The sequence below is a fragment of the Pseudomonas sp. LBUM1669 genome (assembly GCF_059695705.1).
The window spans coordinates 57,672-173,014 of record NZ_CP166785.1 but is presented as its reverse complement, the minus strand read 5'-3'; the positions used below and the strand labels follow the sequence as shown (position 1 = coordinate 173,014).

Below are 115,343 nucleotides of genomic sequence, written 5' to 3'. Positions count from 1 at the left end.
CTTGCCAACGCAAAATACACACCCGAGTCCTATGCGATCTTTCAGGGCGCCGCGGGTACTGTGACCGTCGACAACTCTCAAGAACAAGTCAAGACCACAGGCATGCAGGTCTTGACCGATGGCTATGTGTTTGACGGCGGCCCTCTGACCTTGCTTGAGACGACAGCGGGTTCAGGCTCCACCGCGTTCCAGATCAACCCCAATGTCACGACGACCATTAACGCCGTGTTGCAGGGTGATACTCAACTGCGCAAGACCAACCTGGGTACTCTGGTACTGGGTGCCGACAACACCTACATCGGCGGCACCGCCCTCAATGGCGGCGTGGTCCAGGTGTCCCGCGACAGCAACCTCGGTGATGCCGCAAGCGACCTGTCCTTCGACAGCGGTACGCTGCACACCACTCGCAGCTTTGCCACTGATCGCAGCACCACCCTCAAGGCGGGCGGCGGTACTTTCGCTGTGGATGCCGACACTCAGTTCACCTTGAACAATACCGTGTCGGGTGTCGGTTCGCTGACCAAAACCGATGACGGCACCCTGGTGCTGGGCGCGGACAACACTTACAGCGGCGCAACCACCATCACTGGCGGAACCTTGCAAGTGGGTACCAACGGCACGACGGGCTCGCTGGGCCAGGGTAACGTCGTTGACAATGGTCTGCTTGCGTTCAATCGCAGCGATGTCTACACCTATGGCGGTGCCATCTCCGGCACAGGTGCCGTGCAGCAAGTTGGCAGCGGGACCACTGTCCTGACAGGCGCCAATACCTACAGCGGCACCACAACGGTATCGGCGGGGATGCTGCGTGCAGGTGCCGCCAACACGTTCAGCGCGGCCTCGGATTACACCATCGCCAGCAATGCAACGCTGGATGCGGCAGGTTTCAATCAGACCCTGGCGTCGCTGGACAACAGCGGTACCGTCTCGTTGAAAGGCGCGACAGCGGGCACCACCCTTACAGTCAAGGGTGACTTCATCGGCCGTGACGGCGTTCTGGAGTTGAAGACTGCACTGGGAGAAACCAGTAGCGCGACGGACCGCCTCGTATTGGAGGGCGCCAACGACAATTTCATCGGACACACAACTTTGCGAGTAATCAACAGCGGCGGGCTGGGAGCCTTGACCACCGGCGACGGCATCAATTTGGTAACTGCTCTTAACGGTGCTACAACCACCGCCCAGACCAACAAGAGCGCTTTCAGTCTCGAAAATGGCCATGTCGACGCAGGTGCTTACGAGTATCGCCTGTACGCGGCTGACGCTAATGGCCAGGGTGAAGATTGGTTCCTGCGTTCCACGACGGATGTTACCTCACCAGCAAATCCAGGTACGCCAGACACGCCTTCTGGTAGCCCGACTCAGGCAGCCACCTACCGTGCCGAAGTACCACTGTACTCAGCACTTCCCGACGTGGTGCGCCAAAGCGATTTGGCGATGCTTTCTACCCTGCAGCGACGTGTCGGGGGGGATGTTACAAGCAAAACCAATGAGGGTGCGAACGGCAACCGCGTCTGGACTCGCGCCATCAACAACCAAACAAATATCCAACAAAACGGCACGACCGCCCCCCATAGCGATGTCAGCTCGCAGGGCCTGCAAGTTGGCATCGATTTGTGGGGCGACAGTAACTGGACCACCGGCGTCTACGCTGGGCAATTGAACAGTGACGCCTCTGTTCAAGGGCGTTATGGCCTTGACTTATCCAACCATACTTACGCCGGTAGCCAGAAGTCCGACAGCCAGTACCTGGGCGTTTACGCGACTTACGCGAATCCACAGAACCAGTACGCTGACTTCGTGTTGCAGTACGGTCATCACGATATTTCCAGCAACTCCGTCAGTAGCGCTCACGACAACAGCAGTGGCACCAGTGCAACCGCTTCGGTTGAGGTGGGCCAACGCTTCGCGCTTAAGGGCCGCATGAAGGATTGGAGCATCGAACCACAGGCACAGCTGATTGTTAATAAACAGAACCTGGGTTCTACCGGGATCAGCGGCGCCACTACCGTCAAACAAGACTCGGCCAATGCGGTGATCGGACGAGTTGGTGTACGTTTGTCGGGTGACTTCAGCACAGACATAGGCCGCCTGCAGCCTTATGCTGGAGTGAACGTGTGGCACGGTGTCGATGACAAGGACACCACCCGATTTAATACGTCGGCCGGTGGTTCCACCGCCATTAAGAACGGCATCGGCTATACGTCCACCGAAGTGTCTGCAGGTTTCACGCTGGGTGTCAGCAAGAACACTAGCGTGTACGCCGAAGTAGGCAATCTGATGGGCAGCGGGACCGGTCAGTCGAAAGTAGAGTCGTCGGTTCAGAGTAGCGTGGGCATCAAAGTCAGCTGGTAAGAAGAAAAGCGGAGGGACTGCTTCCCTCCCGTTCATCAGCCCTCGTCACGTCCTTTACGTGCCGAGGGTTTTTACTGTAAGCACTTGAATTTTCTTTTTTAGCAATAAGCCATTTTGATTCTTCTGCCGACAAAAAATGTAAATATTTCTTTCAACCATCTGATTAAATTCAATTCTTCAAACAGAAACAAACATAAAGTCAACAATCGCCACGTTTATACCTTTATTTACACTCCAAACGCCTCTACCAAGTCAGCAAGGGTGTCTAGGGCCTGTTGACGTTTCACATGGGTAACCAGAGGAACCCGCAGGCCATGGCCACCGTGCTCTCATAGTTCCTCTTCAGTTTGTCGTATCGAAACGCCACTGCGCGGTAATGTTTCAGTCGCGCAAAGGCATTTTCGACCAAGTGCCGGTAGCGATAAAGGCCTTTATCCAGATCGCCATTGCCTTTGATTGAGTTACGCTTTCTCGGGATCACTGGTCGAGCACCTTGGGCTTCGATCTGTTCGCGAATACGCTCACTGTCGTAGCCCTTGTCGGCAACGATGACCTCGGCTGATGGTAGCTGCGCAATTAATTCACGGGCGGCAGTACAGTCATTGACGTCACCTCCAGTGATCTCGAAAGCCACAGGCAAGCCATGTGCATCGACAGCCAGGTGGATCTTGCTCGTATGGCCAGCGCGGCTTTTGCCGATCGCTTCTGGTTGGTCACTGGCGGCCCCCGTGCTGTGCTGATGGGCCTTCACATAGGTTCCGTCGATGAAAGCCCAATCAAAATCTGGGTCTTCGATCAACGTATTGAAAACCTTGAGCCACTTGCCAGCCACCGACCACGCATTGAAGCGCTTGGAGACTGAGTTCCAGCATCCAAAAGCGCTGGGCAGATCTCGCCACGGACAACCAACGCGCATCCGGTAGAGCATCCCCTCAACGGTCAATCGCAAATCAGGCTTGTGGTAAATAGTTTGCTGAAGCAGAATTTTTTCCAGCTTCGACCAAAGCTCGTCACTGAGCATCACTCGGGGCATTGCAAGCTCGCAGGATTGTCGGTGTTGGAACCTCTATTCTGCGGGTTTGCTCTTCTTCCTCTGCTGTTCCGGTGAAACGTCAACAGCCCCTAGAGGGATTATTCTTACGATTTTAGCTCAATCCGATATTTGGAAAATAGCGCCTTCCTTTACTGCAAACCTGTCTGCGTGAGAATGGTTCGAGCCGGCTAGCGCCTGCATTGGATACGCCGGGCGAGGCTCGGAAACTTCCTACAGATGCACAGGAAATTATTGGCATTGCTGGCAGAAATTTACCTTTAAGCTGCCACTCTCTATGAATTTCCCCGAGTGGTAAGAAGGTGTATCTCCCGGTACTTGTATTGTTTATTGTCGTATTCGGTTCCGTTGCGCTCGATGCTCGGGCGGATGAATTGACGCCGCGCGAGCGGTTGCACCTCCAAGTCAGTGCACTCGATAACAACAGTGTGTTTCCACCCGCCTCAATTAAGCCCGATTCGTCGGCCATCGTGCATCACCAAGCGCCAATTGTTATAGCTTTAACAAATGCCGAATATTCGATGAGTCTCGATGGCGCTAGCAAATTGTTCGAGCTTCAATCAGCGCCAACAGTAAACCGGAAGTAAGCGTTCCGGGAACACGCCTTTCGCACTTGATTGAGCTGTACATCAGCTGGTGATGACGTTCACGCGTTGGCACCGCCATCAATGGTCAAACCGCTTCCGTTAATCGAGCGTGCCTCGTCCCGAGCAATAAATGCTACCAGAGCTGCAACATCCTCCGCCCGGCCGAAACTCTTTATCGCCATGCGATTACGCTGGGCTGCAGCATGCGGCCCATTGGCGGGATTCATGTCAGTGTCAGTAGAGCCAGGGTGCACGATATTTACTGTGATTCCCCGCGCTCCAAGGTCGCGTGCCAACCCCTTGGTCCAACCGATCAAAGCCGCCTTGCTCATCGAATACAAACTAAAACCTGCGTCAGGCACTCGTTCGGCTAGATTACTGCCGGTGGAAATGATTCTGCCCCCTTTTGGCAGGTGAGCCAGTGCTGCTTGCGAGGCCAGCAGGACTGCGCGTACGTTGATCGACAGGGTGTCATCAAGGTCTTTAAGGCTCATGGTTTCAGCCGGACCAGCCCGGATGATGCCAGCATTGTTAACCAGGATATCGAGCCCACCCAGTTCAGCCGCCGCACGGTCGACTGCTTCGCGGATCGAATCTGGCGAAGTAGCGTCCATATGGATCGCAACCGCGCGGCGGCCAGCTTTGTTTAACTCTTCGATGATGACTTGGGCGGAATCCGCCGATTGCTCATAAGCAATGGCAACGTCAGCCCCCTCTGCTGCGAGTCTCCGAGCGATGGCCGCGCCGATACCGCGGCTTCCGCCGGTGATAAATGCGCGCTTACCGATAAGTGGCAACATGGTAAATCCCTTATTTATGTAATGATTGACACAGAATATAATCCGCTGAAAACTCGCGTCAATATTTTTTGTATCGATCAGCACTTAAATGGTGGTGGCACATGGCGGATCGTGGAAGGCCCCGAAATTTTGATCGGGAGAAAAGTCTTGCTCAGGCAATGGAGCTTTTCTGGGAAAAGGGTTACGAAGGCGCTTCGATGGCGGAATTAACCGCAAGAATGGGAATCAGCTCGCCCAGCTTGTACGCTGCGTTTGGTTCGAAGGAGGGTCTCTTCAGGGATGCAGTGGATCTTTACTGCGCTACGGATGGAGCCGCCATTTGGCAGGAGACACTTGTAGCGCCCACTGCGTATGGTGCTGTTGAGGCATTTTTGATGTCTTCAGCACGCGAATTCAGCCGGATCGACAAGCCAAGTGGCTGCTTCATTACCCTGTCAGCCTTGCACTTAACTGAGTCCAGCGCGGCTGTCGGGGCCGAGGTATTAGCCATAAGGGCGCATAACGTCGAAATACTTGCCGAAAAGCTGGCGCAAGGGATGCCCAGTGGTGAGATTGACGAAGGAGTTAACCTGGAGGTGATAGCGCGTTTTTACATAACGGTTCAACAAGGTATGTCGATACAGGCGCGCGATAGCGCGAACCGTCATAAACTCGAGGAAATAGCCGTCAGCGCGCTCGCCGCGTGGCAGGTACTGACTGACGCTAAAACAGTCGCACCTCACCGTGAAACCACTGCTGTTCGAACGGACCCATGACAGAGTGTTCGCATTATGGGCCGCAGAGTAGGGATGCGCTTCTTAAAAACTCCGCGTTTTACGACTGGAGTAGGGGAGCACAGGGTGGCGCCCAGCCGCAGTGGGCGCTATTGCCCGCGGGTTCGATCGGTCGATCGAGAAACTTTCTCCTGGCAATCGTTAGGCTTGCTGCAGCCTAGCTTGATTTCACTCCAGATCCTTTGGGCGCCCGCTCTAGATGGGCGTTTCAACCCAATGGACGAGCCCCCTGAAAGACAGGACACCGTTTCCCCCTTAACATAAGGGATAGGCAAACGACTGTGTATATGACTAATAGAAACGATAAGGGTGGGGAGCTTTTGGGTCAGGAGCGGCGTCGCCGCTGGAGCCCGGAGCAAAAACTGGCCATGGTTCGCGAGAGCCTGCAACCGGGGCAAAGCGTCTCGGTGGTGGCTCGGCAGAATGGCGTTAATGCCAACCAGCTGTTTCAGTGGCGCAAGCTCTATCAGAGCGGCAGTCTCTCGGCCGTCAGTGCTGGCGAGAGCGTGGTGCCTGCTTCCGAGCTGACCGATGCGCTCAAGCAGATCAGGGAGCTACAGCGCATGCTCGGCAAGAAAACCATGCAGGTCGAGATCCTCCAGGAAGCTGTGGAGATTGCTCGGTCGCGAAAATGGATTGCGCACTCACCCTTGTTGCCGGGGGACGACCAGTGAAGCTGATCAGTGAAAGTCTCGGTGTAGCGCGCTCGCAGTTAACGGTTCGACTCAACCCTGCGGCACGGCCCGAGCGGCGTCGCCCTGCGCTGGACGATGCCGCACGGGTCGAAGAAATTCAGGCTGAAGTGAGTGAGCTGCCCAGCTATGGCTACCGCCGTGTGTGGGGGTTGCTGCGTCGTCGGCGTGAAAAGTAGAGTCAGGCGCCGATCAACGTCAAGCGGGTTTATCGCGTCATGCGCGATCATCAGTTGCTGCTGGAGCGACGGGTTAAACAACCGGGTGTGGCACGCCGTCACGAAGGCCGAATTGCCGTGGCCACCAGCGATACGCGGTGGTGCTCGGACGGGTTTGAGTTTCGCTGTGATGATAACGCCAAGCTGAGCGTGACCTTTGCCCTGGACTGTTGCGATCGTGAAGCCATCGGTTGGGTGGCCAGCCCGACCGGGTACAGCGGCGACGATATCCGCGATCTGATGCTGGAAGCGGTGGAAACACGCTTCGGTGAAGAACCACCTGCCACCCCGGTGCAATGGCTGAGCGATAACGGCTCGGCCTACATCGCTGAGCAGACACGCCAGTTTGCCCGACAGATTGGCTTGCAGCCGGTGACGACACCGGTGCGCAGCCCGCAAAGCAATGGAGTGGCCGAGAGCTTCGTCAAAACGATGAAGCGCGACTACGTCGCCCACATGCCCAAACCTGACCGGGAAACAGCCTTGCGAAACCTGACAATTGCCTTTGAGCATTACAACGAGGAGCATCCGCACAGCGCGCTGAAATACCGTTCACCACGGGAGTTTAGGCGTTTGGCAGCGGCATCAATTTAACGGGGTGCAGGTGTCCGGTTTGATAGGGGCCAGTCCAATCCTGAAGCTACTCTGGGTTGTGGCCGCTGCGATGGTGGTGATGGCATCGCAGTTTGACGTGATCACTGGCTTGATCTTATTTCCTTACCTTGTGTGGCGTTATATCGCAGCGGCGTTGAATCTTTCTATCTTAAGCAATAAGCGCTGATGCTCAATCCCGATAGGCTACTTAAAACCCACGTATGTGGAGAAGCTTAATGACAAGAAACGTGCTGATCGACATCTACCAAGGCTTCAGCTGCAGCGGTCTGAACCACTAAGATTAGGGAGTCTCGGGCACTTCGTCCGCGATGACGTTACCCACAATGCAAGTACAGTCAGCATAGGCGGTTGGTGGTGAGTGTTTAAATTTTCAAGCGAGCGATTAGCGTATTCGAGCCCGCCAACTGATGGCATTACTGGGCTGAAAGACCATTTTTCGTCTGTCTTTCGCAGAAAACAACACCCTGAAAAAGTCGGGGGCGTTTGTTGGGCGGGCCTTCAGCCCATTTTCACACAGTCTGTTGAGGGGCCCTTTCTTGTACTCAAACAAAACTCACTTAATAAGCCAAGACTCGACGCTATCGAAATGTACCGCTATTGCAAACGCTTGCGCTATATATCCCTTTGAGGCGGCATACCAAACAGGCGGCTGTATTCACGGCGTTGCTTCTCGCTCCTCATTTGATCGCATGAACGAATTCTTGAATGAGCACAAGATTCGCCCAGTAATCGACCACGTCTATCCATTTGATGAGGCACGTCAAGCGTATGAGCACTTGGCCAGGGGCGCCATTGGCAAGGTAGTAATCAAAATTTCGTAAGATCAAGAAAGGGACTGGGTCATCCGGCGATTGAATACCGACTCCACTAACTGAAGTCGATAGCTGTGATCAAAGGGGTTCAGCGAAGAATCTCTAGTCGAACATAAAGCCGCCGGAAGGCTCAAGTAATTAGGGCGCTACATGCGATTGGAAAATCTTGCTAACCACAGTCCACTTGCCTTCGACTTTCAGCAGATGAATGAAGTCAGTGAAGGAGACGCCTGACATATCGTTGGCGTCGATGCGAGCACTTGCGGCAGTACCGACTATCTCTATGCGGGTAATAGCAGCCTTTGCGTGAGGAGATAGGCGGAAATCCTTGTCGATCCCATCGAACAGGATTGGAATCGCGCCCCCGGACAACTTGTCATCGGCGCCGACGCTGTACATCGTTGCGTGTTCGTTGAACGCGGGCTTCATGATACTGCTCTTGGCCTGTCTGCAGCCCTCAATGTACTTGTTCAGCACCTCAGTAATAGCTTGGTATTCGTCTACGTACGTAGGTTTGCTCATTGTTTTACTACTGATAACTTGTGGGTCGCTAAGGAAACTCTGAAAAAGACTTCCAGATCTGGTGAAATACTCGCCTGACACGAACACGACGGTTGAGCCCCATGAAACAGATGTCCTTCGCCGACGCCGAATATGCCGGCAAACGTAAGCAGACTCGCCGCGAGCGCTTCCTGATCGAGATGGATCAGGTCGTGCCCTGGAAGGGCTTGGTTACTTTGATCGAGCCGCATTATCCAAAGGGCGAAGGGGGTCGTCCGGCGTATCCGCTGATGGCGATGTTGCGGGTCCATCTGATCCAGAACTGGTTCGGCTACAGCGATCCGGCGATGGAAGAGGCATTGTACGAGACCACGATCCTGCGCCAGTTTTCGGGGCTGCACCTAGATCGGATTCCCGATGAAACCACGATCCTCAACTTCCGCCGCTTGTTGGAAAAACATGAGTTGGCAGGCGGGATTTTGCAGGTTATCAATGGCTATCTGGGCGACCGTGGCCTGCTGTTGCGTCATGGCACGGTGGTCGATGCGACGATCCTTCACGCGCCGAGTTCGACCAAGAACAAGGACGGCAAACGCGATCCCGAAATGCACCAAACCAAGAAAGGGAATCAGTACTTTTTTGGTATGAAAGCGCACATCGGCGTCGACGCTGAATCCGGCTTGGTGCATAGCCTGGTGGGCACGGCGGCCAATGTGGCGGACGTGACGCAGGTCGATCAGTTGCTGCACGGCGAGGAAACTTACGTGTCTGGTGACGCCGGTTACACCGGCGTGGACAAACGTCCCGAGCATCAGGATCGCAAGATGATCTGGTCGATTGCCGCCCGGCCAAGCAGCTATAAAAAGCATGGAAAAAAGAGCTTGATCGGTCGTCTGCGGCGCAAGATCGAATACGCGAAAGCGCAGGTGCGGGCCAAGGTTGAGCACCCGTTTCGCGTGATCAAGCGCCAATTTGGTTATACGAAAGTGCGCTTTCGCGGCCTGATGAAAAATACCGCGCAACAGGCCACGCTATTTGCCCTGTCGAATCTGTGGATGATGCGAAAACGGCTGCTGGTTGTGGGAGAGGTGCGCCTGTAATCCGGGAAAAGCGCCTTGAAAAGGCGTCGTTCAAGGGTGAAACGATGAGTTAAGAACAGGAAAGGTCTGATTTCTGACCAAACCAGTGTTTTTTGAACCTCTACCAAAGAGGGCATCAAAAATCGCTGACTACTTCAGACCTTCCCTAAATGGGTGTCCAGTTTCATTAGACCACTACACTGTCGGCCAAAGAGCGTCAGCTCTTCTCAGGCTAACAACTCACCGCACAATGAAATGTAGGAAAGTTCTGAAAATAATTGAACGCGCGAAAGACGGGAGACGGTATGGGAAACCGGCCAATTACACTTTCACTGATCGGAAGTATCGAGCTGTTGTCGAGGCCGATAGCCCTCGAATACCCTATTAGTTAAATCAGGGGAGCACTCGTCCAAGACCTGGTCCATCAGAACGCATCTCACCGGTTTGATACACTGACTGCCCTCCGAAAGAAGCCTTCATACCGCTACCTGACACGAACATCTATCGCTTGCAACTGGAAACCCTGCGCGCCCTGCCCCCGACTTGCGCGGAACTGGGTGAGCGTATCGGCACCGCCTTGCGGCTGAAGGTCTTGCACCTGACCTCCGCGATCTTGGCTGGGGACATGCTCGCATCTGAGCGCGACTGGCTTTCAACTGGCCGGCAGTGTCACGCGTCTGGGCGTGTGGCTGTTCCGCATAATCGTACTCCGGGGATTGTCGCAGACCGAGGCGGCAACATTTCTCGCCGATGCGCCGGCCTTTTGCGGTCCGTCCGACGGGGGCGACTCACCACCCGAGAGCATCATTTGAGTAGCTAACGAGCAGGGACCTTTAGGGTTATCGCCGCACATCATCGCGATGTGAGGGCCATCACTGCGCAACTAGCGCTCTGAAAGCCTGGATTTCACTGTCACGGCCACTCACCGAGTCAATCTGCTGGGCACGTGCTTTTGCGGTGACATCTAGAGCGAACTATCCAGCGCAGCTTGCAGGACTTCACTTAGGACTCGGCCCGAGACACCGGCGCCTCTCTGGCTCGGCGCATTCTTTCAGGTTGTAGGCCGGTCAGTTAAGGCTCGCTTGTTGTTGCACTTCAGAACGCTCGTCTGACCGGGCGTCGAGCAACGACTTTGAACGCGCGCTCTGGTCTGGCTGACGCTTAATATCGGCTAAAGTGCCTCGCACGCCAGCAGATGGCTTGCTCGCGAATGCGGTGTGTCATTCACAATTGATGTCGTCCGACACACCGCATTCGCGAACAAGCCCGCTCCCACAGGTTTATCGGCATTGCAGGACCGATGAGACCCCGGTTCCGCGGCAAACAATCCCGCAGCGCTGAACAGGGCGATCCGTGAGTTATCCAGTGATCCACGTCGACGCCATCTGGCTCGCCACCGAGCCCATGGATATGCGTGCCGGTACCGAGACTACGTTGGCTAGAGTGATCGCGGCGGATGCACATACCGGCGAGCCTGCCGGTGTTTGCTGTAGGCGGGATGTACAGTGTGTGATCTTGCGCCACGACCTCAATATTGCCTTTACGACTTTGTACGTCCGGAAGCCTTTAATGTCGGCACCGTTGCTGTCATTCAGCCATAGGCATATTGGAATTGTCATATGTTATCTCTCCATGCGTGGGATAAAGGCTTTATCGCTCAAAAGGCGAACCGGGTGTTGTGAATGAGGGCTTCGCCTTCAAAGGGTGAATCCGTTTCGGTCGTCTGAGCGCCGCGGGCCTGGCAGGCATCGGCCTGCGGCACCAGTCTGATTTCAACCCGGCGATTGGCCGCGCGTCCCTCAGGGGTTTCGTTGCTTGCGAGTGGGCGGGTCGCACCATAGCCTTGGACGGCGAAGCAGGTGGGCGACACGTCGCTGGTGGCAAGCATCCAATCGCGCAGTGCTTCGGCGCGCTTGAGCGATAGCGTCTGGTTGTCCTGGGCGTTGCCGGTGATGTCGGTATGACCCGCGACCACAATCAACCAACCGGGCTTGGCCTTAATGTTGATCAGCGCCGTCACCAGCACTTTGGTTGAATCGGGTTTGAGCTGCGCTTTGCCCACATCAAATAACGAGAGACTGTCCAGACGTACCGTATGCACTACCGGCTTAACAGGAGGCGACCAATCACTGAGCGCTCGCTCGACGGGCAGCTGAAGCCTCGCCCCTTGATACAACCCTAAGCCCATAGTGAGCGGCACGCTTTCACGCTGATAACGCACCAGTTGCTGCTGATCGCTGCGCAGCTGTTGTTGGGCGTGGACTTTGGGCTCGGCTGGCTGGTCATCCAGATGATGGTAAAGCGCCAAGCCCTTTACCACGCCCTCAACGAGTTGACAATTATTGGCTGAGCTGAACAGCAGGGCGACAGCCAGAAACATCGAAACGATGCCGGCCACAGCACCGCAAAAACGCTGCGCCGGCGTGCAGGTTTGCCGCCCTGGCAGTAGCATTAAGAGGCAGTCGGGAAAAGGTAATGCAACGCTGGTGCTGCTGATCGGGGGCGACAGGGTGGTTCTCCCGCTGACAACAGACTGCCAAAGATTGTCGGGAACGCCTTTGAGCGTGGAGAAATTCACCGCCATCGGCGCAGGTAAGCCAGCCTGAGTGTCGCTCAGCTTAGCGATCACTACCTGGTTCAGCCTAGGCATGAAGACATCCAGCGAGGCGATCTGAGCTGTGCGCGGCGACTCAAAGCCCGGTTCACAGTGTAGGCCCCAGAGCACCGAGCTCGCACAACGCCCCTCACAATCACGAACCATCACGCCTGGATCGCCCGCGACATGAGTAAACCAGACCGGCGGCGTGCCACTCGCGTTCAGATAGCTGCACAACAGCACCCGTGGCGTTGCCCTTAGCCAGTTGCGCGGTGTCACCGCAAACGAGGATTAATACGCCGGTAAAACCCTCCGGCGCCAACACTGGCGCTCGGCCGGTCGCCAACTGCCCGACCACAGAACGGGATTGCCGGACTAAATACGCGTAGCCGCCGATCTCCATCAGCACGATTATGCCTGACAACAGGAGACGGCTTTGCAAGGTGAGGAGAAAAAAGCCCCACACGAGTACCGCCGCCAACACACCCAATAACAGCCACAGCAGACATTTTGGGAAGGAACGCATGTGTGCACCTTATGGCAGTACTTGGTGAACGAATAGACGCAGGTAGAAATCCGGGCACCACCACAAACTGGCAAGTAGTCCACCACCTAGCAGCCACCATGGCCACACGGCGCGACGGCCTCGGTGAGAACGACCTGCTGCTGCCACCACAGGAAAACCCGGGGGCTTGCCAAAGGCAGGCACCTGGCTAGCCAGTGCCACGCGCACCTCCTCGCGTTGCTCATCGGCGTTATTGATATTAAATTTTTCACGCTCAGATAAGGGTCGCTGTTCTTGACCGTTACTGTAATCGCCCATCACCATCGATTGAAGGGGCAGCTCAACTTTTTTTTGACCGCCTCCGATGTGAAGGCCAAGTTTGATATTGATCCGTGCTTTTGGCACTTCATTTTGAAATGACCCAAGCATAAACAGCTCCCTTGTGTAGTAACAGGTCCATGTTAAAACGCGATCAAAAACTCAGTTTCTATAAAAACTCTGGACCGGCTTGGAAATTATTTCTCACCCGCAATCATGAAAGCCTCGCCGAGTGAGCGCCGTAAAAGGAACCGCCCTACAAGGCTCAAGAGCGGTACATACAAGGAGGTATGACGGATACAGGCAAGCATGGATGCTCTCTTGATGGCCGCTGGGATTGGTTTTTTTGGGGCAGCGCTGGCATAGATCGAACGTTGTTCACAGGCCTGCGCCGCACGCTCGATTTGATGGACAGGAACAGGGTAACTACCAGCCCTATAACTGGCTGTAGGACTTTTCTGAACGTGATGAAAATGGGTGAGCGCGGTGGAAAAGATGCGTGGAGCAGCACGACAAGCCGAGCACACTAAACAAGCCGCCTTCCTGCATGAGCATTGTCGCGGAGTCGTGGCAAGTAAGGGAGACAAAGGTGCTCAGTGATATTCAGAATGCTCCCACGGCGCCTGTTCTCCAGAGTGAACACTCTATACGGCTCATCAAGCACGATAGCGGCGATTTGTTACAGATTCTGCGCCACTTGATCTGACTGTAACTGCCTAGATGTTGGCAAAGCCACGCCAGATAACCGCACGACCCAAGAAAATTTCACTCCCCAAGCCTTATCGTGCGCCGTTCGATGCCGTGGATCAAAGGGACCGTACTGCCCCACTATTCCTGGCCTTCGGTAATTCCTTCAACGCCTTTTTAGCCCAGTTGCGCCAAATGAGTGTAAGCGTCCGCCGAAGTCACCTACCCGATCCCAGCGATAAGAGCGATGTTGTCCACTTAAAAATACGTGGACAACATCGCCCTTATCTTCAGGATTGCCATGCGCCAAAGAACTTCTTATCCCAAACCCTTAAAAGCCCAGATCGTCCAGGAATGTCTGCAACCGGGCGTGTCGATGGCCAGCGTAGCCCGCCGCCATGGCGTCAACGCCAACCTGGTTCGAAAGTGGATACCTGCTTATCGTGATCTTCAGGCGCCAACATTGCCCGCTTTCGTTCGGATGAAACTAGCGCCCGCATCCCAGCCGCAGCCGCAGCCGCAGCCGCAGCCGCAAGCGCAGCGAGCAGATCAGCCCAGAGCAAGGCAACTTGCTCGACGACCTGCTCAACACCGATCTTGAGGCTATCGACGCCGAACTGAAGGCTCTGCGGCCGACTCCGGCTCCAGAAGAGAAGCGCCAGCAACCCAAGCGGGGGGCGCTGCCAGCGCAGTTTCCACGCACCGTGATCCGACATGAGCCGGAAAACACTCAGTGTGCCTGCGGCTGCCAACTTCAGCGCATCGGTGAAGATGTCAGCGAGAAGCTGGATTACACACCGGGCGTATTCACCGTCGAGCAGCATGTGCGTGGAAAATGGGCCTGCCGTCAGTGCGAAACACTGATTCAGGCACCGGTGCCGGCCCAGGTGATCGATAAAGGTATCCCGACTGCCGGCCTGCTGGCTCATGTGATGGTGGCCAAATTCGCCGACCATTTGCCGCTGTATCGGCAAGAGAAAATCTTTGGCCGCGCTGGCCTGGCTATCGCCCGCTCAACGCTGGCGCAATGGGTGGGACAGACCGGTGTACAACTTCAGCCATTGGTAGAGGCCTTACGAGAAGCTGTTTTGGCTCAACGAGTCGTCCATGCCGACGAAACGCCGGTGCAGATGCTTGCGCCCGGAGAGAAGAAAACTCACCGCGCTTATGTCTGGGCTTACTGCACCACACCGTTCTCGGCTCTTAAGGCAGTGGTCTATGACTTCAGCCCAAGCCGTGCGGGCGAACATGCACGCAACTTCCTTGGGCTGTGGAATGGCAAGCTGGTATGTGACGACTTTGGTGGTTATAAAGCCAGCTTTCAGCAAGGCGTCACTGAAATCGGCTGCATGGCCCACGCCCGTCGCAAGTTTTTCGATCTGCACGCGACTAACAAAAGCCAACTGGCTGAGCAGGCGCTGCACTCAATTGGTGGGTTGTACGAAGTTGAACGGCAAGCGAGGGAGATGAGTGATGAGGATCGCTGGCGACTACGCCAGGAAAAAGCGTCTCCCCTTATCAAAACACTACACACCTGGATGTTGGCCCAGCACGATCTTGTGCCCGAAGGATCGGCTATCGCCAAAGCTCTGGATAACAGCCTTAAGCGTTGGACGGCACTGACTCGATATCTCGAGGATGGCGCTGTGCCTATAGATAATAATCCAGTGGAAAACCAGATCCGGCCGTGGGCACTCGGCCGCTCCAACTGGTTGTTTGCCGGGTCGCTACGCAGCGGTAAAAGGGCAGCGGCGATCATGAGTTTAATCCAGTCAGCACGGATGAATGGGCATGATCCGTATGCCTATTTGAAAGATGTCCTGACGCGGCTGCCAACGCAGCGGGTGAGCGATATCGACCAACTGCTTCCGCATCAGTGGAAGCCTTCCTGACTTACGCAAGGTGAGTTGGGCGGACGCTTACGCACCATCGCCCTGAGTGCTGGGATCAGGAAGGTATGTTGACCGGCCGGTTGCCACCCGGCGCTACTCGCGGTGAAATTAGGTCGAAGTGTTTAAATTGATCCAACAGGGAGTATTCATAACCCCAGGTGATGAGGCGATGGGGCTTGTTCAACCTAGAAGACGATGATCAAGCGGCGACCAGGGTAATCAATGGCAGCGGTGGCACAAGCTTACCCTGACCCGGCATCACCGGAGCCTGGGCCCGGCAATCGGTGAGTCACTATTAACACACGGCGTCACCAGCATCCGGCGCGCAGCTATCCCACACACGCATAACTTGGCTGATGGCCGTATTCAGCCGGGAAAGCGGCACACCATCCCGAGCCTGCATGGATATTCCGATAAGGAAGGTATAGAACACTGCGCCAAGCGAGGTCGGATCAGTGATGCCTGCCAACTCTCCCTCTGTGATGGCGCGCTGCACACAAGCGTTCAGGCCCGCTCGTGTCGCGGAACGCTCCTTAGCCAGCGCTTTTTGGATATGTATATTTTCTGGCGAACAGGTGCTGGCTGAAAGCACCAGCATGCAACCTTGAGGGTGGCTGCGGTCTGTCTGCATCTTTGCCGAACGCCGCAAAGATTGCTCGATGGCATCTTTCGGTGGCAACGATTCATCCCAAAGGCCGACAACTACCTGCCCGTACATCTCGATATAACGCCCTACCACTTCTTGGAACAACACCTCCTTCGATCCGAAGGCCGCGTAAAAGCTCGGTGCGGAGATTCCCCCCATACCCTTCTTAAGCAGGGCGAGCGTGGTGGATTCGTAGCCGTGTTCCCAAAAAAGAAGCATGGCTTGATTGATCGCTTCATCTCGATCGAAGCTGCGGGGGCGACCCATTTTTGCCATGGATGTTTCTTTCTAAGACAGGAAATTAAAATATTAATCGATACCGAAGTGATTGACTAGCTGGGACGAACACCACTATATTTATACCAATCGATACGGATATATGTGAGCGCTCAACAATGAATAACACGGTTTCATCGTCAGTGCCGGGCATCATTTGCGCTCCTACAGCCGAAGCGCTTCCCCATGCGGGTTTGCTAGCTCTGGCAATGACCGGCTTCGTGGCGATGGTGACCGAAATCCTGCCGGCCGGCCTGCTACCGCAGATAAGTGAGGGGTTACGCGTATCCGATGCCATGGCGGGGCAACTCATGACCGTCTTCGCCCTTGGCGCACTTCTGACTGCTATCCCGCTGGCCGCCGTAACGAGAGGCTGGCGTAGACGGCCGGTTTTGCTGCTGGCAATCGTCGGCCTCATCATTTTCGACACCGTTACCGCACTATTAACCAGCTATGCATTGACATTAATCGCGCGTTACCGCTCTCAGGCTCGAAGAGCCGTGCGGCGGCGCCATCCGCTTCAAATCCCAGAAATTGCTTGTTTTGCAGCGCCGCCGAAGCGATCACGACCTGGCCGTTGTGGTACCACACGGGCAGCACACTCTTGCCGTCAGTGCCTTTGAGACCGAACACGGCCAGGGTGGCGCCTTTGCCATTAACCGCCGCCGAGGTCTTCCCACCATGTAGTGCGGCCTTTGAGCCTTGTTCGCATGTTTGTTGGTTTTTAATGAGCGGTATTTAACTCCATTGATCCGCCGCTTATGGGCATGCTTATGGCTGCCACTAGCGCTCACGTTGCAGTTCGCAAAGAACCAATACACTTTTACTCAAGAAAAATACGATGCCTAACAATAGTTCTTTCAGTAGGTCGAGTTCCGTCGCAATTACCACGGAATACACTTGTCCCGTTGACGGACTTTCGATGATGAGTGCCCACTTGCGCATATACATTGGCGGATGATTCCATGAAACAGTCACTCAAACATTTGCACTTCCCGTTGGCCATGTTGGCCGTACTGGTGATGAGCGCTTGCGGCAAGGCTCCAGAGACTCCCGCCGCCATGCCCGCAGCCAAGGTGAGCGTGGCCAAGGTGCTGGAGCAACCGGTCAACGAGTGGGACGAATTCACCGGGCGCCTCGAAGCGCCGGAAACCGTAGAAATTCGTCCACGGGTCTCCGGCCAGATCGATGAAGTGGCTTTCTCTGAAGGCGCACTGGTCAAGAAAGGCGACTTGCTGTTCCAGATCGACCCTCGCCCATTCCAGGCTGAGGTCCGCCGCCTCGAAGCGCTGGTCGCCCAGTCCCGCGCCAATGCCACCCGAAGCGAAAATGAAGCCCAGCGTGGTGAACGCCTGCGTACCAGCAACGCGATCTCCGCCGAGCTGGCCGATTCGCGCACCAGTACCTCCCAGGAAGCTCGCGCTGCCGTCGGTGCCCTCCAGGCGCAACTGGATCTGGCCAAATTGAACCTGAGCTTCACCCGCGTTACTTCGCCAATCAGCGGTCGCGTCAGCCGTGCGGAAATCACCGCCGGCAACCTGGTGACCGCCGATACCACTGCGCTCACCAGCGTCGTCTCCACTGACAAGGTCTACGCCTACTTCGACGCCGACGAGCGTGTCTTCCTCAAATACACCCAACTCGCTCGCCAGGGCAAACGCGGCGCCACGACGCCGGTGTACCTCGGCCTGTCCAATGAAGACGGCAACCCGCATCAGGGCGTGATGAACTTTGTCGACAACCAGGTCAACCCGAAGACCGGCACCATTCGCGGTCGCGCGGTGTTCGACAACAGTGACGGCGCCTACACCCCGGGTCTTTACGCACGTCTGAAACTGGTGGGCAGCGGCACCTACTCCGCGGTGCTGATCAACGACGAAGCAGTCGGTACCGACCTGGGTAAAAAGTTCGTACTGGTGATGGATGGCGACAACAAGACCGCCTACCGCTCAGTCGAATTGGGTCCGAAGATCGAAGGCTTGCGCATCGTGCGCAGCGGCCTGAACAAGGACGACACCGTCATCGTCAAGGGCCTGCAACGGGTGCGTCCTGGCTCGCCGGTCACCCCTGAAGTGATCCCCATGGCCACCAAGGAAACCCTCGCCGCTCTGGCTCAACAACGACAAACGTTGGAAGCCAGCAACCTGCCCCAAGTCGCACCTGCCAAGGTTGCGCCGGGTACGGTTGTGAAACTGGCTGCTGCGACTCCACGCGGTTAAGGGACGACAACTTCGATGAACTTTTCCCAATTCTTCATTTCACGGCCGATTTTTGCAGCGGTACTGTCGCTGCTGATCCTGATCGCCGGCGCCATCTCGCTGTTCCAGTTGCCGATCAGCGAATACCCGGAAGTCGTGCCGCCGACCGTTGTGGTCCGTGCCAACTTCCCGGGCGCCAACCCTAAAGTCATCGGTGAAACCGTGGCCGCTCCTTTGGAGCAAGCCATCACCGGCGTCGAGAACATGCTGTACATGTCCTCGCAGTCCACCGCTGACGGCAAGATCACCCTGACCATCACCTTCGCTTTGGGCACTGACCTGGACAACGCGCAAGTACAGGTTCAGAACCGCGTGACCCGGACCGAGCCCAAACTTCCCGAGGAAGTGACGCGCATCGGTGTCACCGTGGACAAGGCCTCTCCGGACCTGACCATGGTGGTGCACTTGACCTCGCCGGACAAACGCTACGACATGCTCTACCTGTCCAACTACGCCTTGCTTAATATCAAGGATGAGCTGGCGCGTCTGGGTGGCGTGGGTGACGTGCAGCTGGTCGGTATGGGCGACTACTCGCTGCGGGTCTGGCTCGACCCGAACAAGACCGCTTCGCGCAACCTGACCGCCACCGACGTGGTGACGGCGATTCGTGAACAGAACCGTCAAGTCGCTGCCGGTGCGCTGGGTGCGCCCCCTGCGCCGAATGCCACGGCGTTCCAACTGTCGGTCAACACCCAAGGTCGCCTGGTTTCCGAAGAAGAGTTCGAGAACATCATCGTTCGCTCCGGCGACAACGGTGAAATCACGCGCCTGAAAGACATTGCTCGCATTGAGCTGGGTTCCAGCCAGTACGCCCTGCGTTCGTTGCTGAACAATCAACCGGCGGTGGCGATCCGGATCTTCCAGCGTCCGGGCTCCAACGCAATCCAGATCTCCAACGAAGTTCGCGACAAGATGGCCGAACTGAAGAAGAGCTTCCCGGAAGGCATGGACTTCAGCATCGTCTATGACCCGACGATCTTCGTACGCGGCTCCATCGAGGCGGTGGTTCATACCCTCTTCGAAGCACTAATCCTGGTTGTGCTGGTAGTGATCCTGTTCCTGCAAACCTGGCGTGCCTCGATCATTCCGTTGGTGGCGGTGCCGGTTTCGTTAATCGGTACGTTTGCTGTGATGCACCTGTTTGGCTTCTCGCTGAACGCCCTGTCACTGTTCGGATTGGTACTGGCCATCGGTATCGTGGTGGACGACGCCATCGTGGTGGTGGAGAACGTCGAGCGAAACATCGGACTGGGACTGAAGCCAGTCGAAGCCACCAAGCGGGCCATGCGTGAAGTGACCGGCCCGATCATCGCCACGGCACTGGTGCTGTGTGCGGTGTTCATCCCGGCGGCGTTCATCTCCGGGTTGACCGGGCAGTTCTACAAACAGTTCGCCCTGACCATCGCGATCTCGACCGTGATCTCGGCCTTCAACTCGCTGACCCTGTCGCCAGCGCTGGCCGCGGTGTTGCTCAAGAGCCACGACGCACCGAAGGACCGCTTCTCCAAGGTACTGGACAAAATCTTCGGTGGCTGGTTGTTCCGTCCGTTCAACCGGTTCTTTGACAAGGCCAGTCATGGCTACGTCGGCACCGTCGGCCGGGTTATCCGCAGCAGCGGTATCGCCCTGCTGGTGTACGCTGGCCTGATGGTGTTGACCTACTTCGGTTTCGCCAACACCCCGACCGGTTTCGTACCCGGCCAGGACAAGCAATACCTGGTGGCCTTCGCACAGCTGCCGGATGCCTCGAGCCTGGACCGTACCGAAGACGTGATCAAACGCATGTCCGACCTCGCCCTGAAACAGCCTGGCGTGGAAAGCGCCGTAGCGTTCCCCGGCCAGTCGATCAACGGCTTCACCAACAGCACGAGCGCCGGCATCGTGTTCGTGACCCTGAAACCGTTCGACGAGCGTAAAGACCCGAGCATGTCCGCCGGTGCAATCGCCGGGGCCCTGAACGGCCAGTACGCGAACATTCAGGAAGCGTACATGGCGATCTTCCCACCACCGCCGGTACGAGGTCTGGGCACCATTGGTGGTTTCCGCCTGCAAATCGAAGACCGGGGCAACCTGGGCTACGACGAGCTGTACAAAGAAACCATGAACATCATTACCAAGAGCCACAACGTGCCGGAACTGGCTGCGCTGTTCACCAGCTACACCGTGAACGTGCCACAGGTCGATGCCGCCATCGACCGGGAAAAAGCCAAGACCCATGGCGTGGCCGTCAGCGACATCTTCGACACCCTGCAAATCTACCTGGGTTCGCTGTATGCCAACGACTTCAACCGTTTCGGCCGCACCTACCAGGTCAACGTCCAGGCTGAACAGCAGTTCCGTCTGGAACCGGATCAGATCGGTCAGCTGAAAGTGCGTAACAACAAAGGCGAGATGATCCCGCTGGCGACCTTCATCAAGGTCAGCGACACCTCGGGTCCGGACCGCGTGATGCACTACAACGGCTTCATCACCGCTGAAATCAACGGTGCGGCAGCCCCGGGCTACAGCTCCGGCCAGGCTCAGACAGCGATCGAGAAACTGCTCAAGGAAGAACTTCCAAACGGCATGACCTACGAGTGGACCGACCTGACCTACCAGCAGATTCTGTCCGGTAACACCGCGCTGTTCGTGTTCCCGCTCTGCGTACTGCTGGCGTTCCTGGTGCTCGCGGCCCAATACGAAAGCTGGAGCCTGCCACTGGCGGTGATCCTGATCGTACCGATGACCCTGCTGTCGGCCATCACCGGTGTGATTGCTTCGGGAGGCGACAACAACATCTTCACCCAGATCGGCTTGATCGTACTGGTGGGACTTGCGTGTAAGAACGCGATTCTGATCGTCGAGTTTGCCAAGGATAAACAGCAGGATGAAGGCCTCAGCCCGCTCGCCGCGGTGCTCGAAGCTTGCCGTCTGCGCCTGCGTCCGATCCTCATGACCTCCTTCGCGTTCATCATGGGTGTTGTGCCTCTGGTCTTCTCCAGCGGTGCCGGTGCCGAAATGCGTCACGCCATGGGTGTAGCGGTGTTCTCCGGGATGCTCGGGGTGACCTTCTTCGGTCTGTTGCTGACGCCCGTGTTCTACGTATTGATTCGTAACTTTGTGGAGCGCGGTGAAAAGCGCAAAGCGGCCAAGGCCCTGAAACTGGAGGCGCAACAATGAGCCTGAAAGCCTTCCTGCCGAGCCTTCTGGTACTGGCCCTGAGTGCCTGTGCCGTCGGCCCGGACTACAAGACCCCAGCCACTGAGCCGGCCAACATCACCACCGCCACCGATGGCGCTGCCGGTCAGAAGAACTTCGACCGCTCGCGTTTCGAAGGCATCTGGTGGCAGCAGTTCGAAGACCCGACCCTCAACCAGTTGGTGACTCAATCGCTGCAAGGCAACCGTGATTTGCGCGTAGCCTTCGCCCGCTGGAAAGCGGCTCGGGCGATTCGCGATGACGTCAGCAATGACGCCATGCCCACCATCACCAGCCGCGCCAGCAGTGATTTGGGCAAGGGTCAGATTCCGGGCCAGACCACCAAACGGGTCAACAGCGAACGTTACGACCTCGGCCTGGACATGGCGTGGGAGATCGACCTGTTTGGGCGTATCCAGCGCAACCTGGAATCCGCCGATGCCGAACAGCAGGCCCTCGAAGCCGATTTGTACCAACTGCAAGTCACCATGATTGCCGAACTGGTGGATTCTTATGGCCAATTGCGCGGCGCGCAATTGCGCGAAAAGATTGCCCTGGCCAACCTGAACAACCAGCAGGAGTCGCGCAAGATCACCGAAAGCCTGCGTGATGCCGGCGTCGGCGATCAACTGGACGTGGAGCGTGCCGATGCACGCCTCGCCTCGGTCGAAGCCAGCGTGCCGCAGTTGCAGGCCGAACAGATTCGGCAGAAAAACCGTATCGCCACCCTGCTGGGTGAGCGTCCGGACAAACTTTCCGTCGACCTGAGTCCAAAAGACTTGCCGGCGATCGCAAAGGCGTTGCCGATCGGCGATCCGGGTGAATTGCTGCAACGTCGCCCGGACATCCTCAGTGCCGAACGCAAACTGGCTTCCTCTACCGCCCGTATCGGCGTCGCAAAGGCTGATTTGTTCCCTCGGGTCAGCCTCAGCGGCTTCCTTGGCTTTACTGCAGGGCGTGGTTCGCAGATCGGTTCTGCGGCGGCCAATGCCTGGGCGCTTGGCCCGAGCATTACTTGGGCTGCGTTCGATCTGGGCAGCGTGCGAGCCCGTCTGCGCGGCGCCGATGCCGATGCCGAAGGCGCGCTGGCGACCTACGAGCAGCAAGTGCTGCTGGCGCTGGAAGAATCGGAAAACGCGTTCAGCGACTACGGAAAACGTCAGCAACGGCTGATCTCACTGATTCGTCAAAGCGAAGCGAGCCGTTCAGCCGCGGACCTGGCCGAGATTCGCTACCGCGAAGGCACCGTGGACTTCCTCGTCCTGCTGGATGCCCAACGTGAGCGTCTGGCGGCCGAAGATACCCAGGCCTCGGCGGAAACCGATCTTTATCGCGGCATTGTCGCGATTTACAAAGCCCTTGGCGGTGGCTGGCAACCAGAGACAGTCGCCAGCAAGTAAGTTTTTAAAGAGCTCCTTTGGTTGGCCGCAACCAACCAATTTTGCCCCGCGCCTCATTCGGTCGCGGGGTTTTTTTTGGCCTGTGCACATTGCTGGAGACATGCGAAGTGTAATTTTCAGATGCCAATACACCCTCTGGACATTACGCTTAGCCCCGAATAATTTGCCGAACTTAGCCGTCGCGTACGTTCCGCCACTATCAGTCAGCGGGATGGTCGTCGAGCCCGCGTCATCTTGTTAGCAGCGCAAGGATCAACGCGAGAAGAAATCGTACGATTAACTGGTTTCTCTCGCCCTACGGTCACCGACTGGTGCCAGCGTTTTCAGGCGCTCAGATTGGAAGGTCTGCTCGACAAGCCTGGCCGAGGACGCAAATCCCCTCTGCCTGCCGACACGATCCGCCGCGTGCTCGAACAGGTCACTCAACCGCGTATCGGCGAACCCCGCTGGAGCTGCCGAAGCATGGCCCGTGCCGGCGACATATCAGCGACCACCGTGCATAAACTCTGGGCGGCCAATGACTTGAAGCCTCATCTGACACGTACCTTCAAACTGTCAAACTGTCAAACGATCCGCAGTTCGAAGAAAAATCCTGGGATGTCATCGGCCTGTACCTAGCCCCGCCAGACAAGGCGTTGGTGCTCTGCTGCGACGAAAAAAGTCAGGTGCAAGCCTTGGAACGCACACAGCCTGGGCTGCCTCTGGGGATCGGTCATATCCAAACCAAATCCCATGATTACACTCGTCACGGCACGGTCACGCTGTTCGCTGCGCTGGATTATCTCCAGGGCAAACTGATCAGTAGCATTGAGCGCCAGCACCGGCATCAGGAGTGGTTGGCTTTCCTCAAGAAAATCGATAAGGAAACGCCCAAGATCAACATTTTTGTTACCTATGTTGAACGCTTTGACAAAGCGCGCCGGCATCAGCCTGACTTGGTGTCCTTGCTTCACCAACTCGCGCGCCCAGTGCTGTGAACCACCGCATGCCTCCATACCAATCAGGCATGGCGCCCGATTGGCAAAGTACGCGAGGAACCCGGTACGTTTGAGTGTCTTATTCACAATCTCTTCGTTTTCTATGTTCACGTGGTGCACTTGAAACAGAGATTTGGCGATGTCGATCCCAACTGGCATAAGCTTCATGAGGATTCTCCGGTTTGCCTGTGGAGCCCCTATGATCTACCTGTTTGGGCTCTTCGGTCTCTCTTGATGCGGCGGCCATGGAGAGTTTCTGCAATCTCAATAGCTCTTTGGATTTCTTGTGCAAGCTTCACGGGGACCTCCACGAAAACTATCTTAGGGCATATTTAGGGCATTTGCGGGGTCGCTATAGGCCGTTGCATGCCATGTGAGAACGTGCAAATGCTTGTGTTTAGCGGTCTATAGCGGCCCTATTGACTACTTGAATGGGTTCGAATCCCTATCTATATCCAGGTCGAGACGGCGACCGTTCTTCTAACTGCGGACCCTGCACGATGGCAGTGACCGGTCACATACTCTGTCGCATCCAGAAAACGGGGCCTGGTACTGGCAATGTTCCCTCGGTCACATGTTGCGAATGTCTTCATTCGCATCGAGTACGAACTCAAACCCAATACCCACTTCCTTTAGTGTCTGTGTAACGCGGTCTACGAAGAACTCCGCTTGTTCTGGTAGTTCGTACAGGCCGTTAATGCGAATGATGGGTAGCTTGCCTTTAGATGGTGGGTAACTCTCCAATATCTCGCCGCTTTCGATGAAGGCAATGTAGGTATTGATTTTCTCTTGCAGCAACAGCAGATGTTCACCCTGTTGGGCCTTGTCGCCCCATTTGAGGTGGTCGCTGATAACCAGAATTACGTTTTTGGGTTCCCACTCTGGTACGGCAATAATATCGACGACTTTCGTTTCTACAATGGACATGTCTGCTCCCTCAGAGGGGTGAATCAGGTCGAAGGATTTCGACTCTGGTGGGTGGTATTCTGGTGCCACCGGGGAAGCCGGGTTTCCCTTTGCCTACAACGGTTGCACCAGTTTTCTCAATTTCAGGGAAGGCGGCTTTCTGATTCTTGGTCAGTGGTGCGGTATCAGATGACTTGCATTCAACGCATGAAATCTCTCCGTCAGTGTCCCGGCCCATCATATCAAGCCGGGTCTTAACACCACTGTCGGTTTTAACCGTAACTTCCCGGGCGACTTCGGGTTTAGTCTCGCTGTACTTACCATAAGTCCTGTCTTCGAAGGCCTTGCCCTGCTGCTTGTTGTTCTCCAGCTGTGTGCTGAGCACAATATAGATTGGCTCAATGCCCGAGTCAGGGAACCAGATAATTGCATCTCGGAACTCAGGGGATGCGCAGGGTTCGCCAGCACCGTGTCAGATTGTGCAGTCGGCGGATACACCCACACCGGTGGTAACGGTGGGGCGCCTTCCAGTGCGGGAATACCCAGCACACCGTCAGGGCTTGCCGCTGGTGTCCAAGTGAGCCCAATCCCGTTGCCAAGGTCAGCGACAAATTTCTCACCGTCTTTCTCGCCCTTGATGACAGGGACCTTTTCCCAGTCCGTTTTACCGCCCGTGTAGAAGCCGTAAGCGTCAACGGAGCCATCCGGCAATGTCTTTACGTTGACACGGACACGGGTGCGGCCAGCTTCAAGCGTTGCGTATTGATCGTTGGTGTAGAAGGCGCTGTCGGGCGAAATGCTGGTGTTCGGTATCAGCATCCCAACGATGCCCGTGGCAAAGCCAGCAGTAACAACGCTTGATTCTTTCAACAGGCCCAGTGACAGCGATCCATCAAGACGTTGAGCAATTGCACTGCCAGTAGCAGATCCGCCTACCAGTTGCAGTGGGGTGCCTTGGGTGGTAATTGCAGCCCCGGTGGCCAGTACTGCCCACAGTCCGTAGTCGGCCAGTTTCTCAACGGGCACAAACCCGGCTGGGTTCTTGTGATTGATTACACCGTCAGGAAGGTTGCAGCTCTTGGCAAACACACAGCCCATCGTGTCTGGCTTGTCTTCCGGGTCCGGTGCCAGGTCTTTGTATTCCGCCCAACGCTGGGCGTGGGTATCGACAGGCTCGCCGCCGCTATAGTTATAGCCTTTCGGCGGGTTGGGTACATAACCGCTCATGCAGCGCCCTTGTTCGTCCTTGGAGGTTCCCGGCCTGAGGCGGGGGCAGAATGACGTTAAGGAAACTCTGAAAAAGACTTCCAGATCTGGTGAAATACTCGCCTGACACGAACACGACGGTTGAGCCCCATGAAACAGATGTCCTTCGCCGACGCCGAATATGCCGGCAAACGTAAGCAGACTCGCCGCGAGCGCTTCCTGATCGAGATGGATCAGGTCGTGCCCTGGAAGGGCTTGGTTACTTTGATCGAGCCGCATTATCCAAAGGGCGAAGGGGGTCGTCCGGCGTATCCGCTGATGGCGATGTTGCGGGTCCATCTGATCCAGAACTGGTTCGGCTACAGCGATCCGGCGATGGAAGAGGCATTGTACGAGACCACGATCCTGCGCCAGTTTTCGGGGCTGCACCTAGATCGGACTCCCGATGAAACCACGATCCTCAACTTCCGCCGCTTGTTGGAAAAACATGAGTTGGCAGGCGGGATTTTGCAGGTTATCAATGGCTATCTGGGCGACCGTGGCCTGCTGTTGCGTCATGGCACGGTGGTCGATGCGACGATCCTTCACGCGCCGAGTTCGACCAAGAACAAGGACGGCAAACGCGATCCCGAAATGCACCAAACCAAGAAAGGGAATCAGTACTTTTTTGGTATGAAAGCGCACATCGGCGTCGACGCTGAATCCGGCTTGGTGCATAGCCTGGTGGGCACGGCGGCCAATGTGGCGGACGTGACGCAGGTCGATCAGTTGCTGCACGGCGAGGAAACTTACGTGTCTGGTGACGCCGGTTACACCGGCGTGGACAAACGTCCCGAGCATCAGGATCGCAAGATGATCTGGTCGATTGCCGCCCGGCCAAGCAGCTATAAAAAGCATGGAAAAAAGAGCTTGATCGGTCGTCTGCGGCGCAAGATCGAATACGCCAAAGCCCAAGTACGCGCCAAGGTTGAACATCCGTTTCGGGTAATCAAGCGTCAGTTTGTCTATACGAAAGTGCGCTTTCGCGGCCTGATGAAAAATACCGCGCAACAGGCCACGCTATTTGCCCTGTCGAATCTGTGGATGATGCGAAAACGGCTGCTGGTTGTGGGAGAGGTGCGCCTGTAATCCGGGAAAAGCGCCTTGAAAAGGCGTCGTTCAAGGGTGAACGATGAGTTAAGAACAGGAAAGGTCTGATTTCTGACCAAACCAGTGTTTTTTGAACCTCTACCAAAGAGGGCATCAAAAATCGCTGACTACTTCAGACCTTCCCTAGCCGCCGCCCAGGTTCAAAACAGTCAGTCACATATCGTAATAGTCATTACGTTGTGTTGATTTTTGGCCGGGGTTATTGTTTTGCCTAGTCAGTAATTTGGTGGCACTATGATTGTCGAGCTTATTTCGAAAGTAATTGATCCTGAAAAAATAAAAGCCGTCATTCAAAATATGAACATGACAAGGGAAGTTGAAAAACTCATCGATGCATTGCATGGCCAAAAAAAAACCATTGATGAAAACTTACGCCGAGCCGCGATTCTGAATATCGTTAACCTACATACAAATACACTGACGCTACACTGCACAGACTTCGGCAACATCAGTATCAAGGTACCACTTGCTTCAATATCCTCTGCGCTTTACTCCGTTCCCGGGTGCAGCATTCTATTTGCCATTAACAGTCAATCTTTTACGATTCAGCTATATAGCCTCTCAGAGGGGCAGCTGACTATAAAAGATCGCGTGACCATCAGTGAAAATAATCCAGTGGTGATTGATGGTCGCTATACCTTATTCGACTATAATTCGTCAAGTAAGGAGCATCAAGCATTTATCGGCAGTATCAACCTGCCTGACGCGAAGTGCCGACATCAGTGTGTTTGATCGTGAGTCCTTACGAAAAATTGCCTGGTTCCCGCAAGACGAGAGTGCCGCGCGCTATCTCGTCAGCCTTGAACTGCTTGAAGCAGCGCAGGATCCAGGAGTCGGCAAGGTGGCCGAAGAGCTAATCTATCACTATCACCCAGCTGTAGCTTGGCGGGCGTTTCAGGTGATATGTCAGAAGGATCGGCAGGCCGCGTTACATTTCGTACCGCTGCTGCGCCAACTGAAAAGCCGTCGTTTGGATAATTTGCTGGATCAATACAGTGAGGCGGCATGAAACTTAAAACTTTCATTACACGTGTAACCAGCTATGACTTGCTATTAGACAAAACACTCATTATTGAGGATTTAAAACAACTGGCTACCAACCGTACTTTGTTGAGTGAGTATCTTTATAGCACCCTCCAAAGAGATGGATTTAGTACGAGTGACAGTCTTTATGGGCCTTATGGATTTTTATTGCATTACGATGACTTGTTTACGGTGCGTCTTGCGTTCTGGTCACCTATTATTTCACAGGATGAAAGCGAAACTTTTATTTATGACGTGAACCATACTCACGACTTTGAAATTTATGCGGTGGGTTACAGCGGTGATGGCTATACCACAATTTTGCGATCAATCCTTGATCGTGCACCGTTGCGAGCCGGCATAAAACCGTCATTGGGTGAGGAGCGCACCTTGAAGCTTGCACCGGGCCATATTTTGCACATGGCACCGCTGTATGAGATTCACAAGCAAATTCCACCCGAGACATTGTCTGCTTCGTTGAGCTTGATCATTCATCCTCGGCAGGCGACAAAAACTGAAGAAGCCTGGTGCTTCGACGAGAACTTCGTGCCGACTTACCCCGGCATTGCTACGCAGGAAATGGCGCTCTTTGAGCATACGCTGTCCCTGTTTCAACGTGGGTAGCGATGGCTGCCCCATTTGTCAGAAAAGGAAATTTGTATGAGCAAGCCAATAACCAACTGGAGTGACGCCCCACTGCTTCGTGCCGGAACCCAAGTGATTAACACACCGGTCAAAACCAAGCCGGTCCAACGATGCTCATACCCATTTATGCGTTTCAACGTGGGCAACATTCATGCAATCAAGGAGCTCAGGAGTGTGCTGCAACAAGGCTAAGACAGTTCTTGTGTAGAGCCTCATCCTGCGAAAGACCGGCAAGGTCTGTTGCATCTATGGTTTTTCATTGCTGCCCTGCGGCTCAGCAGGGATGGCATGTAGTGGTCAACTGATCCCGGACACGACGTTAAGTTTTTTCTCGGCCTGAGCTAAGGCCAGCACATCGTTGAATTGGTACGGTCGAATCCAGTTATACCAATGCATCAAATAATGACTGATGTCTCGGAGCGCTTCTTTAGCCCTCATGTAGCCCACGGTCGGTATCCATTCAGTTTGCAAACTCCGGAACACTGGGGTTCAGGGAGCAACGGAACCAAAAACCAACGTAAGCCCTGATTATAGTTCGCTTTACCCATCCGGTGCTGCCGATTATCGGACTTTGATAAGCGAAACGAGTTTATCACTCTACTTTTCGGGTTTTATTGCCTTCCTTGGTGTCCACAGAAACGGTCTTATAAACGGTAGTTTTAGCTGAAGGGCTTAGCCGAAAGGTCATTGTGGGTCTCAATAAATTGCCGAATAGCCGCTTTCAGTTCGGCCACGCTGGTGAATACACCACGATACAGTTAAACCCCGACTACATCGACGACCTTATCGGCAAAATGCGGATCGTTGCTAATTTTGAACGTCTTCAAACGATGGGTTTAACGAACTGACTGGACATAATACTAGGCACTCCCCTCATCGTGACGCGAGCGCAGGCCCCTAGATAGGTGCTGGATAGATTTAAGCAAGCCGACTACCTCACCTATTAATAAGTATTTCAAAAAAACGGGGCGTAAATTTTTGTGCGCTGCCTCATGACCAAGATAATTAAAATAAATCACCTGGTGCTCTATATCCCGCGTATTTACAAGCTTCAAATACCACAGGAGAAAAATATATGTAGGGACATGTAGGTGCCTATCGATAATAGTTTCGCTTTTGAATATTTGCTTCGCTCACCATAAGTATCGCCATAAAGTTAAGAGACCCCTATGACCACTAAAAACACAGAATCGCAGGCAAGTTTCCTACAGACATTTTCTAGTCCTGTAAACCCCAGAACCGGAAATGTGGAAGCCCGCTTTTTACTTGCGTCCATCAACAGCGGGCTACAGGACCCGATCGTTTTCGAATTGGCCCTTACTTCGACGCGTTTATCTTCTGATGTGCAGCAGTTAGCGCTCGGATTCGGTAACCGATGGCTCCCCAGCACTCCACGTATTGAGAGAAAGAATAAAACCATATATTTTTGTAATGGTGAAGTGGCAACATTTGTCGGGGACCCGGCGGCTGATGTGACGTTGAATTACCACAAGCAAACTGACGTTAATATTGAAATTATTAACGACGGCACCACGTTCAACGGGTGGGTCGCCACTCACAAGAGCGGAACAGTTGAATACTACAATGAAAATGGAAACATTCTAAAGGCGGTTTCAGCCAGCGGGAACTATCTGGACTTTTCAAGCGATATCGATTACAACGATAGTTACATTACACGATTAAACAGTGTTACCGATGGCAATGGTAATCGCATTGACATTACGTACGGTGATCCGTCTCCGGAAAGCACCATAACAATAACTCAAACCATCGAGGGAGAGGTCCGCAGCACGCAGGTCGTTCTAGAAAGTCAGAGCAATAACCTACTCAGCGTCTCGTTACCTGGCAATACCTCTGCGCTCAATACATTTACCTATAAATCTGTTGGCGGCGTTGTAGTCCTGCGATCTATCGGCACACCAATGGGTCAATTACAGATATTCACCTACGGATATCTTATATCCCAGAAGTCTATCGATGTCCCACCGGTGAGTAGTACAACCCCGGTAGTGGTGTTACTTGAAATAAGGAGCACTGAGGACAGCGACCCCACAAGAACTATTATAAACTATGGTTACGGTAGTACAAAGGCATCCGATCCTATCGGCATCATTGACGCCGACAATTTCACCGGCTATTCGACTACAAATCCGATTATAAACCCGGTAGACAATACGGACAACTGCATACTGAGGACTGATCCATTTACGTATTACGTAACCGAAATTCACCGCGATATTAAAACCAAGCGAACCTACAATAGATTTCACTTGCTCACGAGCGAAGAGGTCATAAATATCAGCGACAGCAAAACTGTCTTAGTGACTACCTATGACTACTCCTCTATTGTAGCCGATAATGGTATTGACGGACAGCCCGGAAATTTTTCATTCTGGACAACTAAAGCAACATCATACACTAACCCTGATGCCGCCGGAGATGATACAGCTGTACGCTCCATTATAGATGAGCGTGAGGTAGACAAATACGGAAATGTAACGCTACTCAGGGAGAAACTGGAGCAGACGAAAACAGCGGGCGAAGTAACTACTACCACTGCTAGAGGTATTCTTACGCAAAATACGTATTATCCGGCTAATTCGACGGAAGGCTGCCCCGCTACAATAAAGAGCTTCTTTGTGAGCTACCTGAAAGAATCCATAACCAGTCCGGAAGCTTCGGGTTGTCACGCCGACACAGTAAAAAAGGTGGGGTATACATACAGCGCGGTGACAGGAAACGACTATACTCCACCGTTCACCTACACAGGAAAGGAACGCCCATCCATGGCGCTCCCCTGGATTACAAAAACAAACGATATCGAAACCTTCATAGCGACCTACATTGCCGCCACTGACGATCCCGCCCCAGACAAAACCTACTATGCAGGCAAGATTAAAACCTTGAGCATGGGGTCAGCCGATAATAAAAAAAACCATAATATTAGTTACTATTACACTACGATTAATGACTCTTCGACCCCTACCATTAATTTGGTTTTCATAGAGGAAACACATACATCAACGGATGCTAGTGTAACTCCAGCCGTTGAAAGTCTAAAAAAATTCGCGTCAGCTGTATTCAGTCTCGCTAGCGGCCTTAAGCGCAGAGAAGTCGGTTTCAAGGACTCCCACGATGACGCTAGCGCAAGAACGGATTATGGTTACGACGCTGAGTATCGCTTAAGAGAACGCAAGTACTATGTAAGGTCATCTCCTGACGTGTCGCAGTCTGAATCATATCAATATCGATATTTTACTAAGGTTGGTGTAGGCGAAGCGCCGCTGTTTTCACAAAATACCGTCGTCGTTAAATCGTCCACCGGACTGTATACAACGCAATATATAAATTTCAGGAGTCAAGTCAGTCAGAAGTTGGAATATTTATCGGGCACTGACCATATAGTCAGCAACTATTATTATGATGAGAACTCCATTGAAGGCCCTGGTCTGCTTACTGGCGAAGATCGCCCGGACATCATCAAAAAGGAAGCACCCTCTGGCGAGAGCGACACTATCAAGGAGATTTCCCCCACGACAAAATACGAGTATTATGCCAGAGAAGTGACACAGATAACCAAACCTGACGGACTTGTCCAACATTTTAAACGGGACAATGTACTCAATACAGAAACCTATACGGAAAACGAGAACGTATCATCCATTAAAACGACTTATAATAATTTCGGCCATATCCTGAATGTGGAACGTATTTTTTCAGACTCAAGTTTCACCCCCTGCACTCTCGAAGCCTACCAGTACGATGGACTAGGCAGAAAAACATTGTTTAAAAACAAACAGAGTGGCAGAACAGAGTACACTTATGATAATTTTGACCGACTGACGTCGGAGAGGGTCTTGTTTTCCGCCACCGACGCGACTTATACTGAAACGACATACAAGTATGAAGACTCAGCTCAAAACAACTACAAGCTCGTAACATCACTTGTAAATAGCGACCTTGCGGCAAATAAAATCATCGTCGCCAAAAAAACCTATGATGGTTTTGGGCGACTTACCCGACAAACCAATAATAACTTAACCGATGGCACTATCGAAGCGGTTGTTGATGACAGGATATTTACCTATACGAAGAGTTCTTTCAACCAGCCTACAGGCGTCAGCAGCACAAACCATCCAAGTGATATAATTACAACAACCTACAACCCTTACACGCAGGCAGTTAAGTCAACAGAACATATTACACAAGATGTTATTACTACAAAATACGACTATACCTATGACAAAAGTACGGGCCTAACTGCGACGGGGACCGCCTCGTATAAAGTTTCAGGTCGCGATTCATATACTCAAGGCTCAAATTTCTCCTACACCTACGACGATAGGGGAGAGTTGACTGCAACCACTATGCTATACGGCATCGATGCACTCACTGTAAATACGGCAAAAACCCTATCACGGTCCGGCTCATATCTACTGTCGGCGACTAATCATTTAGGCGAAACAAATAACCAACAGAGATACTATTACGATGATCAGGGGCGACTGACAACTAAGGTCTATGCTGACATTGATCTAAGAATTGCAGGTACATACAACTCGAATGGTGCCCTGATTAACATTCAAATCACAAGTGCAACATTCACGACTGCATCCCAGGCAGGTAATATAATGGGCACGACTGAGTTGGTCTATAATGACGAGTTTCTGACTCGCCGAAACCTTAAAATCATAAGAGCAGGAGATGTTTCCCCGACACTTGTATATTCATGCGCCACCGTTTACGATCAAAAAGGATCTATTGGGCAGGTCAGCCACTATAAAGAGGCCGAGGCGGACTATGCCCCATTACTTGTCAACACGTATACGTATGAGGAAGCTTACGGCTCATTATCAACATCAAAAACTGAGATGTTCACAACCAGCTCAACGGTACCTGACTACGAAAACACCCGAACTTATACCTACAAAGGCGGGCTGCGATTAGACAACATTGACAATAGCAATCAACATCCTATTTCTAATACGAGTTATACCTATACCGGCGACCGATTATCTTCGTACCAATACGACACAACACCTGAGGACTTCTCATCAGATTCCTATGGAAATATAACAAGCGCCAGCAGGTCAATCATTGACCCTACTGCTTCGGTCAATTATAAATTTGAGTTAGGCAATCGCCTGTATAGCGCACAGTATACTGATACCTACCGCTACCGCTACGAACCCAGTGGGCTCCTGAGCAAAATCGAAAAAACCATAGATGATACAATTTACAGCATAACTTACATCTATGATGGTGACGTCGTTATCGGTGAAATCAGTGATACCACAAAAACATTATATCTGTCATTCAACGACATTATTATTGGCCGTTACAAATTTGACACAAGCACTAATACCAAGTCTGTTGAGCTCTATGGTTCTGACTGCGCTGGCTCCGTTCGTTGTCTTGCGACTTTCGCAGAGGGTGGAACGGTAACCGGGCCTGTTTATTACAACTACCAAGATGGCGGTGAACGCTCAATCTGGTCATGACCAACGTTATAATCATCCGTAATCGATACGGCGTCATGACGGTGTCACTGGCCTCGTCCCGCGACTTGACTGAAATGTTTTACAACATACTCGCTCAGGAGAATTATCTTGACCACACTTAATGCCACACTGACTCCACTTACAGTGATTCTTATCGACGAAAATTTCCGTGGATTTAACGGTGAAATTTTCGACTCCGCGTCTGCTACCTATCTTCTGGGCAATGGTTACCGTGCCTATCACCCAGCTAAACGCACTTTTCTTTCCCGCGATTCGCTAAGCCCCTTTGGCCCTGGCGGTGCAAATCGCTATCAGTATTGCCAGTTTGACCCCATCAATTACGCTGATCCCAGCGGACATCTCAGCGAGAACGCCTCTCTGGGAATCACTCTGGGGATTCTCAGTCTAGTATTAGGGCTGGCTTCACTGGGTAGCGCTCTGCCGCTGATTTTCGCAGCAGGGGCGAGCGCCAAGTTTGCATGGGGAGTTATTGGCGGGACAGCAGCTCTGGTAGCGGGCTCTACAGGAATTTCCGCGAGTGTTGTACAAGACCCTGTCACGGCCCGTAATTTAGGACTGGCTTCTCTGGCGTTTGGGGCCGCTAGTAGTGTCGGTATTGGGGCATTCACTCGAACTTCGGCAATAGCGACTACCCTGAACTCAGGACAGACGCTGTCAAACACGACAAAGTTGGCGTCTGGTTTTGGCGTATTGGGCACAACACTTGGTACGACCAGCTATATAGCCGGAGAGGCGCTGGATAATGGACTTCTGCGTAACATAGGAATCGGTTTGCAGGGCGTCGGCGGGGTGGGAGGGCTGGTTGGTCTGCGGGCGAAACAGTACCGCTCAGGAGCAGCCACAGCGGCGGCTGACGAGTTGAGTAACTCGGTCTATTCAAATAATTATCGCACAGTTGGCAACCCAGGAGTTCCGGAGACGCGTTTTATCAATACCATTGACAGAAGCATCGGCAGTGATCTAAGACGTTGGAATAAATCTGCGATCAGCGGAATTTAACAGTACATTCTGAGGCTGTCCTCCTATTTTCGGTTTCTTCACGGAGCGACGAGAAATAGACGGGGCAATTCAGGCCGCACATCGCGGAGGTCTCGGGTTACTGCTCGAGCCTCCGCCTGCCAGATATCTCCCACACAAAATTGACCGCAAGGCTTTCTGAAAGTAAGCGTCTGCCCAACTCACCTTGCGTAAGTCAGGAAGGCATCCACTGATGCGGCAGCTGTTGGTCGATATCGCTTGCCCGCTGCGTCGGCAGCTGCGTCAGCACATCTTTGAGATAGGCATACGGATCATGCCAATTCACGCGCGGCGACTGGATCATCCTGGCTCATGCGCTCTGTAACGCTGTTTAAGCATATCCGCTCCATGAACCCCACATTCAAAGCTGCCATCTGATCCCCGAAGCTATGCTCCCGATTTCTCTACCTGTGGCACATAATTGGCCCACTTCCTATTTTGCTGGCACAAAAATGCCAATGTTTGGCTATTTCAGTGGCACAAAAATGCCAAGGCCAGATATTTGAGGTGGGACAAAAAATCGGCCCTATTTCTGTGGCATATAAATGTAAGCGATCCATCGCCTACACATTCAAAGCTGCCATTTGAAGCCTGATGCTGTGCTCCCGATATCCTTCAGAAACCCGTCGTCATGATGCGCCCCGACGCCAAAGTTGAAAAAGTGTAGCTCTACCCAAACCCTTGGACTTCCGAAAATCCATCGACGGCCTGACCGCTCTGGTTGAGTTGGATATCAAAGTCGCGGTGTTCGACCCAGTGCTATTCGTTTTTCTCAATAAAACCCGTAACCGGGTCAAGGTGTTGTATTGGGAGCGCAACGGTTTTTTGCCTTTGGCTCAAGCGCCTGGAGGCCGAGCGCTTCAAAACATCTCCCGACGCGACCGACGAGGCCATTGTGCTGACGGTTCAGGAGCTGAACTGGATGCTTGAAGGTTTTGATCTGTGGCGCAACCGGCCACATCAAGTTTTGACGCCGCGATTTGTCGCGTAGTTGGGTATAATCCGGGCATGATTTCGATGCCCGACGACCTTCCTGATGACCCGGTTCTACTCAAGCAAATACTGCTTGAGGAACGCCGTGTTCAACAAAGTCAGATCCTCGACCTAAAAGAACAAATCAAGTTGCTGCGTAACCGTTTGTTCGGTCGTAAATCCGAACAAACCGTCGACCCTGAAACCCCACAACTTGTGCTGTTTAATGAAGCCGAAAGTGTCGCTGTACCCATCGCTGACAACTCTGGCGAAGAAGCGGAAGAAGTCGTCGCTCCAGTCAAACGCCGAGGCAAACGCAAGCCACTTTCCGCCGACTTGTCGCGTATCGAAGTTGTCCACGAACTCCCTGAGCACGAACTGACATGTGCCTGCGGCTGCCGCAAACATGCCATGGGCGAAGAAACCAGCGAACAGCTGGAGATCGTGCCGATGCAGATCCGCGTAATCAAACATATCCGCAAGGTCTATGGCTGCCGAGGCTGTGAAACAGCGCCGGTCACTGCCGACAAACAGGCCCAGTTGATCGAAAAGAGCATGCCCAGTCCCAGCGTCTTGGCGATGCTGCTGACCACCAAATACGTCGACGGTTTAGCGCTGTACCGTTTTGAAAAAGTTCTCGGGCGTCACGGTGTTGATATCCCGCGTCAAACCCTGGCGCGTTGGGTGATTCAGTGTTGTGAGCACTTCCAGCCGCTGCTTAATCTGATGCGTGATCGGTTACTGGAAAGTCCGGTCATCCACTGCGATGAAACGCGAGTGCAAGTGCTAAAAGAGCCGGGGCGAGATCCGACCAGTCAATCGTGGATGTGGGTGCAAGCCAGCGGCCCACCTGAGCGCTCGGTCATCCTTTTTGACTACACCACCAGCCGAGCGCAGGAGGTGCCGTTACGTCTGCTGGGTGATTATCGCGGCTATCTGATGACGGATGATTACGGGGGCTATAACGCTTTAGCGTTGCAACCGGGTATCGAACGGTTAGCCTGTATGGCCCATGTCCGACGCAAGTTTGTCGATGCGCAGAAAGTTCAGCCCAAGGGCAAAGTGGGGCGTGCCGATGTTGCATTGGCGATGATCAATAAGCTGTATGGTATCGAGCGCGACCTCAAGGATGCCAACGACGAACAACAGTTTGTCGGTCGTCAGGAAAAGAGCTTGCCGGTGCTCGCTCAGTTAAAAAGTTGGCTGGAGAAAACCCAGCAACACGTCACCCCGCAAAGCGCCTTGTGTAAAGCAGTTAACTACCTGGCGAACAACTGGAACCGGCTGGAACGTTATGTGGGAAACGGTTTTTTATCTATCGACAACAACAAATCCGAGCGTGCAATAAAACCGTTTGTTATTGGCAGAAAGAGCTGGTTGTTCAGTGATACGCCCAAGGGCGCCGCAGCCAGCGCGCAGATTTACAGCTTGGTTGAAACTGCGAAGGCTAATGCTCAAGAGCCCTATACATGGCTGCACCACGTACTGGAGTGGTTGCCGCAGGCGGTGTCGGTAGAAGACTTTGAAGCGCTGTTGCCGTGGAATGTGGAGATATCATGAGTATCAATATTGATCATCTGAGTGCTGATGAATTAGTGGCGTTGAATCACCACATCATCGAGCGCCTGAAGATGCTGGAGTCACTGGAAGCGCACAAATCGATGATGCAGTTCCATCCAGGTGCGCGTGTAAGCTTTGACTCGCCCAACAGTGAGCGCCTGTCGGGAACCATTATGAAGTTCAACCGCAAGAGCGTCACCGTGGTCACCGATAACGGTCAGCGCTGGAACATTTCGCCGCACTTGCTCTCGCCGATCAAAGATCGTACGGGCAGGAACGGTGGTGGATATCAAGCACAAGAAATAACGGGATGTCGCATCCTGAACGGTTCACCTTTTTTTGAATAGGTGGGGGTTATGGATCGCGTACATATAAATGCCACTTTAATGCCACTTAAATGCAGAGATCCGCCCTATCTGTCTTCATGTGAGCCATTTTGGCCCTGTACCAGGGGTAGGACGATTTTTGTATCGGGGGTAGAATTCTCTGTTTTTACAGGGCTTGGGAGGCCCTAAAAACGTACCGAGTCTATTACGTGTTTGGTGGGTTTGGCGGTACACCGAAGGACGTCGAAAGGTCCTAGGGCCTGTTGACGTTTCACATGGGTAACCAGAGGAACCCGCAGGCCATAGCCACCGTGCTCTCATAGTTCCTCTTCAGTTTGTCGTATCGAAACGCCACTGCGCGGTAATGTTTCAGTCGCGCAAAGGCATTTTCGACCAAGTGCCGGTAGCGATAAAGGCCTTTATCCAGATCGCCATTGCCTTTGATTGAGTTACGCTTTCTCGGGATCACTGGTCGAGCACCTTGGGCTTCGATCTGTTCGCGAATACGCTCACTGTCGTAGCCCTTGTCGGCAACGATGACCTCGGCTGATGGTAGCTGCGCAATTAATTCACGGGCGGCAGTACAGTCATTGACGTCACCTCCAGTGATCTCGAAAGCCACAGGCAAGCCATGTGCATCGACAGCCAGGTGGATCTTGCTCGTATGGCCAGCGCGACTTTTGCCGATCGCTTCTGGTTGGTCACTGGCGGCCCCCCGTGCTGTGCTGATGGGCCTTCACATAGGTTCCGTCGATGAAAGCCCAATCAAAATCTGGGTCTTCGATCAACGTATTGAAAACCTTGAGCCACTTGCCAGCCACCGACCACGCATTGAAGCGCTTGGAGACTGAGTTCCAGCATCCAAAAGCGCTGGGCAGATCTCGCCACGGACAACCAACGCGCATCCGGTAGAGCATCCCCTCAACGGTCAATCGCAAATCAGGCTTGTGGTAAATAGTTTGCTGAAGCAGAATTTTTTCCAGCTTCGACCAAAGCTCGTCACTGAGCATCACTCGGGGCATTGCAAGCTCGCAGGATTGTCGGTGTTGGAACCTCTATTCTGCGGGTTTGCTCTTCTTCCTCTGCTGTTCCGGTGAAACGTCAACAGCCCCTAGGCAACTCGAATTCGGCGCGTCGCAGCTTTAGGGGCCGGCGGGCACTTCGACCCCGAGAGCACCGGCAAGCACCTCGGTCCTTATGCTGGCGGTCACATTGGCGACCTACCCGCTATCTACGTTACTGGTGACGGAAGTGCTGACTATCCGGTGTTTGCACCTCGCCTTAAAAGCCTTTCAGAAATTGAGGGCCGCGCATTAATGATCCACGCGGGGGCCGATAATCACTTGGACTCACCTAAACCTCTGGGTGGAGGCGGTAACCGCGTAGCTTGCGGTGTGATTTAACATTCAAAAAATAGTGCCCTCCTGATGCCATTTACCTCAACAGGATGGCGGTTCGAGTTACATACTTTAACGCTAGCGGCATATGCGTCCGGGCATCAGGCCCTGTGTGATTAGACCGGTTGCCACTTACTGCGGCATTAGTTGATTGATCTCACTCGCTTGTTGCGTAGGCAACCGCGTGAGTACATCTTTGAGATAGGCATACGGATCGTGCCCCTTCATGCACGCCGATTGGATCAAACGTAAGCGTCCGCCGAAGTCACCTACCCGATCCCAGCGATAAGAGCGATGTTGTCCACTTAAAAATACGTGGACAACATCGCCCTTATCTTCAGGATTGCCATGCGCCAAAGAACTTCTTATCCCAAACCCTTAAAAGCCCAGATCGTCCAGGAATGTCTGCAACCGGGCGTGTCGATGGCCAGCGTAGCCCGCCGCCATGGCGTCAACGCCAACCTGGTTCGAAAGTGGATACCTGCTTATCGTGATCTTCAGGCGCCAACATTGCCCGCTTTCGTTCGGATGAAACTAGCGCCCGCATCCCAGCCGCAGCCGCAGCCGCAGCCGCAGCCGCAGCCGCAAGCGCAGCGAGCAGATCAGCCCAGAGCAAGGCAACTTGCTCGACGACCTGCTCAACACCGATCTTGAGGCTATCGACGCCGAACTGAAGGCTCTGCGGCCGACTCCGGCTCCAGAAGAGAAGCGCCAGCAACCCAAGCGGGGGGCGCTGCCAGCGCAGTTTCCACGCACCGTGATCCGACATGAGCCGGAAAACACTCAGTGTGCCTGCGGCTGCCAACTTCAGCGCATCGGTGAAGATGTCAGCGAGAAGCTGGATTACACACCGGGCGTATTCACCGTCGAGCAGCATGTGCGTGGAAAATGGGCCTGCCGTCAGTGCGAAACACTGATTCAGGCACCGGTGCCGGCCCAGGTGATCGATAAAGGTATCCCGACTGCCGGCCTGCTGGCTCATGTGATGGTGGCCAAATTCGCCGACCATTTGCCGCTGTATCGGCAAGAGAAAATCTTTGGCCGCGCTGGCCTGGCTATCGCCCGCTCAACGCTGGCGCAATGGGTGGGACAGACCGGTGTACAACTTCAGCCATTGGTAGAGGCCTTACGAGAAGCTGTTTTGGCTCAACGAGTCGTCCATGCCGACGAAACGCCGGTGCAGATGCTTGCGCCCGGAGAGAAGAAAACTCACCGCGCTTATGTCTGGGCTTACTGCACCACACCGTTCTCGGCTCTTAAGGCAGTGGTCTATGACTTCAGCCCAAGCCGTGCGGGCGAACATGCACGCAACTTCCTTGGGCTGTGGAATGGCAAGCTGGTATGTGACGACTTTGGTGGTTATAAAGCCAGCTTTCAGCAAGGCGTCACTGAAATCGGCTGCATGGCCCACGCCCGTCGCAAGTTTTTCGATCTGCACGCGACTAACAAAAGCCAACTGGCTGAGCAGGCGCTGCACTCAATTGGTGGGTTGTACGAAGTTGAACGGCAAGCGAGGGAGATGAGTGATGAGGATCGCTGGCGACTACGCCAGGAAAAAGCGTCTCCCCTTATCAAAACACTACACACCTGGATGTTGGCCCAGCACGATCTTGTGCCCGAAGGATCGGCTATCGCCAAAGCTCTGGATAACAGCCTTAAGCGTTGGACGGCACTGACTCGATATCTCGAGGATGGCGCTGTGCCCATAGATAATAATCCAGTGGAAAACCAGATCCGGCCGTGGGCACTCGGCCGCTCCAACTGGTTGTTTGCCGGGTCGCTACGCAGCGGTAAAAGGGCAGCGGCGATCATGAGTTTAATCCAGTCAGCACGGATGAATGGGCATGATCCGTATGCCTATTTGAAAGATGTCCTGACGCGGCTGCCAACGCAGCGGGTGAGCGATATCGACCAACTGCTTCCGCATCAGTGGAAGCCTTCCTGACTTACGCAAGGTGAGTTGGGCGGACGCTTACAAATGAGTGACTGAAGGAGGCACTGATGACACTCTGTATCGCATGAGCCGGCCTATCACCGGCGACTACTACTTGGGCCCATCCTCAAGGGCGGCCAACTGGATCTATGGACTGGCCCCTATCAAACCGGACACCTGCACCCCGTTAAATTGATGCCGCTGCCAAACGCCTAAACTCCCGTGGTGAACGGTATTTCAGCGCGCTGTGCGGATGCTCCTCGTTGTAATGCTCAAAGGCAATTGTCAGGTTTCGCAAGGCTGTTTCCCGGTCAGGTTTGGGCATGTGGGCGACGTAGTCGCGCTTCATCGTTTTGACGAAGCTCTCGGCCACTCCATTGCTTTGCGGGCTGCGCACCGGTGTCGTCACCGGCTGCAAGCCAATCTGTCGGGCAAACTGGCGTGTCTGCTCAGCGATGTAGGCCGAGCCGTTATCGCTCAGCCATTGCACCGGGGTGGCAGGTGGTTCTTCACCGAAGCGTGTTTCCACCGCTTCCAGCATCAGATCGCGGATATCGTCGCCGCTGTACCCGGTCGGGCTGGCCACCCAACCGATGGCTTCACGATCGCAACAGTCCAGGGCAAAGGTCACGCTCAGCTTGGCGTTATCATCACAGCGAAACTCAAACCCGTCCGAGCACCACCGCGTATCGCTGGTGGCCACGGCAATTCGGCCTTCGTGACGGCGTGCCACACCCGGTTGTTTAACCCGTCGCTCCAGCAGCAACTGATGATCGCGCATGACGCGATAAACCCGCTTGACGTTGATCGGCGCCTGACTCTACTTTTCACGCCGACGACGCAGCAACCCCCACACACGGCGGTAGCCATAGCTGGGCAGCTCACTCACTTCAGCCTGAATTTCTTCGACCCGTGCGGCATCGTCCAGCGCAGGGCGACGCCGCTCGGGCCGTGCCGCAGGGTTGAGTCGAACCGTTAACTGCGAGCGCGCTACACCGAGACTTTCACTGATCAGCTTCACTGGTCGTCCCCCGGCAACAAGGGTGAGTGCGCAATCCATTTTCGCGACCGAGCAATCTCCACAGCTTCCTGGAGGATCTCGACCTGCATGGTTTTCTTGCCGAGCATGCGCTGTAGCTCCCTGATCTGCTTGAGCGCATCGGTCAGCTCGGAAGCAGGCACCACGCTCTCGCCAGCACTGACGGCCGAGAGACTGCCGCTCTGATAGAGCTTGCGCCACTGAAACAGCTGGTTGGCATTAACGCCATTCTGCCGAGCCACCACCGAGACGCTTTGCCCCGGTTGCAGGCTCTCGCGAACCATGGCCAGTTTTTGCTCCGGGCTCCAGCGGCGACGCCGCTCCTGACCCAAAAGCTCCCCACCCTTATCGTTTCTATTAGTCATATACACAGTCGTTTGCCTATCCCTTATGTTAAGGGGGAAACGGTGTCCTGTCTTTCAGGGGGCTCGTCCAGTTACCTGCCGCCCCCCCGCCCAGATCCGTACGTGCCGAACTACCGCATACGGCTCCTGCCTTGGGTACGTGACGCGAAGCGACCCTCAGGGTAAGGGTGTGCATTTCTAGGTCTAAGCTCGCTCATGAGGCGCTGAACAGTCTTGTGGTTCACAAGGTGGCCCGCTCGCCGAACGGCAGCAGTGCTACGGTGATAGCCATATCGGCCCTTGTGCTCCTCGAAAATTGAGCAAATTCTGGCCTTCAGTGCCGCGTATTTATCAACGGCTTGCTGCACCTTTTGTTGATAGTAAAACGTGCTATGAGCCTGCCCCGCCAGTTTCAGAAGGCCTTCCAGAGGGTGCTGTAGCCTCAGGTCAATCACGATTTGCGCCTTCTCCGCTGCGCTGCTCGTTCCTTCGTTTGAACCAAGGCATCGAGTTTTTTAAAAAAACATTTTCCATCCGTAACTGGTTCAATTCGGCCAGCAAATTATCACGTGTACGAGCGTCGTCGTCCGAAGAGCCAAGCAGAGTGGACGGGATTGGTTTTGTCATTTTTACGTGAAGTCCGCTTCCTGGCTGCCGGGACAAGGCACCCAAACTGCCTTCATCATACCGTCGCGCCCATTCGCCAATGATGTCGGATCTCGGGATATCGAACAGTGCTGCGGTCTGGCGATAGGACAGCTCATCTTCTCGCATGCGCTGCAATACACTCAGCTTGAACTCGGTGTTGGCGCTGATTGAAAACTGACCCACCCTGCCGATTGAAAATTGACCCAGGGCGGATTGCTGATTTTTGTCCCAGCAATTGTGGATAAAGCTTAGCAGTAGTGTCCTGGTTGAAGACGCATCGGGCCCCACCGCATGTAGGCATGCGGCAGGGTGTTTACGGTGCAGATCAGAACGGTTCATCGTCCTCGATACCATCTTCGTCCTTGCGCTTTCGTTCTCGCGATTTGATCTTTGTCTGGTCGGCCAAGGTGCTGTGTTGCAGGCGGTAGGACTCGTTGCCCGTTTCGACGATATGACAGTGGTGTGTCAGTCGATCCAGCAACGCTGTGGTCATCTTGGCGTCGCCAAATACACTCGACCATTCCGAGAAGCTGAGGTTGGTGGTGATGACCACGCTGGTGTGCTCGTACAGTTTTGAAAGCAGGTGAAATAACAGCGCGCCACCACTCTGACTGAAGGGCAAATACCCAAGCTCATCGAGTATCACCAGGTCTGTCCGAAGCAGTCCCTGGGCGATTCGGCCTGCCTTACCATCGTACTTTTCACTCTCCAGCAGGTTGACGAGATCGACCGTGGAGAAGAACCGTACTCGTTTGTTATGAGTGGTGATTCCGGACACGGCCAAGGCACTGGCCAGGTGTGTTTTTCCGGTTCCAGGCCCACCGATGAACACGACATTTTGCGCAGTCTCCGTAAACTCAAGGCTGGATAATTCCTTGACCAGACGGACATCAGCGCTGGAAGCGCTGAAGTCAAAGCCAGCGAAATCACGGTGCATGGGAAGCTTTGCCATGTTCATCTGATGATTCACAGAGCGTACGGCGCGATCTGCCTGCTCCTGTTGGAGCAGATGCTCAAGCAGCCATTTCGAGGATGCCGTCGAAGCTTCTCCCTGGGCCACCAGTTCTTCCCAAGCCTGCGCCATGCCATGCAGACGCAGTTCTTTAAGTTCTGCCATCAAGTCACGCATTGCGGCTCTCCTCATCTGTTGTACGGAGTTGGTCATATCGGGTCGTGTTGGCAACGGGAGCCACCTTGAGTTGCAGGCTGGTTTCTACGGAAGGCGGTGGTGCAGTAGCGGTGAGTCGGGCGAGAACATTTAAGATGTGATCGGCGCTCAGACTTCCCGACTCAAGCACCAGTTCTACCGCTACCAGCACCGGGTCGAGACCGGCGATGGGCACGGCAGCGAGCACCTGCGTCATGATTCGATCACCGTTGCTGTGACGTCTCAGGCCCCGTTTTAGAAGCCGCAACGGATTGGGCAGATCGGCAAACGGTGCGTCATTGCGCAGTGCACCCGGCTTGCGTTCGATGAGTGGGATGTAATGCTGCCAGTCAAAACTGACCTGATCTCGATCAAAGAGGCGCTCGTGGCTGGCAATCATTGCGTCATCGGCGATGACCACGATCCGGGATGGGTAAAGACGGCTGCTGACCCACTGGCCGACGCGCTCACAAGGCACCGAATAGCGATTTCGCGCCACGCTGATCAGGCAGGTGCTGGAGACCCGTACGGTGCGCTCGACGTAGCCATCAAAGGCCGTCGGCATCGGCATCATTTCGACCCGTTCCAGCTCCAAAACTTCCGCCACCGTCAGTCCGTTGTACTGCGGATGCAGCAGCTCGCTCCAGAGCGCACGACAGCGTTGGCCGAGCCAGGCATTCAGTTCCTCGAAGGTGTGGAACATGCAGTTTTGAGCGTCAAGCCAAATGCGCCGTCGACTGTCTTGAACGTTCTTCTCGACAATTCCCTTTTCCCAACCAGAGGCTACGTTGCAGAAATCCGGATCGAACAGGTAGTGCGCGCACATCACGGAAAACCGGGCATTGACCGTGCGGCCCTTGCCTTTATTGACCTTGTCGACAGCCGTTTTCATGTTGTCGTAGGTGCCGCGACGCGGCACGCCACCTAACGCTCCGAACGAGCGGGTATGGGCATCGAAGAGCATCTCGTGACCTTGGCTAGGGTACGCAACCAACCAGAATGCGCGACTGGCGCAAAGCTTCATGTGGGAGACCTGGATGCGTCGAAACAGGCCACCGATCAACAGCCCTTCTTCGCTCCAGTCAAATTGAAAAGCTTCACCGAGCGCAAACGTCAACGGTACAAAAGCGCGTAAAGACTTGCCTTGTTCACCTCGCCACGAGCGTACAAACGCCGTGAGCTGGCTGTAGCCGCCGTCATAACCCTCGGCCTTGATCTGCTCGAAAAGTGCTTTGGCGCTTCTGCGATTGTGCTTTGCCCGGAACGAGTCGGCTTTCAGCGCCTGTTCCAGCGTGTGGTGGAAAGGGCTGAGTTTGTTGAAGGTCGCGCACCGCTGGTACGCCGGCTGAGTGGCTTCGGGCGCTCTGACCCATTTTCGGATGGTGTTTCTCGACAGCCCGGTACGCTTGGCTATCTGATGCAGCGAGAGCTTGTCGCGGAAGTACATCCGCCGGATTTCCCCCAACATTTCCATGCTGATCACCCTGTTTTCTCCTGCTCAAAAAGTGAGCAGAAGCAGTTGAACACCTGGGTCAGTTTACAGTCGGCAGAACAGCCTCTACTGGGTCAGTTTTCGGTCAGCGGCAACAAACTCGGGGCTGTCGTGCTTCTTTCTCTTACTTTTGAGGCCTGCGGCCCCAAGTGCCTGATAGGCCGCGATCCACATTCGAAGCGATGAAACATCGACCCCTGCCGATGCTCGACACACTCTGTGACCTGCACTCCCCGAACAATAATCCTCAACGGCAGAGAGCTTCGTCTGTTCTGTGTACTTTCTCATGAGATCCCCTAATGTCGATGTCCAACATTTCGGGGGCAGATCAAAAATCGTGGACGCAATCGCCCTTATCGCCCTTGCTCTACTGCTCGGGTAGATGACTTCGACATCCGCTTATAGTCCGGCCGTGGGAGCGAAGAAATATTCTGCATTAATTGCTCGACTTGCAATTTAGATTGTATTAAGGCTAATCTAACTAATAATCAATTTTATATACAAATAAATAATATTCTGATGGGCGCACGAATGGGGGGCTACTTAAATTGGTGTAGCGAAAATTCAACAATCTAATATTATGTAGCACCCTTCAATGCCCATTGCATATGCACAATAAATGCACAATAAATGCACCGCTCGAGCTGGAGGCAACTATGGATAGTGCTCATATAGAGAATTTGTCATTAAAGATTCTTCAGGAGTTATTGCAATATAGGCGATGCTTTCCTGGGTCCGAGAAAGCTATTGCCGATGATGAGCGATTAGTTACCAGAGCTCAACTTCCACGGATCCGACATTTTATTGAGAAGCATCAGCGCATAGAGTTTGTATTGCCGGCGTTTCCCTCCAAGTCACCTAACATCAATAAAGTTCTCGGTCCCATGCCCGATATGGCGGAGCGGCTGTCACTGATTTTTCTCAATTCATTGTGTCAGCGCATTCAGCTCTATTATCCACCGGGAGGCCATATCATTATCTGCTCTGATGGCCACGTGTTTGGCGATTTGATCCGCGTCAGCGATGAGGCAATCGATGCTTATCAGCATGAAATTGAGAATCTGTTGCACGACTTAGGCGCGACATACTTACGAGTATTTAACCTGGGGGATGTCTATGGTCTGAGGCAGCATGCGGGAAATTACGACATATTTCGTCAACTGCTAGTTAAGGAGTACGCCGAGTCAGAAGAAGCGATCAGAGTGCAACTCATGCATGACGAAAAAGGGTTGCTATTATACCGGGCGATTACCCGTTTCCTGTATGAGGACAGCCAGCTACCAGGCTATGTAGGCCCCAATGTGTTGCTGCAAAAAGAGGCCAAGCGACGTGCCCTAGGGGTGATTCAGCGTAGTTGGGCATGGGGTAATTTGATAGCGAATCATTTTCCTGCGGCAATTCGCTTGTCTATTCATCCGCAGCCGGCAGACAGTTTGAAGATGGGGATTCACATGATGCCAACCAAAGACGACTGGTTGACACCATGGCATGGCGTCGCGGTGAATGTGAACGGTCAGTTTGTATTGATGAAAAACAAAGACGCCCTACAACTGCAAGGTCAACTGGTGGAAATACGTGGCATTCCCAGCCACTATATTATTGAGCGCTCTGAAATGTCGGCGCAAAATTAAAGTAAACCAACAGCAACACAAAAATATCGTCTTGGGTCCAGTTAGAGTTGCAAGGCATTGGCATTGGCAATGCTGCAAACTCCCTTCAAATAAATCCAAAATAAATACCGTCGACATCGCGAGATCAAAATGCCAATAACTACTTAAGGCTCTCTAGCGAAAAAAAGGAGAACTATGAAGCTCACAACACAGCACAATATTATTCAGAACGGTATGCCAAGCAAAACTGCGCTTCAGGTCGCAGCCCTTCGGGCGTCCCATCAGTTGCTGGATGAGCCGATCATATTCAACGATCCGGTAGCTTTGCCAATTCTTGGTCAAAAAGCGGAGGCTGACATCCGTCATGATCCTTTCCAGTTGAACGATTTAATATCCCGCAGTATACGTGCTGGATTGGTAGTGCGGAGTCGATTAGCTGAAGATTTACTGGAGCAGCTTGTACAATCCGGGGTGAAGCAGTATGTCGTTTTAGGTGCCGGACTGGACACGTTTGCGTTCAGGAATACACATCTTAATAAGGAACTGCATGTCTTCGAAGTAGATCATCCATCGACCCAGGACTGGAAGAGGGCCGTCCTTAAAGAGGCGCGCATACAAATACCTGACTCGATGACGTTTGTGGCAATCGATTTTGAAAATAATACCTTAGCGGAAGGATTACAGAGTGCCGGGTTTCGCGCAGACCAACCGGCCTATTTTTCTTGGCTAGGTGTAACCATGTATCTATCTTGGGAAGCGATTTTTGAAACGCTAAAATTTGTCGCATCGATGCCCAAGGGGAGTGGAATAGTATTCGATTACGGAGTATTGCCGTCTTTGCTCAACCCGATTGATAACGCGATCGCGGATTACATTGGCAACCTCATCACTGAGTTGGGTGAACCATGGAAAACATCGTTTGACCCGATCGTCATTCAAAAAGAACTGCAAAGTATCGGATTTCATTCCATAGAAGACTTAGGCCCTTTTGAGCTGAATGCACGCTACCTACCCAGTCGAAAAGACGGCTTACAAACGGGAGGGGTATTTCGGTTGATATATGCGGCAATCTGAATTTAAGTAAATGCGGATTTTACGGGTTCGGTGTTTTAAAGGTGATTCTTACGCCAACTGACTAACATTGTGTTGCTGTTCCTGACCCAGGTTCAGCAGCATTTCTCCATGGTCGCGCGTTGTTTTGGCTGATGCTCTTTCAGAGCAACATTTTACCGGCTGCCTCAGTTTCCAAGTGCAACAGTCAGTTAATGTTTTCGAGCTGGTTGCTCGCTGATAGCTGAAGGTAATCAACCAGTACTTTGACCGGAAATTTCCAGCCCTGAGTCTCGCGTGGCCGAGTGTTCAGTAAGTCGGCGATTTCGTCCAGCCGTTCCTGGGTGACCAGCGAGACATCAGCTGAATCGTATCGTCCCAACTGGCTATGTCGCCGGATCTCACGACTAATTGTGCTGGGGAGACGCCTGAGTAAAACGGAATAGTTCGTAGAGTGAGCTGTTGAAGCGCATCACCATGATGGCTTTTTATAATCAGCTGAATCTTTCTTCGCCCCGCCCCGGCACCAAACTCCCACTTAGACTTACGGGCAGGTACAAATCCAGCGTGGTGATGGCCAGGGATCGCTGTGTGTTGCTGCACGGTGCCGAAACCTATGTTTCGGGTGACGCTGGATACACCGGTGCAGCCAAGCGACCGAAGCATGCTGAGCGGGACGTTATCTGGTCTATTGCAGCACGGCCAAGCAGCTACAAGCTGCACGGCGAAGGCAGTGTGCTGTACCGGGTCAAGCGCAAGATCGAATACGCCAAGGCGCAACTGCGTGCCAAGGTCGAGCACCCATTCCAGGTAATCAAGGTGCGCTTCAATCATCGCAAGGTTCGCTACCGTGGGCTGGAAAAGAATACGGCGCAGTTGTTCAGTCTGTTTGGGTTGGCCAATCTGATGCTGGCCAAGCGGTATTTGCAACGGGCGGCGGGATAAATCCGTCTAAAAGGCGAGGCTGACCCGAAAATCAGCAAAATGAGGGCGAAAATCGGCCCCGGAAATGCAAAATAAGGCCGGTAGGTTGAAAAAACCGGCTTGGAAATGGGGGCGGTGCGAACGGGTTAATTGTTCAGCGTCTGCCTAGGACCATCACGCAGGATCTCATTTGCGATATTGAGCGGCTGGTGGCGTTTGCGAGCATCTTTGGCTGCGGGGTGGCGGATTTGTTGATCGAGACCAGTCCACATCCGGACGATCAGGCGAACCGGACCCAGTAGCCTTGACTCGCCTGCATGAAACGCTTGGCAGCGGCGCGAAATAGAGCTTACCGAACAGAGATTGGAACACGTAGGCCTTACCTTCATTGATGCGTCGCGCGCCTCAACGCCAGATGGCGAACGGTTGACTTGGAGATCATCAGGGATAATGCGGGGCCGTTTGGTCACTCTTGATCCTTTACCGAGGCGCACTGCGCATGATCCGTCCCACCAAAGCAGACACCCAGACGCCGCCATTGCTCCCAAGGTCCATGAACAGATCAAGGATCGTCTGACCCCCACCGAAGCCGAGCACTCGGCTCGGGTGCTGCATGCGGCTTAACCACTTTCAGAAAAGTCCTACAGCCCGTAGCAAAAATAGATGGTTATAATTTCGCCGGGCTACCCAGCCTGACTCTTTAAAAATCATACAACCAAGGAAATACGAAATGAAAAAGGCAATTTTGTGGGGAATTGTAGCTTGCGGTTTTATTACGTTAACAGGTTGCGACATTGATATCGAAAAATGCATGCAGTATGGCTGCATTTTAAACTAAAAACGCTTTAATGGCGTGTCTGCAAGTTACCGCCGCGAGGTTGCGAAAAACAGGCAGTGTCGCAGACCTCTATTCTGGAGATTAACCAGACGCGCCTCTTGCTGACTCCCAGTGCTCCGCTTTTCACCAAGGCTGTTCCCCGCAATTGACTTCTAATTGCGGGGATTTTTTCTAGAGCACGAACTATTCCTAGGGAAACTCTGAAAAAGACTTCCAGATCTGGTGAAATACCCACCACGCACAAACGGAACAGTTGAGCCCCGATGAAACAGATGTCCTTCGCCGACGCCGAATATGCCGGCAAACGTAAGCAGACTCGCCGCGAGCGCTTCCTGATCGAGATGGATCAGGTCGTGCCCTGGAAGGGCTTGGTTACTTTGATCGAGCCGCATTATCCAAAGGGCGAAGGGGGTCGTCCAGCGTATCCGCTGATGGCGATGTTGCGGGTCCATCTGATCCAGAACTGGTTCGGCTACAGCGATCCGGCGATGGAAGAGGCATTGTACGAGACCACGATCCTGCGCCAGTTTTCGGGGCTGCACCTAGATCGGATTCCCGATGAAACCACGATCCTCAACTTCCGCCGCTTGTTGGAAAAACATGAGTTGGCAGGCGGGATTTTGCAGGTTATCAATGGCTATCTGGGCGACCGTGGCCTGCTGTTGCGTCATGGCACGGTGGTCGATGCGACGATCCTTCACGCGCCGAGTTCGACCAAGAACAAGGACGGCAAACGCGATCCCGAAATGCACCAAACCAAGAAAGGGAATCAGTACTTTTTTGGTATGAAAGCGCACATCGGCGTCGACGCTGAATCCGGCTTGGTGCATAGCCTGGTGGGCACGGCGGCCAATGTGGCGGACGTGACGCAGGTCGATCAGTTGCTGCACGGCGAGGAAACTTACGTGTCTGGTGACGCCGGTTACACCGGCGTGGACAAACGTCCCGAGCATCAGGATCGCAAGATGATCTGGTCGATTGCCGCCCGGCCAAGCAGCTATAAAAAGCATGGAAAAAAGAGTTTGATCGGTCGTCTGCGGCGCAAGATCGAATACCCCAAAGCCCAAGTACGCGCCAAGGTTGAACATCCGTTTCGGGTAATCAAGCGTCAGTTTGTCTATACGAAAGTGCGCTTTCGCGGCCTGATGAAAAATACCGCGCAACAGGCCACGCTATTTGCCCTGTCGAATCTGTGAATGATGCGAAAACGGCTGCTGGTTGTGGGAGAGGTGCGCCTGTAATCCGGGAAAAGCGCCTTGAAAAGGCGTCGTTCAAGGGTGAACGATGAGTTAAGAACAGGAAAGGTCTGATTTCTGACCAAACCAGTGTTTTTTGAACCTCCACCAAAGAGGGCATCAAAAATCGCTGACTACTTCAGACCTTCCTTAGAGGTAGTGAGAAGGAACTCCAATCGTCGGATTAAAAATCCTCAATTGAGAAGGCCACATCAGCTAAAAGAGTGACAATGAACGCTAAAACTTCGACCTGCCAAGCCGCTCGCGATGCTTATTTATCACCCTTAATTATCTGCACCTGATGCCAGTAACTTCACACTACAAGGCAAATAATTAAACACTTCTTAGACCACTAAATTTTAGTAAAAAAAGCGGCCGCCTGGGAGCGTCATTGGAAAATAAATTTCGTAAAAACTTTCTGGCAAGCTGGGCCGCTGTTGAGCAGCATGAAAGCACCCATACGCGTGACCGTTTTCTCCTTTCATGCCCCGCAAAAAAAACAACACCGCACAGTATTTCTGAAAGTCAGCCTTGTTACAGGCTCTCAAGGCTCGACGAAACTTTCGGCTCTATAGGCGTATTCACGATGATAGTCGCATCCACGCTCCAAAACTTCATATCTCTGCAAGGCATCGGCAAAAGCTATCAACTGGCCGGGCAGCACCTGTCCATTCTCAATGATGTGTGCTTGACCATCGAGCGCGGTGACACTTGCGGCATCCTCGGCGCCTCCGGTTCCGGCAAAAGCACCCTGCTTAATATCCTGGGACTGCTGGACCTGCCCGACTGCGGTGCATACCAGTTTGCCGGCCACGACATTTTCAGCGCCCGCCCCGATCAACTGGCGGCGATTCGCAATCAGCAAATCGGTTTTGTATTCCAGAGCTTCAACCTACTGGCGCGCCTCAGTGCCCTGGATAACGTCGCCCTACCCCTGAGCTATCGGGGCGTATCACGCCACGAGTCGATGGAGCAGGCCATGCACAAACTCGAGCAAGTAGGCCTGGCTGAGCGTGCACACCATCTCCCCTCCGACCTGTCCGGTGGCCAGCGTCAACGGGTGGCCATTGCCCGGGCACTGGTTGGTAAGCCCTCCGTGATCCTCGCCGACGAACCTACCGGCAATCTCGACACCACCACCGCCCAGGAAATCATGGACCTGCTGCTAGCGCTCAATCGTGAACAACAAGTAACGTTGATTATTGTCACCCACGACCCACATATTGCCGAGCGCCTGAATCGGCAGATTTTGGTGCGCAATGGCATTGTGCACGAGGCTGGGCGTCTATGAGCCTTCGAGGTGAACAGCGCCCGCCCCAACTGCTGCACGAGGCCCTTGTCAGTCTCCGCACCCTGGGTAAACGTTCGATACTGGCGCTGGTAGGGATTGTTATCGGCAGTTCCTCGGTAGTGGCGCTGATCAATATCGGCCAAAACGCCGCCGAAGACGCCGCGATGATTTTCACAGATATGGGCACAGATACCCTAGTGGTGCAATTCTCTCCCAAAGGCTCCAGCACCGCGCCGATGCCCGCCAGCCTCGACCTCGAAGCGGTACAAAACACCGTACCGGGCATTGCCCATATTGGCGCTATCTCCCTATCCTACGGGCCAGTGGTGTTCCAAGGACGCACAGTCGCCACTGGGCTGGTCGGCAGCACCCCAGACCTAAACGAGGCCATGCGCATTAGTGTGCGCGAAGGACGCTTCCTGTCGAGTTTCGATGCACGTGAAACCTACGCGGTACTTGGCGACCAAATCGCCCAGGACCTGAGCGCTCCCGGGGACCCGGTACAACTTGGCGATCGGGTAAGCATCAATGACTATTTATTTCTTGTTGTAGGCATTCTGCCCCCCCAGCCCAAGTCGATGCTGATGCCGGTGCAGGTCAACGAATCACTGTTTCTACCCGCCCCGGGCCTGCAGCGCATTTATGCTACTCCGCAAGTTACCTACGTGATTATCCGCGCCTCGCCCGGGCAGGACATGGAGCGCATTGCTCGGGACGCTGGCGAGGTGCTGCGCGCTCAACTCGCCGACCACGACGTCGATATCCAGGTGCCCCAGCAAATTATCGATGGCATGACCCAGCAACGCCGCACCTTTGCCTACCTGCTGCTAGCCCTCGGCGCGATTTCCCAAGTGGGCGGTGGCGTCGGGGTGATGAATGTGATGCTGATGAACGTCTCGGAACGTCGCCGGGAGATCGGCATTCGCATAGCCCTCGGCGCACGCCAGCGGGACATTCGTAATTTGTTCTTGCTGGAGGCCGTGATCCTGACTGCCGTCGGAGCAGTGTGCGGCGCTGTACTGGGCATGTCTGCTGCGTATCTATACGCCTGGCTGGCCGGCTGGCAGTTTTCCTTGGCGGTGGCTGCCGTGCCTCTGGGGGTAGGCAGTACCTTGTTGGTAGGCTTGTTTTTCGGCATCTCTCCGGCGCTCACGGCCTCGCGGCTGCAACCGGTGGAGGCTCTGCGCGATGAGTAAATGGATGCTGTTGATGTTTACTCTTGTCAGCCTGCAAAGCGTTGCCGCCGACGTGGTGATTCGCCCTTCGGCGCCGAGTACCACGCGCACTGGCTATGACCGCGGCGTGTCGCTGAATGCGCAGCCCACAACCATAACCCTCAGCGATGCGGTGTACCTAGGCGTGCGCAACAACCCGGCAATCCGTAGCGCTTTTCTGCAACGGGTGGCGCAGAAGTTCGACCTGCGGGTGGCTGAAAACATCTTCAACCCCAAACTCACTCTCAATAGCGACTACACCACCACCCGTGGCAACGACGACAACGTGCGTACCGCCAATCTGGCGTCCGAGGCTACGTTGCTCGGCGAATACGGTACGCGCTTGAGCATGGCTTGGACCCAGCAACTGAAAAATGCCAACAGTACCGGCCGTTACCGCAGCGACGGTCTCGACCTGGCACTGATCCAACCCCTGATGCGCGGCGCCGGCTGGGACGCCACCACTGCCCCTTTGCGCCTTTCGCGCCTGTCGGAGCAGGCTAACCGCCTGAACCTCAAGGCCAATGTGGCGCAAACCATCAGCACTATCATTACGACTTACAGGCAGCTGCTACGGGCCCAGGAGCAGTTGAGCATCGTCCAGGGTGCCCTCAAGCGCTCAAACACACTGCTTGAGGTGAACAAGGCGTTGATCAGTGCCGGTCGAATGGCCGAGTTCGAGATAGTGCAGACCGAAGCCGATATCGCCACCCAGCATCTGGGGGTTGAGGAAGCCCAAAATCAACTCGACACAAGCCGCCTGGCCCTGCTGCGCCTTCTAGCCCTTGATCTGTCGACGCCCATCCGCGCTAGCGAAGCCCTTAAAGCCGAGCGGTTGGTCATCGACAAAGGCCAGGCCTTCAGCTTGGCGCAGAACCAGCAACCGGGGTACCTCGCCACCCTGCTGGGCAGCCAAGAAGCTGACCTCAACCTGGTGATCGCCAAAGATTCTGGACGCTGGCAAGTGGACTTGGTGACCGGCGTCAAGCAGGTGCGCGATGCCTACAGTAGCGACAATGGCATCCCCAATAACCGCAACTGGGACAGCTATGCCGGCGTGCAGGTGCAGATCCCCATTGGCGATATCAGCACCCGCCAGGCTGAGGTAAACGCGCGGGTGGGTGTGGAAAACCAGGAGATCCTCATCGCCGATGCGCGCCAGCAACTGGAACGCGACGTCAACGATGTGGTACGCGACCTCGGCACCCGATGGCGCCAATACGAAATATCGCAGCGCGCGGTAGAGCTTTCTAAACGCAAGATCGAGATCGAACGGGAAAAGCTCAGCGCCGGACGCTCCACTAACTTCCAGGTGCTGAGCTATGAAACCGACCTGCGCAATGCCGAGGACTCACAGCTCAATGCGCTGATCGCCTATTTGAACGCCCAGACCCAACTGGATTTGATCCTGGGCATGACGCTGGACAGTTGGGAAATCGCCCTCAATGATTAGTAAGAAACGCCTGATGGGCGCCATGTTGATTCTCCTGTTGGCCGGTGTTGGCATCACGCTGCTCAGCCGTCAAAGTCGGGCCACAGACCCGTCGGGCAACGCCGAGCAATGGTTGGAAGTGAAGGTTGGCCCGCTGGTGCACCAGATCGGCCTAGTGGGCACGATCGAGCCCGAAACCACCCTCACACTCACCGCGCCGTTCGATGGCAATGTGCAAGCCAACCTAGTGGAACAGGGGCAGCGAGTAGAAGCCGGCCAGTTGCTGGTACGTATGGACCCGGCCACTCTCGAGGTGCAACTGCGCGACGCGCTCTCCGCCAAACTCAAATCTCGGCGCACCGTTCAGGAGATGCAGGACTGGGACAGCGGCCCGCAAGTCAGCCGCGCTCGCCTCAGCCTGCGCACCGCCGAAATGTCCGCCAGCAGCACCCAACGCAAACTCACCGAAAGTGAAAAATTGTTCCAGCGCGGAATCATCCCGCGCATTGAGCTGGACGATCTCAAGCAACAGGCTACCCAGCAACAGCTGGACGTAACCGCCGCCCGCAACGAGTTGCAGCAGGCCATGGATCAGGGCAAGGGCGAATACCGGCAGATCGCAGAAATGGAGCTTATCAACGCCACCGTGAAATACCAGGCGCTGCAAAAACTGTTGGAAGACAAGGAGGTTAAGGCACCTTTCTCTGGCATCGTGGTGCCAGCGCCCGGCAACAATTTCCTGCGCGGCAACAGCACGCCGGTCCAAGCCGGCAGCAAGGTAAGTCAGGGAGAAGTGCTGTTCGGGCTAGTAAATATCGAGCGATTGAAAATCGTCGCCAAGGTCTCGGAGCTGGACATCAATCATCTGCATCAAGGGCAGGCAGTGGAAGTGACGGGGGACGGGTTTGACGGTGAACGACTGCAGGGTTTAGTCAGCGTAGTTAGCGGCCTCGCGATTGCTGGCAACACCCAGAACAGCGCGCAATTTCCGGTGACGCTTTCGATCCCCGCGTTGACGCCGCAGCAGTTGAAGCGGGTACGATTGGGGATGAGTGCACGACTGACCATTGTGATTTACACCAATGATCAGGCGATCATTGTACCGGCCCAGGCGATTACGCGTAGGGATGGCGGCCAGTGGGTGGGGTACCGGTCGGCGATGGATAAGCCAGTGGAGCAAGTAAAGGTGACCACCGGGCAGTCGACAGCGCAAGGAGTAGAGGTATTTGGGTTGACGCCGGGTTTTGTCCGGGTTGGGTTGTAAATGAGGCGTCTGACCGCCCTTCTCTGACTGAGGGAGGGCGGTCTCATGAACAAGTGCAACCGTCAGTTAATGGTTTCTGTAAATTCATTGCGCCTGATATGCACTGCAGTATCGGCAGGCGATTTGTTCGTAATTGGGGTCGATAGAACAAACGGCAAAATCATACACTAGCATTCGGTCTGTCCTGATTGGAAAAAACTAAGCGGACAGGGGGGAGATTTTACTAATTATCAAAAACAACTTTTTATTTTTTCGTTAGCTCACTCCCACACTACGCCTGATTATTAACTGGCGATGATCTCGGATCATCATTTCTACCGTGCAGATGCTCTACTCGCTCAGCCTCGCGAGGGTTACTGCGGCGACATATTCAGGAAATCCCTACATCTATTTATGCAGCGAGTAATAATACTGGGCATACCCAATCAATACTGTGGGTTGATTGAGATCCCCCCTTTAAAACATTTTGAAATAGGTAATCCAATGAACAAGAAGATCCTGTATTTGGCCGCGCTCTTGGGCCCAGTCGTCTCGCTTTCCGCCATGGCCTATCCGCAATACAATAATGATGTGTCGTATTCTTCTAACGCTATCGTTGAATATCAAGGGCGTGTATTCGTCCTTTGCTCAGACTGTTATTCGCGCCAAAAAGAGCCGGTGGTCGGCAATCGCTGGAGCTGGGGCAACTCTTGGGACGATAGGGGGGGGGTCGGAACGGTGGTTACGATTACAGCTCCCGCTTGGAAGTCGGGGTCTGCTTACGCATACGGCGCCCTCGTCAGCTACGGTGGGGTGAAGTACAAGGCGATCACCGTCATCAGCGCAGGTTCAGCGGGATCGCGCATGACTCCGGCAGATGCCGCTGCCATCAAGAAGGGTTGGGCCCGCGCCTAGCATATGTAGGTATGCTGCGTATGCGCAAGCATGCCCCATGATTGCAAGCGTCCGGCGAATACGCCTTGCGTAGTTCAACGGACGCTTACTGTCATTTGATTTTTTTAGATTTAATCGACAGTTAACACGCCAAGACTATTTAGTGTTCTTAAAATTTTGAAGCCTACTAATTAAGGAAGATCTATGAATCCTACCCTCTGGTTTGGTGTGATAGGAATGTAGTGGTCAACTAATCCCGGACACGACGTTAAGTTTTTCCTCGGCCCGAGCTGGCGCCAGCCCACCGTTGAATTGGTGAGGCCGAATCCAGTTGTAACGATGCATCAAGAAATGGCTGATATCCCGCTGAGCTTCTTGAGCAGTTCGATAGCCTAGGGTCGGTATCCATTCTGTTTTCAAGCTGCGAAATACTCGTTCCATCGGTGCGTTGTCCCAGCAATTTCCCCGGCGACTCATGCTCTGACCTATGCGATATCGCCACAACCGCTGACGAAACAGTCGGCTTGCATATTGCGACCCTTGATCCGAGTGGAATAGCAGACCCGGAGGCCTGCCACGCTGCTCGTAGGCCATATCCAGCGCCTTGATCACCAGTTCGGCGTCCGGCTTATCCGACAGTGCCCAGCCCACTATCCGCCGAGTGCACAGATCCAGAACGACAGCCAGGTAATTCCATTTTCCTTGCGCCCAAATATAGGTAATGTCGCCGCACCAGACTTGATTGGGCGCGGGCACATCAAATTCACGGTTCAAGGTATTCGGGATATCGAGTCTTTCTACTGTCGCTCGTTTATAGGCATGTGAGCCTGGTTGTTTGCTGACTAAATCAAGCTCGCGCATCAAGCTGCGCACTTTAAATCGCCCGAGTTGCTCACCGTCTTCACGCATCAATGCCAGGATGCTGCGACTGCCCGCAGCACTACGGCTTTGCGAGAATAATTCACTGACCCGGCTGCGCAATCGAAGCCGATCAACGTCGGGCGTGCGGCGCCGCAGGCGCCGGGCGTAGTAGCACGAGCGGGGCACATCGAGCACCTTGCACAGCCAGTCAATCGGCTCATGGGTACTCAGCTGGTCAATCAGCGCAAACGCTCGTGATCTTCCGACATCAAGAGCGCGGTAGCCTTTTTTAGTATGGATTTTTCTCGCTCAAGCCGCGCGATCCGGGCTTCCAACTCCTGAATTTTCTGCTGCTCTGGGGTCAGCGCCTTGCTTTGCGGAGTGACGCCTTGGCGCTCTTTCTGAACCTGGTCAACCCAGCGGCGCAGCGCTGACTCACCAATGCCGAGTGAGCGGCTGGCTTCGATGTAGCTGTAGTTTTGCTTGAGCACGAGGTCGGCAGCCTCGCGTTTGAATTCAGCCGTAAAGGAGCGGCGTTGTTTGGTCATCTGACACCTCGATCTGGCGAGCATTCTCGCCTAAATGGGTGTCCGGTTTCATTAGACCACTACAATTCAGAAATTGTCCTACAGCCAGGTTTTTTTGCTCTCGATATTCTTAAAGAGTTATGTATCTACAGCGCAAAGCAATCTTCAGGTTTCCCTCGGGGAGGCTTTGTTTACGTTCTACAGGACACGTAATAGTAGGTAAGAACTGATCTGTGTCGTATCCGTCCGGCGAGGTCATCTAATCCCCTCAGTAAAGCCGAGACATGGCGTGCACTGAAACTTTAATGGGCATGCGCTTTAGCCTTTGAAGGGGGGGCGCTGGGCGGCTACAACGCCGCTCCTACGCAACGACTGGTAGGTTTTCTAAAAATTATGAAATTTAACAATTAAGGAAAAGCCCTATGAAACCTAGCATCTGGTTTGGTGTGATAGGAATGCTCGCGATGGGAGCGACCCATGCAGCTTCTATCGACGTCCCGATTAGTCTAGTAAGCGCAGATGGCGCAGCACAACCAATTGGAGCCATCACAGTTAGTGAGACGGGGTATGGCCTATTGTTTACCCCCAACCTGAAAAATCTTCCTACGGGGATACACGGTTTCCATGTGCATGAAAAAGGCGGTTGTGAGGCGGGCGTGAAGGACGGTGTCCGCGTCGCAGCTTTGGGGGCAGGCGGGCACTTCGACCCAAAGAACACCGGTCAGCACCTTGGTCCTTATGCTGACGGTCACATGGGCGACCTTCCAGCTGTCTATGTAAATAGTGACGGAACCGCTGACTATCCGGTGCTTGCACCTCGTTTTAAAAGCCTTTCGGAAATTAAGGGGCACGCATTAATGATCCACGCAGGGACCGATAATCACTCGGACACACCCAAACCTCTGGGTGGAGGCGGTAATCGCGTAGCTTGCGGTGTGATTTAACCCTACAAAAAACTGCCCTCCACTTGCCGTTGATGGCAGGAGGGGGCGGTGGACTTGCCCCTACAAAACCGGACACCAGCCCCTGATAAATTGTTGCTGCTACCAGGCGCCTGATATACCTTCTGTGAGAAATAATTCAAAGCGCTTTGCGGATACTGCTCGTTGTAGTGTCGAAGGCAATGGCTAGGGAAGGTCTGAAGTAGTCAGCGATTTTTGATGCCCTCTTTGGTAGAGATTCAAAAAACACTGGTTTGGTCAGAAATCAGACCTTTCCTGTTCTTAACTCATCGTTCACCCTTGAACGACGCCTTTTCAAGGCGCTTTTCCCGGATTACAGGCGCACCTCTCCCACAACCAGCAGCCGTTTTCGCATCATCCACAGATTCGACAGGGCAAATAGCGTGGCCTGTTGCGCGGTATTTTTCATCAGGCCGCGAAAGCGCACTTTCGTATAGACAAACTGACGCTTGATTACCCGAAACGGATGTTCAACCTTGGCGCGTACTTGGGCTTTGGCGTATTCGATCTTGCGCCGCAGACGACCGATCAAGCTCTTTTTTCCATGCTTTTTATAGCTGCTTGGCCGGGCGGCAATCGACCAGATCATCTTGCGATCCTGATGCTCGGGACGTTTGTCCACGCCGGTGTAACCGGCGTCACCAGACACGTAAGTTTCCTCGCCGTGCAGCAACTGATCGACCTGCGTCACGTCCGCCACATTGGCCGCCGTGCCCACCAGGCTATGCACCAAGCCGGATTCAGCGTCGACGCCGATGTGCGCTTTCATACCAAAAAAGTACTGATTCCCTTTCTTGGTTTGGTGCATTTCGGGATCGCGTTTGCCGTCCTTGTTCTTGGTCGAACTCGGCGCGTGAAGGATCGTCGCATCGACCACCGTGCCATGACGCAACAGCAGGCCACGGTCGCCCAGATAGCCATTGATAACCTGCAAAATCCCGCCTGCCAACTCATGTTTTTCCAACAAGCGGCGGAAGTTGAGGATCGTGGTTTCATCGGGAGTCCGATCTAGGTGCAGCCCCGAAAACTGGCGCAGGATCGTGGTCTCGTACAATGCCTCTTCCATCGCCGGATCGCTGTAGCCGAACCAGTTCTGGATCAGATGGACCCGCAACATCGCCATCAGCGGATACGCCGGACGACCCCCTTCGCCCTTTGGATAATGCGGCTCGATCAAAGTAACCAAGCCCTTCCAGGGCACGACCTGATCCATCTCGATCAGGAAGCGCTCGCGGCGAGTCTGCTTACGTTTGCCGGCATATTCGGCGTCGGCGAAGGACATCTGTTTCATGGGGCTCAACCGTCGTGTTCGTGTCAGGCGAGTATTTCACCAGATCTGGAAGTCTTCTTCAGAGTTTCCTTAGGTCCACCTGTAAACCATCCCCAAGCACGAGGACTATCTATTGGAGTGGGTATGCGCAAATTCAAACTCTCGGCAAGTCAATCTGTTTGGCTGGCTTTAGCTGCCATTGGTTTAACTTTAGCGGTGTGCGGACTTACCTGTGGATCTTAATTCCTATCAGCATTGGAATTTGCATGCCTTTTTACTTTCTGGTGAATACGGGATATTTCACGTATTACCCTCCTGAAAAAAGTATCGAAGTTACTACCCCAAAAACAAAGCAATTAACGTCGCCTACTAAACAAGATAGAGTAGTAAAGACATCGGATACCAAACAAAAAGACTACGATCTCCGTGATATTCCATACCCACCTAAACGAAAGGGTGACCAGCCGATAACAAGTCTTCCATATGGGAAAGGACTGACTCCACAGAAACAAACAACCAAGGTCTCTAACCCGAGGTGTGCCCTACTAGGTCCAAAGCCGACAACTCTATCTGGAGCCCGCAGCCCAGAGCCACCAATCGGGACAACGCTTTCCCTTTTCACCAACGCTGAATCCCCTTCTACACAAGAGCCTGAAGAGATTTTTGTGAAGCAAGACTGCATTTTTTTTGTGAAACCCACCAAAAACCGTCGCCATTTTTTTGGCGGCAGTTTTTTTCCTATACTTTTTGTTTACATTAGCCCTAATAAGCAATACTCAAGTTTTGGTCTACAAAAAAGTCACATACCAATTTTTGCACGCATTAAAGTGTAAGGAAACGGTAACATTTATGGCGCCTTTTTATTGACCACGCGTTTAACAGTTACCTATAATTTCCACCGCGGATCCAATCTAACGGAATACGATGGATATTATGATTACTTATATGTCATATGGCTTTGACAACAATCACGGCGCAACGGAAATCGGGCTTACTTCGCTTGGCTGCCTTTCCGTCGATGGAACACCCCGCTGCCCCAGATACCAAAAAGACTGTGATGTCCCATGCACAACGAATTGCATGGTTACCGCAATGACTGACTTCCCTGAGGCCAAAGCGGAAATCCTGCTGGCTGGAATCTTGATTGCTTCGACTCATGCCGCATCGCTGGCAGAAATGCATGGCGCTTTGTCCAATTTTGAACACGCGATTCAGGCCACCTGTATCTAACAGCTGACACGGCCCACCCTTCTAGTTTCAGACCCTCGTGCTGCACAGAAACAGTTTTTCGAACCTGTTACGTCTTCCACTTACGCGTTATGGATTCGATTGACGCAATCTGTCGCGTACGTATAATCAACTTCAGCAGCCCACAGTGGTCGCTACCAGAGGTAATGCTTCATGAACCACGAAATACACCCCAATCGAGATTGGCTTGGATGCTCTCGGTGTTGTGCTTGGTCAGGACCCGCTTACTGAAGCAGGGATTAACGGACGTCAACTGACAAGCCAGGTGCAGGAGGTGAATGAGCGCATTGAACACTCCATGCTTGAATACCCAGAGATCCGAACTGAGATCCTGGCAGCAGGCATGAAAGTCCTCCTCGATATGTCCAGTTCATTGGAGCATTTCAGAGAGGTTGTTCTCCCCCGTCTGGATCGAACTGTGAACAACGTGACTGCGTAGGATTTTCTGAATCAACGAGCCCCTCTATGGCAGCAGAACAAGCAAAAGCTCCGGAGTTGGAACTGAATCCGGAGCAAGATAGAAACACCAGCGATACCCCTAACTCCCTCCTGAGCCCCCTTGGGAAACAGTCGTCATTCGAAAAACTGTGCGAGAAGTACATTTTGAATGGCGATCGCTCCCCTCTCCTCGTCAATCGAATCGCCTACGCGATGAATATAGACGAGCGCGTTCGCAAAATTTGCCGCGTTAAAGCCAAACAGAACGGCTGTGACCTCAATGATTTTGATGAGGTCTTGCAACGCGTTATGGAGGTGTTCTTCCAATCCATGCTCCCCAAAACTTTCGACACCGACGCTGTTTATGCAGTTGTTTACGCTGTCGCCAACAATGTGAGCCCTGAGGTTTTGCGAGACCGCCAGAAGCTGGTCGCAAATCACTGTTCAATTGAGGACATGCAGGAAAGGGGTGAGGAGATAGGACAATCGACTCTGGTGGGTCATGAAGAAATCGATCACGATCGTGAAATAGACACTCAAACTGCCACAAAGCGGATGGCAGCGGCACTTCAACGGGTGATAAGCGGAGAACAGACTGTGGCAGATTCAGGCATATTCCAGATGGAACAAGACCCCCTAGTGCGTCTTGTACTGCAAAAACCTGACACCGATGACGAAACACCGGCATCAGCGACCCAGCGCAACTCACAGACCTCTACTGGGGAAAAGAAGGCACGTGGTCGTACCGAGCTGTCTGTCGATCAGCAAGAATTGGTCGACATCGGTAACAAGCTGGGCCTTCGTAACCAAGACTATGCTTTCGCACTCGGCATTGGTCTCCCTCGGCTTTCCTCCTACATCTATGGGCGAACAGCTTCGGTACCCGACGATGTAATGAACAAGGCCCGGGCTTTGTTTGCTGAAGAGCCGCTTCGCGTCGAGCGGTTGAAACGATTTAACCGGCCTATGAGCCAGATTTTCAAGGAATGGGAAACACGCCTCAATCCCAAGAACGATGAAGATCTCGCCACTATGCTGGGCGTAACCAAAATGACGATCTACCGTTGGCGCAACGACGAAACCAAACCTGACCCTACTGCGCTGGCCCGGTACGAACAGTGGATCGATGAATACGAGAAGCGGTTCTCCCACATGGTCGAGCAGCGGCTAGCTGATCGGAAGTAATCCAAAATAGGTGGGATCTTTCTATTCCCGAATCTGGCCGTATGTAGTTTCCAAATGGCTGGTATCAACGTGGGTTAAAGCGGGCCTAAGTGGGACTTGCCGAGATGAGGCGAAACTTGGCGAAATGGGCGGGAGGATTCGAGGCCTCCCGCCGCTCGGCTTTTGTCGTACAAAACAGTTATTCCTGGACGCTTTTTCATCTACTCTAAGGGCGACATATAAGGCATGCGTCGACGTTGATTCGCCCCGTGAGTCATCGATTTCAGAAATCGTGACGCGATTTTTACGTCACATTTCGCGAAGGTGCCTCGGTCTTTTACCGTAAATGAATGTATTCGCGCACAAGGTTGAGGCCGACGCAAATCAAACACGAGCCATGTTTATTTTCCCCGCCTGATCAATCTACGTTGTGAATCCGCGCTTGCATCAGTGTCGAAGGTCGCGCCAAATTACCTCATCGCTGAAAATTGAGCGATACGGGTTTTGCAGCCCGAACTGGTGAGGCGCACAGCGCCGCGAAAGCGGTTTTTTTGTGCTCGCTTTATGGCGGGCTGTGCCGGGAGGCTTCGGTCTGCCGGGTTCCTTACCCCCGGTCTGCAAACCTGCGTACAGCTCGCCACCCTTCGTTTTGCAGCGCTGATGGGGAACTTTCCAATTGGTAAGGAGATCCATTATGTCTGCGGTGCCGACGGCTATAGCTTCCATTTCATACGGCCCATCTGTTTCATATAACTTTTCAACTATTGGGTATGCTCCCCCCTTATGGCTCAGTGCGGCTGGGTTTGCTTCGCTTGCCGGTATTTCCGCGTGTCAGGCCCAGGAGGTATTCGCACATTTGGCCCAAGGTCAAACTTGGAGCGGCGCGTTGCTGCAGGTGCACACCGTACAAGCACCCGATGTGCTCTACGGGGCCGCACTACGAAGTACAGGCCGACAGTTTGCCACCTGAGCTGTACCAGTCCTGGTTTCAGCAGAGCCCGACGCCGATGTCGCCAGCTCCTCATTTTTCTAACCGGTTGTCGTTGGGTGCCGGCCCACAGTCGCTCGACCGCAAGCCGTCAAACACCGCTAGCTGGCCCTGTGGAAATGGCGGCTGATTCAACCGGCGCTGGCCTACCCGAAACATTCCAGCGCGCGTGGCGAGGCGCTGCGCCGTCTGTCCTTGAGCGCGCATGCGATACCCGATGGACGCCGTCGCCTCGTCAGCCTCGACAGTCTGTACCGCTGGGTCGCACGCTACGAAGAGCACGGTTTGACGGCCCTAATGCGCCGCCCCCGACGCGACTTCGGGCGCAAGCTCGTCGGCATCACCCGCCAGTGGGACAACGCCTGCCACCTGCCAGTCCGGCAGTTTCTGCGCCCAGGTGACGGCCCTCGTCCGCGACCTGGAGCCGGTGAAGGTGATCTGGTGATCTGGTGAGCAAAAAAACCTTCTGGGCCCGATGGTCCAGAAGGTTTCTTTTATGTCAGAGCCTTGATGCAGGCCTGACTCAATGCAACGCGGGTGAAGCGGGCCATCGTAAGCACCTGATAGGCAGCGGTAACCCGCCCCTCCTCCAGCGCCGCATTTCCCAACGCTAAAAGGGCGTCGGCCGGCACGAGCTCAATTTCTAAGCTCCTGGAATCTTCGAACACGATCGTGATCTCGTCATCGGACATCAGTGATCGGCCAGAACACTGCCCATCAAAAACACCCGGGGCCTGGGACAGCACGAGGTCGAAGAACTCAACGTAAGCGCGAAGCTCGGCAGACTTCTCGTCTGACCAAGTGGTGCGCCCTTTGTCGAGGGAAGTTTGAACAGTGTGAAGCACGTACTCAACAGCATCCACCTCACGCAGAAGATCCTGATCCGGGGACAGAAGCGCCTCAGTGAGCTGAGCGCCTGTACGCGCATCGGCCACACGGATGACTTCAAGATCACCGCCAGCGTCGCTATAACGGCACTGGGAGATGACACGGAACATGGCTTCATAGGTGATGTCAGCTTCCACCACATCACTGAAGGCTTCCCCACTAGGAAAAAGGCCTGAAATGAGCAGCGACTGAGAATTGAGTTAAGTAGTTTGCGATTGCTGAATCATGGGAAATCTCCTGAAATAGTGTGCTGTTGCGGCGTTCCGCCTAACGGACTTGCAACAGGAGATGGTCAACAAGAAGTTATAATCGTGCCCACACGGAACAGTACTTCAGGATACTGTAAAGGCTATATTTAATCCTCGTAGAGTGCTGTTATGCGTTATTGGTGATTATAGTGGCCCTTGGGAATTACCATACGGACTAGCATAGGGTGGCCAATTTCTGCAAGAACCACCCGAAACGTTGGGGTCACCCTGCACCCAACGCTACAATTCGCACCGCGAATCGACCTAACCTGCGAGAGACTATGAGAAACCTGGAGCGGATATTTAAACGACCCGCAGCACTGCCAACGATCTCGACTGTTGTCATGGACCTGTGCGAGATGACAAAGGACTCCGCGGTTCCCCTGTCGAACATCGGGAAAAATATAAGTGCTGACCAGGTCTTGGCGGCGAAGGTGCTGAGAACAGCCAACTCCGCATATTTTGGCCGTAGCGGGTCAGTGTCACGCCTCGAGGATGCAATTTCGACCATCGGGATACACACGCTGCGAACCACTATCATCACGAACGGTCTGATGAAAGCGATTCCAGAAGCGCAAGGCATCGATATGCCCGCATATTGGAAAATGGGGCTTCATACCGCGTTCATGGCTTCTCACCTGGCTGCAAAAACAGACCATGACCGTGATGAGGCATTTACGATAGGATTAATGCAGGGTTTGGGCGTGCTATTGATTCACCTTGTCATGCCGGATGAGGCGTCTGAAGTAATTCAACACGTAGCCCCTTTGGACTTTATGAAACGGCGAGCAGTTGAAAAGGATCTACTAGGCTTTGACAACGCAGAGGTGGCCGCTGAGCTCCTCAAACGGTGGAAATTCCCGGTGGCAATCCAAAAAGCGTTGCTCACGCATTCCAATGTTGAGCCACTACCCGATAAGCTTGGCCAATTGTTATCAGTATCCTCGGCCTTCGCTTTTAGTGTTGTCTCGGGGTTAGATGAATCTTCTGTTACCGAACGTGTTGATCCCAATGTCATTTTCAGATTCGGCTTAGCTCAAGATTGGTGGGCTGTCAGCCGAGATAGGGTATCCGCTTCGGTGAGTTTGATGATTGTATGAAAACGAAAAGGATTCGTCGTGCTTAAAGGGCTCCGCCTTTATCAGGCCATAATTGACAGAAGCCATCTGCTATCTGTCCCGTTCGCAGTCGCCAGTAATCAGTAATCAGTAATCAGTAATCAGTAATCAGTGTGGATTCACTGCGGACTCTCTTGCCACTTGCTTCGGCGATGTGTCGAGGTCCAAGCCGCATGTGTTACTCGATGTTCTGGATCGCAAACGTATCGATAAAATTGCCGCCTTCTTAGGCTGCTCTGGGTTTTGTGTGCTGCAAATGGCAGATGTCTTCTGCTGGTCGGAATATTGCTTGATCCAGTCTTCCGCAGTGTTCAAGTCATCTTCAAATGCACAGGACAGTCGAGAGCCCGCGGACTACTTTGACTCCGTCACGAAATCCAACGTCGCCGGCTCAGCTGAATTCATCATTGATGAACTGATTGCCGCAACGTGGTCTACCGATCTGAGGGAGTCGGCGGAAAAGACGCAGATTCCACTTTTGAAGCTACGGTCCTGGCGTGTTGGTAAACCCATGCCGACGTTGAAAGATTTGGAGGCCATTCGCGTCCTCGCAAAGCACCTGGATATGGGGACGCCATTGGCGATGATGGCCCTTGGGGTGATCACGCCAAACGACTTCATGATTGATGGTATTGCGGTCGACATTGAGTCCGAGCTGAATCATGCTTTGGATGTAGAGATTCTGTAATAAATCGCCCGCAGCAAATACCTGCACAAAATTGGCGAAAATAACACGTATTGATAAGATACTGGATGATTGCTAAGATCTTGACCAGGCCTATTGGTTGGATCTTCCTTTTGCCCAGGACATTGAATAATGTTCAACGCACGCGTGACTACCTCCGCCCTTCTCGGTCTCCAAATACCGGCACCCGCTATTGAGGTGTTGGAGGAGATACACTCCCTAGAGGGCAGCACCCTCACTTCCTCGATTGAACGCGCTACTGCTGGCGATGCGAAATCGATTGAGTATCTCAAGGGCATCTTTTTCACTGTCCTCCCCGTAGTACCAACCCGCCTGGCCACCGCCCAGTTAACCCCCCCAACCATTCCTCTCCTGGTATCTATCGGCCGAACAGAGGGACCAGTATTTGCGAAGGTTCTGAAGCGTTGGGTGGATAGTGGTTGTCCAGACAACGACGATGGCAGGTATTTGCGTAGGACCTACGCAAAGGCTCTGGTGACCACTTTCAGTGGCCAAGCCGCCAGTGAACCAGTTGAAGCTGCCAACGACGTGACCAATGATTCAAGCGGTGTTGATGAAGTTGCCGAGAAACCTGACGAATCGCCGAAGCAGCAAACCGGAAAAAGCTATGTGAATCGACATGTTTATGGAGGGAAGGTCCCTGTTTGCTTCTCTGCCGATCAGACCCGGAACGAAGAGCACACCATTCGGATCGAAGCGGCTCTTGCATCCGAAGCTCGCACATACAACTGGGAAGACAAGATCGCGATCCAGTTGTCTACGCGAGAGCTTCCGTGCGTCCTAGCGACACTGCTACAGATCTAGGAGACGTTCGAGGGGAAACGCCATGGTGCGCAGAACGAAAAATGGTTCAAGTTGGAGAACCAGCCGGGCAAGGTGTATTTGTCAGTGAATGCAAAGGGATTGTCGTCGCGATCGTTGCCGATTGGGCCTGGCGATTGCTATGCAGCTATCACGCTGCTGATGGAGCAAATGTTGAAAAATGCCCCCTTCCTCACTGCTGAATCCCTGCTGGGGTTGATCAAACGAACAGGTCTCATGGCATCGCCGAAGGGGTGAGCCCTTCGCCCTTTACGCTTGGACGCTGGCACTCGTGGAAAGCAGGAATTGCAGCAGCTGATCGGAGTTAGGCGCTTCCTTGAAGTGATCTTCGAAAATGATCGCGACTAGGCAATTCAGCACCATCGGGCTCAACCCCTTTGACTTGTATTGCTTGTAAGCCAAATCGTCCTTTTTCAGTTGCGACTCGTATTTCGCCAAGAGTAACTGCTGTTCTTCTGTGCTCTTCGCATTGATCTCCTCACGGATGGTGGTGCGCTGTGCAGCACCCCATTGCTCGAGAAGCACATTCATTTGATTCGCTGGTGTGGTCTGTGTAGCCGCCGCAGATTTTTTGGCAGCCTTTTGTGCTTTCAGTGCAGGGGCTGGAGCATCAGAAGATGCTAACGGCTTTTGCTTGCTTGGCGCTTTGGCGTAGTTGTTGGTAACGGCTGCTTTGAAGTAAGCCGCGGGACTGGCAACAGAGTCCTTTTTCTTCATCTGCGCTTCGGTGTAGTCCGCTTGAGCCAGCAGATACTCCTCATCGTGATTCATCCCCAACTCCTCGACGTCCTTGGCGCTCAAGGACAAAGCCTTCAGTCGCTTGGACACCTCGACGCCGACAATCTCTGGTGCTGGAGATAGGCCGAGCTCAGGTTGCATCAGGGGCTCAAGCTTGAACCATAGCTTGTCGTACTTGCGGTTGTTTTTGGTCATGACGACTTCGATTTTGAAACGCCCTTCAATACTGTTGACCTGGTCGACTGCACGGCCAAGCATTTTATTGAAGTCTCGGAATTCCTCGTGCGGGGTTGCTGAACCTGATAGCAGGACGCTCCACGCGGTCCAATGCTCGCGAAAGGTTTCTTTCTGAGAGAACCCGTAGTATCGGGATACGAGCTCGTGCAGAGAGAGCGCGGAGTAGCTTGTGAAGTGATACTGCATTCGCAGATCTATCAGATTGAAGATTGTCGGATCGAGTAGCCGGCGTTTCAATTCGGCGGGGAATGAGTAGCGGATTGTCTGATTGTCCTCGAGGATGTAGGCCTCAGCGATCAAGTTTGCGACGCCCCATCCACTTTTCCGACCTGGGCTTTCGCCTTTGTAATCGAACTCCACCTGTATCTGGGTCATGCCCTTCAGGACTTTTTTCAGGTGGTCCCTGCTGTTCGAGGTCGTATGACCCACGTGTTCCTCAACCAACTTGATTGGGATATTGTGGACCATCTCAGTGTCTGGCCTCTGTTGGGCGAACTGAGTTAGTGTGTTGTACAGCTTGCGTTGCAGGAATGTGAAATCACTGGTCGTTGAAACGTTTCGCATCGCTAGGGCTTCAACAGCTTTCTTCAGCTCTACAGCTTTTGAGGGTTCAATCTCCCTGACCACCAGAATTTTCGGAGCACGCTTACGCTTCGTGGGAGTTTGGTCCTCACCAGTCGGCGCAACAGGTGTCCGCTTTGTTCGTGGTCGTGCTGAAGAGGTGTCCATCTCAAATGTGCCATTGGGTGACTGTGGTGGCACATTACCCGAACGTTTGAGATTGGGTCAATCTTTTCTCGGTGCCATCTTCAGGGTCGAATTGTTCCATGGTTAGTGTTCTGTTTGAACGGTCTGCTTCCCGCTTTTGCTTCTTGCCTGGTCAGTCCAAAAAAACTAACAACAGCTTGTTTCTGTTTTTACTGCTTTTTAGAAGCTTTGTTAGTGGACCCAGAAAAGCCACGGTTTATAAGGCTTCCAGCGTTTTTTGTGTGCCATCGTTAGGGCCTAGAGTGCCAGCGCTCGTGCCATTTGTGCCCTCGTTAGAGCAGTGCTGTGCCAGGCTTCGTGGGATGTGCCTCCATTAGGGCATTCATGTGCCATCGTTAGGTCCTTTCTCGAATTGTGCCCCGCTTAGCGAAATTACTCACTAACGATGGCACAGCACCTGAAGCCCGCGTATTTAAAGGCCTCCATCGAATTGGTGTGAGATGATTTTCACATGTGCCTATCTAACCGCGGCACATCACAACCCGAACGATGGAACCGCTGGGAGCCATTTCTGGTGGTTTACTTTAGCAATGCTCTAGCGGTGGCACATTTTGGTTTTGCTAAGTAGATCAAGGGGCTATGAGCGTCGACGGGCCCCTAACGATGGCACATTATGGAGGCTCATCTGCCCTTGGTCCCTGAAACCCCTTCCGGTTCCCCCTACAAGCCCCTGTAATGACGCTCTGCCTGCGCTCTCAATCGATCATGCCAGCAACTGTTTTCACAGTGAAAACCGTCTGTAATCGTGTCTGGCTATAACCCCTAACGCTGGCACATTTCAGAAATGAGCAACTCAGAGCAGACTCTAACGATGGCACATTTTCGGATGGATCGAGGTGCATGGTCTCTCACGATGGCACATTTGCCGGTATGCCCCCGTGTTTTAGTGCTTTAGGTCAATTCTCGTGATTCTGCCGATTCTCGAATGGAGCTCAACTAACCGTGGCACATTTGAGGCCGACGACTCCGCCGGAGATTATGAAAAGGCGTTCGCACCAGTTTGAGCAGCGTGGATGGTCAACTGTGCCATGGCAAAGCCCCCTCCCTGGGGTGTGTACCGTCCGCCTGGCACGCTCGCGCAACCGCATGAACCCGGGCAGAGGGCGCCGGCGTGCAGGTATCGGCAAATTGGACGTGTGCCTGGTCGTAGGATCCACCTTCACTTCATTGGGGGCTGGGCATGTACGTCAGCCCAGGATCAGCGTTACTAAAAGGGCATTCCTTTGGTTTGCCGTAGTTGCCCGATGCCACTGTAGGGTTTGTTGATGGTGATGCGCTCCTTACCAGCTATGTATAGAAGCAGCGTCTGCCTGGAATCTGGCAAAAAAAACCCGCACGTGCGTGCAGGGTCGGGGGTTAGCTGAATCCTAGAACTGGAACAGCGGGTCACCAGTATCCACAGGCGCTTGGGCTTGGGCTTGTGGATTTACCGGAGATTGCGAAGGGGCCGGTGTTGAAGCTGTGTTTTGTTGGGGGAGCCGTTTGCGACGCATTCTTCACCCTGGGTCAAATGGCAAGGCTGATGTAATCCTTGGCGCCTTTGACGCCGAGCTTCTTCCAGCCAGCGATCCGCATTTCATGGTTGAAGCCAAAACTACCTGTGTAGTCAGGGCCGTCACCCACCTTTTCGCTCTCTTTGAACAGGCTGGAATTGATGCCTCCGATCGAGAGTGAATAAAATTTCTCTTCCGAATTGTTTTTTTGCTTCACCTAGGGGCTGTTTGTAGTGGTCAACTAATCCCGGACACGACGTTAAGTTTTTCTTCGGCCCGAGCTGGCGCCAGCCCACCGTTGAATTGATGGGGTCGAATCCAGTTGTACCGATGCATCAAGAAATGGCTGATATCGCGCTGGGCTTCTTGGGCCGTTCTGTAACCCAGAGTCGGTATCCATTCGGTTTTCAAACTGCGGAACACGCGCTCCATCGGCGCATTGTCCCAGCAATTTCCCCGGCGACTCATGCTCTGGCGCATGCGATAACGCCACAGCCTCTGGCGAAATAAACGACTCGCGTACTGCGACCCTTGATCCGAGTGAAACAGCAGGCCCTGAGGCCTTCCTCGTTGTTCGTAGGCCATATCCAGCGCCTTGATAACCAGCTCGGCGTCCGGCTTTTCCGACAACGCCCAGCCCACCACCCGGCGCGCGCAAAGATCCATCACGACAGCCAGATAATGCCATTTCCCCTGAGCCCAAATGTAGGTGATGTCGCCGCACCACACTTGGTTGGGTGCCGGGACATCGAACTCCCGATTCAAGATGTTCAGGATATCCAACCGCTCAACCGTCGCCCGTTTATAAGCATGAGCCCCTGGCTGTTTGCTCACGAGGTCAAGCTCACGCATCAAGCTGCGTACTTTGAACCGACCGAGTTGCTCACCATCGTCACGCATCAACGAGAGAATGCTACGGCTGCCGGCAGCACTGCGACTTTGCGAAAACAACTCGCTCACCCGGCTGCGTAGCCGAAGCCGTTCGACATCAGGCGTTCGACGCTTGAGGCGGTGGGCGTAGTAACTTGAGCGGTTGATTTCAAACACTTGGCACAGCCAATCAACCGGCTCGTGGACGCTCAGCTGATTGATCAGCGCGTACGCTCGTGATCTTCCGACATCAAGAGCGCGGTAGCCTTTTTTAGTATCGATTTCTCCCGTTCAAGGCGGGCGATCCGGGCTTCCAGCTCCTGGATTTTCTGCTGCTCTGATGTCAGCGCTTTGCTCTGCGGAGTAACGCCTTGGCGTTCCTTCTGAACCTGGTCAACCCAACGGCGCAGGGCCGACTCGCCGACGCCGAGTGAACGGCTGGCTTCGATGTAGCTGTAGTTTTGCTTGAGCACGAGGTCGGCAGCCTCGCGCTTGAACTCAGCGGAAAAGGAACGGCGTTGTTTGGTCATCTGACACCTCGATCTGGCGAGCATTCTCGCCTATATGGGTGTCCGGTTTCATTAGACCACTACAGTTCCCGTTTCACATGGGTAACCAGAGGAAGGCACAAGCCATAGCCACCACGCTTTCGTAATTTCTCTTGAGTTTGTCGAAGCGCGATGCGACCGCTCGATAGTGCTTCAGCCGGGCAAAAGCGTTTTCTACCAGGTGCCGGTTGCGGTAAAGCTCTTTATCCAGATCCGCATTGCCTTTCACTGAGTTGCGTTTTCTCGGAATCACGGCTTTGGCACCTTGTTGTTCAACCTGTTCGCGTATGGCCTCACTGTCATAACCTTTGTCCGCAATGATCGTTTCAGCAGTGGGAACCCTGGCAATCAACGCAGACGCCTGTGTGCAGATCGTTGATCTGGCCTCCAGTGATTTCAAACACGACTGGTAGCCCGTAGGCATCTACAGCCAAGTGGATCTTGCTGGTGTTGCCTGCTCGGCTTTTCCCTATGGCCTCATCCTTGCTACTGGCAGCACCTGCACTGTGCTGGTGGGCCTTGGCATAGCTGCCATCGATGAAAACCCATTCCATGTCCGGTTCAGTCACCAGCGCCTGAAAAACCTTGAGCCACTTACCTGACGCGGACCAGGCATTGAAACGCTTGTAGACTTTGCTCCAGCTTCCGAATGCCTCGGGCAAGTCTCTCCAGGGGCATCCTGTGCGCATGCGATACAGCATGCCTTCGACGGTCATCCGTAGATCACGCTTGTTGTAGATGGCCTTGTGCAGCAGAATTTCCCGCAGCTTCGACCAGTGCTCATCACTGAGCAGTAATCGGGGCATTGCAAGCTCGTATTGGTGTTGTGTGAGAGCTATAACGATACGAGCTTGTTCTTATATATCAATGGCTTAGATCGAAACGGGAACAGCCCCTAGGGAAACTCTGAAAAAGACTTCCAGATCTGGTGAAATACTCGCCTGACACGAACACGACGGTTGAGCCCCATGAAACAGATGTCCTTCGCCGACGCCGAATATGCCGGCAAACGTAAGCAGACTCGCCGCGAGCGCTTCCTGATCGAGATGGATCAGGTCGTGCCCTGGAAGGGCTTGGTTACTTTGATCGAGCCGCATTATCCAAAGGGCGAAGGGGGTCGTCCGGCGTATCCGCTGATGGCGATGTTGCGGGTCCATCTGATCCAGAACTGGTTCGGCTACAGCGATCCGGCGATGGAAGAGGCATTGTACGAGACCACGATCCTGCGCCAGTTTTCGGGGCTGCACCTAGATCGGATTCCCGATGAAACCACGATCCTCAACTTCCGCCGCTTGTTGGAAAAACATGAGTTGGCAGGCGGGATTTTGCAGGTTATCAATGGCTATCTGGGCGACCGTGGCCTGCTGTTGCGTCATGGCACGGTGGTCGATGCGACGATCCTTCACGCGCCGAGTTCGACCAAGAACAAGGACGGCAAACGCGATCCCGAAATGCACCAAACCAAGAAAGGGAATCAGTACTTTTTTGGTATGAAAGCGCACATCGGCGTCGACGCTGAATCCGGCTTGGTGCATAGCCTGGTGGGCACGGCGGCCAATGTGGCGGACGTGACGCAGGTCGATCAGTTGCTGCACGGCGAGGAAACTTACGTGTCTGGTGACGCCGGTTACACCGGCGTGGACAAACGTCCCGAGCATCAGGATCGCAAGATGATCTGGTCGATTGCCGCCCGGCCAAGCAGCTATAAAAAGCATGGAAAAAAGAGTTTGATCGGTCGTCTGCGGCGCAAGATCGAATACCCCAAAGCCCAAGTACGCGCCAAGGTTGAACATCCGTTTCGGGTAATCAAGCGTCAGTTTGTCTATACGAAAGTGCGCTTTCGCGGCCTGATGAAAAATACCGCGCAACAGGCCACGCTATTTGCCCTGTCGAATCTGTGGATGATGCGAAAACGGCTGCTGGTTGTGGGAGAGGTGCGCCTGTAATCCGGGAAAAGCGCCTTGAAAAGGCGTCGTTCAAGGGTGAAACGATGAGTTAAGAACAGGAAAGGTCTGATTTCTGACCAAACCAGTGTTTTTTGAATCTCTACCAAAGAGGGCATCAAAAATCGCTGACTACTTCAGACCTTCCTTAGGACATGATTTTGCCTACACAATATGAGGGGCTTTCCTACAGACTCCATAACCCTATACTTCTATAGTGAATTCGTAATTCTATGTTTAAACGCCGATGACAGGAGGAGTATCAACAACCCACTCTGGATAAATGGCTGGACTTGCCACTCTTCAAATGACCTCGATGCTTTCGATTGTTTTGTTATCCTTAAGAGACAGCAGATCAGGAAAAAATATTGCATAATTAGAGGCCAAAATGACTGCACACATACATGCAATCAAGATAAAGCCACCCCAAGCGGAAACACGTTGAACCATGCTGCCTTAGTACTAGACAACCTTAAGTATTTATTGAGAAGCCACATGAATAAGAATATTATTAAACTAATAATTCCAGCGATGCTTTTGATTTCTGGATCGGCCTCGGCATATCCACAGTGGTCACCTGGCACCACTAGCAACTATGTTGAATACAATGGGTGGGTTTTCATGCGTTGTGGCAATTACTTTGCAAATCCGCCCGCTCCGGTGCTAGGCAACTACTGCGCCAAGGGCGATGCCTGGTGGGGGAAACAAACGCTCGCTGATCAAGCCATCCCTCTTTGGGAAAAGGGGCGCGGCTACAAGGAAGGTGAGATGGTGAGAATGGCAGCATTGGGATACTCATCAGATCTTTTCTACCGTGCCGTGATCGACGTGCCGGCTAACAGCGTCGACAGTAATTACTCGCCAAAACAATATGCAGACAACTGGAAGCGACGCAACTAATGGCTATCATCTTAAACGATGATCATCTACTCCAACTGCACAGAATAATCTGAGCCATTGGGATGTCCCGTCGCCAGGACTACAGCAAGCACGTCGAGCTTCAGCACTGAGTTCTCTCGCATTATGTTGATAAGCTGGAGCGTGACTGATAACTGGGAAGGAGACGATCATCATAATGTAATGACCCAATGAAATCCGGACACTCATTTAAGGAAACTCTGAAAAAGACTTCCAGATCTGGTGAAATACTCGCCTGACACGAACACGACGGTTGAGCCCCATGAAACAGATGTCCTTCGCCGACGCCGAATATGCCGGCAAACGTAAGCAGACTCGCCGCGAGCGCTTCCTGATCGAGATGGATCAGGTCGTGCCCTGGAAGGGCTTGGTTACTTTGATCGAGCCGCATTATCCAAAGGGCGAAGGGGGTCGTCCAGCGTATCCGCTGATGGCGATGTTGCGGGTCCATCTGATCCAGAACTGGTTCGGCTACAGCGATCCGGCGATGGAAGAGGCATTGTACGAGACCACGATCCTGCGCCAGTTTTCGGGGCTGCACCTAGATCGGACTCCCGATGAAACCACGATCCTCAACTTCCGCCGCTTGTTGGAAAAACATGAGTTGGCAGGCGGGATTTTGCAGGTTATCAATGGCTATCTGGGCGACCGTGGCCTGCTGTTGCGTCATGGCACGGTGGTCGATGCGACGATCCTTCACGCGCCGAGTTCGACCAAGAACAAGGACGGCAAACGCGATCCCGAAATGCACCAAACCAAGAAAGGGAATCAGTACTTTTTTGGTATGAAAGCGCACATCGGCGTCGACGCTGAATCCGGCTTGGTGCATAGCCTGGTGGGCACGGCGGCCAATGTGGCGGACGTGACGCAGGTCGATCAGTTGCTGCACGGCGAGGAAACTTACGTGTCTGGTGACGCCGGTTACACCGGCGTGGACAAACGTCCCGAGCATCAGGATCGCAAGATGATCTGGTCGATTGCCGCCCGGCCAAGCAGCTATAAAAAGCATGGAAAAAAGAGCTTGATCGGTCGTCTGCGGCGCAAGATCGAATACGCGAAAGCGCAGGTGCGGGCCAAGGTTGAGCACCCGTTTCGCGTGATCAAGCGCCAATTTGGTTATACGAAAGTGCGCTTTCGCGGCCTGATGAAAAATACCGCGCAACAGGCCACGCTATTTGCCCTGTCGAATCTGTGGATGATGCGAAAACGGCTGCTGGTTGTGGGAGAGGTGCGCCTGTAATCCGGGAAAAGCGCCTTGAAAAGGCGTCGTTCAAGGGTGAAACGATGAGTTAAGAACAGGAAAGGTCTGATTTCTGACCAAACCAGTGTTTTTTGAACCTCTACCAAAGAGGGCATCAAAAATCGCTGACTACTTCAGACCTTCCCTAAAGGACCTGATAGCCTTGTTCTAAGCCCTTCAAACGCAAACTCAACCACTCTGTCACTCTTCCTGACCTGCTGCCTGGCCTCGTTCATCGACGCCGTGCACCTGAAATACGTTTTTTCTAAGTCGATACCAACAGTCGTAAGCTTCGTGGGGACGTCCATTCCGTTACCAGCGTACCTACGGATCCTAATACGGAGGTTCAAGCTATGCGATTTAACCGAGTTATCGAATCCGGTATTGAGTGCGCCGTTTTCATCAAGTAGACAGATCCGCGCGATGCCCTGATCGCAACAACCAATAACACCAACGCACCCTCGAAAGACGTAAGAGAATGCGATGCTGGTGATTCATTAAATGGGCGCTCAGCTTCAGAATCCTCCTACAGCGCCAGCCGGCCTCTCGAGTGTACTCTGTATGGATCATCAAGAACGGTACCGCGCCAACGCTGAGCCCAATTTGTTCCAGGCTTTTTGCTCCGGTTGACCTGATGGTGACTGACCTGGTTTTGTCACGCCCCGCCTATTTTCGAGGATAAATAATGAGTCATGAGCCGACCATCGCAAGCGACATGCGCATAACGCTCACCCGCTGTCCTGGCTGCAGAGGAACATCTTTTTGTTACCTTGATCAGTACCTGCTGGATGACGAGCAAACGCAGATGGCGCGCCTTCTGACGCTGGGCCACCAGATCGAAAATATCCCGGTGAGCAAGCTAAAAAGTATGAAGGAATGCACCTGCTTCCCGGAGGAATTTCAGGCCGTACCGGGTTAACTTACCAGACGCGCAGTGAACAGTGACACATCCAGGCTAAAGGTATGGACGCTCTCTATCCCGAAAACCTAAAGCAATGAAGCACGCGAAAAAAATTAATAAGCCGCAAATCAGGAGGCTCAAGGCCTCCTGTCCATACCCTTAAGGAAGGTCTGAAGTAGTCAGCGATTTTTGATGCCCTCTTTGGTGGAGGTTCAAAAAACACTGGTTTGGTCAGAAATCAGACCTTTCCTGTTCTTAACTCACCGTTTCACCCTTGAACGACGCCTTTTCAAGGCGCTTTTCCCGGATTACAGGCGCACCTCTCCCACAACCAGCAGCCGTTTTCGCATCATCCACAGATTCGACAGGGCAAATAGCGTGGCCTGTTGCGCGGTATTTTTCATCAGGCCGCGAAAGCGCACTTTCGTATAGCCAAACTGACGCTTGATTACCCGGAACGGATGTTCGTATCCGCTCCATGAACCCCACATTCAAAGCCGCCATCTGATCCCCGAAGCTATGCTCCCGATTTCTCTACCTGTGGCACATAATTAGCCCACTTCCTATTTTGCTGGCACAAAAATGCCAATGTTTGGCTATTTCAATGGTACAAAAATGCCAAGGCCAGATATTTGAGGTGGGACAAAAAATCGGCCCTATTTCTGTGGCATATAAATGCCACTTAAATGCAGAGATCCGCCCTATCTGTCTTCATGTGAGCCATTTTGGCCCTGTACCAGGGGTAGGACGATTTTTGTACCGGGGGTAGAATTCTCTGTTTTTACAGGGCTTGGGAGGCCCTAAAAACGTACCGAGTCTATTACGTGTTTGGTGGGTTTGGCGGTACACCGAGCCATTGATAACCTGCAAAATCCCGCCTGCCAACTCATGTTTTTCCAACAAGCGGCGGAAGTTGAGGATCGTGGTTTCATCGGGAATCCGATCTAGGTGCAGCCCCGAAAACTGGCGCAGAATCGTCGTTTCATACAGTGACTCTTCCATCGCCGGATCGCTGTAGCCGAACCAGTTTTGCATCAAATGAACGCGCAACATGGCCATCAACGGATACGCCGGACGGCCCCCTTCGCCCTTTGTATAATACGGCTCGATTAAAGCAACCAAACCCTTCCAGGGCACCACCTGATCCATCTCGATCAGGAAGCGCTCGCGGCGAGTCTGCTTACGTTTGCCGGCGTACTCGGCATCGGCGAAGGACATCTGTTTCATGGGGCTCAACCGTCGTGTTCGTGTCAGGCGGGTATTTCACCAGATTTGGAAGTCTTCTTCAGAGTTTCCTTAACGTCAGGATCGCCATGCGTGAACGTAAGTCCTACCCGAAGTCCTTCAAAATCCAAGTCGTCCGAGAGTGCGAACAACCCGGTGTTTCCGTGGTGGCTATTGCGATGACGCACGGCATCAACGCCAATGTCGTTCGCCGGTGGATCCCGCTTTACCGTAATCCGCAGGGCGTCGCGCTGCCAGCTTTCATTCCTTTGAAAGTCGAACCAAAACGAAAGACCGAAGCGCTGGCGATCATTGAACTACCGCTGGGCCAGCAAATGCTCACGGTGAAGTGGCCAACCTCTGATCCTGACGGGTGCGCCCGATTCATCCGTGGACTCGCTCAATGATCCGCATCGATACCATCTGGCTCGCCACCGAGCCGATGGACATGCGTGCCGATACCGAGACAGCGTTGGCCAGAGTGATCGCGGTGTTCGGTGCGGCGAAGCCGCACTGTGCTTATCTGTTTGCCAACCGCCGCGCCACTCGGATGAAAGTTCTGGTGCATGACGGGTTTGGCATTTGGCTGGCGGCTCGCCGGTTGAATCAAGGTAAGTTTCACTGGCCAGGCATTCGGCATGGCTCTGAAATGGAACTGGATACCGAGCAACTTCAAGCCTTGGTACTGGGCCTGCCATGGCAACGCGTGGGTTCTGGCGGCGCGATCACACTGCTTTAAGGGCTGCCATTAGCCTATCGGTCTATCGCTGCGAATTGCCCGCTCTGGCAAAATCCGTAGCATGACTTCTTCGCCCAATCTCGACCAAATGTCCTCCGACCAACTGCGTGCCCTCGCGGCGCAGTTGATGTCGCAGGTCGACACCATGGGCAAGAAGATCAACCGCGACCAAACGGTTATCGAGAAGCTGACTCACGAGATCGCACAACTCAAGCGTTTGAAGTTTGCCAAGCGCAGCGAGCAGATGAATCCTGAGCAGGCCAGCTTGCTTGATGACCTGATCGATACCGATATCGCAGCGATTGAGGCTGAGCTTCAAGCCTTGCAAACAGCGCCAACGGCAACCGAGAAAAAGCAAAAGCCCAAGCGTACTGCGTTGCCGGCAGAGTTTCCGCGCACACTGATCCATCATGAACCGGACAACACTCACTGCCCATGCGGCTGCGCCCTCAAGCGCATTGGTGAGGACGTCAGCGAGAAGCTGGACTACACGCCCGGCGTATTTACCGTCGAACGCCATGTCCGTGGCAAATGGGTCTGCGATGACTGCGAAACACTGATCCAGGCGCCGGTTCCGGCGCAGGTCATCGACAAGGGCATTCCGACCGCCGGGCTGCTTGCCCACGTCATGATCGCCAAGTTTGCCGACCACCTGCCTCTTTACCGTCAGGAATCGATTTTTGGTCGGGCAGGCCTGGCGATCCCTCGTTCCACTTTGGCTCAATGGGTTGGTATGACGGGCGTGCGGCTACAGCCTTTGGTCGATGCGCTATGCGACGTAGTGCTCGGGCAGCAGGTTATCCATGCCGATGAAACACCCGTGCAGATGCTCGCTCCGGGTTCAAAGAAAACCCACCGCTCTTATGTTTGGGCGTACGCCACCAGCCAGTTCTGCGAAACAGCCGCTGTCGTTTATGACTTCAGCCCCAGCCGCGCCGATGAGCATGCTCGTAACTTCCTGCAAGGCTGGAAAGGCAAGTTGGTCTGCGACGATTTTGGCGGTTATAAGGCCAGCTTCGAACTCGGCGTGACCGAGATCGGCTGCATGGCCCACGCCCGGCGCAAGTTCTTCGAGTTGCACGCAACGAACAAGAGCCAGATCGCCGAGCAGGCGCTGCGCTACATCCAGTTGTTGTACGAAATCGAGAGCGAAGTGCGTGACCTGGAGCCGGATTTACGATGCCGGATACGGCAAGAAAAAGCCGCACCGGTGATGAATAGGCTGCATGCCTGGATGATTGCCCAGCGTGAACTTGTGCCCGAAGGTTCGGCCATCAGCAGAGCACTCGATTACAGCCTCAAACGCTGGGCAGCGCTGTCGCGCTACCTCAATGACGGGGCCGTACCCATTGATAATAATTGGGCGGAGAACCAGATCCGACCATGGGCCCTTGGACGCAAGAACTGGCTCTTCGCCGGATCGCTACGCAGCGGAAAAAGGGCGGCGGCGATCATGAGCTTGATCCAGTCTGCGCGGCTGAATGGTCATGATCCGTACGCCTATCTAAAGGATGTTCTCACGCGCCTGCCGACGCAGCGGGCGAGTGAAATCGAGCAGCTGCTTCCGCATAAGTGGCAGCCGGTTTAATCACGCAAGACGTGATGCCCGGACGCATACGAAATACCGTTCACCACGGGAGTTTAGGCGTTTGGCAGCGGCATCAATTTAACGGGGTGCAGGTGTCCGGTTTGATAGGGGCCAGTCCACCCATGTGAAACGTCAACAGGCCCTAGGAACAGCAGATAGCGCCCTTAGCTCTGATACGACTCGTATATCACCGACGCTTGTGCAGAGGCCTAAGTCCGCAGTCCCTCCCCGTAAACCCCCTTAAACATAGGTAGTAAGCGAATGTCGGTGATGTACGAGTACGCGCGGCTGTTCGTATCGGCGTCTTAGGTTTTAGGCGCGACCGAGGCAGTTCCCGCGGTCGGCGTTTTCACATCAATTTCGGCCAGGAGCTCCGGTCGCAACCGAAGCGTTCCCGCATACACCAGGAGTGTTCCACAACGTGAACGTGTCCAAGACTTGTCAGTCATTGCTTCTGGGGTGCCTCTCGATTTGAGTGCGGCCACTAACTGTTTGATCATATCCATCCCGGGGCGCAGCCCTGAGCAGTGAGGTAGGCAGCGCCAGGGAGTGGAACGACTTGGACTGGCCCCTATCAAACCGGACACCTGCACCCCGTTAAATTGATGCCGCTGCCAAACGCCTAAACTCCCGTGGTGAACGGTATTTCAGCGCGCTGTGCGGATGCTCCTCGTTGTAATGCTCAAAGGCAATTGTCAGGTTTCGCAAGGCTGTTTCCCGGTCAGGTTTGGGCATGTGGGCGACGTAGTCGCGCTTCATCGTTTTGACGAAGCTCTCGGCCACTCCATTGCTTTGCGGGCTGCGCACCGGTGTCGTCACCGGCTGCAAGCCAATCTGTCGGGCAAACTGGCGTGTCTGCTCAGCGATGTAGGCCGAGCCGTTATCGCTCAGCCATTGCACCGGGGTGGCAGGTGGTTCTTCACCGAAGCGTGTTTCCACCGCTTCCAGCATCAGATCGCGGATATCGTCGCCGCTGTACCCGGTCGGGCTGGCCACCCAACCGATGGCTTCACGATCGCAACAGTCCAGGGCAAAGGTCACGCTCAGCTTGGCGTTATCATCACAGCGAAACTCAAACCCGTCCGAGCACCACCGCGTATCGCTGGTGGCCACGGCAATTCGGCCTTCGTGACGGCGTGCCACACCCGGTTGTTTAACCCGTCGCTCCAGCAGCAACTGATGATCGCGCATGACGCGATAAACCCGCTTGACGTTGATCGGCGCCTGACTCTACTTTTCACGCCGACGACGCAGCAACCCCCACACACGGCGGTAGCCATAGCTGGGCAGCTCACTCACTTCAGCCTGAATTTCTTCGACCCGTGCGGCATCGTCCAGCGCAGGGCGACGCCGCTCGGGCCGTGCCGCAGGGTTGAGTCGAACCGTTAACTGCGAGCGCGCTACACCGAGACTTTCACTGATCAGCTTCACTGGTCGTCCCCCGGCAACAAGGGTGAGTGCGCAATCCATTTTCGCGACCGAGCAATCTCCACAGCTTCCTGGAGGATCTCGACCTGCATGGTTTTCTTGCCGAGCATGCGCTGTAGCTCCCTGATCTGCTTGAGCGCATCGGTCAGCTCGGAAGCAGGCACCACGCTCTCGCCAGCACTGACGGCCGAGAGACTGCCGCTCTGATAGAGCTTGCGCCACTGAAACAGCTGGTTGGCATTAACGCCATTCTGCCGAGCCACCACCGAGACGCTTTGCCCCGGTTGCAGGCTCTCGCGAACCATGGCCAGTTTTTGCTCCGGGCTCCAGCGGCGACGCCGCTCCTGACCCAAAAGCTCCCCACCCTTATCGTTTCTATTAGTCATATACACAGTCGTTTGCCTATCCCTTATGTTAAGGGGGAAACGGTGTCCTGTCTTTCAGGGGGCTCGTCCAATGGGTAACCAGAGGAACCCGCAGGCCATAGCCACCGTGCTCTCATAGTTCCTCTTCAGTTTGTCGTATCGAAACGCCACTGCGCGGTAATGTTTCAGTCGCGCAAAGGCATTTTCGACCAAGTGCCGGTAGCGATAAAGGCCTTTATCCAGATCGCCATTGCCTTTGATTGAGTTACGCTTTCTCGGGATCACTGGTCGAGCACCTTGGGCTTCGATCTGTTCGCGAATACGCTCACTGTCGTAGCCCTTGTCGGCAACGATGACCTCGGCTGATGGTAGCTGCGCAATTAATTCACGGGCGGCAGTACAGTCATTGACGTCACCTCCAGTGATCTCGAAAGCCACAGGCAAGCCATGTGCATCGACAGCCAGGTGGATCTTGCTCGTATGGCCAGCGCGGCTTTTGCCGATCGCTTCTGGTTGGTCACTGGCGGCCCCCGTGCTGTGCTGATGGGCCTTCACATAGGTTCCGTCGATGAAAGCCCAATCAAAATCTGGGTCTTCGATCAACGTATTGAAAACCTTGAGCCACTTGCCAGCCACCGACCACGCATTGAAGCGCTTGGAGACTGAGTTCCAGCATCCAAAAGCGCTGGGCAGATCTCGCCACGGACAACCAACGCGCATCCGGTAGAGCATCCCCTCAACGGTCAATCGCAAATCAGGCTTGTGGTAAATAGTTTGCTGAAGCAGAATTTTTTCCAGCTTCGACCAAAGCTCGTCACTGAGCATCACTCGGGGCATTGCAAGCTCGCAGGATTGTCGGTGTTGGAACCTCTATTCTGCGGGTTTGCTCTTCTTCCTCTGCTGTTCCGGTGAAACGTCAACAGCCCCTAACGTCCTTGTATCTGCAGGAATGCCATCAACGGATCGACAACATCGGTTCGCCTTCGATCAACACACCGCCGTGATCGGTGCGATCGCCCACGGAAGCGACTTTCTTGCCTTCGATGGTGAAGTTAGCGTTGCCACTGACGATCCGGGCGCTGTAGGAAATCTTGTCGCCGACGCGCGCGACCGCACGGCCGTTGCTGGTGAAGTCCGCCGCGCCGGTCGTGACTTCGCCCCATGCCATGTTGCGGGCAACTGTGTGCGTGCCGATGTCCTTGCTCATGTCACGCGCTCCTGATGGCCCACAGTTGCAATTCCAATTCGGGGAACTGGCCTGCGATGTCGAAGCTGAAACCCGCCGTTTCCTGCATCATTTCCCACGCGCTGTTGGTGCGATCGAGCTGGAAGTAGGTGAAACCGGCGTGGTAGGGCACATGACGCGGCGCGACGGGCCGCGGCATTAGCGGAATGCCCGGCAATTGCAGGCGAATGAGATCGTTGATCTTTTCGATCGACGCCAGCTTGGCCTGTTGCACGTACACCTGCCGTAGTTGTTCAACCGGCATGCGCGCACGCACCGCCAAGATGAACTCGGCGCTCTCCAGCAGACGCCGGTCCTGCACCGGCGCGATCAGTACGCCGAAGGCTTGCTGGGTGATTGGGATCGAGACCGCACGCGGTTGCACCACGGTGCTCAACGCTCGGCGCAAGGTCTCTTCCAATGCGCGGAAAGAGGCACGCAAATCGTCGTGCCGATAGGCCGGGTAGTTGGCCGGCAAACGGCCGTCATCGGTGAAGGTCACCAATTCGCCACAGGCTTGCGCGAACACGCGGTACAGGTCTTCCGGATGCACTTGCCGGGTGTTGGCCAAGTGCTGAAACAGTGGCTTCAAGCGATTGAGCGTTTGTAACAGGTTGAAGTCGGTGACATCGGCCACGCCTGATTGCGCGGGCGAGCCGATGCGTTCGGCGATGCCGCGGGCACGTTCGCGCATCAGGCCGGCGGCTTCGCCGAGGAAGCGATGCAACGGCGCGATCGCGCTGACCGACAAGGCGGTGGGATAGTACTGTTCGTCCAGCACCAGACTGCCGTCGGGGCGCTTGTCGAGGATCTTCGCCATCGGGATGCTGGTGAAGGCGCTGCGGTCCTCGCGTTCGAGCATCAGTTGCAGATTGAGTTGCGCGACATCGACGCTGACGTGATCGCCTTGTTCGCTGTGCACGTCCTTGAGTTCGACCGAGCGCGTGCCATAGCGCTGTTGCACCGGGCTGCCCGGCCACTGCATTTCGCGCAGCGGCAAGGCCAGATGCACGCTCTGGCCGATGGCGCTGATCTCGTTGACCACCAGTGGGGGCGGGGGCGCGGTATCGACGGGAATGTCGAACATGCTGCCGTCGGGCATCACGCCGCGCGCACGGACCAGCTCGAGTTTGCCGATGCGGCAGGCCACGGTTTGCCACTAAATGACGGGAATGTTCTTCTCCGTCTCACCACTCTACATGCCCTTTGTGGCCGCCAGTCTTGCTTTGCATTTATCGAATCCGCCGACAATTCATCCCTCCGGCACTATTCGATGCAATAGCATTTGATCGCTCTGCGGATCAAGGGAGATGCCCAACTCGCTTCCCGTCGCTTTCAGTCCGCTAAACCGACCGCTTTTATTCTCGAGTAGTGGAGCGCGATTTGTTCAGAGTTTCCTTAGGGGGCAAGCAACCACAGCTGAAATTGAAGGATACGACCCGTTGCTCCTTGCTATCGACGATAAAGGAAAAGCTCCTGCTTTCCCTTGGTGCTTTTTCCGCCGGCTCTGCGTAGATAACTGGCTGGAATTTCCCGTCAGGTCCTTTCTCGATAATGTCAGCGCACTCGCCACCATCCCAACGGGTGATAGTGCAGCCGTAATGAAGTGGAAACGCTGACTTGCTACTCCACCATCTCACCTCGCCCAGCGTACTTTTGGCGTCTATATCCACACCATTTCCCCGTAGAGTTCGCTCGACAAGTCTACTCTCGGAGCTATATTTGTAATGCCCCTGCGTTTTTGTACTTTCGAATACATCGAAGCTTGTCCCTTCGCGACGCAGGGTCGCATAGGTGGCCGGGCTTCTGGTTTGGCCCGTCTGAGGCCGACCAGCCAGTCGACCCCGGGTGTTTAATCAACTGTGTCCAGGAAGGCTGTCATGTTTCTTCGTGGGATAGACAAAGTCGACAATACAGCAATCATTTGCGCCTTGGTTCAAAGTCAGGTTAGCAATGTCAGCCTTGAGGCTAGCATGCTCAATGCGGTCTGCCAGCGTGAATGAAGATGGGCCGGTTCTAGGTGCCTGATCGAACCGCACCGCGTACCTCAATTCCGACATTTTATCGCTCAAAGAAACGTCAGCTACAATCAATACGTTGCTCGGAGGTACGATGAATACACACATACGGGGCGTGTTACATCAGCCATGGATAAGGGTGTGGATCAGGCGGAAATTGAACTCCGAGGGAGTTTGTGGTGACGTTGCTCGCATAGGGCTAGACCGTTCCACAGATCTTTCGTCCTACACCCCTGAAGTGGGTTTAAAAAAAACCGTATACGTATCTTTCACTGCCTTGGTAATCGCCGTGATTTCCACGACTGCGCACGCGGCTATCTTGACTTGGGATGCCAGCGGCACAGCCACCACCACCACAACGGCGACCGATGGTACCGGTACTTGGGACACTACCACTTCGCACTGGAACAATAATGTCAGTGATCAAATTTGGAACAATTCGGCTGGCGATACAGCCGTCATTGGCAATAACAACGGTCTTGCTGGCACCTTGACCCTGGCCGCTCCGATTACCGTCGGCGGACTGATTTTCAATGCACCGGGCATTGGCTCATACAACTTGAGCGGCAGCACCCTCACCTTATCGGGCAGTCGCACCATCACTACCAATGCGGGCGCGAGCATATCCTCGACGCTCGAGGGCTTGGCAGGCCTGATTAAGGCCGGTAGCGGAACCCTCACCTTGTCCAGCGCAGCCAACATCTATACCGGAGGTACGACGATATCTCGGGGAACCCTGGTGTTCGGTGCAAACGGATCCCTCGGAGCTGGCACCATCACACTTGGCGATGCCACAACCGGACCGAACAATGTCGCTCTGTTGGCCAATTTTGGAAACTTCTTCAGCGGCCGTATTCTTAACAACATAATTGTGAGTCATCTAGCAACCGGTATAGTTTCCATCGGTACGACTGTTTTCAACATCGGCTCGAACGGAACTATTTTCGAGGGCGCGCTTACACTGAACCGCGACGTCAGCTTAGCTCCGGGAAACTCGGATCGGACGACGTTTGACGGTCAAATCACTGGTACTGGCAATATCACCATTCCTAGCACTAGCTCCGGAGGACGAATATCTTTCGGAAATAATTCCAATAACTTTCTCGGCAACATTACGATTGACCAAGACGCGTTTCTGCAAATAAGCGCTGACGGCGCTATTCCGAATACAACCAGCCTAACAGTCAACGGACGTCTTGGCTTCAACGCTGGCAACCCCACCATCGATGGTCTCAACGGCGCTTCGACTGGCACCATCAACCTATTTGGGATCGGTTCTTCAACGTTGACAGTTGGGGCTGCGAACGGATCGGGCGATTTCGCCGGTGCCGTGGGCCCCGGCTTGCTATCGTTCATTAAGAGTGGGACCGGAACCCAAACTTTATCCGGAATCAATACTTATACTGGCACCACTACGCTCAATAGCGGCGTACTCAGCGTGTCCAATCTCGGTAATGGTGGGATCGCCAGCAACATCGGACAATCGTCCAATGCAGCAGCTAATCTAGTCTTCAATGGAGGCTCGCTGCGGTATACAGGTGCCGGTCATAGTACTGATCGCCTGTTCACGCTGAACGCCGCAGGTGGCACTATCGACGCGTCCGGCATTGGTGTAATCAACTTTACCAGTGCTGGCGCCGTCGACCTGAGCGCTCAGCCGGGCGCCCGCACTTTGACTCTGGCCGGTAGCAATACCGGTTCAAATACGCTGGCGTCTTTCCTGGGTGACGGCGGAGCGCCGTCATCCCTGATCAAGGCGGGGCCTGGAACTTGGGTGCTGGCCGGTACGAATACCTACACTGGTACCACCACAGTCGGTGCCGGCATCCTGCGTGCCGGCGTCGGCGGTCAGGCTTTTGGCAGCCAGTCAGCGGTGACATTGAGTAACGTCGCCGACGCCGCGCTAGACCTCAATAATTTCAATCAGGCCATTGGCTCACTGGCGGGTGGTGGCGTCAACGGAGGCAATGTATCCCTCGGCATCGCGACTCTCTCCACCGGCGGAAACAACACCAGTACCTCGTATGCAGGTGTGATCAGTGGCACGGGCGGCTTGACCAAATTGGGCTCCGGCATCCAAACCCTTACTGGCAACAACACCTATTCGGGCACCACACTCATCACAGCTGGAGCATTGCAGTTAGGGAGCGGTGGCACCGCAGGCGCGATTGGCGGAAATGTAACGGACAACAGCGTGTTGATATTCAACCGCTCAGATGCGTACACTTTTGCCGGTACCATTTCCGGCAACGGTTCGGTGGCCCAGCTCGGCAGCGGAAGCACGACGCTGACTGCCAACAGCACCTATACCGGTGGCACCTCTGTGTCGGCCGGCACCTTGCAGCTCGGGAATGGCGGCACCACTGGCAGTATCCTGGGCGATGTCGCCGACAATGCGACCTTGGCCTTCAACCGCTCGGATGCGTCCTCCCTCACCGGCATCATCTCCGGTACCGGTTCAGTGGCGCAGATCGGCACCGGACAGACCACGCTGACCGGTACCAACACCTATACCGGTTCAACGAACGTGGCCGCTGGAGCGCTGTATGTTAATGGCGATCAGTCGGCGGCAACCGGCCTGACCAGCGTCGCCGCCGGCGCCACCCTGGGCGGCACCGGGACCCTGGGCGGCAGTGTGAGCGTGGCCGATGGCGCCACGCTGTCACCGGGCGTACCGGGAACAGTCCCAGGGCAACTGAACATCAACGGTAACCTGGGCCTCACTGCCGGGTCGATCCTCAACTATCGCTTTGGCCAGGCAGGAACCGTGGGCGGTCCGCTGAATGATCTCACCACCGTCGCGGGCGATCTCACCCTGGATGGCACCCTGAATGTCACCACCACCGCGGGCGGTTCGTTCGCCCCCGGCATCTATCGTGTCATCAGCTATGGTGGCGCCCTGACGAACAATGGCCTGGCTCTGGGCGCGCCCCCCTTGCCCTCGACGCTGAGCGTGCAGACGGCAGTCGCCAACCAGGTCAATCTGGTGAACACGACTGGGCTGACCCTGAACTATTGGGATGGGGCGGCCGGACCGAAGAATAACGCCGTCATCAATGGCGGGGATGGTGTCTGGCAGAGCGTTGGCAGCAGCGACAACTGGACTGAGGCGACGGGCGCGATCAATGCGCCCTTCAGCGATAACTCCTTTGCGATATTCATGGGGCAGACCGGGACAGTCACGGTCGACAACAGCCTGGGTCAGGTCACTGCTGCGGGCATGCAGTTCGCCAGTGACGGTTATGTGCTGAGCGGCGGATCGATAGCCTTGAACGGCTCACCGACCAGTATCATCCGTGTCGGCGACGGCACCGCGAGTGGTGCCGGCTACACGGCAACCATCAATTCCGCGCTGACCGGCGCCTCGTCCCTCGAGAAAGACGATCTGGGCACTCTGCTCCTGACCGGCGCCAACACCTACACCGGGGGCACTGCCATCAATGGCGGGGTGCTGCAGATTACGAATGATGGAAACCTGGGCGCGGCAGCAGGAACGCTCAGTCTGGATGGCGGTACGCTGCGCACGACAGCGGATGTGGCCATGGCGCGTGACACCACGCTGGGGGCCTCTGGCGGAACTTTTGATACGCAGGCGGGCACCTTGGCCCACAGCGGTATTATTGTCGGAGCGGGTGCCTTGACCAAGACCGGTGCCGGCACCCTAACCCTCACTGCCGCCGAGACCTACACCGGCGGCACCACGGTCGCTGCGGGCACCCTGCAACTCGGGGATGGCGGGACCAGTGGCAGCCTCGTAGGCGATGTCACCGACAACGCGACCTTGGCCTTCAATCGCTCAGATGTCACCACCTTCAGCGGCATCATCTCCGGCACGGGGTCGGTGGCTCAGGTCGGCTCAGGCACCACGGCCTTGACCGGTAGCAACACCTACAGCGGCGGCACGACGATCAGTGCGGGCACCTTGCAACTCGGGGATGGCGGCACCAGTGGCAGCCTCCTGGGCGATGTCACCGACAATTCCACCCTGGCCTTCAACCGTTCGGACGTTGCCTCTTTTGGCGGGGGCATTTCCGGCACGGGATCGGTGGCACAGATCGGCTCAGGCACGACGGCCCTGACCGGCAGTAACACCTACAGCGGTGGCACCACGGTTGCTGCGGGCACTTTGCAGCTCGGGGATGGCGGCACCAGTGGCAGTATCCTGGGCGATGTCACCGACAATGCCACCCTGGCTTTCAACCGTTCGGACGCGACCACCTTCAGCGGGGTCATCTCTGGTACGGGGTCGGTGGTTCAGATCGGCTCCGGACAGACCACGTTGACCGGCATTAACACCTACAGTGGATTAACGAACGTAGAGGCGGGATCGCTCTTTGTTAACGGAGATCAGTCGGCGGCGACCGGCCTGACCAGCGTTGTATCGGGCGCCAACCTGGGCGGCACCGGCACCCTGGGTGGAAATGTAAGTGTCGCCGACGGCGCTTCCATCTCGCCGGGCGTGCCGGGAACCGCTCCAGGCCAGCTCAACATCAACGGCGAATTGGGACTTAGTGCCGCCTCGATCCTGAACTACCGCTTCGGCCAGGCCGGTGTGGTGGGTGGCCCACTGAACGATCTCTCCGCGGTCGCAGGCCATCTCACCCTGGATGGCACGCTGAATGTCGCCACTCCGTCCGCTGGTGCCTTCACGCCAGGCATCTACCGCATTGTCAGTTATGGCGGCACGCTGACCGATAACGGACTGGTGCTTAGCACAACCCCCTCGGCCACCACCCTGGCCGTGCAGACCGCGGTGGCGAACCAGGTCAATCTGGTGAACACGACGGGGCTGACGTTGAATTATTGGGATGGTGCGGCGGGGCCGAAGAATAACGGCGTCATCAATGGCGGCGATGGCATCTGGCAGAGCGCGGGCAATAACGACAATTGGACTGACATCACTGGCGCGATCAATGCGTCTTTCAGCAACAGTTCCTTTACTGAATTCATGGCCCAACCTGGCACCATCACGGTCGACAACAGCTTGGGCCAGGTCACTGTTGCGGGCATGCAGTTCGCCAGTGACGGTTATGTGCTGAGCGGTGGGACGATCGCCTTGAGTGGCTCACCTATCAGTATCATCCGTGTCGGCGACGGAACTGCAAGCGGTGCCGGCTATACAGCGACCATCAACTCGGTGTTGGAGGGCGCCTCGTCCCTCGAAAAAGAGGATCTGGGCACTCTGGTCCTGACCGGCGCCAACACCTACACCGGCGGTACTGCCATCAATGGCGGGGCGCTGCAGATTGCGAGTGATAGCAACCTGGGCGCAGCGGCAGGCACGCTCAGTCTGGATGGCGGTACGCTGCGCACGACCGCGGATGTGACCATGGCGCGAGACACCACGCTGGGTGTCTCTGGCGGCACTTTTGATATGCAGGCGGGTACCTTGGCCCACAGCGGTATTATTGCCGGAGCGGGTGCCTTGACCAAGACCGGCGCCGGCACCCTGAGTCTGAGCGGCGCCAATACGTACACCGGTGGTACCGCCCTTAAGAGCGGGCAGATCACGCTGGGGAACAATCGCGCCCTGGGCGATGGCGCCCTCTCAATGGACGAAGGGACGACGCTGGGCTTCTCAGTCGGTGGCCTGAATGTGGCCAACGCTATTGTACTCACGGGTACCAGCGATCCCATTGTCAACACAGGGGTGTTAGTTGAAACACTGTCGGGTGCCATCTCGGGTAACGGCGCACTGACCAAGGAAGGCAGTGGCACCTTAATACTTTCTGCGCCCAATACTTACAGCGGTCCCACCACGGTCGCGGCCGGCACCTTACAGGCCGGTGCGGCGAATACCTTCAGTGCCGCCTCGACGCATAGCGTATCGCCAGGCGCCACGTTGGACACGGCAGGCTTTCACCAAGATCTGGCCGCGTTGCAGAATGCCGGTATCGTCAGTTTGCTCGGCGCCAGCCCAGGCAACACGCTCAGGGTCACTGGGGCCTATGTTGGACAGGAGGGCGTGCTGAAGCTGGGAACGGGATTAAGCAGTGGCACTACCAGCGTGAGTGACCGCCTGATTCTGGATGGTCCCGGGGCCAGTGCGAGTGGCCACACCTTTATCCAAATCGCCAACCTGAAAGGCCTCGGAGCAGCGACTACGGGCAATGGTGTTGAGATTGTGAGCGGCCTTGGCGGTGCTACCACCACCGCGCAGACCACCAAAAGCGCTTTTACGCTGGCCAACGGTCATGTGGATGCCGGGGCGTTTGAGTATCGCCTCTATGCGGCTGACAGTCAGGGCGCTGGCGAAAATTGGTACTTGCGTGCTACTACACCTGTGCCGCCGACGCCCGAACAGCCCACGCCTCCTGGCGTTCCGACTTATCGCTCCGAAGTACCCTTGCTCTCGGCACTGCCTACCCAGATGCAACAAGCTGACTTGGCAATGCTTGGCACCTACCGTCAACGTATCGGTGATGACTTCGGCACCAGTGTCACGACCTCCTCTGGCTCGGCCGCAGCCCCTCGTCAATCCTGGGTACGGGTGGTCTCCAGCAATCTCGATATTGAGAAGTCAGGCATTGCCAGGCCCCACGCCGACACCAGCATGACGGGTGTGCAAGCCGGTACTGATTTGATAGCGGTCGATAACTGGCACGCCGGTGTGTACGTGGGCTATCTCAAGGGCAGCGCCGATGTCAGTGGTAATGCCCATGGCACCACAGGCAATGTCGGTCGCAATGACCTGGATTCCAACTACCTCGGCGCCTATGCCACGTGGATGGATGCCAGCGGCTTGTATGTCGACAGCGTGCTGCAGGGGGGACGTCATGACTATACCGTTCACCCTGACATCAACCCCAACGTTTCGGGGGACGCCTACAGTGTGGCCGTCTCCGTCGAGGTGGGTAAACCTTTTGCGCTAGAAGGGCCATGGAGCATTGAACCGCAAGCGCAGCTGATCTATCAGAACACCAATACGGACGACGTGAACATCAGTGGGGCCAAAGTACGGACCGATGGTAACAATGGGTGGGTGGGGCGTTTAGGCGTACGCCTCAAGGGGGATATGATCAGTTCTGCAGGGCGACTGATACCCTATACCCAAGTTAACTTCAACCATGCCAGTTTCAGTGACAGCAAGGCCTCATTCATTGGCCCAGCAGGCAAGACGTCGCTCAAAAGCCCTAACGGTTACGATACGGCGGAGCTGGCCGTCGGCTCGACGCTCGCGTTGTCGCCCTCGACCAGTCTGTATGGTGAGTTTGGCCACCAATGGAGTCTTGGAGGAGACACGACTATCAGTTCCAATGTGCAAGGATCTTTTGGTGTGAGGATCAATTGGTAAAACAACCCCACACCCGACGGTTGCCATATGGCAACTCACTGACTTCAGTCTGATTTTCTTTGACCAAAGCGGTCTAAAGCAGTGTCGTCGCACACGCGACGGCACCTGTTGGGCGCAGCATAGGGTTGAGTCGAACCGTCAATTGCGCACACGCGGTTCTGTCGCATTATGTGTGCGCAGCCTGTGCAACCCTCGAAATGGATACCGTGAATTTCTGATGAATGCCCCCATTGCGAGAAGCTCCTAATGCGACAGAACCCTTACGCCAGCCTTGGTAAAACCAACAGATATGGCTCGATATCCGTCAGAGTTCCGTTCAACGTATCCGATGGTTAGCTGGACTGGTTAGAGGGCTTCATCAGCTCGAATAGAGCTGTCCCCTGCCTCACGCCGACAAAGCCCTCTAACCAGTACCGCCAAGGTGTATGAGTTTACCAGAACGAAGGGATGTTGCTCGAAACGTGCTGGGCCAGGAGAGAGTGGGCAATGGAGCCTCCTGAATAGCTTACGGGCTCTGCTTGTGGGCTGCTCTCTACCGTTAATAGTAAGACTTGCGCTGGTCACCAAGGGAGGCCAGAGTTGTACTTGCAATAATCTGGCGACTGGTTGCCGTACTAGCCCCTACAGAATCAGAGACAAACTCCCTGTTAAATTGATGCTGCTGTTATGCGTTTAACTCTTTCTGAGCGATAGTTCAAAGCGCTGTGCGGATATTGCTCCTTTCCCCAAACCTCAAGCTGAGAAGATGTGAAATGGCGCGAGTCGGCAATCCTGGATTGAACTGAGGTGGCGACGTGACGAACACACATGCTCAAAGCCATTGGCAAGACACCCATTGAACCTCTCCACATGGCCACCTGTCACTGCACTGCCTTTGTTCTAGAGATCCATTTACCAACAGATCTGCCTGAACCACCTCGGTAGCTGCTCAATTTCCCCGGCACACTAGATCGCCCAACTTAACCCTGGGATTTCCGGGGATCTGCGGATCGTGGAAACGTCCTTTCTTCCTGAATAGCCCGTCCTCTTTATGGTAACCGTCCGGTCAGCGCCCACTGCTGACCGTTCTCCAAATTAGCCAAGCTAGTGGACACCATTTTTTAGTGGACACTATCTTGGATAAAGCTCCCGGTCGTCGCCCGAACTTCCCGCTCGAATTCAAACGCAGAGTCGTCGAAACCTCCTACCACCCCGGCGTTTCGGTGTCGTTGGTCGCTCACGAATACGACGTCAATGCCAACATGGTCTTTCGCTCGCGACAGCAATACCTGGATGGCGCGTTCGGCCCAATCAGCCAGAGCGCAACGCTCTTGCCAGTCGAAGTGATCGAGGCACCCATCGACTTGCCGCAACCAGCGACGATGCCAAAAGAGCCCATTCCACGATCCGGATCGAAGTGGGCAAAGCCAAGCTACACATCACCGGCATGCCTGATCCGCAGACCTTGCAACTCGTCTTGCAGCAGTTGCTGCAATGATTGCGCCTCCCGTAGGAACCCGCATCTGGATCGCGCTGGCGTCACCGCGCGCCGGGGCTTCGACAGATTGGCCGCGTTGGTGCAAACGCAGCTGGAAGCCGATCCCCTCTCCTGTCAGATCTTTGCCTTTCGCGGGCGACGCGGTGATCGGATTAAATTGCTGTGGTGGGACGGCGACGGCTTGTGTCTGTTCTGCAAGCGCTTGGAGCAAGGCCGCTTCATCTGGCCTCAAGCGACCAGCGGCAGCGTTTCGCTGACGGCGGCGCAGTTGTCGATGTTGTTGGAAGGCATTGACTGGCTCAGGCCAATTCGTACCGCGCCCGCCCTCGCGGTCTGACTTTACGCGCTGGAAATCATTAGTAACATTCGGCCATGACTCACGTGACCGATCCCTTTCCGAATGATCTTCAAGCCTTGAAGGCCCTGGTCTCTGCCCAGCGGGCAGAGATCGAGCGCCTGAAAATAATGATCGCCAAGTTGCGGCGCACGCAGTTCGGCTGAAGTTCCGAGTAGTTGGACGCGATGATCGATCAACTTCAGTTGAGCCTTGAAGAACTCAAGGTCAGCCAAGCCGAAGTGACTCCAATCACTGAGCCAGCACCGCGTACAGTTTCCCGTCGCAAACCACCACGCCTACGACACGCCGATTGGCGTACTCGCACCGGGCACCGGCAAAACAATAACGACCATTCAAGCGGCCGTAAATACTTTGCGGCAGTCAATTGCAGGGGTAAATCCATTTTTCCCCAGCTCGCCAATTTCTGTCCAATCCCCACCGGCAACGTTCTCAATCCAGATGAAATGCGAGCTTGGCTTTAAGGCCAAAAGCCGAAATACAGCGAGGATGATCTAAGCTTCTGATCGTCTAGATCGTATCGGGGGGCGATCATGAAGCGATTCATTGAAGGCGAGGCCCGGACGCAAGTGGCTCTGCTGCTGGAGTGCCTGGACGATTACGTAACCGAAGAAAATCCAGTCCGAGTGGTCGACGTTTTCGTCGATGAGCTCGACTTGGGGGCACTTGGGTTTGAGGGCGTCGATCCTGCTGCAAAGGGTGGTCCGGCCTATCATCCAGCGGTCTTGCTAAAGATCTATATCTACGGCTATCTCAATCGGATTCAGTCCAGCCGCCGGCTTGAGCGTGAGGCCGAGCGCAACGTCGAGTTGATGTGGCTAACGGGGCGTTTGGCCCTGGACTTCAAAACCATTGCCGACTTCCGCAAAGACCACGGCAAAGCCATTCGCAGCGTATGCCGCCAGTTCGTAGTTCTTTGTCGCAACCTCAATCTCTTCTCCCAATCGATCATCGCCATCGACGGCAGCAAATTCAAAGCCGTCAATAATCGCGACCGCAACTTCACTCAGGGCAAGGTGAAGGCACGCATGCAGCAGATCGAGCAGAGCATTGATCGATATCTGGCGGCGATGGATTCGGCGGACCGGGCAATGCCCGAAGTGGCCGAGGCCAAAGCAGAGCGGCTTAAAGAAAAGATAAAAACACTGAAAAAGCAGATGCAGACACTCAAGGACATCGAGGCGCATCTCCACGAAAGTCCAGACCAGCAGATCTCCCTCACAGACCCAGATGCACGCTCAATAGCTACGAGCGGCCGAGGCACCGGAACGGTTGGCTACAACGTACAAACAGCTGTCGACGACAAACACCATCTGATCGTTGCCCATGAGGTGACCAACGTTGGTAATGATCGTGGGCAACTGAGCAATATGGCGAACCAAGCGCGTGAAGAAATCGAGACTGAATCGCTAACGGTGATGGGCGACCGAGGCTATTACAAAGGTCTGGAAGTCCTGCTTGCGGGCAAGCCGGCATCACTACCTTCGTACCGAACCCCCTCACATCTGGCAGCAAAGCCGAAGGCCGATTTGGTAAGCAGGACTTCATCTATCTTGCGGCGTCGGACGGGTATCGACGCCCTGCGGGGCAGTTACTAACCAGGCGGCATTCGTCGATGGCAGACCGCATGTTATTGCATTGTTACTACTTCTCGGGCTGCCAGTCCTGCTCAATGCAAAAGCAATGTACGACGGGTAAGGAGCGCCGTGTGAAGCGCTGGGAACATGAGGCCGTAGTCGACGCGATGCGGGTTCGGCTAGAACATGATCCAGCGATGATGAGGGTTCGTCGACAGACTGTTGAACATCCTTTCGGAACGCTCAAGTACTGAATGGGAAGTACCCACTTCCTGACCAAAACCCTGCCGAAGGTGAGCACTGAGATGAGCCTTCATGTGCTCGCCTACAACCTCAAACGAATGATGAGCATCTTCGGCATCGCAGGACTGCTTGAGGTGATCAGGGCGTGAACCCAGCCGCTTGGCAAGCCAGTTAAGCCGTTTGGGCCGCTGACGCGGTCCAAACGGCATTACGAACGTCTATGTTACCGACTAAGCTAATTCGCGCTTCCGCCCGCTGATTCCATAGGCAACCCTCGCGACTCTCAGTTTTCGAGGTATTTAGTGCGTTTTCACACAGCCTGGACCCTAAGCAGACGCTCAAGAAAAAGAGTCTTCCAAGAAAAATGACAAACTCTGTTGCTTAAATCTTGGAGATGGGATTACTAGGGCCTGTTGACGTTTCACATGGGTAGCCAGAGGAACCCGCAGGCCATGGCCACTGTGCTCTCGTAGTTCCTCTTCAGTTTGTCGTATCGAAACGCCACTGCGCGGTAATGTTTCAGCCGCGCAAAGGCATTTTCGACCGATGCCGGCAGCGATTGCCTTTGATTGAGTTACGCTTTCTCGGGATCACTGGTCGAGCACTTTGGGCTTCTATCTGTTCGCGAATACGCTCACCGTCGTAGCCTTTGTCGGCAACGATGACCTCGGCTGATGGTAGCTGCGCAATTAATTCAGGGGCGGCAGTACAGTCATTGACGTCACCTCCAGTGATCTCGAAGCCACAGGCAAGCCATGTGCATCGACAGCCAGGTGGATCTTGCTCGTGTGGCCAGCGCGGCTTATGCCGATCGCTTCTGGTTGGTTACTGGCGGCGCCCGAACTGTGCTGATGGGCCTTCACATAGGTTCCGTCGATGAAAGCCCAATCAAAATCTGGGTCTTCGATCAACGTATTGAAAACCTTGAGCCACTTGCCAGCCACCGACCACGCGTTGAAGCGCTTGTAGACTGAGTTCCAGCATCCAAAAGCGCTGGGTAGATCTCGCCACGGACAACCAACGCGCATCCGGTAGAGCATCCCCTCGACGGTCAATCGTAAATCAGGCTTGTGGTAAATAGTTTGCTGAAGCAGAATTTTTTCCAGCTTCGACCAAAGCTCGTCACTGAGCATCACTCGGGGCATTGCAAACTCGCAGGATTGTCGGTGTTAGAACCTCTATTCTGCGGGTTTGCTCTTCTTCCTCCGCTGTCCCGGTGAAACGTCAACAGCCCCTAGACGGCGACGTCGAGTTTGAGCTTTTGGCTCTTTTCCTTGTTAAGCACGAACTCGACATACCCGATAAACAGCGGGGCTCGCTCAGACGACCGATCGGTGTTTTCGAAAATGGTTCCAGAGCCGTCAGCGAGTACCAGTGCAATAGAAGTCATGTGCATCTCCGAGGTATTTAGGGTTGGCTTAAATTGGGCCTTTGGGTGTAACTTGGTATGAATCACATGGCATTGTAATCGACTTGCTAACACGTAGCTATATGTATATGGTATTAAATAGCACTGCGCGGGTGGCAGTGTCGCTCCACCCTGTCCCGTGCCGGCGCCGGCATGAAACTGGTGAGTTTAACGATTTCACAGTGAAAACTGCACATCGCCCTGGCTTCGGCTTGCAGACTCAGGCACGTGAAATTTCACTGTGAAAACCTATGTCGCCCTCTCATCGATGCCTGCGACGATTTGGACATTGGAGGGGGACCGAAAAAATCCGGCCATCGCTGTGGAGGAGGTTTTCACGGTGAAAACCTCCTAGTCGAACAGCTGGCGACGGCCTCGCGGCATCTGCAGGCACTCAATTTGTGCGTCTATCGATTAGGTCGGCGCCTGTGGCCAGAGGGCGATAGTTAAGTCGCGTGAGTCTTTCACAGTGAAAACCTGTATCAGCTCGGGTAACGCCAGACGCCACTATCAGCATGTTTTCACAGAGAAAAGGCTCTAGCCGAGATCTGGTAATGGAGTCGTGGCTCAGTCTGTTACATCGTCGTAGTGTTCATAAGGTACCCGGCGGTCTGCGGCCTGGATAAGCAAGCCGCGGAAGGTTTTCACTGTGAAAACGGGCGGTAGACTCGTGCTTGCTTTTACAGGCGACTCGCATGGATAGATCAGGGTTCGACCTGGTGTATGGGCATGGTTAGTGGAGTTTGAGTTTTCACAGTGAAAACTTGTGGTGAACAGGTATCTGTTCATTAGCAGCGTGCTGTACCTGGGGTCGGTTCCGGCTGGGGGCGAAATCACACCCTAAGCCGTTTCCCGATGTCTGCGAACGATTTCAGTGACGGTGTTTTTGCTAATACCGAGATCTCGGGCGATCCATCTGTAGTTGCGTCCCGCTTCAATGGCTTCAATGGCTTCGATGACTTTTGGATAAAGCTTGTCGGACTTCGGGTGCACTCCTACTTGCCGTCCAAGCTTCCTTCCTCGGGCGCGGGCAGCGGCCAGGCCTGACTTGACTCGTTCACTGATGAGATCACGCTCGAACTCCGCAATGCCGGAGAGAAACGTCGCGAGCATACGACCATGCGGTGACGACAGATCGAACGCCATACCGTTCATGGCAATGACGGACACCTTCCAGCTTTCCAACTCACGGAGCGTATTGAGGAGATCTATCGTCGACCGCTCCCATCGAGACAGCTCCGTTACGAGAATGACATCGATCTGTCGTGCCTGGGCTAATGCCATGATTTTGCGCCGTTCGGCGCGGTCAAGCTTCGTACCGGAACCGGTCTCCTTAAAGATTCCGGTGGGATCGTAACCGGCACGACTGGCAAACGCTGTCAGGTCACGCTCCTGCCGTTCACATGATTGGTCTGCGGTCGAAACTCGACAGTAGATGGCGGCGCGCTGTCCCAATTGAACCCTCGTCGTTTATGGTGTTGGAAAGCCTTGGTTTACATGGACCGGTTTTTGTCCAAATCAGACTATACTTCAATAGGGACAGGCTGGATGCCAAGACGACAGATACTCACCGAACGACAACGCTCAGCATTACTCGATTTACCAACAGACGAATTGTCACTGCTTAAGCATTACACATTGACAGACGACGATCTGGTGATAATCCAAGAACGCCGCAGACAGGAAAACAGACTGGGGTTTGCCTTACAGCTTTGCGCACTGCGATACCCAGGACGGGCGTTAACTCCAAGCGAGCTAATTCCGCAAGCAGTCCTTTCGTTCATAGGGGCACAACTCGGAATTCCACCCGATGCGCTCATCATTTATGCTGCGCGGCGTCAAACTCGTCAGCAGCATATGGGAGCATTGCGAGAAATTTACAGCTACAAGACGTTTGTTGGCCGCGGAGCTCGTGACATCCGTGATTGGCTTTTCGATCAAGCTGAAGATGCCCGCTCCAACGAGGATATCGCTCATCGTCTGGTGATCCGTTGTCGTGAAACTCTGACGATATTGCCAGCGATATCGACCATTGAGCGGCTGTGTGCTGACGCACTGGTTGCCGCCGAGCGACGAATCGAGACACGTATTGCGCAAAGACTCAATACTGACGCCAGTGCGCGACTCGATGGGCTGTTAACCGAAATGTTTGATGAACATACCAGCCGGTTCATCTGGCTCCGCAAATTTGAGGTCGGAAACAATTCAGCAGTAGCGAACCGTTTGCTAGACCGACTAGAGTTCCTGCAAGCCTTGGAAATCGATCCGCAGCTGCCCGCAGGTGTTGCGCCACACCGCATCACACGCCTGCGTCGACAGGGCGAACGTTACTTTACCGACGGCCTGCGGGACATTAGCTCAGATCGGCGCAGGGCAATCCTTGCCGTCTGCGCTGTGGAATGGGAAGCGGCAATCGCCGATAGTGTGATCGAAACCCATGATCGGATCGTTGGAAAAACCTGGCGGGAGGCAAAACGGCTGAATGATGTGAGAGTTGCCGACTCAAAAACAGCCGTCACCGATACCCTACGAGCCTTCACGTCGCTGGGAGCCTCTTTGCTCGAAGCTCGTAATGATGGTGTTCCGCTGGAAATGGCCGTTGCCAAATTATCGGAGTGGAGTCGGCTTGAACAACTAGTCGCAACCGGCACCCAGCTCAGCAATACGCTCGCCGGTGAGCCATTGGCTTATGTTGGGAACGGCTATCACCGCTTCCGCCGCTACGCGCCTCGTATGTTGCGATGCCTGAAACTCAAGGCTGCCTCCGTGGCCCAGCCCCTGATTACGGCGGCAAAAGCCATTGGAGAAAAGCTAGCGTCACCCTCGACATGCGACAGCGTCGTACGGCGGAATTCGAAGTGGCACCGCCATCTGCGAGCACAAGGCCAGGGTGACAACCGGTTTTTGGAAGTAGCGGTTCTGTTTCACCTACGCGATGCTTTCCGATCCGGTGACATCTGGCTCGAGCATTCGCGCCGCTACGGCGATCTCAAGCAGGTGCTGGTGCCCATGAGTACCGCACAGACTAATGGAAGGTTGGCCTTCCCCCTTGATGCGCAGATCTGGCTGACTGATCGAAAGGCGCGCCTTGCAGATGGTCTGAAGCGCCTTGCACGCGCAGCCCGCAACGGAACCATCCCACACGGCAGCATTGAGGATGGAACGTTACGAATAGACCGGTTGACCGCTGACGTACCAGACACGGCACAGGATCTGCTAATTGATCTCTATCGTCGGATGCCGCCTGTTCGGATCACAGATATCTTGCTTGAAGTCGATGCGGCTCTCGGATTCACCGACGCTTTCACCCATTTACCAACGGGTGTGCCATGCGATGACCAGATCGGCCTGCTCAATGTTCTACTCGCGGAAGGGCTGAACATGGGACTACGCAAGATGGCGGAGGCCACAAACACACATGATTATTGGCAGCTCTCGCGTCTTGCCCGCTGGCACGTCGAGAGCGAAGCCATCAACCAGGCATTGGCGCTAGTGGTAGCAGCGCAGGCAAAACTGCCCATGTCCCATGTCCCATGTCCCATGTCCCATGTCCCAAGTCTGGGGCATGGGCACTACCGCTTCAAGCGATGGTCAGTTTTTTCCATCTGCTCGCCAAGGCAAAGTCATGAACCTGGTTAACGCAAAATATGGCACGGACCCCGGCCTTAAGGCGTACACCCACGTCAACGACCAGTTCGCGCCGTTTTGGTAACGCGAAGGCGCTTGATCCGCTACTCCTTTACGCGCTCGCCCTGGCGGAAAGCCGCTACGGAGCAGGCGGACCTCTGGTTCGGCCACACCCTTATGCGATTAATTGTAAGGGCAGCAAACCGGCATACCCGGAGACCAGAGAAAAGGCAGAGGTTTACCTTCGAACAGAACTGAAGCGAACGAATCTCTGTGACGTCGGCGTCATGCAGGTAAATATTCGTTGGAATTGAGCAGCGCTGAAACGCTCATCAAGAGCAACGCGTCCGCTGTTGAGGCAACTATTTTTTTACTGAGCTATCGGCAGTTGGCGTTGAAGCCTGATGAAGACATCGACGTTGAAGCCGTTATAGCTGCATTTGATGTCTACCAGGACGCGCATGGTGCTGCTCGCGGTGGAAAGGTTGATGAAACCGCTCTTCTAGATATCAATGATGCTTGGGTGATTGCACGAGATTATCGCTCTGCCGAATTGAGTGAACACTATTGCGGTCACTGTGGAATTTAGTTTTTCCGTCCTGTGAGGCTGTCACAAAAATCCTGCCCATTGTGTCAGTTGCTAGAGGTTGAAGATCAGACTTCGGCTTTTGACACAGAGACAGATTTTGCTCGTGTTAAAGGTGAAGCTCTTAAAATGCGGAATTGGGGGCAATCGGATGAAGAAATCGCTATCTCACTTGGTATTTCCAGCGAGGTTATTGAGAAGCTTCTCAGCCTTTAATCTAAGAGTCCGCCCTCCCCTCCCCCCTATGCCGCAGCGTTGATGCACGTACAGACGGACGAACAGATCTATTGTGTGAAGTCCGCCGTGCGAGCGGCTGAGAGTTCGAAGCCATTAGTTATCGAAGCTGGTGCGGGTTGTGGAAAAACAACCACGCTAGAGGCTATTTCTCGTGCGCTTTTCGACGCTGGTCACACTAGGCAGTTGTACCTGGCCTACAATTCCGCACTTGCTGCCGCAGGACGAAAGGCATTTCCTTCCTCGGTAGAAGTGAGAACAGTTCATAGCGCGGCCTATCGTGCCTTATCAAGGCCGCTGGCACTCCGTAAAACAGGGACGGTCTATGCAAAGCATATGATAGACGCCCTAGGCCTCGATCGGCGTTCAACCACTCAGGATAAGTACAGCTATGCAAGGGCCGTCCTGGCCTCACTTGAGCGTTTCTGCGCTTCGGCTGAAAATGATATCCAAGCTGAACACATCGCCCGTCACTTGCTGCCGAAGTCAGCAGGCGACGCTATGGCTATAGAAGACACACGGGCGCTTTTTCTTATGGTCTCTCCATTGAGCAAAAGCGAAATACCCGTTAGTCACGACGCTTACCTTAAAACTTGGCATCTCCTGGGTTCTCCAGGGCTTAATGAGTATCACACCGTATTTGTCGATGAAGCTCAGGACAGCTCGGCAGTCATGCTGAGCAGCTTAGAACGTGCAAATAATTTGATAGCTGTCGGAGACTCAGCCCAGCAGATCTATGGCTTCAGAGGTGCGGTCGACGCGCTTAAAAGGATGGATGAACCCCGTTGTTAATTATCGCAAAGCGTTCGTTTCGGACCTGAGGTAGCACTGCTCGCCAATACGCTCCTACAAAAAAAGAAAGTGAAACCAAATTTGGTTTTAAAAGGGATGGCTTCAAAAGGAACAACCTTCTCACCAGCCCCGAAAGGAGAAGCGGTAACCAAGATCTATCGTACGAATGTGGAGCTTGTGAAAGATGCGCTGATGCTTTATGACCATCAGCGAGGCCCCTTCGTATTTGTCATCGGAGATCTTGAGGATCTAACAGCGAAAGTGCGAACCGCTTTTGAGCTAAAAACGGGTACTGTAAACAGAGCTAGACACCCTGCTTTCTACCAGTTTAAGTCATTTTTGGGTGCAGAGACCTGGGCCGAGCAGTACGCCGATGCCGAAATCGCTCAAATTATTGCGATGACTAAAGAGTTTGCTAATCGGTCTGGTAATGTCATCGCGATGCTTGAGTGCTTGGTCGCTCGGAGCAAATCCAATAAGCAGCCACCTCTCGATGCGCGGTTTATCCTGACTACTGCGCATCGCAGCTAGGGATTAGAGTTTCAAAACACCATTATCGCTTCTGATTTCGACAAGCTTTTTCACCATTCTATCAGAAGCGTCTCGGTCAAAAAATTGATGATGAAATCAATCTCTTTTATGTAGCGCTTACCCGAGGCGTACAAACTGTAGATATTCGATCAGGTTTTCTTCGAGGTCTGCTTTAACGATTTTCTGTAGCCTGCCCCGCTGGAATCTCTATCCCTCCTCCCCTCCTCCAGCTAAATCTATCATCCCTGATCCCCGTCGTTTACCAGCGTGGCTGGAGATTGACTGGTGGCCCTGAAAACTATTTCTGCCGATATGACTTTGAATGCTGTCGTTCTGGCGAACGACGTCGGCGGCGCTATAACAAAAATGAGGAGCTATAGTAGTTCTACAGAACGACAGGTGGTGGAAGCGCCAATCTGTAGCCTCGTAGTCGTTGTTGGCAACGACTCAAAAGCGACAGCCGCTTAAGTGTATCCGGTGCGGCAGGCTATCTCCCTAAGCGCTTTGTTCCTAGTAGGAACACTACGTACGCCCCGACAACCAATCGGCCGTTCCTAGTAGGAACAGCAACCGTGCGGTTGCTTGATAGCAATACTATTTAAGGTCAGCTTTTTCTATGGATCAACTCCATCGATAGGTAGAATGGCCTCAGATTAAACGGCCAACCCCGGCATACTTTGACTCTTAACCAGTCAGGTTACGCGCAGGGTTACAGCGGTACGAAGCGCAAAGCGCGGGTTGGTTTTGTAGCCGTTACTACTAGGAACCAGCTGGTGCTTGCGTTTTCAAATCGTGCGATAGCATCAGGTCAACATTGGAAATGGGAGTTGAACTGTGAAAGGCACACCAAAAGAGAAATCAACGGTTGTCTTTGTGATCGCGAATCACAAGGGTGGCGCCGCTAAAACGACGACAGCAATTAACCTGGCAGACAACATTGCACAGGAGGGCCACTCGGTATGCCTTCTGGACCTCGATCCACAAGCCAATGGAAGCCGTCACATCGGGCTTAGTCATCCTTCAGAAATAAAATACACAGCAGCAGATCTGCTCTCGATTCCTGAGTTGCCTTTGGCAGTGTTTATCCATGATGAAACCCGAGTCGAGGGTGTATCGCTGATTTATGGCTCGATCGCTCTGGAAAATTCAGACGACTTACTCAGAGCTGAACCCCGACCTAACGAGGTTTTGAAGGAGCGTATCGCTCCGTTAATGGGGAAGGCTGACTTTATTATCATCGACTGCCCACCAAGCCTGAAGCTTTTGACCACAAATGCTCTTGCGGCAGGAACACATTTAATCGTGCCGGTTGAGTCAGGGGATGCCTATGGGCTTCATGGACATGAAGACTTGCTAAGTCGTGTCAAGAAGATGAAGCAAATCAATCCGACTTTGTTGAATCTGGGGGTTCTGTTAAATCGGCATGATCAGCGCCAGGTCGTCTGCAAGAACATGGAAGAAAATGCCGCAAACCTGTATGGCGCTGTAATTCCAATTAAAATCGGCACCACAACCAAGGTAAAGCAAGCGTCGAGTTTGCAATGCACATTGCGCCAACTCGATAGCGGTAACACCGTCAGCCAACAGTTTCGCAACTTAGCCCAATGGTTAATCGCAGAAACTAAAGAATTTAGGGAGGAGGTGTAATGGTCACCAAGGCCGCAGCTAAAAAGCCAGAGGCGAATAATCCATCACCACTCAAGCCACCTGCGCGGAAGGGCGGTTTAGCAGCACAATTACAAAATTCGCTAAGTCATCAGCTAGATCATCATCGGACGATGCAACCCTTGGAAGAGGATTTGCATGCGCCTCGGATATCAAAATCAATACGGTTAGATCTGATTGATCCAAACCCTTATCAACCTCGAATGACGTTTGATAAGGACGCGATTGAAGAGCTTGCTCAGTCCATTGATGAGCTAGGCTTGGAAAACCCGATTACAGTCAGGGTCAAAGGGGAGAGATTTGAGCTCGTAACCGGAGAATGTCGGGTGAGGGCCCATAAGGTCCTTGAGAGAGTCATGATCGACGCATTTGTCGTTCATATCGATGACGAGACAAGTGCTGCACGAGCGTTGCAGGAAAACATTCAGCGCCGGGACCTGTCTGACTTTGAGATGTATAACTCAATTCTCCGGATGCGGACCGATTTCAACACGAGCAGCACAATTAAGCAGAAAATCAAAATCAGCAAAGCACAGCTTTCTCGAATTGATGCATTCGAAGTGTTTACACCAGGTGCGCTGGAGATATTGAGAAAGAACCCCAAAATTATGGGCAGCAACACAGCGGGAGCACTTCGCTCTGCTTTGAATCAGGTCAGCGACCTGGATAAGACAAAAATCGATGACGCATTTTGTAAGGCGCTTAGAGATTTAACGAACAACAAGTTTAAGCAGAACGGATTCGTAAATGCGGTTTTACTGCAATTGGGTATCACTAAGCCATCGAAGCCAAAAACCGTTGCACTGGATATCCAGAGGAACGGAGTTGCTATTGCCTACGCAAAAGACACGAAAAAAGAGCGTGTCATCCATCTAGATAAACGAGAATTTACCGATAAACAAATGGCGAGCATTTGGGAGCTAATTCAGTCCTTCAACAAGGAAGAAGGGTAGGGTAGGCCGCGGTGCAATGGTTGGCCAGATTCAGATAATACTGATCTGGCCGCCACTCCCAGATTCCAGCTAACGCAATTTAGACGTCAAACATATTCAATTGATTAGAGCTTTTTATGAATTCCCAAGCGCGGCTGTTAAGAGCGGCTTTCCAGTACCTCCGTGAAAAAGCTGAAGAGAGTCGCCCTGGGCGGGAACAGAAGGCTTCAATGCTACTCGGCAATTTGCTAACCCTCGTTTTGCTTAGAAACAGAAATCGCGATTTGGAAGATAACTTCCCTTGGGTTCTATCTGAGGTCGGGGCTAACGAGGTGAAGAGTCATTTTGTCAAAGAGGGGGAGGGTGTAAAGCACTTTTGGCTAGATCCGGGAACCACAAGAATATATTTGAGCTAGCAAGGAGTGGAGCTTCTTACTTCGGAGAATCACAGTGTCTCGCCTGAGAACGTGACTTTTCTGGGGCATAAGGGGGTTGCTATGGAGGGGTTTGTAGTGGTCAACTAATCCCGGACACGACGTTAAGTTTTTCCTCGGCCCGAGCTGGCGCCAGCCCACCGTTGAATTGGTGAGGCCGAATCCAGTTGTAACGATGCATCAAGAAATGGCTGATATCCCGCTGAGCTTCTTGAGCAGTTCGATAGCCTAGGGTCGGTATCCATTCTGTTTTCAAGCTGCGAAATACTCGTTCCATCGGTGCGTTGTCCCAGCAATTTCCCCGGCGACTCATGCTCTGACCTATGCGATATCGCCACAACCGCTGACGAAACAGTCGGCTTGCATATTGCGACCCTTGATCCGAGTGGAATAGCAGACCCGGAGGCCTGCCACGCTGCTCGTAGGCCATATCCAGCGCCTTGATCACCAGTTCGGCGTCCGGCTTATCCGACAGTGCCCAGCCCACTATCCGCCGAGTGCACAGATCCAGAACGACAGCCAGGTAATTCCATTTTCCTTGCGCCCAAATATAGGTAATGTCGCCGCACCAGACTTGATTGGGCGCGGGCACATCAAATTCACGGTTCAAGGTATTCGGGATATCGAGTCTTTCTACTGTCGCTCGTTTATAGGCATGTGAGCCTGGTTGTTTGCTGACTAAATCAAGCTCGCGCATCAAGCTGCGCACTTTAAATCGCCCGAGTTGCTCACCGTCTTCACGCATCAATGCCAGGATGCTGCGACTGCCCGCAGCACTACGGCTTTGCGAGAATAATTCACTGACCCGGCTGCGCAATCGAAGCCGATCAACGTCGGGCGTGCGGCGCCGCAGGCGCCGGGCGTAGTAGCACGAGCGGGGCACATCGAGCACCTTGCACAGCCAGTCAATCGGCTCATGGGTACTCAGCTGGTCAATCAGCGCAAACGCTCGTGATCTTCCGACATCAAGAGCGCGGTAGCCTTTTTTAGTATGGATTTTTCTCGCTCAAGCCGCGCGATCCGGGCTTCCAACTCCTGAATTTTCTGCTGCTCTGGGGTCAGCGCCTTGCTTTGCGGAGTGACGCCTTGGCGCTCTTTCTGAACCTGGTCAACCCAGCGGCGCAGCGCTGACTCACCAATGCCGAGTGAGCGGCTGGCTTCGATGTAGCTGTAGTTTTGCTTGAGCACGAGGTCGGCAGCCTCGCGTTTGAATTCAGCCGTAAAGGAGCGGCGTTGTTTGGTCATCTGACACCTCGATCTGGCGAGCATTCTCGCCTAAATGGGTGTCCGGTTTCATTAGACCACTACAATTCGACGCCAAAACCAGTCACTTTTTTCCAAATATTCTCATTCGATGCGGCGCGACGGCTTACCGAAGAAGCAACGCCAACGCTTATTTCCTGCCACCCGGTGCTTGCTCATCACGGAGATTAGAGAGGGTCGCGTGTGCTCTTTTCATCCCCCTTTTTTGTACCGGGCCACCGAAAGCCAAAGCGAGTTATTTCCTCCTTCCCGCGTTCGCATCCAGGAAACGAACAACCTACGGAGCTTACAGGCGCTCGTACGGCGATCACGACATGATTGATCACGTCGCAGCAGGCCAAGCCGGCAACCCACTGAATAATCTCCCCCTTTCGCCATCTCTCGGCATACGACACAGTAAATATTTATCCAGAGAAATTTAATAACATTGAAATAGCACCCCAAGTGGTCCCGCGACCGACGTCTTACGCTCAGAATTTTTCTACAGACCAACCATGCTTTATCTTACTTAATTACCCCGCCTATTGACCGCGCAGCCAAGCTGCGGCGAATTTTCGCCAATTTGACGCCATAAGCACAAGTCGATCGTACGGTTACTACAACTCTACGCTCTTCGCCACTCGCAGATATGCATTAAACCAACCTGAATCCCAAAGGAAAAAAAACATGAAAGCGCGCTATTTTTCTCTGTTGCTTGCCCCCCTATTGAGTACCGGAGTTCTGGCCGCATCTTATACCGGACCAGGAGCTCAAACAGTTACTACAGTAGCGGGCGCCAGCGAAGCCGCTGACGATACTCCGGTAGTGCTGCAAGGTTACATCACCAAGAAACTAAACAATGATGACAAGTACGAGTTCAAGGACGCCAGCGGCACCATCACTGTGGAGATCGACAACGAACAACTGCCATTGGTTGCATTTAGCGACAAGACAAAGCTTAAGCTGGCCGGTGAAGTTGAGAGGGACCTGGCAACTCGAAAAGTTGATGTACACCACCTCGAAATAATTAACTAAGTCGAACCGGCCGGAGGCCATTCGGGTACGCGCGGCTCTATAATTCAGATCTAAATCGCACCCAAATAAACCAACCACTCGCTATCACCTAGATCGCAAGTGGTTGCTCTCCCTTTTTAACTCCAGCATTAATCGAACTAAAGATATATATGTGCTGACTTGGTCTGAGGGTAAATTCATGTTAGGGAAGGTCTGAAGTAGTCAGCGATTTTTGATGCCCTCTTTGGTAGAGGTTCAAAAAACACTGGTTTGGTCAGAAATCAGACCTTTCCTGTTCTTAACTCATCGTTTCACCCTTGAACGACGCCTTTTCAAGGCGCTTTTCCCGGATTACAGGCGCACCTCTCCCACAACCAGCAGCCGTTTTCGCATCATCCACAGATTCGACAGGGCAAATAGCGTGGCCTGTTGCGCGGTATTTTTCATCAGGCCGCGAAAGCGCACTTTCGTATAACCAAATTGGCGCTTGATCACGCGAAACGGGTGCTCAACCTTGGCCCGCACCTGCGCTTTCGCGTATTCGATCTTGCGCCGCAGACGACCGATCAAGCTCTTTTTTCCATGCTTTTTATAGCTGCTTGGCCGGGCGGCAATCGACCAGATCATCTTGCGATCCTGATGCTCGGGACGTTTGTCCACGCCGGTGTAACCGGCGTCACCAGACACGTAAGTTTCCTCGCCGTGCAGCAACTGATCGACCTGCGTCACGTCCGCCACATTGGCCGCCGTGCCCACCAGGCTATGCACCAAGCCGGATTCAGCGTCGACGCCGATGTGCGCTTTCATACCAAAAAAGTACTGATTCCCTTTCTTGGTTTGGTGCATTTCGGGATCGCGTTTGCCGTCCTTGTTCTTGGTCGAACTCGGCGCGTGAAGGATCGTCGCATCGACCCCCTTCGCCCTTTGGATAATGCGGCTCGATCAAAGTAACCAAGCCCTTCCAGGGCACGACCTGATCCATCTCGATCAGGAAGCGCTCGCGGCGAGTCTGCTTACGTTTGCCGGCGTACTCGGCGTCGGCGAAGGACATCTGTTTCATCGGGGCTCAACCGTTCAGTTTGTGCGGGGGGATATCACCAGATCGGGAAGTCTTTTTCAGAGTTTCCCTAGGGGCTGTTCCCGTTTCACATGGGTAACCAGAGGAAGGCACAAGCCATAGCCACCACGCTTTCGTAATTTCTCTTGAGTTTGTCGAAGCGCGATGCGACCGCTCGATAGTGCTTCAGCCGGGCAAAAGCGTTTTCTACCAGGTGCCGGTTGCGGTAAAGCTCTTTATCCAGATCCGCATTGCCTTTCACTGAGTTGCGTTTTCTCGGAATCACGGCTTTGGCACCTTGTTGTTCAACCTGTTCGCGTATGGCCTCACTGTCATAACCTTTGTCCGCAATGATCGTTTCAGCAGTGGGAACCCTGGCAATCAACGCAGACGCCTGTGTGCAGATCGTTGATCTGGCCTCCAGTGATTTCAAACACGACTGGTAGCCCGTAGGCATCTACAGCCAAGTGGATCTTGCTGGTGTTGCCTGCTCGGCTTTTCCCTATGGCCTCATCCTTGCTACTGGCAGCACCTGCACTGTGCTGGTGGGCCTTGGCATAGCTGCCATCGATGAAAACCCATTCCATGTCCGGTTCAGTCACCAGCGCCTGAAAAACCTTGAGCCACTTACCTGACGCGGACCAGGCATTGAAACGCTTGTAGACTTTGCTCCAGCTTCCGAATGCCTCGGGCAAGTCTCTCCAGGGGCATCCTGTGCGCATGCGATACAGCATGCCTTCGACGGTCATCCGTAGATCACGCTTGTTGTAGATGGCCTTGTGCAGCAGAATTTCCCGCAGCTTCGACCAGTGCTCATCACTGAGCAGTAATCGGGGCATTGCAAGCTCGTATTGGTGTTGTGTGAGAGCTATAACGATACGAGCTTGTTCTTATATATCAATGGCTTAGATCGAAACGGGAACAGCCCCTAGGGGCTGTTGACGTTTCACCGGAACAGCAGAGGAAGAAGAGCAAACCCGCAGAATAGAGGTTCCAACACCGACAATCCTGCGAGCTTGCAATGCCCCGAGTGATGCTCAGTGACGAGCTTTGGTCGAAGCTGGAAAAAATTCTGCTTCAGCAAACTATTTACCACAAGCCTGATTTGCGATTGACCGTTGAGGGGATGCTCTACCGGATGCGCGTTGGTTGTCCGTGGCGAGATCTGCCCAGCGCTTTTGGATGCTGGAACTCAGTCTCCAAGCGCTTCAATGCGTGGTCGGTGGCTGGCAAGTGGCTCAAGGTTTTCAATACGTTGATCGAAGACCCAGATTTTGATTGGGCTTTCATCGACGGAACCTATGTGAAGGCCCATCAGCACAGCACGGGGGCCGCCAGTGACCAACCAGAAGCGATCGGCAAAAGCCGCGCTGGCCATACGAGCAAGATCCACCTGGCTGTCGATGCACATGGCTTGCCTGTGGCTTTCGAGATCACTGGAGGTGACGTCAATGACTGTACTGCCGCCCGTGAATTAATTGCGCAGCTACCATCAGCCGAGGTCATCGTTGCCGACAAGGGCTACGACAGTGAGCGTATTCGCGAACAGATCGAAGCCCAAGGTGCTCGACCAGTGATCCCGAGAAAGCGTAACTCAATCAAAGGCAATGGCGATCTGGATATCTGGGTGATCTAGGCCTGTCGTTGCGCCAAGGCACCATCGTCGATGCCACGCTGATCAATGCGCCGAGTTCGACCAAGAACAAGGACGGCAAGCGCGACCCAGAGATGCACCAAACCAAGAAGGGAAACCAGTATTACTTCGGCATGAAGGCCCACATCGGCATCGATGACGAATCGGGTTTAGTTCACAGCGTGGTCGGTACGGCAGCCAACGTTGCAGACGTTACCCAGGTCGACAAACTGCTTCACGGCATGGAAAACATGGTTGGGGCCGACGCGGGTTACACCGGCGTAGAGAGATGCCCAGAGCATGAAGGGCGGGAAATGATCTGGCAGATCGCGGCCCGCCGCAGTACGTACAAGAAGCTGAGTAAGCGCAGCGCACTTTACAAAGCCAAGCGCAGGATCGAGAAGGCCAAGGCCCAAGTGCGCGCCAAGGTCGAGCACCCGTTCCGGGTGATCAAACGGCAGTTCGGGTATGTGAAGACACGCTTCCGTGGCCTGGCGAAGAACACGGCGCAACTGGTGAAACTGTTCGCGCTATCGAATCTGTGGATGGCGCGCAGGCATTTACTGTCGAATGCAGGAGAGGTGCGGTAATGCGGGGAATGGCTGCCGCGAGGTGCTCGCGGTGGCTAAAAACACAGACATGAGCGGGTGATCTGATCGTTTTTGATCGATTTACCGCTTTCAAAATCGGCGGGGCTGAAGTCAGCCAGAAATGCACGGCTACTTCAGAGCATCCCTAGGGAAACTCTGAAAAAGACTTCCAGATCTGGTGAAATACCCGCCTGACACGAACACGACGGTTGAGCCCCGATGAAACAGATGTCCTTCGCCGACGCCGAATATGCCGGCAAACGTAAGCAGACTCGCCGCGAGCGCTTCCTGATCGAGATGGATCAGGTCGTGCCCTGGAAGGGCTTGGTTACTTTGATCGAGCCGCATTATCCAAAGGGCGAAGGGGGTCGTCCAGCGTATCCGCTGATGGCGATGTTGCGGGTCCATCTGATCCAGAACTGGTTCGGCTACAGCGATCCGGCGATGGAAGAGGCATTGTACGAGACCACGATCCTGCGCCAGTTTTCGGGGCTGCACCTAGATCGGACTCCCGATGAAACCACGATCCTCAACTTCCGCCGCTTGTTGGAAAAACATGAGTTGGCAGGCGGGATTTTGCAGGTTATCAATGGCTATCTGGGCGACCGTGGCCTGCTGTTGCGTCATGGCACGGTGGTCGATGCGACGATCCTTCACGCGCCGAGTTCGACCAAGAACAAGGACGGCAAACGCGATCCCGAAATGCACCAAACCAAGAAAGGGAATCAGTACTTTTTTGGTATGAAAGCGCACATCGGCGTCGACGCTGAATCCGGCTTGGTGCATAGCCTGGTGGGCACGGCGGCCAATGTGGCGGACGTGACGCAGGTCGATCAGTTGCTGCACGGCGAGGAAACTTACGTGTCTGGTGACGCCGGTTACACCGGCGTGGACAAA

The 115,343-nt window shown here is 54.1% G+C and carries 75 protein-coding genes and 33 pseudogenes (2 of these 108 cut by a window edge); 66 read left to right on the top strand and 42 right to left on the bottom strand.

Annotated features, from left to right (window positions below; translation table 11 throughout):
* Nucleotides 1-2,355, top strand: the final stretch of a protein-coding gene (locus tag ACA051_RS30765; RefSeq protein WP_497376029.1) for an autotransporter-associated beta strand repeat-containing protein. 10,344 nt of this gene lie to the left of the window's left edge; 2,355 of the gene's 12,699 nt are visible here — the last part of the coding sequence; its start codon lies beyond the left edge, outside the window; its stop codon occupies nt 2,353-2,355.
* A 283-nt stretch (nt 2,356-2,638) separates the two neighbouring features.
* Here the strand turns inward: ACA051_RS30765 and ACA051_RS30760 are convergent, their stop codons facing one another.
* Together ACA051_RS30760 and ACA051_RS30755 are read right to left on the bottom strand one after the other, a co-directional pair.
* Entirely contained in the window at nt 2,639-3,388 is a 750-nt protein-coding gene (locus ACA051_RS30760) for an IS5 family transposase (protein WP_497375737.1), read from the bottom strand.
* Nucleotides 3,389-4,052: 664 nt separating this feature from the next.
* The gene (locus ACA051_RS30755) at nt 4,053-4,793 is read right to left on the bottom strand and encodes an SDR family NAD(P)-dependent oxidoreductase (protein ID WP_497376027.1); all 741 of its coding nucleotides are present in this window, start codon (nt 4,791-4,793) and stop codon (nt 4,053-4,055) included.
* A 101-nt stretch (nt 4,794-4,894) separates the two neighbouring features.
* Here ACA051_RS30755 and ACA051_RS30750 point away from each other — a divergent pair, with 101 nt between their 5' ends.
* The 4 genes and pseudogenes from ACA051_RS30750 to ACA051_RS30735 all read left to right on the top strand — a co-directional run.
* Complete coding sequence (locus ACA051_RS30750; RefSeq protein WP_497376013.1) at nt 4,895-5,548, top strand: TetR/AcrR family transcriptional regulator; 654 nt, start codon at nt 4,895-4,897, stop codon at nt 5,546-5,548.
* 305 nt (nt 5,549-5,853) lie between these two features.
* A pseudogene (locus tag ACA051_RS30745) lies at nt 5,854-7,070 on the top strand (IS3 family transposase).
* Nucleotides 7,071-7,098: 28 nt separating this feature from the next.
* Nucleotides 7,099-7,257 (top strand): annotated as a pseudogene (locus ACA051_RS30740) (tryptophan-rich sensory protein); the annotation flags it as partial.
* A 496-nt stretch (nt 7,258-7,753) separates the two neighbouring features.
* A pseudogene (locus ACA051_RS30735) lies at nt 7,754-7,912 on the top strand (zinc-binding dehydrogenase); the annotation flags it as partial.
* A 129-nt stretch (nt 7,913-8,041) separates the two neighbouring features.
* Here the strand turns inward: ACA051_RS30735 and ACA051_RS30730 are convergent.
* Nucleotides 8,042-8,425 carry a nuclear transport factor 2 family protein gene (locus tag ACA051_RS30730; RefSeq protein WP_497376011.1) on the bottom strand — a complete coding sequence of 128 codons (384 nt, stop codon included), beginning with the start codon at nt 8,423-8,425 and terminating at the stop codon, nt 8,042-8,044.
* A 101-nt stretch (nt 8,426-8,526) separates the two neighbouring features.
* Here ACA051_RS30730 and ACA051_RS30725 point away from each other — a divergent pair, with 101 nt between their 5' ends.
* Entirely contained in the window at nt 8,527-9,504 is a 978-nt protein-coding gene (locus ACA051_RS30725; RefSeq protein WP_497375784.1) for an IS5 family transposase, read from the top strand.
* Nucleotides 9,505-10,947: 1,443 nt separating this feature from the next.
* Here ACA051_RS30725 and ACA051_RS30720 read toward each other — a convergent pair.
* The 4 genes and pseudogenes from ACA051_RS30720 to ACA051_RS30705 form a co-directional block, all read right to left on the bottom strand.
* Nucleotides 10,948-11,102: pseudogene (locus tag ACA051_RS30720) on the bottom strand (type VI secretion system tube protein Hcp); the annotation flags it as partial.
* 38 nt (nt 11,103-11,140) lie between these two features.
* Nucleotides 11,141-12,133 carry an OmpA family protein gene (locus ACA051_RS30715; protein ID WP_497376009.1) on the bottom strand — a complete coding sequence of 331 codons (993 nt, stop codon included), beginning with the start codon at nt 12,131-12,133 and terminating at the stop codon, nt 11,141-11,143.
* A 100-nt stretch (nt 12,134-12,233) separates the two neighbouring features.
* Nucleotides 12,234-12,605, bottom strand: coding sequence for a hypothetical protein (locus ACA051_RS30710; RefSeq protein WP_497376007.1), 372 nt, complete (start codon nt 12,603-12,605; stop codon nt 12,234-12,236).
* A gap of 177 nt (nt 12,606-12,782) precedes the next feature.
* Nucleotides 12,783-13,013 (bottom strand): annotated as a pseudogene (locus tag ACA051_RS30705) (type VI secretion system contractile sheath small subunit); the annotation flags it as partial.
* Nucleotides 13,014-13,890: 877 nt separating this feature from the next.
* Here ACA051_RS30705 and tnpA (ACA051_RS30700) point away from each other — a divergent pair.
* Together tnpA (ACA051_RS30700) and tnpC (ACA051_RS30695) are read left to right on the top strand one after the other, a co-directional pair.
* Nucleotides 13,891-14,190 carry an IS66-like element accessory protein TnpA gene (gene tnpA / locus ACA051_RS30700; protein WP_497376005.1) on the top strand — a complete coding sequence of 100 codons (300 nt, stop codon included), beginning with the start codon at nt 13,891-13,893 and terminating at the stop codon, nt 14,188-14,190.
* Nucleotides 14,108-15,481 (top strand): annotated as a pseudogene (gene tnpC, locus ACA051_RS30695) (IS66 family transposase); the annotation flags it as partial. The gene tnpA (ACA051_RS30700) and the pseudogene tnpC (ACA051_RS30695), both read left to right, overlap by 83 nt.
* Before the next feature lie 295 nt (nt 15,482-15,776).
* Here the strand turns inward: tnpC (ACA051_RS30695) and ACA051_RS30690 are convergent.
* Together ACA051_RS30690 and ACA051_RS30685 are read right to left on the bottom strand one after the other, a co-directional pair.
* Entirely contained in the window at nt 15,777-16,403 is a 627-nt protein-coding gene (locus tag ACA051_RS30690; RefSeq protein ID WP_497376003.1) for a TetR/AcrR family transcriptional regulator, read from the bottom strand.
* A 477-nt stretch (nt 16,404-16,880) separates the two neighbouring features.
* Nucleotides 16,881-17,103, bottom strand: a pseudogene (locus tag ACA051_RS30685) (hypothetical protein); the annotation flags it as partial.
* A 265-nt stretch (nt 17,104-17,368) separates the two neighbouring features.
* Here ACA051_RS30685 and mexE point away from each other — a divergent pair.
* The 4 genes and pseudogenes from mexE to ACA051_RS30665 form a co-directional block, all read left to right on the top strand.
* Nucleotides 17,369-18,622: a multidrug efflux RND transporter periplasmic adaptor subunit MexE gene (mexE, locus tag ACA051_RS30680; protein WP_497376001.1), complete on the top strand. Its 1,254-nt coding sequence runs from the start codon at nt 17,369-17,371 to the stop codon at nt 18,620-18,622.
* A 15-nt stretch (nt 18,623-18,637) separates the two neighbouring features.
* Nucleotides 18,638-21,820, top strand: coding sequence for an efflux RND transporter permease subunit (locus ACA051_RS30675; protein WP_497375999.1), 3,183 nt, complete (start codon nt 18,638-18,640; stop codon nt 21,818-21,820).
* Nucleotides 21,817-23,238 (top strand): efflux transporter outer membrane subunit, encoded by a 1,422-nt coding sequence (locus ACA051_RS30670; RefSeq protein ID WP_497375997.1) that lies wholly within the window; start codon nt 21,817-21,819, stop codon nt 23,236-23,238. Before ACA051_RS30675 ends, ACA051_RS30670 begins: the two co-directional genes overlap by 4 nt.
* A 120-nt stretch (nt 23,239-23,358) precedes the next feature.
* Nucleotides 23,359-24,113 (top strand): annotated as a pseudogene (locus ACA051_RS30665) (IS630 family transposase); the annotation flags it as partial.
* Between the two features lie 6 nt (nt 24,114-24,119).
* On the opposite strand, the pseudogene ACA051_RS30660 reads toward ACA051_RS30665, so the two are convergent.
* The 3 genes and pseudogenes from ACA051_RS30660 to ACA051_RS30650 all read right to left on the bottom strand — a co-directional run.
* Nucleotides 24,120-24,383: pseudogene (locus tag ACA051_RS30660) on the bottom strand (IS110 family transposase); the annotation flags it as partial.
* Nucleotides 24,384-24,785: 402 nt separating this feature from the next.
* A complete protein-coding gene (locus ACA051_RS30655) occupies nt 24,786-25,142 on the bottom strand; it encodes a DUF6572 domain-containing protein (RefSeq protein WP_497375995.1) in 357 nt (118 codons plus the stop codon).
* A 10-nt stretch (nt 25,143-25,152) separates the two neighbouring features.
* Nucleotides 25,153-26,348, bottom strand: a pseudogene (locus tag ACA051_RS30650) (S-type pyocin domain-containing protein).
* A gap of 129 nt (nt 26,349-26,477) precedes the next feature.
* Here ACA051_RS30650 and ACA051_RS30645 point away from each other — a divergent pair.
* From ACA051_RS30645 to ACA051_RS30630, 4 genes are all read left to right on the top strand, one after another.
* Complete coding sequence (locus ACA051_RS30645) at nt 26,478-27,455, top strand: IS5 family transposase (protein WP_497375716.1); 978 nt, start codon at nt 26,478-26,480, stop codon at nt 27,453-27,455.
* A 255-nt stretch (nt 27,456-27,710) separates the two neighbouring features.
* Entirely contained in the window at nt 27,711-28,208 is a 498-nt protein-coding gene (locus ACA051_RS30640; RefSeq protein ID WP_497375993.1) for a hypothetical protein, read from the top strand.
* Nucleotides 28,201-28,485 carry a hypothetical protein gene (locus ACA051_RS30635; RefSeq protein WP_497375991.1) on the top strand — a complete coding sequence of 95 codons (285 nt, stop codon included), beginning with the start codon at nt 28,201-28,203 and terminating at the stop codon, nt 28,483-28,485. The genes ACA051_RS30640 and ACA051_RS30635 overlap by 8 nt, the downstream gene beginning before the upstream one ends.
* Nucleotides 28,482-29,123, top strand: coding sequence for a transposase (locus tag ACA051_RS30630; RefSeq protein ID WP_497375989.1), 642 nt, complete (start codon nt 28,482-28,484; stop codon nt 29,121-29,123). Before ACA051_RS30635 ends, ACA051_RS30630 begins: the two co-directional genes overlap by 4 nt.
* 318 nt (nt 29,124-29,441) lie before the next feature.
* On the opposite strand, the pseudogene ACA051_RS30625 reads toward ACA051_RS30630, so the two are convergent.
* A pseudogene (locus ACA051_RS30625) lies at nt 29,442-29,627 on the bottom strand (IS3 family transposase); the annotation flags it as partial.
* 686 nt (nt 29,628-30,313) lie between these two features.
* Between ACA051_RS30625 and ACA051_RS30620 the strand changes: the two are divergent.
* Together ACA051_RS30620 and ACA051_RS30615 are read left to right on the top strand one after the other, a co-directional pair.
* On the top strand, nt 30,314-34,645 hold the full coding sequence (locus ACA051_RS30620; RefSeq protein WP_497375987.1) for a hypothetical protein: 4,332 nt from the start codon (nt 30,314-30,316) through the stop codon (nt 34,643-34,645).
* 108 nt (nt 34,646-34,753) lie between these two features.
* A complete protein-coding gene (locus tag ACA051_RS30615; protein WP_497375985.1) occupies nt 34,754-35,665 on the top strand; it encodes an RHS repeat-associated core domain-containing protein in 912 nt (303 codons plus the stop codon).
* Nucleotides 35,666-35,858: 193 nt separating this feature from the next.
* Here ACA051_RS30615 and ACA051_RS30610 read toward each other — a convergent pair.
* A pseudogene (locus ACA051_RS30610) lies at nt 35,859-35,987 on the bottom strand (transposase domain-containing protein); the annotation flags it as partial.
* Nucleotides 35,988-36,364: 377 nt separating this feature from the next.
* Between ACA051_RS30610 and ACA051_RS30605 the strand changes: the two are divergent.
* The 4 genes and pseudogenes from ACA051_RS30605 to ACA051_RS30590 form a co-directional block, all read left to right on the top strand.
* Nucleotides 36,365-36,451, top strand: a pseudogene (locus tag ACA051_RS30605) (IS66 family insertion sequence element accessory protein TnpB); the annotation flags it as partial.
* The gene (gene tnpB / locus ACA051_RS30600) at nt 36,414-36,674 is read left to right on the top strand and encodes an IS66 family insertion sequence element accessory protein TnpB (RefSeq protein WP_497376025.1); all 261 of its coding nucleotides are present in this window, start codon (nt 36,414-36,416) and stop codon (nt 36,672-36,674) included. The pseudogene ACA051_RS30605 and the gene tnpB (ACA051_RS30600), both read left to right, overlap by 38 nt.
* Nucleotides 36,675-36,691: 17 nt before the next feature.
* Nucleotides 36,692-38,215 (top strand): IS66 family transposase, encoded by a 1,524-nt coding sequence (gene tnpC, locus ACA051_RS30595; RefSeq protein ID WP_497376023.1) that lies wholly within the window; start codon nt 36,692-36,694, stop codon nt 38,213-38,215.
* Complete coding sequence (locus ACA051_RS30590; RefSeq protein ID WP_497375983.1) at nt 38,212-38,562, top strand: hypothetical protein; 351 nt, start codon at nt 38,212-38,214, stop codon at nt 38,560-38,562. Before tnpC (ACA051_RS30595) ends, ACA051_RS30590 begins: the two co-directional genes overlap by 4 nt.
* Before the next feature lie 250 nt (nt 38,563-38,812).
* Here the strand turns inward: ACA051_RS30590 and ACA051_RS30585 are convergent.
* A protein-coding gene (locus ACA051_RS30585; protein WP_497375737.1) for an IS5 family transposase occupies nt 38,813-39,563 on the bottom strand; the annotation gives its coding sequence in 2 pieces (ribosomal slippage) (nt 38,813-39,256 and nt 39,258-39,563; 750 coding nt in all).
* A gap of 105 nt (nt 39,564-39,668) precedes the next feature.
* Between ACA051_RS30585 and ACA051_RS30580 the strand changes: the two are divergent.
* Nucleotides 39,669-39,944: pseudogene (locus ACA051_RS30580) on the top strand (superoxide dismutase family protein); the annotation flags it as partial.
* A 110-nt stretch (nt 39,945-40,054) separates the two neighbouring features.
* On the opposite strand, the pseudogene ACA051_RS30575 reads toward ACA051_RS30580, so the two are convergent.
* A pseudogene (locus ACA051_RS30575) lies at nt 40,055-40,190 on the bottom strand (transposase domain-containing protein); the annotation flags it as partial.
* A gap of 96 nt (nt 40,191-40,286) precedes the next feature.
* Between ACA051_RS30575 and tnpA (ACA051_RS30570) the strand changes: the two are divergent.
* Nucleotides 40,287-40,592: an IS66-like element accessory protein TnpA gene (gene tnpA, locus ACA051_RS30570; RefSeq protein ID WP_497375981.1), complete on the top strand. Its 306-nt coding sequence runs from the start codon at nt 40,287-40,289 to the stop codon at nt 40,590-40,592.
* Nucleotides 40,510-41,883: pseudogene (gene tnpC / locus ACA051_RS30565) on the top strand (IS66 family transposase); the annotation flags it as partial. The gene tnpA (ACA051_RS30570) and the pseudogene tnpC (ACA051_RS30565), both read left to right, overlap by 83 nt.
* A 175-nt stretch (nt 41,884-42,058) precedes the next feature.
* On the opposite strand, the pseudogene ACA051_RS30560 reads toward tnpC (ACA051_RS30565), so the two are convergent.
* The 5 genes and pseudogenes from ACA051_RS30560 to ACA051_RS30540 all read right to left on the bottom strand — a co-directional run bounded on the left by ACA051_RS30560 (nt 42,059) and on the right by ACA051_RS30540 (nt 46,829).
* A pseudogene (locus ACA051_RS30560) lies at nt 42,059-43,275 on the bottom strand (IS3 family transposase).
* A 185-nt stretch (nt 43,276-43,460) separates the two neighbouring features.
* A pseudogene (locus tag ACA051_RS30555) lies at nt 43,461-44,055 on the bottom strand (IS3 family transposase); the annotation flags it as partial.
* Between the two features lie 172 nt (nt 44,056-44,227).
* Nucleotides 44,228-45,031 carry an IS21-like element helper ATPase IstB gene (istB, locus tag ACA051_RS30550; protein WP_497375796.1) on the bottom strand — a complete coding sequence of 268 codons (804 nt, stop codon included), beginning with the start codon at nt 45,029-45,031 and terminating at the stop codon, nt 44,228-44,230.
* Nucleotides 45,024-46,523, bottom strand: coding sequence for an IS21 family transposase (gene istA, locus ACA051_RS30545; protein WP_497376021.1), 1,500 nt, complete (start codon nt 46,521-46,523; stop codon nt 45,024-45,026). The genes istB and istA overlap by 8 nt, the downstream gene beginning before the upstream one ends.
* 84 nt (nt 46,524-46,607) lie before the next feature.
* The gene (locus ACA051_RS30540) at nt 46,608-46,829 is read right to left on the bottom strand and encodes a transposase (RefSeq protein ID WP_497375979.1); all 222 of its coding nucleotides are present in this window, start codon (nt 46,827-46,829) and stop codon (nt 46,608-46,610) included.
* A gap of 368 nt (nt 46,830-47,197) precedes the next feature.
* Between ACA051_RS30540 and ACA051_RS30535 the strand changes: the two genes are divergently transcribed.
* Both ACA051_RS30535 and ACA051_RS30530 read left to right on the top strand, forming a co-directional pair.
* A complete protein-coding gene (locus ACA051_RS30535) occupies nt 47,198-48,172 on the top strand; it encodes an L-tyrosine/L-tryptophan isonitrile synthase family protein (protein WP_497375977.1) in 975 nt (324 codons plus the stop codon).
* A 174-nt stretch (nt 48,173-48,346) separates the two neighbouring features.
* Nucleotides 48,347-49,225, top strand: a complete 879-nt coding sequence (locus ACA051_RS30530; RefSeq protein ID WP_497375975.1) for a class I SAM-dependent methyltransferase — start codon at nt 48,347-48,349, stop codon at nt 49,223-49,225.
* A gap of 184 nt (nt 49,226-49,409) precedes the next feature.
* On the opposite strand, the pseudogene ACA051_RS30525 reads toward ACA051_RS30530, so the two are convergent.
* Nucleotides 49,410-49,559: pseudogene (locus ACA051_RS30525) on the bottom strand (IS30 family transposase); the annotation flags it as partial.
* 236 nt (nt 49,560-49,795) lie between these two features.
* Between ACA051_RS30525 and ACA051_RS30520 the strand changes: the two are divergent.
* Together ACA051_RS30520 and ACA051_RS30515 are read left to right on the top strand one after the other, a co-directional pair.
* Nucleotides 49,796-50,146 (top strand): annotated as a pseudogene (locus tag ACA051_RS30520) (transposase); the annotation flags it as partial.
* Between the two features lie 342 nt (nt 50,147-50,488).
* Nucleotides 50,489-50,605, top strand: a pseudogene (locus ACA051_RS30515) (hypothetical protein); the annotation flags it as partial.
* On the opposite strand, the gene ACA051_RS30510 reads toward ACA051_RS30515, so the two are convergent.
* On the bottom strand, nt 50,606-50,740 hold the full coding sequence (locus ACA051_RS30510) for a hypothetical protein (protein ID WP_497376036.1): 135 nt from the start codon (nt 50,738-50,740) through the stop codon (nt 50,606-50,608).
* Between the two features lie 486 nt (nt 50,741-51,226).
* Here ACA051_RS30510 and ACA051_RS30505 point away from each other — a divergent pair, with 486 nt between their 5' ends.
* The 6 genes from ACA051_RS30505 (at nt 51,227) to ACA051_RS30480 (ending at nt 58,293) form a co-directional block, all read left to right on the top strand.
* Nucleotides 51,227-52,159, top strand: coding sequence for an IS5 family transposase (locus ACA051_RS30505; RefSeq protein ID WP_497375973.1), 933 nt, complete (start codon nt 51,227-51,229; stop codon nt 52,157-52,159).
* A gap of 625 nt (nt 52,160-52,784) precedes the next feature.
* Nucleotides 52,785-53,489 carry an ABC transporter ATP-binding protein gene (locus tag ACA051_RS30500; protein ID WP_497375971.1) on the top strand — a complete coding sequence of 235 codons (705 nt, stop codon included), beginning with the start codon at nt 52,785-52,787 and terminating at the stop codon, nt 53,487-53,489.
* On the top strand, nt 53,486-54,685 hold the full coding sequence (locus ACA051_RS30495) for an ABC transporter permease (protein WP_497375969.1): 1,200 nt from the start codon (nt 53,486-53,488) through the stop codon (nt 54,683-54,685). The genes ACA051_RS30500 and ACA051_RS30495 overlap by 4 nt, the downstream gene beginning before the upstream one ends.
* Complete coding sequence (locus tag ACA051_RS30490) at nt 54,678-56,156, top strand: TolC family protein (protein ID WP_497375967.1); 1,479 nt, start codon at nt 54,678-54,680, stop codon at nt 56,154-56,156. The genes ACA051_RS30495 and ACA051_RS30490 overlap by 8 nt, the downstream gene beginning before the upstream one ends.
* Nucleotides 56,149-57,399, top strand: coding sequence for an efflux RND transporter periplasmic adaptor subunit (locus ACA051_RS30485; RefSeq protein WP_497375965.1), 1,251 nt, complete (start codon nt 56,149-56,151; stop codon nt 57,397-57,399). Before ACA051_RS30490 ends, ACA051_RS30485 begins: the two co-directional genes overlap by 8 nt.
* Nucleotides 57,400-57,882: 483 nt before the next feature.
* Entirely contained in the window at nt 57,883-58,293 is a 411-nt protein-coding gene (locus ACA051_RS30480) for a carbohydrate-binding protein (RefSeq protein WP_497375963.1), read from the top strand.
* 225 nt (nt 58,294-58,518) lie between these two features.
* Here the strand turns inward: ACA051_RS30480 and ACA051_RS30475 are convergent.
* A protein-coding gene (locus tag ACA051_RS30475; RefSeq protein ID WP_497375847.1) for an IS3 family transposase occupies nt 58,519-59,681 on the bottom strand; the annotation gives its coding sequence in 2 pieces (ribosomal slippage) (nt 58,519-59,426 and nt 59,426-59,681; 1,164 coding nt in all).
* A 401-nt stretch (nt 59,682-60,082) separates the two neighbouring features.
* On the opposite strand from ACA051_RS30475, the gene sodC reads away from it, so the two are divergent.
* Nucleotides 60,083-60,604 (top strand): superoxide dismutase [Cu-Zn] SodC, encoded by a 522-nt coding sequence (gene sodC, locus ACA051_RS30470; protein WP_497375961.1) that lies wholly within the window; start codon nt 60,083-60,085, stop codon nt 60,602-60,604.
* Between the two features lie 331 nt (nt 60,605-60,935).
* Here sodC and ACA051_RS30465 read toward each other — a convergent pair whose 3' ends face one another.
* Complete coding sequence (locus tag ACA051_RS30465) at nt 60,936-61,913, bottom strand: IS5 family transposase (RefSeq protein ID WP_497375716.1); 978 nt, start codon at nt 61,911-61,913, stop codon at nt 60,936-60,938.
* 245 nt (nt 61,914-62,158) lie between these two features.
* Here ACA051_RS30465 and ACA051_RS30460 point away from each other — a divergent pair, with 245 nt between their 5' ends.
* The 5 genes from ACA051_RS30460 to ACA051_RS30440 all read left to right on the top strand — a co-directional run bounded on the left by ACA051_RS30460 (nt 62,159) and on the right by ACA051_RS30440 (nt 66,183).
* Nucleotides 62,159-62,725, top strand: a complete 567-nt coding sequence (locus ACA051_RS30460) for a hypothetical protein (RefSeq protein WP_497375959.1) — start codon at nt 62,159-62,161, stop codon at nt 62,723-62,725.
* A 91-nt stretch (nt 62,726-62,816) separates the two neighbouring features.
* Nucleotides 62,817-63,122, top strand: coding sequence for a hypothetical protein (locus ACA051_RS30455; protein WP_497375957.1), 306 nt, complete (start codon nt 62,817-62,819; stop codon nt 63,120-63,122).
* A gap of 205 nt (nt 63,123-63,327) precedes the next feature.
* Complete coding sequence (locus tag ACA051_RS30450; protein WP_497375955.1) at nt 63,328-63,579, top strand: hypothetical protein; 252 nt, start codon at nt 63,328-63,330, stop codon at nt 63,577-63,579.
* A 26-nt stretch (nt 63,580-63,605) separates the two neighbouring features.
* The gene (locus ACA051_RS30445; protein WP_497375953.1) at nt 63,606-64,763 is read left to right on the top strand and encodes a hypothetical protein; all 1,158 of its coding nucleotides are present in this window, start codon (nt 63,606-63,608) and stop codon (nt 64,761-64,763) included.
* A 1,264-nt stretch (nt 64,764-66,027) separates the two neighbouring features.
* The gene (locus ACA051_RS30440) at nt 66,028-66,183 is read left to right on the top strand and encodes a hypothetical protein (RefSeq protein WP_497375951.1); all 156 of its coding nucleotides are present in this window, start codon (nt 66,028-66,030) and stop codon (nt 66,181-66,183) included.
* A 41-nt stretch (nt 66,184-66,224) separates the two neighbouring features.
* Here ACA051_RS30440 and ACA051_RS30435 read toward each other — a convergent pair whose 3' ends face one another.
* Nucleotides 66,225-66,755, bottom strand: a complete 531-nt coding sequence (locus ACA051_RS30435) for a hypothetical protein (RefSeq protein WP_497375949.1) — start codon at nt 66,753-66,755, stop codon at nt 66,225-66,227.
* A 392-nt stretch (nt 66,756-67,147) separates the two neighbouring features.
* On the opposite strand from ACA051_RS30435, the gene ACA051_RS30430 reads away from it, so the two are divergent.
* The 3 genes from ACA051_RS30430 to ACA051_RS30420 all read left to right on the top strand — a co-directional run bounded on the left by ACA051_RS30430 (nt 67,148) and on the right by ACA051_RS30420 (nt 69,494).
* Nucleotides 67,148-67,966, top strand: coding sequence for an HDOD domain-containing protein (locus ACA051_RS30430; RefSeq protein ID WP_497375947.1), 819 nt, complete (start codon nt 67,148-67,150; stop codon nt 67,964-67,966).
* Nucleotides 67,967-68,159: 193 nt separating this feature from the next.
* Nucleotides 68,160-68,672, top strand: coding sequence for an XRE family transcriptional regulator (locus tag ACA051_RS30425; RefSeq protein ID WP_497375945.1), 513 nt, complete (start codon nt 68,160-68,162; stop codon nt 68,670-68,672).
* 129 nt (nt 68,673-68,801) lie between these two features.
* The gene (locus tag ACA051_RS30420; protein ID WP_497375943.1) at nt 68,802-69,494 is read left to right on the top strand and encodes a hypothetical protein; all 693 of its coding nucleotides are present in this window, start codon (nt 68,802-68,804) and stop codon (nt 69,492-69,494) included.
* A gap of 267 nt (nt 69,495-69,761) precedes the next feature.
* On the opposite strand, the gene ACA051_RS30415 is transcribed toward ACA051_RS30420, so the two are convergent.
* The 4 genes from ACA051_RS30415 to ACA051_RS30400 all read right to left on the bottom strand — a co-directional run bounded on the left by ACA051_RS30415 (nt 69,762) and on the right by ACA051_RS30400 (nt 74,972).
* Nucleotides 69,762-71,216, bottom strand: coding sequence for a RepB family plasmid replication initiator protein (locus ACA051_RS30415; protein ID WP_497375942.1), 1,455 nt, complete (start codon nt 71,214-71,216; stop codon nt 69,762-69,764).
* A gap of 1,545 nt (nt 71,217-72,761) precedes the next feature.
* Nucleotides 72,762-72,965 (bottom strand): hypothetical protein, encoded by a 204-nt coding sequence (locus tag ACA051_RS30410; protein WP_497375940.1) that lies wholly within the window; start codon nt 72,963-72,965, stop codon nt 72,762-72,764.
* Between the two features lie 20 nt (nt 72,966-72,985).
* Nucleotides 72,986-74,148, bottom strand: a protein-coding gene (locus ACA051_RS30405; protein WP_497375939.1) for an IS3 family transposase whose coding sequence is annotated in 2 segments (ribosomal slippage) — nt 72,986-73,893 and nt 73,893-74,148 — 1,164 coding nt in all. Because the reading frame shifts where the segments join, the coding sequence is not laid out codon by codon here.
* 73 nt (nt 74,149-74,221) lie between these two features.
* A protein-coding gene (locus ACA051_RS30400; RefSeq protein ID WP_497375776.1) for an IS5 family transposase occupies nt 74,222-74,972 on the bottom strand; the annotation gives its coding sequence in 2 pieces (ribosomal slippage) (nt 74,222-74,536 and nt 74,538-74,972; 750 coding nt in all).
* Nucleotides 74,973-75,134: 162 nt separating this feature from the next.
* Here ACA051_RS30400 and ACA051_RS30395 point away from each other — a divergent pair.
* The 4 genes from ACA051_RS30395 to ACA051_RS30380 all read left to right on the top strand — a co-directional run bounded on the left by ACA051_RS30395 (nt 75,135) and on the right by ACA051_RS30380 (nt 79,186).
* Nucleotides 75,135-76,112: an IS5 family transposase gene (locus ACA051_RS30395; protein ID WP_497375938.1), complete on the top strand. Its 978-nt coding sequence runs from the start codon at nt 75,135-75,137 to the stop codon at nt 76,110-76,112.
* Between the two features lie 492 nt (nt 76,113-76,604).
* Entirely contained in the window at nt 76,605-77,009 is a 405-nt protein-coding gene (locus tag ACA051_RS30390) for a hypothetical protein (protein ID WP_497375937.1), read from the top strand.
* Nucleotides 77,010-77,289: 280 nt separating this feature from the next.
* Nucleotides 77,290-78,267, top strand: a complete 978-nt coding sequence (locus tag ACA051_RS30385) for an IS5 family transposase (RefSeq protein WP_497375710.1) — start codon at nt 77,290-77,292, stop codon at nt 78,265-78,267.
* A 685-nt stretch (nt 78,268-78,952) separates the two neighbouring features.
* Nucleotides 78,953-79,186 (top strand): hypothetical protein, encoded by a 234-nt coding sequence (locus ACA051_RS30380; RefSeq protein WP_497375936.1) that lies wholly within the window; start codon nt 78,953-78,955, stop codon nt 79,184-79,186.
* A gap of 290 nt (nt 79,187-79,476) precedes the next feature.
* On the opposite strand, the pseudogene ACA051_RS30375 reads toward ACA051_RS30380, so the two are convergent.
* Nucleotides 79,477-79,635 (bottom strand): annotated as a pseudogene (locus ACA051_RS30375) (IS5/IS1182 family transposase); the annotation flags it as partial.
* 385 nt (nt 79,636-80,020) lie between these two features.
* Nucleotides 80,021-80,395 (bottom strand): annotated as a pseudogene (locus tag ACA051_RS30370) (transposase); the annotation flags it as partial.
* Nucleotides 80,396-80,481: 86 nt separating this feature from the next.
* On the opposite strand from ACA051_RS30370, the gene tnpA (ACA051_RS30365) reads away from it, so the two are divergent.
* The 3 genes from tnpA (ACA051_RS30365) to tnpC (ACA051_RS30355) all read left to right on the top strand — a co-directional run bounded on the left by tnpA (ACA051_RS30365) (nt 80,482) and on the right by tnpC (ACA051_RS30355) (nt 82,719).
* Complete coding sequence (gene tnpA / locus ACA051_RS30365) at nt 80,482-80,799, top strand: IS66-like element accessory protein TnpA (RefSeq protein WP_497375934.1); 318 nt, start codon at nt 80,482-80,484, stop codon at nt 80,797-80,799.
* Nucleotides 80,796-81,131, top strand: a complete 336-nt coding sequence (gene tnpB, locus ACA051_RS30360; RefSeq protein WP_497375932.1) for an IS66 family insertion sequence element accessory protein TnpB — start codon at nt 80,796-80,798, stop codon at nt 81,129-81,131. The genes tnpA (ACA051_RS30365) and tnpB (ACA051_RS30360) overlap by 4 nt, the downstream gene beginning before the upstream one ends.
* A 61-nt stretch (nt 81,132-81,192) precedes the next feature.
* Complete coding sequence (gene tnpC / locus ACA051_RS30355; RefSeq protein WP_497375930.1) at nt 81,193-82,719, top strand: IS66 family transposase; 1,527 nt, start codon at nt 81,193-81,195, stop codon at nt 82,717-82,719.
* Between the two features lie 597 nt (nt 82,720-83,316).
* Here tnpC (ACA051_RS30355) and ACA051_RS30350 read toward each other — a convergent pair.
* From ACA051_RS30350 to tssK, 4 genes and pseudogenes are all read right to left on the bottom strand, one after another.
* Nucleotides 83,317-84,533: pseudogene (locus ACA051_RS30350) on the bottom strand (IS3 family transposase).
* Nucleotides 84,534-84,587: 54 nt separating this feature from the next.
* On the bottom strand, nt 84,588-85,349 hold the full coding sequence (locus tag ACA051_RS30345) for an IS5 family transposase (protein ID WP_497375928.1): 762 nt from the start codon (nt 85,347-85,349) through the stop codon (nt 84,588-84,590).
* Between the two features lie 118 nt (nt 85,350-85,467).
* Nucleotides 85,468-85,719 carry a PAAR domain-containing protein gene (locus ACA051_RS30340; protein WP_497375926.1) on the bottom strand — a complete coding sequence of 84 codons (252 nt, stop codon included), beginning with the start codon at nt 85,717-85,719 and terminating at the stop codon, nt 85,468-85,470.
* Between the two features lies 1 nt (nt 85,720).
* A complete protein-coding gene (gene tssK, locus ACA051_RS30335) occupies nt 85,721-86,887 on the bottom strand; it encodes a type VI secretion system baseplate subunit TssK (RefSeq protein ID WP_497375924.1) in 1,167 nt (388 codons plus the stop codon).
* Nucleotides 86,888-88,074: 1,187 nt separating this feature from the next.
* Here tssK and ACA051_RS30330 point away from each other — a divergent pair.
* The 5 genes and pseudogenes from ACA051_RS30330 (at nt 88,075) to ACA051_RS30310 (ending at nt 98,850) form a co-directional block, all read left to right on the top strand.
* Nucleotides 88,075-95,049, top strand: a complete 6,975-nt coding sequence (locus ACA051_RS30330; RefSeq protein ID WP_497375922.1) for an autotransporter-associated beta strand repeat-containing protein — start codon at nt 88,075-88,077, stop codon at nt 95,047-95,049.
* A 1,103-nt stretch (nt 95,050-96,152) separates the two neighbouring features.
* Nucleotides 96,153-96,314 (top strand): annotated as a pseudogene (locus ACA051_RS30325) (transposase); the annotation flags it as partial.
* 208 nt (nt 96,315-96,522) lie between these two features.
* Nucleotides 96,523-96,863 (top strand): annotated as a pseudogene (gene tnpB, locus ACA051_RS30320) (IS66 family insertion sequence element accessory protein TnpB).
* A gap of 35 nt (nt 96,864-96,898) precedes the next feature.
* Nucleotides 96,899-97,153, top strand: a pseudogene (locus ACA051_RS30315) (transposase domain-containing protein); the annotation flags it as partial.
* Nucleotides 97,154-97,414: 261 nt separating this feature from the next.
* Nucleotides 97,415-98,850 (top strand): annotated as a pseudogene (locus tag ACA051_RS30310) (IS1182 family transposase).
* A 272-nt stretch (nt 98,851-99,122) separates the two neighbouring features.
* Here the strand turns inward: ACA051_RS30310 and ACA051_RS30305 are convergent.
* The 3 genes and pseudogenes from ACA051_RS30305 to ACA051_RS30295 form a co-directional block, all read right to left on the bottom strand.
* Nucleotides 99,123-99,846 (bottom strand): annotated as a pseudogene (locus tag ACA051_RS30305) (IS5 family transposase).
* A gap of 89 nt (nt 99,847-99,935) precedes the next feature.
* Nucleotides 99,936-100,091, bottom strand: coding sequence for a hypothetical protein (locus ACA051_RS30300; protein ID WP_497375920.1), 156 nt, complete (start codon nt 100,089-100,091; stop codon nt 99,936-99,938).
* 858 nt (nt 100,092-100,949) lie between these two features.
* Complete coding sequence (locus ACA051_RS30295) at nt 100,950-101,564, bottom strand: recombinase family protein (protein WP_497375918.1); 615 nt, start codon at nt 101,562-101,564, stop codon at nt 100,950-100,952.
* 93 nt (nt 101,565-101,657) lie between these two features.
* Between ACA051_RS30295 and ACA051_RS30290 the strand changes: the two are divergent.
* The 6 genes and pseudogenes from ACA051_RS30290 to ACA051_RS30265 all read left to right on the top strand — a co-directional run.
* Nucleotides 101,658-103,815, top strand: a pseudogene (locus ACA051_RS30290) (Tn3 family transposase); the annotation flags it as partial.
* A 225-nt stretch (nt 103,816-104,040) separates the two neighbouring features.
* Nucleotides 104,041-104,325, top strand: coding sequence for a hypothetical protein (locus ACA051_RS30285; RefSeq protein WP_497375916.1), 285 nt, complete (start codon nt 104,041-104,043; stop codon nt 104,323-104,325).
* 255 nt (nt 104,326-104,580) lie between these two features.
* Nucleotides 104,581-105,348, top strand: a complete 768-nt coding sequence (locus ACA051_RS30280; RefSeq protein ID WP_497375914.1) for a UvrD-helicase domain-containing protein — start codon at nt 104,581-104,583, stop codon at nt 105,346-105,348.
* Nucleotides 105,349-105,417: 69 nt separating this feature from the next.
* Nucleotides 105,418-105,879: a hypothetical protein gene (locus ACA051_RS30275; RefSeq protein WP_497375912.1), complete on the top strand. Its 462-nt coding sequence runs from the start codon at nt 105,418-105,420 to the stop codon at nt 105,877-105,879.
* A gap of 834 nt (nt 105,880-106,713) precedes the next feature.
* Complete coding sequence (locus ACA051_RS30270; protein WP_411961154.1) at nt 106,714-107,526, top strand: ParA family protein; 813 nt, start codon at nt 106,714-106,716, stop codon at nt 107,524-107,526.
* Nucleotides 107,526-108,497, top strand: coding sequence for a ParB/RepB/Spo0J family partition protein (locus tag ACA051_RS30265; RefSeq protein WP_497375909.1), 972 nt, complete (start codon nt 107,526-107,528; stop codon nt 108,495-108,497). The genes ACA051_RS30270 and ACA051_RS30265 overlap by 1 nt, the downstream gene beginning before the upstream one ends.
* A 495-nt stretch (nt 108,498-108,992) precedes the next feature.
* Here the strand turns inward: ACA051_RS30265 and ACA051_RS30260 are convergent.
* A protein-coding gene (locus ACA051_RS30260; RefSeq protein ID WP_497375847.1) for an IS3 family transposase occupies nt 108,993-110,155 on the bottom strand; the annotation gives its coding sequence in 2 pieces (ribosomal slippage) (nt 108,993-109,900 and nt 109,900-110,155; 1,164 coding nt in all).
* 684 nt (nt 110,156-110,839) lie between these two features.
* On the opposite strand from ACA051_RS30260, the gene ACA051_RS30255 reads away from it, so the two are divergent.
* Nucleotides 110,840-111,187 carry a YgiW/YdeI family stress tolerance OB fold protein gene (locus tag ACA051_RS30255; RefSeq protein ID WP_497375907.1) on the top strand — a complete coding sequence of 116 codons (348 nt, stop codon included), beginning with the start codon at nt 110,840-110,842 and terminating at the stop codon, nt 111,185-111,187.
* A gap of 330 nt (nt 111,188-111,517) precedes the next feature.
* Here the strand turns inward: ACA051_RS30255 and ACA051_RS30250 are convergent.
* A pseudogene (locus ACA051_RS30250) lies at nt 111,518-112,226 on the bottom strand (IS5 family transposase).
* Nucleotides 112,227-112,311: 85 nt separating this feature from the next.
* A protein-coding gene (locus ACA051_RS30245) for an IS5 family transposase (RefSeq protein ID WP_497375776.1) occupies nt 112,312-113,062 on the bottom strand; the annotation gives its coding sequence in 2 pieces (ribosomal slippage) (nt 112,312-112,626 and nt 112,628-113,062; 750 coding nt in all).
* Nucleotides 113,063-113,244: 182 nt separating this feature from the next.
* On the opposite strand from ACA051_RS30245, the pseudogene ACA051_RS30240 reads away from it, so the two are divergent.
* The 3 genes and pseudogenes from ACA051_RS30240 to ACA051_RS30230 all read left to right on the top strand — a co-directional run.
* Nucleotides 113,245-113,844: pseudogene (locus ACA051_RS30240) on the top strand (IS5 family transposase); the annotation flags it as partial.
* Nucleotides 113,838-114,446 (top strand): annotated as a pseudogene (locus ACA051_RS30235) (IS5 family transposase); the annotation flags it as partial. The pseudogenes ACA051_RS30240 and ACA051_RS30235, both read left to right, overlap by 7 nt.
* 219 nt (nt 114,447-114,665) lie before the next feature.
* Nucleotides 114,666-115,343 carry the 5' portion of an IS5 family transposase gene (locus tag ACA051_RS30230; protein WP_497375710.1) on the top strand. 300 nt of this gene lie beyond the right edge of the window, so only the first 678 of its 978 coding nucleotides appear in the window; the start codon lies at nt 114,666-114,668; the stop codon falls past the right edge of the window.

What these genes read in the sequence shown, in the direction of transcription:
- ACA051_RS30690 (WP_497376003.1), bottom strand. Translation starts at nt 16,403, where the DNA reads ATGGCAAAAATGGGTCGCCCCCGCAGCTTCGATCGAGATGAAGCGATC.
- ACA051_RS30280 (WP_497375914.1), top strand. Translation starts at nt 104,581, where the DNA reads ATGCACGTACAGACGGACGAACAGATCTATTGTGTGAAGTCCGCCGTG.
- ACA051_RS30490 (WP_497375967.1), top strand. Translation starts at nt 54,678, where the DNA reads ATGAGTAAATGGATGCTGTTGATGTTTACTCTTGTCAGCCTGCAAAGC.
- ACA051_RS30710 (WP_497376007.1), bottom strand. Translation starts at nt 12,605, where the DNA reads ATGCGTTCCTTCCCAAAATGTCTGCTGTGGCTGTTATTGGGTGTGTTG.
- ACA051_RS30510 (WP_497376036.1), bottom strand. Translation starts at nt 50,740, where the DNA reads ATGCAGCACCCGAGCCGAGTGCTCGGCTTCGGTGGGGGTCAGACGATC.
- ACA051_RS30755 (WP_497376027.1), bottom strand. Translation starts at nt 4,793, where the DNA reads ATGTTGCCACTTATCGGTAAGCGCGCATTTATCACCGGCGGAAGCCGC.
- ACA051_RS30670 (WP_497375997.1), top strand. Translation starts at nt 21,817, where the DNA reads ATGAGCCTGAAAGCCTTCCTGCCGAGCCTTCTGGTACTGGCCCTGAGT.
- ACA051_RS30535 (WP_497375977.1), top strand. Translation starts at nt 47,198, where the DNA reads ATGGATAGTGCTCATATAGAGAATTTGTCATTAAAGATTCTTCAGGAG.
- ACA051_RS30460 (WP_497375959.1), top strand. Translation starts at nt 62,159, where the DNA reads ATGCCTTTTTACTTTCTGGTGAATACGGGATATTTCACGTATTACCCT.
- tnpB (WP_497375932.1), top strand. Translation starts at nt 80,796, where the DNA reads ATGATCCGCATCGATACCATCTGGCTCGCCACCGAGCCGATGGACATG.
- ACA051_RS30380 (WP_497375936.1), top strand. Translation starts at nt 78,953, where the DNA reads ATGAGTCATGAGCCGACCATCGCAAGCGACATGCGCATAACGCTCACC.
- tnpC (WP_497376023.1), top strand. Translation starts at nt 36,692, where the DNA reads ATGATTTCGATGCCCGACGACCTTCCTGATGACCCGGTTCTACTCAAG.
- ACA051_RS30645 (WP_497375716.1), top strand. Translation starts at nt 26,478, where the DNA reads ATGAAACAGATGTCCTTCGCCGACGCCGAATATGCCGGCAAACGTAAG.
- ACA051_RS30495 (WP_497375969.1), top strand. Translation starts at nt 53,486, where the DNA reads ATGAGCCTTCGAGGTGAACAGCGCCCGCCCCAACTGCTGCACGAGGCC.
- mexE (WP_497376001.1), top strand. Translation starts at nt 17,369, where the DNA reads ATGAAACAGTCACTCAAACATTTGCACTTCCCGTTGGCCATGTTGGCC.
- ACA051_RS30455 (WP_497375957.1), top strand. Translation starts at nt 62,817, where the DNA reads ATGGATATTATGATTACTTATATGTCATATGGCTTTGACAACAATCAC.
- ACA051_RS30480 (WP_497375963.1), top strand. Translation starts at nt 57,883, where the DNA reads ATGAACAAGAAGATCCTGTATTTGGCCGCGCTCTTGGGCCCAGTCGTC.
- ACA051_RS30505 (WP_497375973.1), top strand. Translation starts at nt 51,227, where the DNA reads ATGAAACAGATGTCCTTCGCCGACGCCGAATATGCCGGCAAACGTAAG.
- ACA051_RS30465 (WP_497375716.1), bottom strand. Translation starts at nt 61,913, where the DNA reads ATGAAACAGATGTCCTTCGCCGACGCCGAATATGCCGGCAAACGTAAG.
- tnpA (WP_497375934.1), top strand. Translation starts at nt 80,482, where the DNA reads ATGCGTGAACGTAAGTCCTACCCGAAGTCCTTCAAAATCCAAGTCGTC.
- ACA051_RS30300 (WP_497375920.1), bottom strand. Translation starts at nt 100,091, where the DNA reads ATGACTTCTATTGCACTGGTACTCGCTGACGGCTCTGGAACCATTTTC.
- ACA051_RS30715 (WP_497376009.1), bottom strand. Translation starts at nt 12,133, where the DNA reads ATGCCTAGGCTGAACCAGGTAGTGATCGCTAAGCTGAGCGACACTCAG.
- ACA051_RS30255 (WP_497375907.1), top strand. Translation starts at nt 110,840, where the DNA reads ATGAAAGCGCGCTATTTTTCTCTGTTGCTTGCCCCCCTATTGAGTACC.
- ACA051_RS30530 (WP_497375975.1), top strand. Translation starts at nt 48,347, where the DNA reads ATGAAGCTCACAACACAGCACAATATTATTCAGAACGGTATGCCAAGC.
- ACA051_RS30340 (WP_497375926.1), bottom strand. Translation starts at nt 85,719, where the DNA reads ATGAGCAAGGACATCGGCACGCACACAGTTGCCCGCAACATGGCATGG.
- ACA051_RS30395 (WP_497375938.1), top strand. Translation starts at nt 75,135, where the DNA reads ATGAAACAGATGTCCTTCGCCGACGCCGAATATGCCGGCAAACGTAAG.
- ACA051_RS30390 (WP_497375937.1), top strand. Translation starts at nt 76,605, where the DNA reads ATGAATAAGAATATTATTAAACTAATAATTCCAGCGATGCTTTTGATT.
- ACA051_RS30725 (WP_497375784.1), top strand. Translation starts at nt 8,527, where the DNA reads ATGAAACAGATGTCCTTCGCCGACGCCGAATATGCCGGCAAACGTAAG.
- ACA051_RS30440 (WP_497375951.1), top strand. Translation starts at nt 66,028, where the DNA reads ATGCGCCGCCCCCGACGCGACTTCGGGCGCAAGCTCGTCGGCATCACC.
- ACA051_RS30750 (WP_497376013.1), top strand. Translation starts at nt 4,895, where the DNA reads ATGGCGGATCGTGGAAGGCCCCGAAATTTTGATCGGGAGAAAAGTCTT.
- ACA051_RS30760 (WP_497375737.1), bottom strand. Translation starts at nt 3,388, where the DNA reads ATGCCCCGAGTGATGCTCAGTGACGAGCTTTGGTCGAAGCTGGAAAAA.
- ACA051_RS30430 (WP_497375947.1), top strand. Translation starts at nt 67,148, where the DNA reads ATGAGAAACCTGGAGCGGATATTTAAACGACCCGCAGCACTGCCAACG.
- ACA051_RS30640 (WP_497375993.1), top strand. Translation starts at nt 27,711, where the DNA reads ATGATTGTCGAGCTTATTTCGAAAGTAATTGATCCTGAAAAAATAAAA.
- ACA051_RS30730 (WP_497376011.1), bottom strand. Translation starts at nt 8,425, where the DNA reads ATGAGCAAACCTACGTACGTAGACGAATACCAAGCTATTACTGAGGTG.
- tnpC (WP_497375930.1), top strand. Translation starts at nt 81,193, where the DNA reads ATGACTTCTTCGCCCAATCTCGACCAAATGTCCTCCGACCAACTGCGT.
- ACA051_RS30445 (WP_497375953.1), top strand. Translation starts at nt 63,606, where the DNA reads ATGGCAGCAGAACAAGCAAAAGCTCCGGAGTTGGAACTGAATCCGGAG.
- tnpA (WP_497376005.1), top strand. Translation starts at nt 13,891, where the DNA reads ATGCGCCAAAGAACTTCTTATCCCAAACCCTTAAAAGCCCAGATCGTC.
- ACA051_RS30415 (WP_497375942.1), bottom strand. Translation starts at nt 71,216, where the DNA reads ATGGACACCTCTTCAGCACGACCACGAACAAAGCGGACACCTGTTGCG.
- ACA051_RS30345 (WP_497375928.1), bottom strand. Translation starts at nt 85,349, where the DNA reads ATGCCCCGAGTGATGCTCAGTGACGAGCTTTGGTCGAAGCTGGAAAAA.
- istA (WP_497376021.1), bottom strand. Translation starts at nt 46,523, where the DNA reads ATGGAAATGTTGGGGGAAATCCGGCGGATGTACTTCCGCGACAAGCTC.
- ACA051_RS30540 (WP_497375979.1), bottom strand. Translation starts at nt 46,829, where the DNA reads ATGAGAAAGTACACAGAACAGACGAAGCTCTCTGCCGTTGAGGATTAT.
- ACA051_RS30485 (WP_497375965.1), top strand. Translation starts at nt 56,149, where the DNA reads ATGATTAGTAAGAAACGCCTGATGGGCGCCATGTTGATTCTCCTGTTG.
- ACA051_RS30655 (WP_497375995.1), bottom strand. Translation starts at nt 25,142, where the DNA reads ATGTCCATTGTAGAAACGAAAGTCGTCGATATTATTGCCGTACCAGAG.
- tnpA (WP_497375981.1), top strand. Translation starts at nt 40,287, where the DNA reads ATGCGCCAAAGAACTTCTTATCCCAAACCCTTAAAAGCCCAGATCGTC.
- ACA051_RS30630 (WP_497375989.1), top strand. Translation starts at nt 28,482, where the DNA reads ATGAAACTTAAAACTTTCATTACACGTGTAACCAGCTATGACTTGCTA.
- ACA051_RS30590 (WP_497375983.1), top strand. Translation starts at nt 38,212, where the DNA reads ATGAGTATCAATATTGATCATCTGAGTGCTGATGAATTAGTGGCGTTG.
- ACA051_RS30500 (WP_497375971.1), top strand. Translation starts at nt 52,785, where the DNA reads ATGATAGTCGCATCCACGCTCCAAAACTTCATATCTCTGCAAGGCATC.
- istB (WP_497375796.1), bottom strand. Translation starts at nt 45,031, where the DNA reads ATGCGTGACTTGATGGCAGAACTTAAAGAACTGCGTCTGCATGGCATG.
- ACA051_RS30620 (WP_497375987.1), top strand. Translation starts at nt 30,314, where the DNA reads ATGACCACTAAAAACACAGAATCGCAGGCAAGTTTCCTACAGACATTT.
- ACA051_RS30420 (WP_497375943.1), top strand. Translation starts at nt 68,802, where the DNA reads ATGTTCAACGCACGCGTGACTACCTCCGCCCTTCTCGGTCTCCAAATA.
- sodC (WP_497375961.1), top strand. Translation starts at nt 60,083, where the DNA reads ATGAAACCTAGCATCTGGTTTGGTGTGATAGGAATGCTCGCGATGGGA.
- ACA051_RS30675 (WP_497375999.1), top strand. Translation starts at nt 18,638, where the DNA reads ATGAACTTTTCCCAATTCTTCATTTCACGGCCGATTTTTGCAGCGGTA.
- ACA051_RS30385 (WP_497375710.1), top strand. Translation starts at nt 77,290, where the DNA reads ATGAAACAGATGTCCTTCGCCGACGCCGAATATGCCGGCAAACGTAAG.
- ACA051_RS30265 (WP_497375909.1), top strand. Translation starts at nt 107,526, where the DNA reads ATGGTCACCAAGGCCGCAGCTAAAAAGCCAGAGGCGAATAATCCATCA.